We start from the raw sequence: 83861 nt of genomic DNA, 5'->3' as shown, positions 1-83861 counted from the left end.
AAGGTGCCCCGAAGGGGCGGATGAGGGTACGGGCGAAGCCTCGCATCGTCAGATCCAGGCGAGCGCTACGCGCTGCGTCCCCTCACCCCAACCCCTCTCCCGGCGGGAGAGGGGCTCGGTTCCCTGCCCCTCGGAAGATGTGCCGCGCTATGAGATGCGCAAGAGCGCGCATCGAGACGTGCCGCAGCGCAGCCCGTCCGTCGTGCCGTGGATGAGCGCAGGCATTCCGCCCGCACGCCATCGATGGAGTGCGGCTACGTTCAGCCGAACATGTGCGCCAATCCACACTTGTCAGTTTCTACTGCGGATTCAGAGCAAGCGCATCGCACCGTTCCATGTGGCGATGCGTGCGTTTCATGCCACGCCGCTTAGACTTTTTCCCGATTTCGGCGACCGCGTGGGCATCTCTGCCTGCCTCGCGCACCGCCCTTCGGCCCCTTTCACCCACCACGAGGCCTTCCCCATGAGCCAAGCCAATGGATACGCCGCCAAGGCGTCCGATCAGCCGCTGACCCCGTTCACCTTCGAGCGCCGTGCGCTCGGTGCGCACGACGTCAGTATCGAGATCCTCTACTGTGGCGTCTGCCACTCGGATCTGCACACCGCCCGCAACGAGTGGCACAACACCCAGTACCCGTCGGTGCCGGGCCATGAAATCGTCGGTCGCATCACCGCGGTGGGCGACCAGGTCAGTGCCTTCAAGGTCGGCGATCTTGCCGGTGTCGGCTGCATGGTCGACAGCTGTCGGCATTGCGCTTCCTGTGCCGATGGCGAGGAGCAGTACTGCGAGAACGGCTTCGTCGGCACCTACAACGGTCCGATGTTCGGCGGCGAGAACACGTATGGCGGCTACTCCGATCACATCGTGGTCGATGAGAAGTACACGCTGCATATTCGCCACGATGCCGAGCAACTGGCGGCGGTGGCGCCGCTGCTGTGCGCCGGCATCACCACGTATTCCCCGCTGAATCACTGGAAGGTCGGCCCGGGCAAGAAGGTCGGCATCGTTGGGCTGGGTGGCCTCGGGCACATGGGCGTGAAGATTGCTCATGCGATGGGCGCGCACGTGGTGCTGTTCACCACCTCGGCCGGCAAGCGCGAGGACGCGCTGCGCCTGGGGGCGAGCGAGGTGGTGGTGTCGAAGAACGCCGAGGAGATGGCAGCGCACAGCAACAGCTTCGATTTCATCCTCAACACCGTCGCGGCCCCGCACGATCTGGATGCGTTCCTGACCCTGCTCAAGCGCGATGGCACCATGACCCTGGTCGGCGCGCCGGCCGAGCCGCATCCGTCGCCGACGGTGTTCAACCTGATCATGAAGCGGCGCCAGTTGGCCGGTTCGCTGATCGGCGGCATCCGTGAGACCCAGGAGATGCTGGATTTCTGCGCCAAGCACGGCATCGTGTCCGACATCGAAACGATCGAGATGGCGCAGATCAACGAGGCCTATGAGCGCATGCTCAAGGGCGACGTGAAGTACCGCTTCGTCATCGACATGGCCAGCCTGGGGCAGGCCAAGCAGGCCGCCTGAGCCGACGGCGACCGTGGCGGTCAGCCGCCGCGGTCACGTCATGCGTCATCGTCATCCCGTGAAAGCCCGGGCAGCGCATGCCCGGGCGTTTCTGTGGCGGTAGCTCTCGTCGCGGCCGAAGTGCTCTACGCGTGGGCTTCCGATCGGCATTCGAGGCGCTCGGAAGACGTCCGGCAACCGCGCACCGCTGCATGCGGTAAGCGATCTGCACGAGGTGGTGGCAGCGACGATGCCCGGTGCGCCACGCGACCGATGGGGGCAGAGACGACAACGGCGCCGAAGCGCCGCTGCCATGACACGAAGGAAGCCGCCGCCTACTTGCCGGCGGCAGGCTCGGCCGCCGGCAACGACGTCGGCCTGCCCATCATCTTGTCGCGTGCGGCCTTGAACGGATTGTCCGCGTACCAGTTCGGCCAGCTGTCGCCGGCGGCCAGTTCCTTGCCGACGCCGTACACGGCCTGCAGGTCGTCCATCACGCCGTCGAGCTTCCAGGTCGCCGGATCGTACTCGTCGGCCGGCGTGTGATAGCGCTTGGCGTACTCTGCCGCGGCACGGCGCCCGGCCTCGATGCCGCCGTCGACCAGGTCTTCGCCGCCGTCGATGTACAGCGCCGGCACACCGGCCTTGGCGAAGTTGAAGTGATCGGATCGGAAGTAGAACCCGCTCTGCGGTGCGTCCTCGGAGTGCAGCACGCGGCCTTGCGCGGCGGCGATCGGCTTGAGCATATCTTCCAGTTGCGAGCTGCCGAACCCGTTGACCACCAGGTCCTTGGCGCGCCCGGCTACCGGCATCGCATCGAGGTTGATGACGCCTGCGATCTTGTTCAGCGGGAAGGTCGGATGCGCCACGTAGTACTTGGAACCAAGCAGCCCCGACTCCTCCAGCGTCACCGCCAGGAACACCACCGAACGCTCGGGCTTGGGCTGCTGGTGCGCGAACGCCTCGGCGATTTCGAGGATGCCGGCCACGCCGGTGGCGTTGTCGACCGCACCGTTGTAGATGTTGTCGCCGGGTTCGCCCTCGTGCTTGCCCAGGTGATCCCAGTGCGCCATGTACAGCACCGCTTCGTCGGCACGGCTGCTGCCGGGCAGCACGCCGACCACGTTGCGCGAGGTCTTCTCGGCGATGGTGCTCTTCAGGTCCACCGAAAGCTTGGCCTTCAGCGGGACCGGCTTGAAGCCGCGCTTGCTGGCGTCCTTGTAGGCCTGCGCCAGGTCCAGGCCGGCGTCGGCGAACAGCTGCTTGGCCGCCTCGGCGGTGAGCCAGCCCTGCACCGGAATGCGCGGCTCCGGATCGTCCTTCGCCGGCAGGTCGTACTGCGCGCCGGACCAGGAGTTCTTGACCACGTCCCAGCCGTAGCTGGCGCCGGGCGTGTCGTGCACGATCAACGCGGCGGCGGCGCCCTTGCGCGCGGCTTCCTCGAACTTGTAGGTCCAGCGCCCGTAGTAGGTCATGCGCTTGCCTTCGAACAGGCTGCCGTCGCCGGTGTGGAAGCCGGGGTCGTTGACGAACATCACCACGGTCTTGCCCTTCCAGTCCTGGCCGGCATAGTCGTTCCACTTCTGCTCCGGCGCGTCCACGCCGTAGCCGACGAAGACCATGTCGCTGCCATCGAGCTTGACCTCGGGCTGGCCGGTGCGCGTGCCCACCACCATGTCGGTGCCGAAGGCCAGCTGCCGTGCTGCGCCGTCGTGGGCGATGGTGAGCGTGGTGCCCGGCGCCGCGGTGGTCTCGGTCATCGCCACGTCCTGGAACCAGCTGTCGCCGTTGCCCGGTTGCAGGCCGATGCGCTGCATCTGGTCGCGGATGTAGCTGACCGTCTTGTCTTCGCCAGGCGTACCCGGACCGCGGCCTTCGAAGGCATCGGAGGACAGCGTCTTGACCAGTTCCGCGAAGTCCGCCGGTGCGATTCCGGTGGAGAACGCGTGCGTGGGCGCCGCAGCGGGTGCGGGCGCCGCGGCCGGTGGCGCGGTGTCGGCGGCCGGGGCAGGCGCTTCGCGTTTGCACGCGGTCAGCGCGGCGGCTGCGGCCAGGCACAGCACGAGCTTGCGGGACATGGGGGCTCCTGATGGCGAGGGAACCCTGGATTCTATAGGCAAGCCGCGCGCGCCCGGGCGGGCGCGTCGTCGCGGCATGGCTCAGTTGTTCGGCGCGGTGTCGCCGTCGAAGGGCAGCGCGGTGGCGCCGGTGATCGGCCCGGTCTTGGCGCTGCGATGCACGTACAGGGTCACTTCGCGCTCGAAGCGCAGCGGGCCGTCCACCACCGCACGCGGGCCGACGATGACCCGTGGCTTGCGCGTCGGCTTGAACGACATGCTGAAACTGGGCTTGTTGATCGAAATGCCGCCACCGACATGCGAATCGTGGCCGACGGTGATGTCGCCGTTGACCGTCTCGATGCCCTTGTCCAACTGCGTGGCGACCAGGCCGATGCTGCCGTTGACGCTCTCGATGCCGCCGCCGACGCGGCCGCCGCGGTCGACGAAGATGCCGCCGTTGACGGTTTCGATGGAACCGGCGACCTGTGCGCGCTCGCCGAGGGTGATGCCGCCGTTGACCGTGGACAAGCCCTTGGTCTGCGCGCCGTCGGCGACCTTGACGCTGCCGTTGACCGTTTCCACGCTGCCCACCTGGGCGCCGGACTGGACGGTGATGCTGCCGTTGACCGTTTCCAGATCGCCGTACTGCTTGCCGGCGTCGGCAGTGATGCTGCCGTTGACCTTGCTGATGCCTTCGCCCGCGAACGCCGGACCAGCCGTCAGGGCCAGCGCCAGCACAACCACCAGATGCATGCGTTTCATCCTTCACCTCCCGGGCGCCGGCGATGCGGCCGCAATCAATCGTGGGGCGATCACAACACGCTTCGCTACAATCCACACCTGCCTGAAGTCACTGGACCCTCGCTTGCCCGCAGCCGCGCCTGTTCCATCGCATTCCGCCGCGCCCCGCGCGGCCGGGCGGCGTGCGCCCGGACACTGGCGCGGCCTTGTGCGCCGCCTGCTGGCGCTGACGTGGCTGCTGACCGCCGGCGTAGCCGCGGCGCAGAATCCGCGCGAGGCCGAGAAGCGCCTGGAAAAGGTGCGCAGCGAGCTGAAGAGCGTGGCCGAGGAGCGCCGGCAACTGGAAGGCAAGCGCGGCGACGCCGCACGCCAGTTGCGCGAGGCCGACGAAAAGGTCGCCGTCACCGGCCGCAGTCTGGCGCAGACGCAACAGGCGCTGCAGCGGCACCAGCAGACCCTGGCCGAGCTCGAACGCAAGCGCGATGGCCTGCGCAGTGGCTTGACGCGCCAGCGCGCCGAACTGGCGCAGCTGCTGCGGGCGGCCTATGCCATCGGCGGCAATGCGCCGCTGAAGCTGCTGCTGGCGCAGGACCGCGTGGCCGATGCCAACCGCCTGCTGGCGTATCACCGTTATCTGCAGCGCGAGCGCGCGCAGCGCATCGCGACCTTGACCCACGAACTGCAGGCGCTGGAACAGGTGCAGCGCGAGGTCGTCGAACAGAAGCAGCAACTGAGCGAGGCCCAGCGCCGCCAGCAGGAACAGGCCCAGGCGCTGCAGCGCGACCGCAAGCAGCGCGCCAGCGTGGTCTCGGAGCTGGATCAGCGCTACCAGGACCGCAGCGAACGCGAGAAGGCGCTGGGCCAGGATGCCAAGGCGCTGGAAACCCTGCTCGCCAACCTGCGTGCCGCCGCCGCCCGCGCCGAGGCCGAGCGCCGCGCCGCGGCCAGGCGCGAGGCGGCCGAACAGGCGGCGCAGGCCAAGGCCGCGGCGAAGGCCGGGCGTGGCGGCGGCAAGATACCGCCCAAGGTGGTCGCCTCGGCACCGCCGCTGAAGGTCGGTGGCCTGGGCTGGCCGCTGTCGGGCGACCTGATCGCGCGCTACGGCGGCAGGCTGCCCGATGGGCGCACCAGCAGCGGCGTGCTGATCGCCGCGCCCGCCGGCAGCACCGTCACCGCGGTCGCCGACGGCACGGTGGTGTTCTCCGACTGGATGACCGGCTACGGCATGATCCTGATCGTGGACCACGGCAATGGCTACATGAGCCTGTACGCGCACAACGACACCCTGCTGCGCGACGCGGGCGCCAAGGTCAAGCGCGGCGATGCGGTGGCCAAGGTCGGCAATTCCGGCGGGCAGGGCCGCCCGGCGCTGTACTTCGAACTGCGTCGCAATGGCCAGCCGGTGGATCCGGCGTCGTGGCTGCAGCGCCGCTGAGCCACGCCGGCGCGGCGCGTTCAACGCGAATTTAGCTCGGCTTCGCGCATAATCCGGACAACCGCGCCGTGCACGGTGCGGGTCTTCCCCAATCGGAGTGCTTCATGCGCGTAGTCCTGTCCGCAGCCCTGTTGCTCGCTCTGGCGCCGCTGCCGTCGATGGCGCAACGCGCCGAGGCGCAGACGCCCACGGCCCCGGCGGCCAGCGCCGACGATCCGGATTCCACCGAATCGGCCAGTGCCAAGGTGCCGCTGGACGAGATCCGCCGCTACGTGGCGGTCTACAACGCGGTGAAGGAAGCCTACGTCGATCCGGTCGACGACAAGAAGCTGATGCAGTCCGCCATCCGCGGCCTGCTGCTGGACCTGGATCCGCACAGCACGTATTTCAGCAAGGAAGACGCCGAAGCCTTCGACGAGCAGACCAGCGGCGCCTACGACGGCATCGGCGTGGAGCTGCTGCAGCTGCCGGACAACACGCTCAAGGTGGTGTCGCCGATCGACGACACGCCTGCCGCGCGCGCCGGCCTGCGCTCGGGCGACATCATCATCGCCATCGACGGCAAGCCGATCAGCGCGGTCAAGGCGATGGAGCCGCTGCGCGGCGAGCCGGGCAGCAAGGTCGTACTGACCATCGCCCGCGACAAGGTCGCCAAGCCGTTCGACGTGACCCTGACCCGGCAGACCATCCGCGTGGCCAGCGTGCGCAGCCGCATGCTCGAACCCGGCTACGGCTACATCCGCATCAGCACCTTCCAGGCCGACACCGGCGCCGATTTCCACAAGCAGTTGCAGCAGTTGCAGGCGCAGGCCGGCGGCAAGCTGCGCGGCCTGATGCTGGACCTGCGCAGCAATCCGGGCGGCCTGCTGACCGCGGCGGTGCAGGTGGCCGACGACGTGCTCGACAAGGGCACCATCGTCAGCACCCGCGGGCGCATCTCGGTCAGCGATTCCAAGTTCGACGCCACCCCCGGCGACCTGCTCAACGGCGCGCCGATGGTGGTGCTGGTGGATGCCGGTTCGGCCAGCGCCTCGGAAGTGCTGGCCGGTGCGCTGCGCGACAACAAGCGCGCGCGCATCGTCGGCAGCCGCACCTTCGGCAAGGGTTCGGTGCAGACCGTGCTGCCGCTGGACAATGGCGACTCGGTCAAGCTGACCACGGCGCGGTACTACACCCCCAGCGGCAAGTCGATCCAGGCCAGCGGCATCGTGCCCGACGTGGTGCTGCATCCGGAGGCCAGCGCGGACGATGCCGACAAGCCGGCGGCGATCGCCGACTACAGCGAAGCGACCCTGCCGGGCCACCTGCATGGCGACGACGAGGGCGCCGAGGGCTACACCGCCGGCGACGTGCTGCCGGGCGACGGCCCGATCGCGCAGGCGCTGGCCGAACTGAAGCAGCCCGGCGCGGTGGCGCGGGCGGCCGCGGCGGCACCGGCCGGCAAGGGCAAGGCCAAGCCGGCGCACAAGCCGGCGGGCGCGGCGCCGAAGGCCGCCCCGGCGAAGCAGCCGGCGGCGGAACCGGCCAAGCCCGAGCCTGCCAAGACCGAGTCCGACAAGACCGGCTCCGACAAGACCGAGCCTGCGCCGGCCTCCGGTACCTGAGCCGACGGCGGCCCGCCTCGCCATCGCGCGCGGCGTAGCCGCTGCGCGGCGGCGGTGGCCAGTCGCTCAGTCGGCGACGGTGAGGACTTCGGGATTGGCCAGGCCCTGCGGCGTGCCGGCGGCGAAGGCCAGCACGTTGTCGAAGGCGGCGCCGAAATACAGGTCGTAGCTGCTCTGTTCGACGTAGCCCAGGTGCGGCGTCGCCAGCACCCGCGGATGCCGCAGCAGCGGATGCTGAGGATCCAGAACCGGTTCCTGCTCGAACACGTCCAGTGCCGCCTGTCCGGGACGGCCGGCGTCCAACGCGGCCAGCAGCGCGCCGGGCGCGATGAGTTCGGCGCGGCTGGTGTTGACCAGCAGGGCGTCCGATTTCATCCGCAGCAGGTCGTCCAGTCCGATCTGGTGGCGGGTGGCCGCGACCAGGCGGCGATGCAGCGTCAGCACATCGCTCTCGGCGAACAACGCCTCGCGGCTGGCGGCGACCGCAAAGCCGTCGGCGCGCGCTTGCGCACAACTGTCCTCGCTCCCCCATACCTGCACGCGCATGCCGAAGGCGCGGCCGTAGGCGGCGACGCGGCGGCCGATCTTGCCGTAACTCCAGATGCCGAGGGTCAGCCCGTCCAGGCTGCGGCCCAGCTGCGCTTCGCCGGTGGCCTGCCAGTGCCCGGCACGCAGCGCATCGCGGTAAGCGGGCAGGCGCCGGCTGGCGGCCATCAGCAGCGCCCAGGTCAGTTCCGCCGGTGCCACCGGCGCGCCGACGCCTTCGGCCACGGCCACGCCGCGCGCGGTGCAGGCGGCCAGGTCGAGGTGTTCGCCGATCCGCCCGGTCTGGCTGATCAGGCGCAGCTTCGGCAGTCGCGCCAGCAAGGCGGCGTCGATGCGGGTGCGCTCGCGGATCAGCACCAGCGCCTCGGCCTCGGCGGCGTGCCGAACGAAGGTCTCGCGATCGGGCGCCAGCGCGGTCAGCACCTGCACGCTGTGCGCCTGCAGCCGCGCGAAGCAGGGCAGGTGGCGCACCGCATCCTGATAGTCGTCGGCGATCAGGATGCGCATCGGCTCAGCGTGGCTTGCCGGGCATCGGGAACGGCGTGACCACCTTCTCGCCGGTGGCCGCGTCGCGGATCGTCGATTGGCCCTTCTTCTCCACTTCCTCGATGCGCACGATGCTCTGCATCGGCAGATGCAGCGTCTTGGTGTCGCCGAACTCCTCGCGCAGGCGTTCCTCGGTGGGATCGATCACCAGCCCGTCGTGCACGTCGAACACCAGCGTGCCGATCTCGGTGAAGCCCCACAGATGGCTGCTGCCGACGTGCTGGCAATACAGCTCGTAGACCTTGCCGTGGTTGAGGAAAGTCACTTTGTACAGGTGCTTGAACATGCGCGCAGTATACGGGCGCCGTTGCCGCAGGCGGCTCAGAAGCCCTTGCGCTTGCGCAGCCGCCGCGCGATCGCCGCGCGCACGTACAGCCCGTAGACCATGCCGAAGGCGAAGCCGGCCAGGTGCGCCGACCACGCCACCATGCCGAAGGCCGGGCCGATGTAGGCGAACACCACCTGCAGCGCCGCCCAGGTGCCGATCAGCAGCGAGGCCGGGGCGCGCACGAATTCCAGGAACAGCCCCAGCGGCAGCACCACGCCGAGCTTGGCTCGCGGGAACAGCGCCAGGTAGGTGCCGATCAGCGCCGAGACCGCGCCGCTGGCGCCGATGATCACCCGGTCCGGGGTGCCGACCGCGAACACCGCGGCCAGGTTGGAAATCGCCCCGCCGCCCAGGAACAGCAGCAGAAACCGCCACGGCCCCAGCACGCGTTCGGCGGGCAGGCCGAAGATCAGCAGGAACACCAGGTTGCCGAGCAGGTGCGACCAATCGGCGTGCAGGAACAGCGCGGTGAACAGGCGCAGCACGCTGCCGTCCTGCACCGTGGCCAGCCAGTCGCGCGGGCTGCCCACCCCGGCCGAGAGCGCGCCCCAGTCCAGCCACAGGGTCGCGCGCGCCTCGTCGGGGCGGCTGATCGACCACAGGAAGGCCAGCCACATCGCCGCGAACAACAACGGCGTGGCCCAGCGCAGCGTGGTGCGTTCGCGGGAGGGGATGGAAACGAACATGCGAGGGAACGGGGGAGCCGGAGACCGCCAGGGACGCCACGATAACGACTTCATCCGGCTGAACGCACCCCGACTCCACACGAAGCTGAACGCATCATGTCGTTATTGTTTAGTTAACGGTGCGGGGTATACTCGCATACGGCGTCGTATGTCGGGAGGGGACTCCGGCGCGCATTCCTGGACCATTCCGGTCCGGGAAGGCGCAGGCGCGAACACAGACACTCGTCTTCCGGAGAAAGCTAGCCATGCAAAACGCAACCCAGTTCGTCCGTTTCACCGCTCTGGCCGTCGGCATCGTCGGCGCGCTGGCCATGGGCCAGGCGCACGGCGCCGCGTTCCAGCTCAAGGAGAACAGCGCCAAGGGTCTGGGCCGCGCCTTCGCCGGCTCCGGTAGCGCCCCCGGCGATGCCTCGATCATCGCCGTGAACCCGGCCGGCATGCGCCAGCTCGACGGCAAGGTGTTCCAGGCCGACGTCAGCGCCATCCAGTTCTCGGCCAAGTACCAGGGCAACGGCGGCACCTACGCCAACGGCCAGCCGATCTCCGGTGGCCGTGGCGGCGACGCCGGCATGATCGCGCCGGTTCCGGCCGCGTACTTCCACATGCCGTTCGGCGAAAACAACAACATGCACTTCGGCACCTCGCTGACCGTGCCGTTCGGCTTCAAGACCGAATACGACCGCGACTGGGTCGGCCGCTACAACGGCGTGAAGACCGAACTGCAGGCGATCGACCTGAACTTCGCCTTCTCCTACGACGTCAACCCGTACGTGTCCTTCGGCGCGTCCGTGTTCGCCGAGCGCCTGAACATCGAACTGACCAACGCCATCGACTTCGGCACCGTCCTGGCCTCGCGCCGCGTGCCGGGCTTCGCGCCGGGCAGCGCCGACGGTTTCTCGCGCATCAAGGGCGACAACACCGCGGTCGGCTTCACCCTGGGCGGCCTGTTCAGCGTCGACGAGCACACCCACATCGGCTTCAGCTACCGCTCGCAGGTCGAGCACAAGATCACCGACGGCGACGCCGACTTCACCGTGCCGGGCAATGCCGCCACCGTGTTGGCCTTCGCCGCGCCGGGCACCTTCGTCGACACCAAGGGCCGCGCCACCGTCAAGCTGCCGGCCAGCGCCACCGCCAGCTTCACCCACGACATCAACGAGCAGTGGACGGTGATGGCCGACGTCACCCGCACCGCCTGGAGCAAGTTCGACAAGGTCACCGTCGACTTCGCCTCCAACCAGCCCGACAGCGTGCTGGACTTCTCGTACCGCGACACCACCTTCGTGTCGCTGGGCGCCGACTACCGCATGAGCGACACGCTGACCCTGCGTGGCGGCTTGGCCTACGACCAGACCCCGACCACCGACCAGCACCGCGACGTGCGCGTGCCGGACGCGAGCCGCAAGTGGGTCTCGCTGGGTCTGACCTGGAAGCCGTCCGAGCAGACCGAGTACAGCTTCGGCTACACCCACCTGTTCACCAACGATCCGAGCATCGCCACCACCAGCGCCACCGGCAACCGTCTTGTCGGCGACTACGAAGTGAGCGGCAACGTGCTGGCGGCCTCGGTCAACTACAAGTTCTGATCGCAGGCGCTTCGCAGTTCCACGAAAAAGCCCCGCTTCGGCGGGGCTTTTTTTATGCCTGTCCGCAGCGTGCGCTGCGCGCTGCGGCAGGCTGCGCTCAGCGCAGGTTCCGGACGGAACGCTGCGCCGAAGCGGGCCGGTCAGTCGCCCAGGGTCAGCAGCGAGGCGTTGCCGCCGGCGGCGGTGGTGTTGACCGTCACCACCTTCTCGGTGGCGAAGCGCAGCAGGTAGTGCGGGCCGCCGGCCTTGGGGCCGGTGCCGGACAGGCCCTGGCCGCCGAACGGCTGCACGCCGACCACCGCGCCGATCTGGTTGCGGTTGACGTAGACGTTGCCCACCGCCACGCGCGAGGCGATGCGCTCGATGGTCTCGTCGATGCGCGAATGCACGCCCAGGGTCAGGCCGTAGCCGGTGGCGTTGATCTGGTCGATCACCGCGTCGAGCTGATCGGCCTTCCAGCGGATCACGTGCAGCACCGGGCCGAAGATCTCGCGCTGCAGCTGCGTCAGCGACTGCAGCTCGTAGGCGCGCGGGGCGAAGAAGCTGCCGTGCGCGGTAGCGGCGTCGGTGGCGGCCACGGCGATCGCGCGCGCTTCGCGGTCCATGCGTGCGGCGTGATCGGTGAGAATCTGCAGCGCATCGGCATCGATCACCGGGCCGACGTCGGTGGACAGCAGGCCGGGGTCGCCGACCTTCAGCTCGGCCATGGCGCCGGCCAGCATGGTCATCACCTTGTCGGCGATGTCGTCCTGCACGAACAGCACGCGCGCGGCCGAGCAGCGCTGGCCGGCGGAGATGAAGGCGCTGGAGATCGCGTCCTTGACCACCGCTTCCGGCAGCGACGAGGAGTCGGCGATGAAGGCGTTCTGGCCGCCGGTCTCGGCGATCAGCACGCCGATGGCGGCATCGCGCGCGGCCAGCGCGCGGTTGATCGCGCGGGCGGTGTCGGTGGAGCCGGTGAAGGCGACGCCGGCCACGCGCGGATCGCGGGTCAGCGCGGCGCCGACGGTGGCGCCGTCGCCGGGCAGGAACTGCACCACCGCCTCCGGCACGCCGGCTTCGTGCAGCAGCTTCACCGCGGCATGGCCGACCAGGTTGGTCTGCTCGGCCGGCTTGGCGATGACGCTGTTGCCGGCGGCCAGCGCCGCGGCGACCTGGCCGAGGAAGATGGCCAGCGGGAAATTCCACGGACTGATGCACACGAACACGCCGCGGCCGTGCAGCTGCAGTTCGTTGGATTCGCCGGTCGGCCCGGGCAGGCGCTCGGGCGCACCGAACTGCGCGCGCGCCTGGCCGGCGTAGTAGCGCAGGAAATCCACCGCTTCGCGCACTTCGGCGACGCCGTCGGGCAGGGTCTTGCCGGCTTCCTTGACGCACAGCGCCATGAACTCGGGCATGCGCGCTTCCAGCAGGTCGGCGGCGTGTTCGAGGATGGTGGCGCGGCTGGCGGCCGGGGTGCGGTTCCAGGCCGGATAGGCGGCCGCGGCGTTGCTCAGCGCCTTCTCCACGGTGTCGGCATCGGCCGGCTTCCAGTGGCCGACGATCTGGCGATGGTCGGCCGGGTTGGCGACCGCCAGGGCGTCGCCGGCGATCACCGCGCCGGGTACCAGCGGCGCGGCCTGCCAGGGCTTGAGCGCGGTGTTGAGCTGGTCGGCCAGCGCGCGCAGATCGTTGTCGTTGGCGAGGTTGGCGCCCATGGAGTTCTTCCTGTTGTGGTTCTGGCTGCGCAGCAGATCGACCGGCAGCGGAATCTTCGGATGCGGGATGGAGGCGAACGCGGACACGGCCTCGACCGGGTCGCGGATCAGGTCTTCGATGGCCACGTCTTCGTCGGTGATGCGGTTGACGAAGCTGGAGTTGGCGCCGTTCTCCAGCAGGCGCCGCACCAGGTAGGGCAGCAGGTCCTCGTGCGAACCCACCGGCGCGTACACGCGGCAGGGCACGCCGAGGCGGTCGGCGGGGATCACCTCGGCGTAGAGGTCGTCGCCCATGCCGTGCAGCTTCTGGTGTTCGTAGTCGCGACCGCCGGCGATGGCGCGCACCGCGGCGATGGTCTGCGCGTTGTGGGTGGCAAACATCGGATACAGCGCGTCGCTGTGCGCGAACAGGCGCTTGGCGCAGGCCAGGTAGGACACATCGGTGTTCTGCTTGCGGGTGAACACCGGATAGCCCGGGTGGCCCTCGACCTGCGCGCGCTTGATCTCCGCGTCCCAGTAGGCGCCCTTGACCAGGCGCACCGGGATGCGGCGGCCGACGCGGCGCGCCAGGTCGGCGAGGAAATCGATCGTGTACGGGGTGCGCTTCTGGTACGCCTGCACCGCCAGCCCATAGCCTTCCCAGCCGTCCAGCGAGGGATCGGAGAAGGTGGCCTCGATGATGTCCAGCGACAGTTCCAGGCGGTCGGCTTCTTCGGCATCGACCGTGTAGCCGATGCCGTAGGACTTGGCCAGTTGCGCCAGTTCCAGCACGCCGGGTACCAGTTCGGCCATCACCCGCGCGCGCTTGGCGTGCTCGTAGCGCGGATACAGCGCCGAGAGCTTGATCGAGATGCTGGGCGCGGCGAACACCGCGTCCTTGCCGCCGCCCTGCTGGCGCTGCGCGGCGAAGTGCTTGCCGATGGCATGGATCGCCTGGCGGTAGGCATCGAGATAGCGCTGCGCGTCCTTCATGGTCAGCGCGCCTTCGCCGAGCATGTCGAACGAGTAGCGGTAGTGGGCGTTGTCGCCCTTCTTCGAGCGGGTCAGCGCCTCGCCGATGGTCCGGCCCATCACGAACTGATGGCCCATGATCTTCATCGCCTGGCGCACCGCCAGGCGGATCACCGGCTCGCCGACGCGGCCGATCAGGCGCTTGAATGCGCCGGACACGTCGGCGCGGGTGAGGTCGTTGATCTGCACCAGCTTGCCGGTGAGCATCAGGCCCCAGGTCGAGGCATTGACCAGGATCGAGTCGCTCTCGCCCATGTGCTTCTTCCAGTCCGCATCGCCGAGCTTGTCGCGGATCAGCTTGTCGGCGGTGTCCTGGTCGGGGATGCGCAGCAGCGCTTCGGCCACGCACATCAGCAGCACGCCTTCCTCGCTGCCGAGGTCGTACTGGCGCATGAAGGCCTCGATCGCGCCCTGGTCCTGGGCGCGGGCGCGCACCCGGGTGACCAGGTCGGCGGCCAGCGCCTGCACCCTGGCCTGGTCGGCCGCGGGCAGGCGCGCCTGCTCGAGCAGTTCGCGTACGTGTTCGGCTTCGTCCTTGAGCCAGGCGGCGGTGATCGCCGCGCGCAGGGCCTGCGGCGCGGGCGGGAGTTCGGGGGACAGCAAGGGCGAAGGAGACGCGGACGGCATCGCCGGGACAGAGCCGGCGCCAGGCAGAGCGTTCATGCGGGAAAGGCCAGGGACAGAGCCCGCTATTTTATGTCAGCGCCTGCACGCGCAGGGGGTTGCCGGCATCGCCACGGCGATGGCGGACGCGTCCAGGCTGAACGCACATCTTGTTGCGCTACAGCATTTTTTGTGGTGAACGCGCGCTTGCCGCCGCGCAGGCCGGGGGCTACCATCCAGGCGTGCTCGCGGCTCGGGCACGAGCGGTTCGGAAGCGGCGGTTCGACATGATCGAAATGTTTCCGTTTTCTCCGGAGGGGTCGGGTACGCAGCTGCGGCTGCGACCGCCGCGGGCGTTGAATGCCCGGCAATTCGTTCTGTTGTTCGTCGCACTGGCCGGGGCGATGTGGGCCGTGGCTGGGCTGGGGTGGCTCGCCGGCAATGTGTTCGCGCCTGCGTTCGCCCTGTTGCACAGCATCGTGGTGGCGCTCGCGCTGCATTGGTCGTGGCGTGGCGGCGAGCGCGAAGAGGATATCCGGGTGGGTCCGGCCTGCGTGGAAGTGACCCGTCCGAATGCAGGAACGCCGGCGTTCCGCGCCCACCCGCATTGGGTGCGGTTGCGGATCGAAGGCGACGACAGGGTGGTGCTGGCATCCAGCGGCAAGCAGGTCAGGGTCGGCGAATTCCTCGGCCCCGACGAACGCCGGCAACTGGCGCAGACCCTGGAAGGCTTGCTCGCGGCCGTGACCGGCCGCAACCGATGACGCTCCAAGGGGTCTAGGCAATGAAGCAACGCGGCGGGTGGGTGCAACAGGCGGTCAGGGGCGGGATGGCGTTGGCGGCGGCGATGGCCGCACCGCTGGCGTGGGCGCAATCGGCCGATCCCAAGCCGTGGCAGCTCAACATGGGCAGGGGCGTCACCCAGAGCGCGCGCAACGCCTACGACGCGCACATGGTCGCGTTGTGGGTGTGCGTGGTCATCGGCGTGCTGGTGTTCGGCGCGATGGCCTATGCGATCTTCAAGTTCCGCAAGTCCAAGGGCGCGGTGCCGGCGCAGTTCAGCCACAACACCAAGGCCGAGATCGTGTGGACGGTGATCCCGGTGCTGATCCTGATCGTGATGGCGTGGCCGGCCACGGCCAAGCTGATCGCGATGTACGACACACGCGATGCCGAGATGACGGTGAAGGTCACCGGCTACCAGTGGATGTGGCGCTACGAATACCTGGGCGAGAACGTCTCGTTCACCAGCCGCCTGGCGCGCAGTTCCGACCGGCTGCGGCAGAGCGGCGCGGTGCCGACGGCCGAGCACGACCCGCACTACCTGCTCGACGTGGACAACCGGCTGGTGCTGCCGGTGAACACCAAGGTGCGCTTCGTCATCACCGCCGACGACGTCATCCACGCCTGGTGGGTGCCGGCGCTGGGCTGGAAGCAGGACGCCATCCCCGGGATCATCAACGAAGCCTGGACCAGCATCGACACCCCCGGGGTGTACCGCGGCCAGTGCGCCGAACTGTGCGGCAAGGACCACGGCTTCATGCCGATCGTGGTCGAGGCGGTGAGCAAGCAGGACTTCCAGAAGTGGCTGGCATCGCGCAAGCCGGCGCCCGCCGCTGCGCCCGCCCCGGCCACGCCGGCGGCGGCCCCGGATGCTGCGCCGGCCTCCACCGAACCCGCTGCCGCGCCCGCCGACGCCCAGGCGCCGGCACCGCCGCCGCAGGCGCGGCTGTCGCGTCCTCGTTCCGACTCGCACCTGATCGTGCAAGCCGCCTGATCTCCAGCATTCCTTTTCTGAGGTAGCCGCCATGGCCCATTCGGCAGTCGATCACCACGACGAGCACGGGCATCAGCAGAGCTTCGTCGAGCGTTGGTTCTTCTCCACCAACCACAAGGACATCGGCACGCTGTACCTGCTCTTCAGTTTCACCATGTTCGTCATCGGTGCGGCGATGAGCGTGGTGATCCGCGCCGAACTGGCGCAGCCGGGCCTGCAGTTCGTCAAGCCCGAGTTCTTCAACCAGATGACCACCGTGCACGCGCTGGTGATGATCTTCGGCGGGGTGATGCCGGCCTTCGTCGGCCTGGCCAACTGGATGATCCCGCTGCAGATCGGCGCGCCGGACATGGCGCTGCCGCGCATGAACAACTGGTCGTTCTGGCTGCTGCCGGTGGCCTTCACTCTGCTGCTGCTGACCCTGTTCCTGCCCGGCGGTGCGCCGGCCGGCGGCTGGACCATGTATCCGCCGCTGATGCTGCAGGGCGGCTACAACGTCGCCTTCTCGGTGTTCGCCATCCACGTCGCCGGCATCAGCTCGATCATGGGCGCGATCAACATCATCGCCACCGTGCTCAACATGCGCGCGCCGGGCATCGACCTGCTGAAGATGCCGATCTTCTGCTGGGCCTGGCTGATCACCGCGTTCCTGCTGATCGCGGTGATGCCGGTGCTGGCCGGCGCGGTGACCATGCTGCTCACCGACAAGTTCTTCGGCACCTCGTTCTTCAACGCCGCCGGCGGCGGCGACCCGGTGATGTACCAGCACATCTTCTGGTTCTTCGGGCATCCCGAGGTCTACATCATGATCCTGCCGGCGTTCGGCGTGATCAGCGAAATCATCCCGACCTTCAGCCGCAAGCCGCTGTTCGGCTACCAGGCGATGGTCTACGCGATCGCGGCGATCGCGTTCCTGAGCTTCATCGTCTGGGCGCACCACATGTTCACCGTGGGCATGCCGTTGGGCGGCGAGATCTACTTCATGTTCGCCACCATGCTGATCTCCATCCCCACCGGGGTGAAGGTGTTCAACTGGGTCAGCACCATGTGGCAGGGCTCGATGACCTTCGAGTCGCCGATGCTGTGGGCCATCGCCTTCGTCATCCTGTTCACCATCGGCGGTTTCTCCGGGCTGATGCTGGCGATCGTGCCGGCCGACTTCCAGTACCACGACACCTATTTCGTGGTCGCGCACTTCCACTACGTGCTGGTCACCGGCGCGGTGTTCGCGCTGATCGCGGCGGTGTACTACTGGTGGCCGAAGTGGACCGGGCGCATGTACAACGAGACCTGGGCCAAGTTCCACTTCTGGTGGACGATGCTGTTCGTCAACCTGCTGTTCTTCCCGCAGCACTTCCTCGGCCTGGCCGGCATGCCGCGGCGCATCCCCGACTACAACGTGGTGTTCGCCGACTGGAACCTGGTCAGCTCGATCGGTGCGTTCGGCATGTTCGTCACTCCGTTCCTGATGGCCGGCATCCTGCTGGCGTCGCTGCGCAACGGCGCGCGCGCCGAAGCGCGCTCGTGGGAAGGCGCGCGCGGCCTGGAGTGGACGGTGCCGTCGCCGGCACCGGCGCACACCTTCACCCTGCCGCCGGTGCTCAAGCCCGGCGATCTGGCCCACGACGACATCAGCCACTGATGACCGCGCAACCGCCGCTCGACGACCTGGTCCTGCGCCGCAAACGTGCGGTGCGCACCGCGCTGGTGGTCGGCGCGGTGGCGCTGGCGATCTACGTCGCCTTCGTCCTCTCGGGGGTGTTGGGCCGATGAACGCGCCAGCGCCGCGGGTGCACAGCAGCGCCGGGCTGTTCAAGCTGGTCGGCGTTGCGCTGGCGGTGTTCGTGCTGACCTTCTCGCTGGTGCCGCTGTACCGCATCGCCTGCGAGAAGGTGTTCGGCGTGCGCCTGGAGCGCGGCCCCGGCGAAGGACCGCAGGCCGGCAAACCGCTCGCGGGCAAGCGCACGGTCACCGTGCAGTTCGATGGCGGGGTGAACTCCAAGCTGCCCTGGTCGTTCCATCCGGAGCAGCTGACCATGCAGGTGGTGCCGGGCGAACTCAACGAGGCGCTGTACTACGCGCACAACGATGGCGCGCACGCCATCGTCGGCAGTGCGGTGCCGTCGGTGGCGCCGGCACGCGCGTCCGGCTACTTCACCAAGACCGAGTGCTTCTGCTTCACCGCGCAGACCCTGCAGGCCGGCGAGAAACGCGACATGCCGGTGCGCTTCATCGTCGATCCCAACCTGCCCAGCGACATCAGCACCATCACTTTGTCCTACACCTTCTACAAGAACGATGCGCTGAGCGCGGAACTGGGATCGCCGAAACTGGCCGGTTCCGCGCGCGCGGCTCCCTGACCCGACCGGAATGCCTGCCATGGCCCAGCCCAGCACCGACGCCACCGCCAACGCCTACTACGTGCCCAGCCAGAGCCGCTGGCCGTTCATCGGCTCGATCGCGATGTTCGTGACCATGATCGGCGTGGCCAGTTGGCTCAACGACGCGTCCTGGGGCAAGTGGACCTTCTTCACCGGCATCGCGATGCTGGTGGCGACGCTGTTCATGTGGTTCGGCGATGTGATCCGCGAATCGATCGCCGGGCACTACAACCGCCAGGTCGACGTGTCGTTCCGCATGGGCATGGTGTGGTTCATCTTCTCCGAGGTGATGTTCTTCGGCGCCTTCTTCGGCGCGCTGTTCTACACCCGTACCTTCATCCTGCCGTGGCTGGGCGGCGAGGGCGACGGGGTGATGACCAATGCGCTGCTGTGGGACGGCTACTCCGCCGCCTGGCCGACCAACGGCCCGGGCGGCATCGGCGGCCAGTTCCAGACCATCCCGGCCTGGGGCCTGCCGCTGATCAACACGCTGATCCTGCTCAGCTCCGGCGTCACCCTGACCATCGCCCACCACGCGCTCAAGGCTGGCCAGCGCACCCGGCTGATGGTGTTCCAGGCGCTGACCGTGGCGCTGGGCTGCACCTTCCTGTACTTCCAGGCCGAGGAGTACATGCATGCCTACAAGGAACTCAACCTGACCCTGGGCTCGGGCATCTACGGCTCGACCTTCTTCATGCTCACTGGCTTCCACGGCGCGCACGTGCTGCTGGGCACGATCATGCTGCTGGTGATGCTGCTGCGGATCAGCCGCGGCCACTTCAGCCGCGACAACCACTTCGCCTTCGAAGCGGCGGCGTGGTACTGGCACTTCGTCGACGTGGTGTGGCTGGCGCTGTTCCTGTTCGTCTATGTGCTTTGAGGGCTGGGAATAGGGAATCGGGAATTGGGAATCGCAAGCACGGCTATCGCTTGCGCTCCCCCTTTGCCGATTCTCTTTTCCCGATTCCCCATTCCCGGTTTCTCAGCGGCCAAGTCCGTGAGGCTTGATCACTCCCGTGTAGATGCCCAGGATCACCAGCAGGATCAGGCACACCGATAGGCCGATGCGCCAGGTCAACGCGTTCACCGTGCGCTTGCTCTGGCCGCGGTCCACCAACAGGTAGTACAGGCCGGCGCCCAGGTTCCACAGGATGAGCAGCAGGAACGCGACGATCAGCAAAGTCTTCAGCGAGTCGTTCATGGGCGTCTCGGCGCATGGTGTGTCCGCATTATGACCCTCGCCGCTGCCTCGCGCGTGGGTGCGCGCCGGCGCATGCCGCTGTGGCTGGGTTGGAGCGTCGCGGTGGCGGTGGCGGTGTGCTTTTGCATGCTCGGCCGCTGGCAGTTGCAGCGCATGCACGAGAAGCAGGTGCTGTTGGCGCAGGCGGCGCATGTGCGCGATCGTCCGCAGACGCTGGCCGATGCGCTGCGTGCGACGCCGCCAGGCCAGTTGCGCTGGGTGCATGGCGCTGGCCGCTTCCTGCCCGGGCAGATCCTGCTCGACAATCAGCTGCGGCAGGGCCGCAGCGGGGTGAAGGTGTACCAGCCGTTCCTGGCCGACGGCGCGGCGGCGCCGCTGCTGGTGGAACTGGGCTGGCTGCCGCTGCCGGCCGATCGCGCGCTGCCCGAGCCGGCGCCGCTGCAGGGCCGCTACACCGTGGCCGGCCTGCTCGGACCGGCACCGTCGCATGGACTGGCCCTGGGTCCGGCGTTGGTGGCGGCGCCGTCGCCGCAGCGCTGGCTGGCGATGCGCATCGAGCCGGGAGCGATCGGCGAGGCGCTCGGCCGCCGCGACATTTTGTCGCAGGTGCTGCGCCTGGATCCGGCCCTGCCGCTGGGCTACCCGCGCGACCTGGACCTGCTGCCGAACACGCTGCCGCCCGAGCGCCACTTGGGTTACGCGGTGCAATGGTTCGGCCTGGCGCTGGCGGTGCTGGTCACCGCGGCGCTGCTCAGCTGGCGCGCGCGCAGGGGACGGGGCGGGCGCTGAGCGCGCGCGCATGAGAAAATCCCCGGCATGAATGCTCCCACCCCGGCCCCGCGCCCGGCGGCCGCACGCGGCCGCTGGCCGCTGATCGTGTTGTTCGTCCTGTTCTTCGGCTCGATGCTGGTCGCCGGCGCGTTGCGCTTTTCCGGCTGGCAGCCGGCCGCCAGCCGCAACCACGGCGAACTGCTGCAGCCGCCGGCCGACCTGCGCGCGCTGCAGCCGCGGCTGGCCGATGGCCGCGTCTACGCCTGGGAGCCGCAGCGGCGGCTGTGGCGCATCGCGCTGGCGCCGCCAGCGGACTGCGGCAGCGCCTGCGAGGCGCTGGCGCGCGATCTGGACAAGGTCTGGCAACTGTTCGGCCACGACGCCGACCACGTGCAGATCCTGTGGATCGGCACGCCGCCGGCCGCCGCCCAGGCCCTGCCGCAGGTGCAAGCGTTGCGCGCGGATCCGGCGCTGCTGGCGGCGCTCCCGCGGGTGCGCGATGCGGCCGGGGTGCCGGTCTACGTCATCGATCCGAACGGTTTCGTGGTGCTGCGCTATGCCCCCGGGTTCGACCCGGCCGGGTTGCGCGCGGACCTGGCGAAACTGCTGAAACTCCTGTGAGCCGCTTCCTATGACCTTGTTCGCGCGCCCGGCGCTGTTCCGGCATTTCCACCGCATGGCCTGGCTGGCGGCGCTGTTCACCGCCAGCACCATCATGTTCGGCTCGTTCGTGCGCCTGTCCGATGCGGGCATGAGCTGCCCGGACTGGCCGACCTGCTACGGGCGCATCACCTGGCCACAGACCAGTGCCGAAGCCGATACCCACGCCGCCAGCAAGATCCGGCCGCTGGAAACGCACAAGGCGTGGCGCGAGCAGATCCACCGCTTCCTGGCCGGTGCGCTGGGCGTGGAGGTGCTGGTGCTGTCGCTGCTGGCGGCGCGGCGGCGCCGGCTCGGCATCGCCCAGATCGTGACGGCGGCGTCGCTGGTGGCGCTGTCGATCCCGCTGTACATGTCCGGCTGGCCGGGGCTGGCGATGCTGGTGGCAGTCGGCGGCGAGGCGATCCTGCTGCTGGCGGCGCTGCGCTGGTCCAACGACGACCTGGCCCGTGCCGCGGTGCTGACCCTGTCGGTGGTGATCTTCCAGGCCCTGCTGGGCATGTGGACGGTGACCCTGCTGCTCAAGCCGATCGTGGTGATGGGGCATCTGCTGGGCGGCCTGCTGATGTTCTCGCTGCTGGTGTGGATGGCCTGGCGCGCCACCCACCTGCCGATCACCCTGGCCGATGCGCCACGCCTGAAGTGGCTGCTGCGCCTGGGCGTGGCGGTGCTGGTGCTGCAGATCGCGCTGGGCGGCTGGGTCAGCGCCAACTATGCGGCGCTGGCCTGCGGCGGCGGCAGCTGGTCGGCCGACAACTTCCCGCGCTGCGTCAGCCAGTGGTGGCCGCCGCACGATTTCCGCGAGGGCTTCACCCTGTGGCGTGGCATCGGCGTGGACTACGAAGGCGGCGTGCTCGACGGCGCGGCGCGCATCGCGATCCAGATGGCGCACCGGATGATGGCGATGGTGGTGGCGGCCTACCTGCTGTGGCTGAGCTGGCGCCTGAGCCGCACGCCGGGCATGCGCGGCTGGGCCGCGGCGCTGGCGCTGCTGCTGGTCGCGCAGGTGTGCCTGGGCATCCTCAACGTCAAGCTGGCGCTGCCCTTGCCGGTGGCGGTGCTGCACAACGCCGGCGCGGTGGCGCTGCTGTTCGTGCTGGTGTCGTTGCTGGCGCGCTTGCGGGCGCCGCAATGAGCGCGCATCGCGTCCACTGGCGCGACTATTGGGACCTGACCAAGCCCAAGGTCGTGGCGCTGATCGTGTTCACCGCCCTGGTCGGCATGTGCCTGGCGATCCCGGGGCTGCCGACCTGGGCGCAGGTGCGCACCGGCCTGCTCGGCTTCTTCGGCATCTGGCTGGCGGCCTCGGCGGCGGCGGCGATCAACCAGCTGCTGGACGCGCGCATCGATGCGCAGATGGCGCGCACCTCCTGGCGTCCGCTGGTGGTGGGCAAGGTGCTGCCGTGGCAGGTGCTGCTGTTCGCCACCGTGCTGACGGCGCTGTCGATGACCGTGCTGGTGGTGTGGGTCAACGGGATCACCGCGGTGCTGACCTTCGCCTCGCTGATCGGCTATGCGGTGATCTACACGGTGTTCCTCAAGCGCACCACGCCGCAGAACATCGTCATCGGCGGCCTGGCCGGCGCGGCGCCACCGCTGCTGGGCTGGGCCGCGATCACCGGCATGCAGGGCCAGTGGGACTGGGCCTATGCCTCGCTGCTGGTGCTGATCATCTTCGTGTGGACGCCGCCGCACTTCTGGGCATTGGCGATCTTCCGCCGCGCCGACTACGCCAAGGCCTCGATCCCGATGCTGCCGGTCACCCATGGCGTGGCGCATACCCGCCGGCAGATCCTGGTGTACACGGTGCTGCTGGTGGTGGTGACGCTGCTGCCGGTGGCGGTGGGCATGAGCGGGGTGTTCTACCTCGGCGGCACCCTGGTGCTGGACGCGGTGTTCCTCTGGTACGCCTGGCGCATGCTCGACCCGCCGGACGAGATGTTCTCGATGCGCATGTTCGGCTACTCCATCGTGTACCTGATGGCGCTGTTCGCGTTCCTGCTGGTCGATCACTGGATCGCCTGAACGGGTCGTTCAGTTTTCCGCTCAAGTGTTGCCGGTCGCGGTCGTTACCGGGCGAACGACCAAGATCGGCACAGCCGCGGAGACACGTATGTGGGGCAAGAGCAAGCAAGACGCGGCGAAGCTGCAGGCACTGACCGAGCGCCTGCGCGAGGCCGAGGCCGAGCGTGACCGCGCCCGTGCGCAGGCCGACAGCGCCCTCACCAATGTGGACGACATGCGCGTCCGTTTCGACCTGGTCACCAAGGCGACCACCGACGGCCTGTGGGAAATGCGGGTGATCGCCGGCGATCCGATCAACCCCGCCAACGAATTCTGGTGGTCCTCGCAGTTCCGCGCGATGCTGGGCTTCTCCTCCGAGCTCGACTTCCCCAACGTGCTCGACAGCTGGGCCTCGCGCTTGCATCCGGACGACAAGCAGGCCACGCTGGACGCGTTCGCCAAGCACCTGGGCGACCGCAGCGGCCAGACCCCGTACGACGTGGACTACCGCCTGCAGCTGAAGAACGGCCAGTACCGCTGGTTCCGCGCGATCGGTACCACCCAGCGCGACGCCCAGGGCTTACCGCTGCGGGTGGCCGGCGCGCTCACCGACATCACCGAGCGGCGCGAGCGCGAGGCGTTCCTGGACATCGTGCTGACGCGCTTCGAGCTGGGCCAGCAGATGCTCAACGACGGCCTGTGGGACATGAGCGTGACCGCCGGCGATCCGATCAATCCGGCCAACGAGTTCTGGTGGTCGCCGCAGTTCCGCGCGTTGCTGGGCTTCGCCTCCGAGGCCGAGTTCCCCAACGTGCTCGACAGTTGGTCCTCGCGCCTGCATCCGGAGGACGCGGAATTCGCGCTCAATGCCTTCGCGTCGCATATCAACGACCGCACCGGCCGGACCGGCTTCGACATTCAGTATCGGATCAAGCTGAAGAGCGGTGAGTACCGCTGGGTCCACGCGCGCGGCCTGACCAAGCGCGCCGCCGACGGCACCCCGCTGCGTGCGGTCGGCGCGTTGCTGGACATCCATGCCACGCGTCAGCTCGGCGAGGCGGCGCACACGCTGCAGACCGCGGCCGCGGAGATGGTCGAGGACAACAACGATCTGGCCCGGCGTACCGAGCAGCAGGCCGCGGCGCTGGAAGAGGCGGCCAGCTCGATGGAGGAGATCACCGGCACCGTGCAGCGCAACGTCGAGCACGTCGGTCACGCCAACCGCCTGGTGGATGGTGCCAGCGACGTCGCCCAGCGCGGTGGCGAGGTGGTGCGCGACGTGGTGCAGACCATGGCCGGCATCGAGAGCGCCTCACGCAAGATCGCCGACATCATCAGCGTGATCGACGGCATCGCCTTCCAGACCAACATCCTGGCGCTGAACGCGGCGGTGGAAGCGGCGCGTGCGGGCGAGCAGGGCCGTGGTTTCGCCGTGGTCGCCACCGAAGTGCGCAGCCTGGCGCAGCGCTGCGCCGATGCGGCCAAGGAAGTGCGCGGCCTGATCGCCAGCTCCAGCGAGCAGGTCGATCGCGGTTCGGCGCTGGTCGCACGCGCCGGCGCCACCATGGAAGAACTGCTCGGCTCGGTGCGCGAGGTGCAGCGCATCATGACCGACATCGCCGGCGCCAGCCGTGAGCAGAGTGCCGGCATCGGCCAGGTCAACCAGATCGTGGTGCAGATGGACACCGCCACGCAGCAGAACGCGGCGCTGGTCGAAAAGATGGCCGAAGCGGCGCGCGCGCTGGAAAACCAGGCCAGCGGCCTAAACGCGCATACCGCCAAGGAGCAGCAGCGCGCGGCCAACCAGGCGCCGGTGCGCGTGGCGGCCTGATCGGGAGCGGCCCAGCCCACGGCGCGTCTGCCGCGTCGTGGGCGTGAGGGGGGCTGTCGCGTCCTGCGACGCGGCAGATCCGCCGGGTCGGGAGCAGGCAGCTGTGCAGGCACCGGCGGTCGCCGCCGGCGCAGTGCCCTGCCGTGGTGCGCGAGGCGCCTCTCGCGCTCACCCCAACCAATGCTGGCAGCCGTCGCCTGCCTGGCTGCCGCAGCTTTGCTGCATCTTGTGCTGCAGCCGCGCGAGCACCGCGCTGCCGTCGTGGCCCTTGCTCCAGGCCTGCAGGGTCTTGGCCAGGGTGTCGAAACGCTGCCGGGTACGCTGGTGATAGCCGTCGGGCTGGCCGGCCAACTCTCCGATCACCTGGCCGGCGGCCGCCTCGATCGCGACCGAATTGTCCGGCTGCAGCCGGACCAGCCCATCGACATAGAGCACGCCCCACTGCACGCGGGTGGCCGGGCCCTGCGCGTTCTCGTAGGCCTTCTTCAGCCAGAACAGCGCCGTCTGCTTGTCGCCGCGCGCCTCGGCCAGGCCGGCCAGTTCCGGCATGTAGTAGTACGGGGTCTTGCTGCGCTGAAGCTCGGCCAGCAGCAGTTGTTCGGCACCGGCGCTGTCGCCGGCGGCGTCCAGCAGGCCGGCGGCGCTGCTGATCGTGGACTGGCGTTCGTAGTCGGTCCTGGCGGCCTGCTCGGCCCAGTGCACGCGCTGCTGCACCTTGGCGACCACCGCCGGCGGCAGTGGCGGATGCGGACCGTCGCCGGCCTCGGCCGGCTGGCCTTGCGCCAACCGCGCCAGGGCGATGTCCGCGGCAGCGGTGTCCAGGCGATCGCTGATCGGCAGGCTGCTGTCGGCGTAGACCTGGTCCAGCGCATGGGTCAGCGCGGCCGACAGCGTGCTGCGCTCGGCGGCATCGCTGGCCGCGGCCTGCACCAGCTCGCGCGCCGCATAGGTCAGCGTGCTGCGGTTTGCGCGCACCTCGGCCGGGTCGGCCAGCACCGCCTGCAGCAATTCGCGGTCGGCGGCGCGGTGCTTGGCATCCACCTTGGCAGCCTTGGCCGGATCCTGCGCGGCCAGCGCCAGCAACGCGAAACGGCGCTGCAAGGCCAGCTGCGGCGCGGCCGCGGCCAGCCGCGTGAGCACGTCGGCGGCCTGACCCGGCTTGACCAATTGCGCCGCATCCACCGCCCAGCCGTATTCGCCGAGCAGGGTCCAGTCGTCGGCGCTGAGCGTGGCCGGCGCCTTCAGCGCTTGCTGCAGCAACTGTGCCGAGGTGGTGGTGCGGGTCGCGGCCACGCGCAGGGCCTCGGCCAGGCGCACGGTATCGCTGTCCCCGGCCAGGCGGGTGATCTCGCTGCGGTCCGGCCGCAGCACGATGATGGTCGGATAGCCCTTGACGCCGAAGCGCTCGCCCCAGGCCTGCGCGCCTTCCGAATCGCCGTCCAGGTGCACCGCGACGAAGGCGCGGGTGCGGGCGATGAACGCCGGGTCCTTGAACAGCGTGGCCTTGAGCCGATTGCAGGGCGGGCACCAGGCCGCGCCCCAGTACAGCAGCACCGGCTTGTCGTGTTCGCGCGCTTCGGCGAAGGCGTCGTCGACGTCGCCCTCGCGCCAGGCGATGCCGGCGCTGTCGGCGGCAGGCGCCGCTGGGGCGGCCTTGGGCGCGGCCGGCGCGGGCGCTTGCTGGCAGGCACTCAGCGCCAGCAGCGCGGCCAGGCTGGCGGAGATCGTCGCGGAACGGCGGAACATGCGGCTCATGGGGGCACCGGGAGGGGAGGGAGACACGGCGCCGGCCGTGCCGGCCGTCTACTGTACGCAGCCGTTGCCGTCATCGCTCATGCCGGCTGCGCATCTGCATATGCCGCCCGTGCAGGTGCTGCGCGGCGCATGACACGCACTTGCGGCCCGCGTCGGCGCGGCGTGCCGGCCGGCGCCCGCGGCCGCCCCTTGCCGTTCGCCGCTAGCCGGTCGCTTCTGCCTTCGCCGCGCGCGCGTAGCGTTGCGCGATCACCGCGCAGACGATCAGCTGGATCTGGTGGTAGATCATCACCGGCAACACGATCGCGCCGAGGCTGCCGCTGGCGAACAGTACCTTGGCCATCGGCACGCCGGTGGCCAGGCTCTTCTTCGAGCCGCAGAACACGATCGGAATCTCGTCCTCGCGGGAAAAACCCAGGCGCCGTGCGCCGAAGGTGATCAACGCCATCGCCAGCGCCAGCAGCACCGCGCCGACCACGGCGACGCCGAGCAGCGCCGGCAGCGGCGTCTTGCGCCACAGGCCTTCGACCACCGCGGCGCTGAACGCGGTGTACACCACCAGCAGGATGGTGCTCTGGTCGGTGTAGCGCAGCACCGCGCGGCGGCGCTCGACCCAGCCGCCGATCCAGCGCTGCAGCAGATGGCCGGCGACGAACGGCACCAGCAGCTGCAGCATGATCTTGCCCATCGCCTCCAGCGGATTGGACATGGCGTTCTGCGCGTCGGTCAGCACGCCCATCAGCAGCGGCGTCAGGAACACCCCGAGCAGGCTCGACAGCGAGGCGCTGCACACCGCCGCCGGCACGTTGCCGCCGGCCATCGAGGTGAAGGCGATCGACGACTGCACCGTGGACGGCAGCGTGCACAGGAACAGCACACCGATGTACAGGTCCGGGGTCAGCAGCCAGTGCGACAGCGGCTTGAACAGCAGGCCCAGCAGCGGGAACAGGATGAAGGTGGCGGCGAAGATGGTCAGGTGCAGCCGCCAGTGCAGCGCGCCGGCGACGATGGCCGCGCGCGACAGCCGCGCGCCATGCAGGAAGAACAGCGCGGCGATCGCCAGATCGGTGACCACGTCCATCACCGACGCCGCGCGCCCCTGCACCGGCAGCAGCGAGGCCAGCAGCACCGTGCACAGCAGCGCCAGGGTGAAGGGTTCGATGCGCAGGCGCGCAAGCCAGGACTTGATCATCGGGGAAGGTCGAGCGGGGGGAGTCGTGCATTTTAGAAAGCATGGCGCCCGCACGCGAATCCGGACGCACGGCGTAGACAACTCGCAGACATGTTGCGGTGACGGCCGTTTCGGTCAAATGCGCGTACCGGCAGCTTGCTAGATTGCGGCCACCCGGTCGATGGGGAGCGCGCCGGGCACGCAGGCGCGTCGTGCACGCGTTTGTGCTTCCCGCTCCTCCAGGCATTGCCACGGACTCGGAGCTTGCATATGTCGTACGACCAGTATCAGACCGCTTTTGCGCTTTCGACATTGGCTAATTGGGTCAGTACCCAAAAGGGAACAGCGGTACAGCTGCAGGCCGCCTACCAAGCAGTGCTACAAAATACGCTGGCGTCGCAGCCGGCGAAGAATGCCATCGGCAGCTGGGAGTTGGTCTGGGGACCGCAGGTGTGGCAGATGGATGGTTCCGACCTTTCGGAAAATGCGATGTTCGTAGCCAAGGCGAGCGACGTGGGCGCTATCGCCGGAGACGTGTACGTCGTGGCGATCGCAGCTACCAACCCGAATTCTCTTTACGACTGGCTGATCGAGGATTTCAATGTGGTGCCGGTTGTGGACTTTTCCCACTTCAATCCACTAGACAAGAGTCCGCCGACCAGGGCCGTGTGGCCATGGGCGCCGAATGTCCCCTTTATCTCGATGGGAACTGCTCTGGGAGTATGGCATCTGCTGCAGATGGTCAGCCCGGCCAAGGCGATGGCGCCGGGTAAGAGCCTATGCGATTTCCTGCAGAGTGTGGCGCATAGCGATGCTACGGTGATCTTCGCCGGACATAGTCTTGGCGGTGCCTTGTCGCCGACTATGGCGTTCTGGCTCAAGAATGCTAACAAACTCAGTGGATACAAGGCGGTGTATTGCTATCCCACCGCTGGTGCCACGCCGGGGAATGGAGTGTTCGCGCAGGCGTATGCAAAGGCGCTTCCGGCGGAACCATCCGGTGCCACGGGATATCAGTCGTGGAATTGCGATCTGTGGAATACGCTTGATGCGGTGCCGCATGCCTGGAGAATAAACATGCTGGGCGATATCAAGACGAAGTTGTACGGAAATGTGTCGATCCCCGACGTCAATCACTTTGTCGATTTTGCGATCGCCAGTTCGTTGGCATCGCGCATTGGTTATGCGCAGATCCCCAATCAGTCGCTTCCGGGAAAGGTAAGTGGTGATAAGCCGAGCGATTTTAGATCTTTCATGAATCAGGTGAGGATTCAGCACACCGATGCGTATGAGACGTTGATTGCGGCCAAGCTTCAGCCCGTGCTGCCGCCCTCGCATGCGCTTCAGACCACAATGCGTGATAGCGAGGCGCAATTGGATGCCCTGGCCGCGCGGATGGAAGCGGAGCGCGAGGAACTGGCCGAACGTTTCTCAAAAGCGCGCGAGGCGTTGGGCGTGACCGATCCTGCAAAGTCGACGGCATAAGCGGAATCTGCGCCGATGCAACAGCGATGATCGGCACGACGGTCGCCGCCCTGCACCGTATGCGGGCTGCAGCGCAGGTGAGTCCTCAATGCAGCCCCGCACGCGCCTTCAACAGTTCCCGCAGCTCGTACTTGTCGGTCTCGTCCAACCCTTGCGCGCGCTGCTTGGCCTGCAGTTCGTCCAGGCGCTGCTGCAGCGTCTGCTTTTCCAGCTGCACGACCACGTCGTGCAGTTCCTGGCGCCAGCTGGCGGTCTCGCCGGCGATCTCCTGCACCGCCAGCTTCTGCAGTGCGGCCAGTTCCTCGCGTTCGTGGAAGTGTTCGAGCAGGGCGCCGGTGGTGATCTCCGGGCGCGCATGCACGATCTGCAGCAGTTCGATCATCAGCTCGATGCCGGGCAGGCGCAGGCCGGCGAACGGGTAGGGCGGCGGCAGGTCCAGCGCCAGCGAGGGCGCCTGCAGCAGGCGCACGATCGCCTCGCGGACCAGGCTGCGCTTGTGCGCCGGGCGCGGCGCGCGCGGCGGCGGCCGGCTCGCCGCGGCCGTGGCGACTGCCGGTGCGGCGGCGCCGATGCCGGTGAGCTCAGCCAGGCGCTGGCGCATCAGGTCGCCGAAGGCGCCGTCGGGAATCTGCGCCAGCATCGGCCGCGCGCGTTCGGCCAGGCGCGCCTTGCCGTCGAGCGTGCCGAGGTTGATCTCGCGCGAGAGTTCGTCGAAGAAGAACTGCGACAGCGGCGTGGCCTGGACCAGGCGCGCGTCGAAGGCCGCGGCGCCTTCCTTGCGCACGATGGTGTCCGGATCCTCGCCATCGGGCAGGAACAGGAAGAACGCCTGACGCCCGTCCTTCATCCGCGGCAGCACCGATTCCAGCGCCTTCCAGCCGGCGCGGCGGCCGGCGGCGTCGCCGTCGAAGCAGAAGAACACGTCCGGCGCGTTGCGGAACAGCAGTTCGGCATGGTCCGGCGTGGTCGCGGTGCCCAGCGTCGCCACCGCCTGGGTGACGCCGAACTGGAACAGCGAAACCACGTCCATGTAGCCCTCGACCACGATCAGCCGCTCGATCTTCTGGTTGGCCTGGCGCACCTGCCACAGGCCGTACAGTTCGCGGCCCTTGTGGAACAGCGCGGTCTCCGGCGAGTTCAGGTACTTGGGGCCGTCGTCCTTGTCGAGCACGCGGCCGCCGAAGGCGATGACCCGGCCGCGGCGGTCGAAGATCGGGAACATCACCCGGTCGCGGAACTTGTCGTAGACGTGGCCGCGGTCGTTCTTGGAGAACAGCCCGGCGCGGTCGAGCAGCTTGAGCCGGCGCTCGTCGGTGCCCAGCGCGTCCTTCAGCGCGCTGTAGCCGTCCGGGGCGTAGCCGATCTGGAAGCGCGCGCGGTTCTCCGCGTCCACGCCGCGGCCGTCCAGGTAGGCGCGCGCCTTCTCGCTGCCGTCGAACTGGCGTTGGAAGAACTTGGCCGCCGCTTCCAGCGCGGAGTACAGGTCGCGATGGTCGTCGCCGGCGGCCTGGGCGGCACCGCGCTGCTGGGCGTCGCGCGGGATCTCCATGCCGGCGCGCTTGGCCAGCTCGTCGACCGCGTCGAGGAATTCGAGGCGGTCGTAATTCATCAGGAAGCTGATCGCGGTGCCGTGCGCGCCGCAGCCGAAGCAGTGGTAGAACTGCTTGGTTGGCGACACCGTGAACGAGGCCGACCGTTCGTCGTGGAACGGGCAGCGCGCCGCGTACTCCTTGCCCTGGCGCTTCAGCGGCACGCGCGTGCCGATCACCTCGACGATGTCGGTGCGTGCGAGCAGGTCGTCGATGAATGCGTCGGGGATGCGGGCCATCCGCATAGGATGCCACGCGCGTGCGCCGTCACGCTGGCCGCGCGGCCTGCGTGTGGTTCAGCGCCGTGCGGTCAGGGCGCCGGCGGTGCCTGCGCAGCGCTGCGCGGGTCGATCCCGGCGGCGACGAGCTTGCTGTGCGAGCGCAGCCGCTCGTCGATCACCGCGGTGATCAGCGCGCCGACGAAGAACACCACGGTGGCGTAGTAGATCCACACCAGCAGGATCACCAGCGCGCCCATCGAGCCGTAGGCGCTGCCCGGTGCGGCGGTGGCGATGTACAGGCCGATCGCGTAGCGCCCGGCCACGAACAGGCAGGCGGTGATCGCGCCGCCGATGATCGCCTGGCGCCATTCCACGCGGCGGTCGGGCAGGTAGTGGTAGAGCACGGCGAAGGCCAGCACGTAGATCGCCAGGGTCGAGACGTAGCCGACCGCCGGCAGCACCGACGGCATCCGCGCGAACACCACCTGCAGCACGGTGGTCAGGATCATCGAGATCAGCAGCAGGAAGCCCAGCGCGAATACCACGCCGAAGGAGAACACGCGCTTCTTCAGCCAGGCCATGAGGCCGTCCAGGCGCTGCTTGTCGGTGCGGAAGATCAGGTTCAGCGCGTTCTGCAACTGCGCAAACACCGCGGTGGCGCCGACGAACAGCAACAGGGTGCTCCACAGCCCCGCCAGCGAGCCCACGCTGGGCTGGTTCTTGGCGTTGTCGATCACCGTCTGCGCGACCTCGCGCGCGCCGTGCCCGGCCAGTTGCCCGATCTGCGCGATCAACGCCTCCTGCGCCTGCGGATACAGCGAGGCGGTGAGCCACAGCAGCAGCACCAGCAGCGGCGCCAGCGACAGCAGCGCGTAGAACGACAGCGACGCCGCCTGGGTCATCACGTCGATCTCGACGAAGCGCCGCACCAGCGCGGCCGGCAGGCTCTGCTGCAGGCGGTCGAGATGTTTGTGCAGGCGATCGGACGACAGGGGCATGGACATGGGCGCGGGACCTTCGGCGCGCGGCGTCGCAACGCCGGTCCCGCACTGCGCGCAGAAGGGGGCGCGGGCTTGCCGGCGTTGTAGCAGCCCGTCGCCGAAAGGCGGGTGAAGCCCGCCGCGCGCGCTAACGCATCGGTGCGGTCAGCCGGCCAGCTGCTGCTTGACCAGCACCGAGACCTGGCCCATGTCGGCCTTGCCCGCGAGCATCGGCTTGAGCACGGCCATCAGCTTGCCCATGTCGGCCGGGCTGGCGGCGCCGGTCTGCGCCTTCGCCGCCTGGATCGCGGCGACGATCTCGGCCTCGCCCATCTTGCTCGGCAGGTAGCGCTCGATCACCACGATCTCCTCGCGCTCCACCTGGGCCAGGTCGTCGCGGCCGGCGGCCTCGTACTGGCTCACCGAGTCCTTGCGCTGCTTGACCATCTTGTCCATCACCGCGATCACCGCGGCGTCGTCCATCTCCACGCGTTCGTCCACTTCCTTCTGCTTGATCGCGGCGTTGATCAGCCGGATCACGCCCAGGCTGTGCTTGTCGCCGGACTTCATCGCGGCCTTCATGTCGTCGGTGAGCTGCTGCTTGAGGGTCATGAGGGGCTCCACAGGGAAGAGAAAAGGGGGAAGGGCATTCTAGGCAAGCGTGCTGGCGCTGGCCGTGGCCGAGGCGGCACGCGGGTGCCGAGGGACAGGGATGGGGCCGATGCCCGCGCGGAGGCGGAGCGCCAGGCCAAGGCGGAAGACGCACAAAAAGCCGGCGACGCTTGCGCGTGCCGGCTTCGTGGGCTTACCGTAGCGGATGCCGAAACCGGCACATCCCGCTACCGCAGGCCGCGATCCTCAGTACAGACGCTGGCGCTTGGTGACGTCGCGCGAGGTGCGACGCAGCTGGCGCTTCACCGCGGCAGCGGCCTTGCGCTTGCGTTCCTGGGTCGGCTTTTCGTAGAACTCGCGCTTGCGGGTTTCGGCCAGCACGCCGGCCTTTTCGCAGGTGCGCTTGAAGCGACGGAGCGCAAACTCGAAGGGCTCGTTCTCGCGGACTTTAACGCTGGGCATGGAATCTCCGGGACACAATGGTGACCGGGTCAGGCCCGGCGAGCCGCACATTATAGCGACAGATTTCGCGGCTGCAAGCACCCCGTTTGGCCTGCCGCCGATTCGGCCGCACAATGCACCCCATGAACGTGCTCGGCATCGAATCCAGTTGCGACGAAACCGGCGTCGCCGTCTACGACACCACCCGCTCCGGGGCGGCCGCGTTGCGTGCGCATGCGCTGTACAGCCAGATCGCCCTGCACGCCGAGTACGGCGGTGTGGTGCCGGAGTTGGCCAGCCGCGACCACGTGCGCAAGCTGCTGCCGCTGATCCGCCAGACCCTGGCCGAGGCCGGCCTGCAGGTGCGCGACCTGGACGGGGTGGCCTATACCGCCGGCCCGGGCCTGGTCGGCGCGCTGCTGGTCGGTGCCGGCGTGGCCCGGGCCCTGGCCTGGGCGCTGGAGGTGCCGGCGATCGGCGTGCACCACATGGAAGGCCACCTGCTGGCGCCGTTGATGGAGGATCCGGACCCGGTGCACGGCGCGCCGGCGCCGCCGTTCGTGGCGCTGTTGGTCTCCGGCGGTCACACCCAGTTGATCGCGGTGGAGGCCATCGGCCGCTACCGCCTGCTCGGCGAGACCCTGGACGACGCCGCCGGCGAGGCGTTCGACAAGACCGCCAAGCTGATGGGGCTGCCGTATCCGGGCGGCCCGCAACTGGCGGCGCTGGCCACGCAGGGCACCTCGGGCCGGTTTCGCTTCGCGCGGCCGATGACCGACCGGCCCGGCCTGGACTTCAGTTTTTCCGGGCTCAAGACCCAGGTGCTGCTGGCCTGGCGCGACAGCGACCAGTCCGACGCGGTGCGCGCCGACATCGCCCGCGGCTTCGAGGACGCGGTGGTGGACACGCTGGCGATCAAGTGCGAGCGCGCGCTGGAGGCGGCCGGCAGCGACACCATCGTGGTCGCCGGCGGCGTCGGCGCCAATCTGCGCCTGCGCGCCAAGCTGCAGGCGATGGCGCAGGCCCGTGGCGGCCGTGCCTGCTTCCCGCGCCCGGCGCTGTGCACCGACAACGGCGCGATGATCGCCTTCGCTGGCGCCCTGCGCCTGCAGGCCGGCCTGCACGACACCGCGTCCGCGGTGCAGGTGACGCCGCGCTGGGACATGGCGGACTTGCCGCCATTGGCGGCAAGTCGGGAATCGGGAATGGAGAATCGGGAATCGTGAGCGGCTCACGCGCCGCTTTTGCCTCTGCTCTTACCATTCCCCACTCCCTATTCCCCATTCCCCGCTCCCCATGGATAAAGTCTTCATCGAAGGTCTGGAAATCGACGCGCTGATCGGCATCTACGATTGGGAGCGGCGGATCCGGCAGACGCTGCGCTTCGATCTGGAAATGGGCTTCGACAACCGCAAGCCCGCGGCCAGCGACGACATCGCCGACACGCTCAACTACAAGGCGGTGAGCAAGCGCCTGGTGGAACTGGTCGAGCAGTCCGGCTACGGGCTGGTGGAAACACTGGCCGAGCGCTGCGCGGAAGCGGTGCTGCAAGAATTCGACGTGCAGTGGCTGCGGCTGAAGCTGAGCAAGCCGGGCGCGGTGCGCGGAGCGCAGGCGGTGGGGGTCATCATCGAGCGCAGCCGCGCATGAGCACGCAGGCATCGCTGCCATTCGCCAGCGCCGCGCCGGCGGCGCTGCCCGGCGCACGTTTCTTCGCCGACCTGCAGCACACCCTGGCGCCGTATCCCTGGGCCTACGACGCGATGGTGATCGTGGCGCTGTTGCTGGCGGCGTGGCTGGCCAACTGGGTGACCAAGCGCATTCTGCTGCGCGGGCTGCGGCGGGTGCTGCGCGCCACCGTGCTCAGCGACAAGGAAGTGAAGCTGAGCGTGATTCCGCGCCTGGCCAACGTGATCCCGGCGCTGGTGCTGTCGCTGGGCATCGGCGCGGTGCCGCACCTGCCGGCGGCGATGGTCAGCGTGGTGCGCAACGTCTGCGCCGCTTTCATCGTGCTGACCGTGGCGCTGGCCCTGTCGCGCGTGCTGGATCTGCTCAACCACGTGTACGAGCGGCGCCCGGATGCGCACAACAAGCCGATCAAGGGCTACATGCAGTTGCTCAAGATCGTGCTCGGCGTGGTCGCGGCGGTGCTGATGGTGTCGGTGCTGGTCGACAAGTCGCCGGTGATCCTGCTGTCGGGCGTGGGCGCGATGATGGCGGTGCTGATCCTGGTGTTCCAGGACACCCTGCTGTCGCTGGTGGCCAGCGTCACCATCAGTTCCAACGACATGGTCCGCGTCGGCGACTGGATCGAGATGCCGCAGCAGAACGCCGACGGCGACGTGATCGACATCGCGCTGCATACGGTCAAGGTCCAGAACTGGGACAAGACCATCACCACCATCCCGACCAAGAAGCTGATCAGCGACTCGTTCAAGAACTGGCGCGGGATGAGCGAGGCCGGCGGGCGCCGGATCAAGCGCGCGCTGTACCTGGACCAGCACAGCGTGCGCTTCCTCGACGCTGCCGAGATCGAGCAGATGCGGCAGTTGACCGTGCTGCGCGAGTACATCGACCGCAAGCGCGACGAACTCGGCGCCTGGAACGGGGCGCTCGCCGAACGCGGGGTGGCTCCGATCAACGGCCGCCGGATCACCAACCTCGGCACCTTCCGCGCCTACGTCGAACATTACCTGCGCGCCAGCCCGCACGTGCGCCAGGACATGACCCTGCTGGTGCGGCAGCTGGAACCCGGCGCCAACGGCCTGCCGCTGGAGCTGTACTGCTTCGCCAACGACACCCGCTGGGCGATGTACGAGCAGATCCAGGCGGACCTGTTCGATCACCTGCTGGCGATCCTGCCCAATTTCGACCTGCGCGTGTTCCAGGCCTCCAGCGACGCGATGTTCATGGACAGCGCGCGGATCCGCCGCGCCCCGGACGCCGTGCCGCCGCCGGCGGCTTGACGGCTGTCACGTCTGCGGGCATGTTGCGGGACAACATGCCGGCGCCTCTCGCCGCCGGCCCGCAGCAACAAGGGGCGCGATGGACTGGAGCAAGTACCGCACGGCCACCTTCGACGAGCTGATCCAGTCCGATGGGCAGCCACGTCCGGCCGCGCGCCGGGTCATCGAGTACCTGTCCAGCCTCAGTGGACGCGAATTGTCCGAACGCCAGCTCGCCGCCGACGTCGCCGCGCGGGTCATGGGCATCACCTTCACCGTCTACTCCGACGGCCGCAACGTCGACCGCACGCTGCCGTTCGACCTGATCCCGCGGGTGATCCCGCTGCACGAATGGCAACGCACCGAGGCCGGGCTGAAGCAGCGCATGCGTGCGCTCAACCTGTTCATCGGCGACATCTACGGCGCCCAGCGCATCGTCAAGGACAAGGTGTTCCCGGCGATGCTGCTGGAGCACTCGGTGAACTTCCGCCCGCAGTGCGTGGGCATCACCCCGGCACTGGGCGTGTGGGCGCACGTGTGCGGCTCGGACTTGGTGCGCGACGCCGACGGCACGCTGTACGCGCTGGAGGACAACCTGCGCATCCCCAGCGGCGTGTCGTACATGCTCGAGAACCGCATGGTCGCCAAGCGGGTGTTCCCGGAACTGTTCGAGACCAGCGCGATCCTGCCGGTGGACGATTACCCGGCGCAGCTCTACGACACCCTGGCGGCGCTGTCGCCGCGCCCGGGCGACCAGCCGGTGATCGCGCTGCTGACCCCGGGCATCTTCAACAGCGCCTACTTCGAGCATGCCTACCTGGCGCAGGCGATGGGCATCGAACTGGTCGAGGGCGACGACCTGTTCGTGGCCGACGACGACTGCACCTACATGCGCACGGTGTACGGGCCGCGCCGGGTCGACGTGATCTACCGCCGGGTCGACGACCTGTTCCTGGATCCGGAGGCGTTCCGCGCCGATTCGGTGCTGGGCGTGGCCGGACTGATCCGCAGCTGGCGCGCCGGCAAGGTGGCGCTGGCCAATGCGCCGGGCGCTGGCGTGGCCGACGACAAGGTGGTGTTCGCCTACGTGCCGAAGATGATCCGCTACTACCTGGACGAGGAGCCGATCCTGCCCAACGTGCCCAGCTACCTGTGCCACGACGATAAGGACCGCCAGTACGTGCTCGAGCACCTGGACGAACTGGTGGTGAAGCCGGCCAACGAGTCCGGCGGCTACGGCATGCTGATCGGCCCGCGCTCGACCACGCGCCAGCGCGAGCAGTTCCGCAAGCTGATCCTGGCCGACCCGCGCAACTACATGGCGCAGCCGACCCTGGGCCTGTCCACCGCGCCGATCGTGACCGAGGCCGGGCCGGCACCGCGGCACCTGGACCTGCGCCCGTTCATCCTCTCCCGCGAGGACGTCTACGTGACCACCGGCGGGTTGACCCGGGTGGCGATGGAGGAGGGCTCGCTGGTGGTCAATTCCTCGCAGGGCGGCGGCGCCAAGGACACCTGGGTGGTGGACCTGGACGAGGAGCTGGACTGATGCTCTCGCGCGTCGCCGATAACCTCTACTGGTTCAGCCGCTACGTGCGCCGCGCCGAGACCACCGCGCGGCTGGTCGGGGTGGGCAGCTTGCTGCAACTGGACCTGCCGCGCTCGGTGCGTTTCGCCTGGCGGCCGATGATCGACACGGTCGGCGCCGGCGAGATCTTCGCGCTGTGGTTCCCCAACGCCGGCGACGACGTCGGCGACGCCGACGTGGTGCGCTTCCTGCTGCTGGACGAGCGCAATCCGTCCTCGCTGCGCAGTTCGGTGCAGTACGCGCGCGAACTGCTGCGCAGCATCCGCGACACCCTGCCGCAGGAGATCTGGGAAGCGGTCAACGACCTGCACCTGTACATCGACGCCAACGGCGAGCGCAGCGTCGGCCGCCGTTACCGCATGGAGTTCCTGGGCCACGTGACCGACGCCTGCCTGAAGGTGTCCGGGTTGCTGACCGCCAACGTCAGCCGCGACATCGGCTTCCAGTTCCTGCGCCTGGGCACGGCGATCGAACAGGCCGACATGACCACGCGGATCATCGACGCCGGCGCTTCGGGCCTGATCACCCCGCGCAAGGCCGACGACCGCGAGGCCTACCAGGCCATGCAGTGGATGAGCGTGCTGCGCGCGCAGGCCGCCTACCAGATGTACCGCCGCCACGTGCGCCAGCGCGTCACCGGCGAGCAGGCGCTGCGCTTCCTGCTGCAGAACAACGACTTCCCGCGCAGCGTGCAGTTCTGCCTGGTCCGCGCCCAGCACATCCTGCCGACCATGCCGCCACGGCCGCCAGTGGAGCGCGCGCTGATGCGCATCAGCGGGCTGGTGCGCAATGCCGATCCGGCCTACCTGGCCGCGCACAACCCGGCCGGGTTCATGGACGAGATCCAGACCCACCTCGGCCACCTGCACAACGCGATCGCCGAGGCCTACTTCAGCTCCTGAGCTGAGGCGGGCGGCCTGTGCGCTGCGCCAGCGGCCGGCCGCGGCGATCCGGGATCAGCGCCGGGCTGAGCCGGGCCCGGCTCTCCCTCCAGTCCCCCTAGGCGGCGCCCCTTCGCCGGCGTATGGTGCGCAGCGGCCGGGCCGGCCCCGGTCGGTAGACAGTTTTATGAATAGGCGATTCCGGCGCCGGAACTTGCCCCATCGACTGGCCGCAGAGCTAGAATTGGCGGCTATGTAAACGTTTTCTCAAAGGACCCCATGGCTTCGGATCGTATCGAATCGCTCATCGCCCGCATGACCGTCGAGGAGAAGGTCGGCCAGCTCGGCGTCTTCGCCGACATGGTGCGCCCGTTCGCCCCCGACGTGAATCCGGAAGCCAACGTCCGCAATGCCGACGAGGTGCTGCAGCAGGTGCGCGCCGGCCGGGTCGGCTCGCTGTTCAACGGCGTCGGCGCGGAACTGGGGCGGCGCATCCAGCAGGTGGCGCTGGAGGAGAGCCGGCTGGGGATCCCGGTGATCCTGGCTGCGGACGTGATCCACGGCATGCGCACGGTGTTCCCGATCCCGCTGGGCGAGGCCGCCAGCTTCGAGCCGGAACTGGCCGAGCGCACCGCGCGCGCCACCGCGGTCGAGGCCACCGCCGCCGGCATCCACTGGACCTATGCGCCGGCGGTGGACATCGCCCGCGACCAGCGCTGGGGCCGCGGTGCCGAAGGCGCCGGCGAGGATGTGGTGCTGGGCTGCGCGTTCGCTGCCGCGCGCGTGCGCGGCTTCCACGGGCCGGACCTGCGCGCCGACGACGCCTTGCTGGCCACGCCCAAGCACTTCGCCGCCTATGGCGCGGTCGCCGCCGGCATGGAGTACGCCAGCGTCGACATCGCCCCGCAGACCCTGCGCGACGTGCATCTGCCGCCGTTCCAGGCCGCCTTCGAGGCCGGCGCGCTGAGCGTGATGACCTCCTTCAACGACATCAACGGCGTGCCGGCCAGCGCCAACCACGAACTGCTGACCGAGATCCTGCGCGGCGAATGGAAATTCCCCGGCGTGGTGATCTCCGACTACACCGCCGACATGGAGCTGATCGCGCACGGCTATGCCGCCGACGAGCGCGACGCGACCAAGAAGGCGTTCCTGGCCGGCATGGACATGAGCATGCAGAGCGGCTTCTACGCCGCGCACCTGCCGTCGCTGGTGGAGGACGGCGAGGTGCCGATGGCGCTGCTGGATGCCTCGGTGCGCCGCGTGCTGGAACTGAAGGAGGCGATCGGCCTGCTCGACGATCCGTACCGTTCGCTGGACCCGGCGCGCGAGGCCGACCTGTCGCACATCGCCGCGCACGATGCGCTGGCGCGCGACGCGGCGCGGCGCTCGATCGTGCTGCTGAAGAACGACGGCCCGGTGCTGCCGCTGCGCAAGCAGGGCCAGAAGATCGCGCTGATCGGCCCGTTCGCGCAGGACCGCGACAACATCGAGGGCTGCTGGACCCTGTTCGGCGACAAGAGCCGCTATGTGTCCCTGGAAGCCGGCGTGCGCGCCGCGCTGGACGACGCGCAGGCGCTGACCGTGGTGCCCGGCTGCGGCCTGGAAGCGCCGCTGGACGGCGGCATCGAGGCGGCGGTGGCCGCCGCGCGCGCCGCCGACGTGGTGGTGCTGGCGCTGGGCGAGCCGCAGCGCTACAGCGGCGAGGCGCAGTCGCGCACCCAGATCGTGCTGCCGCCGGCGCAGCAGGCGCTGGCCGAGGCGGTCGCCGCCACCGGCACGCCGCTGGTGGTGCTGCTGCGCAACGGCCGCGCGCTGGCGCTGCAGGGCGCGGTGCGCGACGCCGCGGCGATCGCGGTGACCTGGTACCTGGGCACGCAGACCGGCCCGGCGGTGGCCGACGTGCTGTTCGGCGACTACAACCCGTCCGCGCGCCTGCCGGTGAGCTTCCCGCTCGATGCCGGGCAGCAGCCGTACTTCTACAATCACCCGCGCACCGGCCGGCCGGAACTGCCGACGATGAGCGAGTTCAAGTCGCGCTGGCGCGAGGTGCCGAACGCGCCGCTGTATCCGTTCGGCCACGGCCTCGGCTATACCCAGTTCGCCTATGGCGCGCCGCAGCTCGACCGCACCCAGGTCGGCTGGGACGACACCCTGACCGTGACCACGCGCATCGACAACGTCGGCGAGCGTGAAGGCGAGGAAGTGGTGCAGTTGTACATCCACGACCGCGTCGCCAGCCGGGTGCGCCCGGTGCGCGAGTTGAAGGCGTTCCGCAAGGTGCGGCTGGCCGCGGGCGAGGGCATGGAGGTCCGCTTCACCCTCGACCGCCACGCGCTGGCCTTCACCGGCCGCGACGGACAGTGCGCGGCCGAGCCGGGCCTGTTCGACCTGTGGGTGTGCGCGTCCTCGGGCAGCGGCGAGCCGGTGGCCTTCGAGCTGCTGCCCGGCTGAGCCGGGCGCAGCGACAGCCGTCGCCGACGTGGGCGTGACGCCGATGGTGATTCGGCCGCGCGGAGCGGCCTGATCCGGAGGCAGCGCCATGCCGCCCGGAGGACGCGCGCTGGCTGCTCTTGCAGCCACTTTCATGGTCTGGCGTGCCTCTGTGGGGCCGCAACGGACGCCTGTCGTGGGTGCGCGCGCGTGTACTCGTCGCGTCGGCTTCCTGCCTGCGGCCCGCGTTCCCGGCCTTCCATGCAGGATGCGGCGTGACGCTGCCTGCATCTGCGGAAGCGTTCCGATGCGGCCTGCTGCAGGCGTCTACGGCGGGGCGGCGCAGCATCCACTGTGATCGGGTGCGTAACTCGCCGCTTTCCTCTACCTTATGCATTCAGGTTGCGTTGTCGGGATGCGCGCTGCGCCTCGCCCATGCGCCGATCCTGGTCTTCCCTCATCACAAGGAATTTCTCATGCAAGCTGCGCCCAAGACCTCCGCCGCCTTTATCGCTGCCTCCTGGGGGGCGTTGCTGCTGGGCACGGGCGGGTTCCTGATCGGCTTGTGGAATGCCGAAATGATGTTGAACGAGAAGGGGTATTACTTCACGGTCCTGCTGTTCGGCCTGTTCTCCGCGGTCTCGCTGCAAAAGAGCGTGCGCGACCGCGTCGAGGACATTCCGGTGAGCGCGTTGTATTACTCGATCTGCTGGTTCTCGGTGATCGCGGCGCTGGTGCTGTTGGCAGTCGGTCTGTTCAATGCAACCTTGTTGCTGAGCGAGAAAGGCTTCTATGCCATGGCCTTCGCGCTTAGCCTGTTCGGTGCAGTGGCGGTGCAGAAGAACACCCGCGATGCGGTGGGGCCCGGTCAAGGCGGCAAGCGTCACGTCGGGCAGACGCTGCCGCCTCCGCTGGAGTGATCCGGTCTGGCGCGCTGCCCCGGGCGGGCAGACCGCTGCCGTCGTGACCGCGACCACGGCTTGGCCGCGGCATGCTTGCCGTGCACGCGGGCTCTGCTAGGTTCGGGATTCGACCCCAACCGATAGGTGCACGTCATGCGAACTCCCCTGGGTTTGGCTTGCGCGCTGGCCATGGGCCTGGCGATCTCTGCGGCGCACGCCGCCCCCGCCGACACGGCCGCCGAGCGGCGCGGCGACTGGCCGTTCTCGGCGACGCCGGTCGCCACCTTCAACGAACCGTGGGCGATGAGCTTCCTGCCCGACGGCACTGCGCTGGTCAGCGAGAAGGGGGGCACGCTCAAGCGCATCGATCCGGTCAGCGGCCATACCGGCACGGTCAGCCGCGTCCCCACCGTGGCGTACGGCGGCCAGGGCGGCCTGGGCGATGTGCTGCCGCATCCGGGCTTCGCCAAGAACGGCTGGGTCTACCTGAGCTACGCCGAACCCGGCAGCGGCGATACCCGCGGCGCAGCGGTGATGCGCGCCAAGCTGACCCTGGACAGCAGCGGCGGCGGCACCCTGTCGCAGCAGCAGGTGATCTGGCGGCAGCAGCCCAAGGTGTCCGGCAACGGCCACTTCGGCCATCGGCTGGCGTTCGGCCCGGACGGCAAGCTGTGGATCAGTTCCAGCGAGCGGCAGAAGTTCGATCCGGCGCAGGACATGAGTGGCAACCTGGGCAAGATCGTGCGTCTCAACGACGACGGTAGCGTGCCGGCCGACAATCCGTTCGCCAACCGCGGCGGCGTCGCCGCGCAGGTGTGGTCGCTGGGCCACCGCAACGTGCTCGGTCTGGCCTTCGACGCCAACGGCCGGTTGTGGGAACACGAAATGGGCCCGGCCGGCGGCGACGAGCTGAACCTGATCCAGCGCGGCGCCAATTACGGCTACCCGATCGTGTCCAACGGCGACCATTACGATGGCCGCCCGATTCCCGATCACAGCACGCGCCCGGAATTCGCCGCGCCCAAGGTGAGCTGGACGCCGGTGATCTCGCCGGCCGGCTTCGTCATCTACAACGGCAGCCGCTTCCCGCAGTGGCGCGGCAATGGCTTCATCGGCGGCCTGTCCTCGCAGTCGCTGGTGCGGATCGAGTTCAACGGCGAGACCGCACGCGAGGCCGCCCGCTACGACATGGGCAAGCGCATCCGCGAGGTGGAGCAGGGGCCGGATGGCGCGCTGTGGCTGCTGGAGGATGGCGCCGGTGGGCGGTTGCTGAAGTTGCAGCCGCTGGAGAGTTGAGGAGTACACCCGGCAGCGGCGGTTGCGCCGCTGCCGGGTGAGCGGCGTGGGGCGCGTGCGCCTGCCGATGCGTCGGTGCTGGCGGCGTGGGTGCGATCAGGAACATCGCCGTGCTGCCTTCGTAGGCGCGGCTTCAGCCGCGACGGGCTTTACTGAGAAAGCCTGTCGTGGCTGAAGCCGCTTCTACAGGTGGGAACGTGGCGCGTCGCCTTATTCGCCGTTGCCGGCACGCTCCCAGGCGCGGCGCACCGCGTGGCGGGCCTTGCTCCAGCTCAGCGTCTGTGAGCCCTTGTTGTTGTCCCAGTCGCGGTGCAACTCCGCTTCCACCTGCTCGTAGGCGCGGTTGAAGTCGCGGATGCGCGCCTCGTGGCCGGCGTGATAGGCGGGTTCGTAGTCTTCGAACCGCTCGCCCTCGCTGTAATAGGGCTCGTCGGCGAAACGATCGCGCCAGTACTGCGAGACGCTGTTGCGGTCCTCGTCGTTGGGCGCACGGCCGGGAATCTGATACGGAACGCTCATGATGGTTCTCCGTGGACGATGAATGCGCTCCACGCTAGCCACGCCGGCGTTAAACCCGCCCCTGCGCGGCGTGATCGCGATATGAAACATTCATGCCTTATGGCAGGCTGCGCCGGCGCTCAGGGTGGCTTACGATCCGCCGCTACGCCCCTCTCTTCCGGCAAATCCCATGGCCGCCAACGGCATCGCCTTGTTGACCCCGTACCTGGCCACGGCCGGCGTCGGCTGGCTGTATTACCGACGCATCCGCCGCTATTTCGGCCGCCAGCCCTGGCAGCCGCGTCGCACGGGCGTGCGGTTGGTATTCCTGTTGCTGGTCGCGGCCTTGCTGGCGTGGCTGGCCGTGCACCTGCCCGCCGTGCGCCTGGGCATGGCGTTGGGGGCGGTGGGCGGGGCCGCGCTGGGCGGCTTCGCCCTGCACCACACCCGTATCGAACTGCAGGACGGCGCGCGCTGGTACACGCCCAATCCGTGGATCGGCGCCGCGCTGAGCGTGCTGTTGCTCGGGCGCCTGGCCTGGCGCTGGGCCAGCGGCGCCTTCGCCGGCGGCAGCGCGGAAACCCTGCAGAACGCCAGTCCGCTGACCATGAGCATCGCCGCGGCGCTGATCTCCTACGGGCTGGTGTACGCCGCGGGTCTGTTGGTACGCATGCGGTCGCTGACGCCAGCCGCCTGACGAAACGCGCCTGCCGATGACGACGCCATGGCGGCGGGTCTTCGGGCCGTGCCGCCGCGTCAGTACGGAACTGCGCAACGGAGAACGTCTCGCGCCAGGCCTGGCCTAGCTGGCGTGATGTCAGTGCGCGACAGCCGCCGCTTCGTAAGGCAAGGCCGTGGTGCCGACCGCGCGCATCGGCGCATCGGCGGCGTCCAGTAGCTCCGGCTCGCCTTCGATCACCACCAGGATGCGCCCGGCCTCGATTTCCTCTTCGAAGTTGCGCCGCACCGGATCCGGCACGGTGGAACCGACCAGCGCCGAGGACCAACTGCCGACCAGGGCGCCGGCGATGGCCATGACCCCGGCGCCGGCGAGGGTGATGCCCAGCGGCGGCACCGCGATCGCCGCCAGCCCGGCCAGCAGTCCGGCCGCACCGCCGCCCAGGGCGCCGCGCGCCGCGGCCGGCACGGTGTCGGTCTTGCCTTCCTTGCGGTCGTCCGGGATGGCGTCCAGCTCGATGTCGCCGCGTGCGACCAGCGACAGGTCGTCGTTGTCGAGACCGGCACTGCGCGCGGCCTGCAGCGCGCGGGTGGCGGTGGGCAGATCCGGAGCGCTGTAGACGCGGCGTCGTTTCATGGCGGGCGGCTCTCGCTGGTGGGCGTCCAGCGTCCGGGCGCCGCGGTTATCCGCGCGTGACCTGCGCGCAAGGCGGCGTGAAGGCGTTCATGCCGCGTCCTTGCGCGGGAACCGATAGAACAGCGCGCCCACCAGCAGCGCCACGCCCGCGGCGGCCAGGTTCTGCCAGCTGGCGCTGAGCAGCAGCGCCAGCGCCAGCAACAGCGCCGCCAGCGGGATCAACGGCCCGCCCGGCAGCCGCAGCGCGCCGGGCCGGTCGCGATAGCGCCGTGCCAGCACCAGCACCGCCGCGGCGGTGCCGATGTAGGCGAACAGGCGGGTGACCATCGACAGCAGCGCCAGTTGCACGAACGAGCCGGACAGGGCCAGCGCCAGCGACAGCACGCCTTGCAGCAGGATCGCCGCGGCCGGCGTGCGGAAGCGCGGATGCACCCGCGCCAGGAACGCCGGGCCGTAGCCGTCCTTGGCCAGCGCGAACAGGAAGCGCGGCCCCAGCATCACCGTGTTGCTGGTGGTGCCGAGGATGGAGATGGTGGCGCCGACGGTGAGGATCAGCGCCAGCGCTTCGCCACCGAAGCCGCTGGCGGCATCGGCCAGCGGCGTCGCCGATTGCGCCACGTTGGGCAGCGTGCCCTGCGCCACCACCTGCACCGCGGCGTAGATCAGGGTGACGGTGACGATCATGGTGATCAGCGCGAACGGCACGTCGCGGCGCGGATTGCGGTACTCGCCCGCGGCGGCCGGGATGTTCTCGAAGCCGGCGTAGGCGAACAGCAGCAGCAACGCGGCCTCGCCGAGGTTGCCGACATCGCGCGGGTCCGGGGTCTTGCCCGAGAACGCCCACGACCAGTCCACGTAGAACACGCCGATCGCCACGAACAGCAGCAGCGGTACCAGCTTGCCGATCACCAGCGCCACGCCGGTGCGCGCGGCCGACTTCACCCCGATCACGTTGATCGCGGTGAGCAGGCCGAGCGAGCCGATCACGATGGCCAGGCGCGCGCCGCCCCCGGCCGCGGCCGGCCAGAAGCGCACCACCGCATCGGCCAGCCCGTTGCTCAGCGCCGCTGCCGAACTGATCCGGGTCAGCCAGATCATCCAGCCGATCTCGAAGCCGGCGAAACGGCCGAACGCCTCGCGCGCATACAGATAGCTGCCGCCGGGTTCGTCGAAGTAACTGGCCGCCTGCGCGTAGCACAGCACCAGCAGCGCCACCGCCACACCGGCCAGCAACACCGCCCACAGGCTCAACGGCCCGAGCAGGGCGGCGGTGGCCGCGGGCAGCAGGTAGATGCCGCTGCCGATCACGTCGTTGATCGACAACCCGACGATCTGCCAGCGGCTGACCGCGCGGACCAGCCCGGGTGCGGGCGCCTGGCTCACGACGCCGGCTCCACGGCCGGCAGCGCCCACTCGGCCTGCAGGCGCCGGTAGGCATCACGCGGCAGCAGCACGAACAGCGGCGCGGCGGACGGCCGCAACCACGCCAGCAGCCGCTGCATGTCGGCCGGCTGCATCGCGGTGCAGCCGGCGGTGGGCGCGCCGGGCGCGCGCCACAGGTGGGCGAAGATGCAGCTGCCGGCGCCCGGCGTGGCCTGCGCGTTGTGCTGGATCACGAAGCCTTCGCGGTAGCGCTGGTCGCCGGCGTGTTGCAGGTCCAGGCGCATCGGTTCGGTGGACCCGGCCACCGCGGCGCTGCCGACCTTGTCGGCATCAACGATCTGGTTGTACAGCGGCGATCCGGGCACATCGATGCAGTAGTTGCTCTGCTGCATCGCCTGGTAGGGCATGGCGCTGTCGATGCGCGACGCATAGCCGAAGGCTTCGCCGATGGTGAACACGCCGGCCGGGCTGCGGCCATCGCCTTCGCGTTTCTGCGGGCCGTCGTCTTGTGCCGGATGCAGGCCCAGGCCCCAGGCGCTGCCGTGGCGGCCGAGGCTCACGTCGAAGGCCTTGCCCTGCGCGCGCCAGCCTTTCGCGTCGCGCTCGAACGCCTGCAACGTGCCCTGCGGGCTGTCCCAGTCCGGTGCCAGCACCAAGATCAGTTGCTGCGCGCGCTGCAGGGCCGGCACGGCGGTGTCGGCGGCCATGCCGGGCGCGGCGATCAGGGCGCACAGCAGGGCGAGGCCGATGCGCCAGGCGCGGTGGCGGCTGGTGTGTTGTGGCGCGGTAGGGGACCGATGGAGCAGGGGCATGTGATCTCCGGGGGCGGCTTGGGCGCGAGGGCACGCCTTGGGTGCAAGGTAGCGCAGTTGCGAGGCGGATGGCGTGCGCTGGTGCGGCGATCTTGTCGACGACTTGGCCGATGCGGTGGGTGGCGGGGAACTAGGCGTTGGCAACGCGTCGCCGTCGGTCTGATTTTTTCGATTGCTTGTTTCCGCACCGAGCAAGATGCTCGTTGCCGTTGCCGTTGCCGTTGCCGTTGCCGTTGCCGTTGCCGTTGCCGTTGCTCCGGCTTTTGACTTGCCGGGTTCCCTTCCGAAGCGGCGGCCAGCGCGGGGAAAAACACCGAAGGGGCGGCGTACATGGATGTACGCCGTCCGCGGCAGGGGCAGGATGCCCCTTCCGCGGATCCCCGGGCTGGACGCGGACCCGGAGCGCGTTAGCGCGCAGGGCGCGAGGCAGGGTGTGCTTTCTTTTGGTTACTTTTCTTTGCACAAGCAAAGAAAAGTAACTCGCCGCAAGGCGAAAGCTTTGCTCCTGAAGATGCTGCCGCCATGGCTGAACTGTAGGAGCGGCTTTAGCCGCGACAGCGAGAGGCCATCGTGCCTGTCGCGGCTGAAGCTGCTCCTACAGATCTTCTCGTCCGATAGAAAAATCTCAATCAACAGCGGTAGCAACAGCAAAAGCTTTAAAGGCTTTCGCCCTTGCGGGCGAGTTACTTTTCTTTGCTCGCGCAAAGAAAAGGTAACCAAAAGAAAGCGCGCCCTGCCTACGCGCCCTCCGCGCTGCGCGCTCCGGGTCCGCGAACCAGACGGGATCCGCGGAAGGGGCATCCTGCCCCTGCCGCGGACGGCGTACATCCATGTACGCCGCCCTTCGGGTTTTTCCCGCCTGGTTCGCCGCTTCGGAAGGGAACCCGGTAAGTCAAAAGCCAGAGCAACAGCAACAGCAAAAGACCTAGCACGTCTATAGTCAGACACTCACCCACCCCCGCAGTAAGTTCGTAGGATGACGTGGTCAAGCAGTCACGACCCCTGAAGGCCATGCTTTGCGGTTCTGTGGTTTGTATGATGCGTGTATTGTGTTGGCGTTCGGTGCAAAGCCTGGCGCTATATGATTAACCCAGGTGCGACAGGGGCGAAAGATGGAGTGGATCAAGGGCATTGCGGACGTGCTGAAGCTCGGCCCGCGCTATCTCTTCGCGGGGATGGTGCTAGCCGGCGGGGCGCTATTCTTGCCCACCACTGTCCACAAAAAACTTGGTCTATCAGACTGGATCGTTGCCTACAGAAGCTGGGTCGGCCTGGTGTTTGCTGTGTGTGCAGTGCTCACCGCGTTATCGGCACTGCTTTGGCTATGGCGGCGTCTTAGGCTGGCATGGGAAACCAAGCAAGAACGCACTGCGATAGTTGAGCGCCTCCAGAAGCTGACAGAGCCGGAGAAGCAGATCCTCCGATACTACTTCGCGAAGAACACGCGCTCCAACTTCCTTCGGCATCAAGATGGCGTTGTAGCTGGACTGGCAGCGATTGGCGTGATCTACCTCGCTTCTCGCACCGGCACGCTGACAGAGGGCTTTGCTTACAACATTAGCGATTACGCGTGGAAAATAATTCGGGAAAAACCACACGTCCTTCTGGGTGAGACCAATTTCTACCGCTGCGATAAGCCGGATAGTCCGTGGGGGTTCTGAAAGCACCCGATTTCTTTATTTCTAGGAAAATCCGCTGCCTTAGCAATCGCTCTGGTCTAGTCATAGAAGAATTGCTAACGGCTGTCTTCCTTGTTGAGGATGCGCTCGCCAAATGCTTGACGCCACAGTGGTGGTTGCTTTCCTACCGTTTGCTCACAGTGCCCCGCGTGTCGCTGTTGTAGAAGGAAGTGTTGGAGGCTGGATCGGCGAGGTGCTCGAAACGAAGTATTAGCCCTGAGTTTCTAAATTCTCAATCATGTATGCTCTTGCATCAAACGCCGTGCTTTGGAGAGCGAAGATGCTTGGTGGCGGTCAGATTGACGTGCGTGCTGTAGTGGAAATTTTGAAGGCGAGCCTCGGGCCTGGTGTCGCTGCGCTTGGCGTTGCCGTTGCGATTGCCCAGTGGCACACGAATGATGTCAAACTTCGCCTCGACTCTTACGACCGTCGCTTGCGCGTGTATAAAGCGACTGTGGCGATGCTTGATTGCATGATTTCGGAGATATATCACCGAACCGGAATAATTGCTCATGCTAATGAGAATCGGCCGGAAAGACCCTATACAGATATTCCTGCAGGTGTAAAGGACGCTTTTGAGGATTGCTTAATAGAGGCGCCATTTCTTTTCGACGACGATGTCGCTCGCTTCATGAGTAGAATTGAGGGAGAAGCATGGATGATCAAGTCGCGTGCCTCTTCGTTAGCCGGGATTTCACCTGCTGCAGCCCGCGGTACACTCCATGAGACCGAATACAGGTTGCTCCGGGACGCCGAAAAGCGTGTTAAGAAGGCAAGGGAGCGAGTGCGAGATGTATTCGGGCGATATCTGGCACTTCAGCGCTCCCAGAGGTAATGCTCTGAACTTCATGCATCGCTGCTTATACGTATATCACTTCCGTACGATCGTAATCAAAGCTACGAACCATTTTATCCGGGACGCCGTCGAGTAGGTCGACCTCTTCAACTAAAAGCTCGGCCAGTTTCGCCCAGCTATTGAAGGCGCCGATGTAGCTCTGGCGGAAGACTTCTACCCTCAGTTCATCCTCGACTTCCGTGAAAGCGTCGAAGGCTTTGTTCGTCGTCACTAAGGTCTCCCTGTTCCTTTAGTCGTTCGACTAGCTTGGGCAAGTCCGGCCCCTCGATGTCCCGGAAGTCGGCGGGCAGACCCTCGCTGTCCTGCACGACACACCCTTCGGCGCTGGGCACCTTGCTGGCCCCTCTACAAGTGTGTGTAACGCGTGAGAAGAAGCAATTCCTCGGCGTCGTCCTTCCAGTCCCCACTCTGCGCGATGACGCTAGCGATCCAACAGTTGTCGCGAGACCGAATCACGCGCGACCAATCGATGCGGTACCACATGATCGACATAGGCGCGCTCGGAACCAGCCGCCTGCCGGATCTCCCGCAACAACAGATCGATGGCCGCATCGGTCATGTCCGCCACCGGCTGATGGATGGTGGTCAGCTCCGGCCACACCATCGTCGACGCCGACGTGTCGTCGAATCCCACCACCGACAGATCCTCCGGCACCTTCAGGCGGCGACGATGTGCCACCGACACCACCGCCGAGGCCATGTCGTCGTTGCTCGCGAAAATCGCACTGGGGCGTGCCCGCAACGCCAACAGTCGCTCGGCGGCCTCTAGCCCGGCGCGATAAGTGAAGTCGCCCGGCTGCACGAGCGCGGCGTCGTAGTCGATGCCCGCATCCGCCAGGGCATCGCGGTAACCCTGCCAGCGGTGCGCACTGGCGGTCTGGTTCGGGTCGCCGGTGATGTAGCCGATGCGCGTATGCCCGTGCGCGATCAGGTGCGAGACCATGTCATGGCTGGCACGGCGGTCGTCGATGTGCACACAGGACAGCCTGTCGCTGAACCGGCTCGACGCAATGGAGACGACGGGAATCCCGGCGTCGACGAACACGGCGACGATGGCTTTCGATTCGCACAAGGGCGCGGGGAGAATCACGCCGGCCACGCTGCTGCAGAGCGTGCGTGCGGCCTCGCGGCGTGCCCGCGGACCCAGTCCGTCCCACGTGGCGATCACCAGTTGCGCCGCCACGCGGGTCGAACCGCGCAGCGCGCCGACCAGCAGTTCGCGCAGATAGCTGGAGCTGGGGTTGGTGTAGATCAACGCGATGCAGGTGTGCTGCGCGGCGGCGAGCGCGCTGGCGGCCGGGTTGGGCCGGTAGTCCAGTGCGCGCACGCTGCGCATCACCCGCTCGCGCGTGCTCTCGCGCACGCCGGCGTGACCGTGGGTGACGCGCGAGACGGTCATCGGCGAGACGCCCGCATGCGCCGCGACGTCGTCGATGGTGATGGCGTTCCCTCTTCGACGCGTCGTTTTGGGGGTGTTCTTCAAGGAATGCCGTCCTTTGTTGCGACGCATGATGACAAGCGATGTCCCGGGTGCGTAGTCTGCGCCGTGACGCGATGATAGCGCTATCAATCAGCGGCAGTCGGGCTCGGGGGGAGCCTTTATCGCGCGTCGTCTGGCAATCCTGAAACGGAGTTTTGAGTCGCAGCGACCGCAGAGCGCGCTGCGATGTTCGGCGTGGAAGACGGGCATCGCCCGTGCGTGCCTCTTAGGGGAGGGGCGGTACATCCATCGATCGCATGTCAGAGGGGAGAGTCATGAGCGCTTCTATGTTTCGTCGTAGCCCAGACCTGGGGGCTCGTCCATGAGCCGCACGCTGGCGAAGTTCAAATCCAGGGCCATGTTCACCTTCGTCGGTGGCGTCCTGGTCATCAATCCCGCATTCGCACAGGACGCGTCGACCCCCGCGCCGGCGGCAGAGCAACAGGCGCAGAGCAGCCCGACGCAGCTGGACACGGTCCAGGTCACCGGCCTGCGCAACAGCCTCAGCCAGGCGATGGACATCAAGCGCGACGCCGCGGGCGTGGTGGATGCCATCAGTGCCGAAGACATCGGCAAGTTCCCCGATACCAACCTGGCCGAGTCGCTGCAGCGCATCACCGGCATCTCCATCGAACGGCGCGATGGCGAAGGCGCGCAGGTCACCGCGCGCGGCTTCGGCCCGCAGTTCAACATGGTGACGCTCAACGGGCGGCAGATGCCGGGCGCCGATGCGTTCGGCGCTGCCGGCCAGGTCGCCATCGGCGGCGTCGACGGCGGCACCCGTGCCTTCAACTTCGCCCAGCTGGCTGCCGAAGCGATCAATGGCATCGAGGTCTACAAGACCAGCCAGGCCAACATGCCCAGCGGCGGCATCGGCGCCACCATCAACATCCTGACCGCGCGCCCGTTCGACCACCAGGGCATCGTCGCCAGTGCCGGCGCCAAGGCCGTCTCCGACCGCAGCCAGCCGTTCGACAACGACATCACCCCGGAACTGTCGGGCATCTTCAGCTACAGCAATCCGGACAAGACCTTCGGCGTCGGCGTGAGCGCGAGCTACCAGAAGCGCAAGGGCGGCTCGGTGCAGGCCACCGAGAACTATTGGAACGTGCAGCCGTGGACGGGCTCGATGCCCGGCAATCCGACCGTGGTCAATGCGCCGCAGATCGGCGCGCTGTATGCCCGCCCGAACGACCTGCGCTACGCGTTCTCCGAGTTCGAACGCGAGCGCGTCAACGGCCAGGCGGTGCTGCAGTTCGCACCCACCGACAGCCTGACCCTGACCCTGGACTACACCTACTCGACCAACGAGATCACCGAGAATCGTGGCGAGCAGGGCATGTGGCTGCAGAACAGCAACTACACCGATGTGACGTTCGATACCAGCGGCGCGGTGGCCGTGCCGACCTACATCCGCGAGATCGCCGGCACCAAGGATTTCGGCCTCGAGCAGCAGCGCAGCATGCAGAAGTACAAGCTGGGCTCGCTCGGTCTGAATGCGGTGTGGAACGTGACCGACCGGCTCAAGCTGAGCTTCGACGCGCACGACTCGAAGAACGAAAGCCGCCCCAATGATCCGTTGACCGGCGGCGGCTCGCTGTTCATGAGCATCGCCGGCACCAACAACTGCACGACCGGGCCGCACTGCGGCGGCTCCTGGGTGCAGGAGCTGAACTTCAACAATGGCCTGCCGATCGGCACCCAGGTCTGGTATCCGAGCGACGCCGCTGCCGCGGCCAAGGCCAATGGCGTGGTCAATCCGGGCTTCGTGCCCGGCGAGATCGGTTCGCAGGTGCTGCGGGTCAATTCGCAGAGCCAGATCAGCCAGATCAAGCAGGCGCGCGTCGACGGGGAATGGAGCTTCGACCAGGGCCGCTTCCAGTTCGGCGTGGATACCAACAAGTCGACCACGCACCGCATCCAGGCGGCCGAGGCGTATTCCACCCTGGGCGACTGGGGCGTGGCCAACGTCGATCGGGATACCGCTGGCGGCCTGATGAACCTGATGCAGCCGGTCAACATCATCGGCCTGTTCCATGACTACGGCGGGACGAGTTGGCCGGCATGGCGCGGCGATGCCGGCCGGCTGGCGGAATGGGCGGCCAGCCAGTACGGCGTCGGCCTGGGCGTGAGCCCGCAGCGCGCCGCCGACAACTTCGTGGAGGAAAAGACCCGCTCGGCGTACTTCCAAGTGGAACTGGATGGCGAGCTGGCCGGTCGGCGCACCAATACCCGGCTTGGCGTGCGCTACGAAACCACCGACGTGGTGTCGACCTCGATCATCGCCACGCCCGAGGCGATCCAGTGGCAGTCCAACAACGACTTCCGCGTGGTGCTGTCCAACGAGCAGCAGCCGTTCAGCGAGAAGACCACGTACAGCTACATCCTGCCCAACCTGGATTTCAGCATCGACCTCACCGATACGCTGAAAGGCCGCGTCTCCTTCGGCAAGAGCATCGCGCGCGCGCCGATCGGCAACCTGTATGCCGGTGCCGGGGCACAGCAGCCGTTCGGCTCGGTGCTGATCGATCCGTCCTCGCGGGCCAGCGGCAACGCGCAGAATCCTGCACTGAAGCCGCTGGAGTCCGACAACCTCGACCTGGCGCTGGAGTGGTACTTCGCCGATGCGAGCTATCTGTCGGTGACGTACTGGAACAAGTCGGTCAACAACTTCATCGGCAACACCGTCGTGCAGGAGAATCTGTACGGCCTGCGCGATCCCACCTCGGGTCCGGACGCGAAGTCGGCGCTGGCGTTCCTCACCAGCGGTGCCTGCCTCGCCCAGGTCGGCCCGGCCAATGCGGCGGCCTGCTCGGCCAACGACACCTCGCTGTTCACCGCGCTGGCCCTGCTGCGCAACAACCCGGCCGGCCTGGCCGCCTACAACGGCACCGGCGCGCAGGTGCTGGCGACCGAAGCGGCCTACGATCTCTACGGCGAGGCCGACGATCCGCTGTACGAGTTCAACGTCAACCGTCCGATCAACCAGAACCAGGCCAAGCTGCACGGCTGGGAGCTCGGCGGGCAGTACTTCCTCGGCGACACCGGGTTCGGCATCCTCGCCAACTACACCATCGTCAAGGGCGACGTCGGTTACGACAACGGTGGCGACCCGGGCATCGACCAGTTCGCGCTCACCGGCCTGAGCGACACCGCCAACGCGGTGCTGATGTACGAGAAGTATGGGTGGTCGGTGCGCCTGGCCTGGAACTGGCGCGACCAGTACCTGATCCTGGCCAACCAGGGCACCAGCCGCAATCCGTACTATGTGGAGCCTTACGAGCAGTGGGATCTCAGCGTGAACTACACGTTGAACGATCACTGGTCGTTCGGCCTGGAAGCGATCAACCTGACCGGCGAGGACGTGCGCTGGCGCTCGCGTACCTCGAAGATGATCGTGAAGCTGGCCGACCAGAGCCCGCGTTATATGCTGGGCGTTCGCTATAAGTTCTGAACAAGGCGGAGAGGTTCTCTTCGCATGTCGCCACGGGCGCCGCTGCGATTGCGGCGGCGCCCCGTGCCGGACTCCAGAGGGGAGTGCGCACCACCATGCCGCGTTACGAAATGCTCAACAACATCGCCCATCGCGACCTGCGCGTGGCCACCGACTTCGGTCCGGAGTTCGGTGACGCGGTGGGCATGCTGCCGGCCTACCCCAGCGAGTACGCCGAGCTGCAGCGGGAGTATCCGATCTTCCTGCGCAAGGATCCGACGGACGGCGCCTGGCAGTCGGTGGCGCTGCTGGGCTTCGAGCAGCACGAAAACCTGTTCCTGCAGGACCGGCGCTGGATGGCCTCCTATCTCCCCGGGGCGGCGGCCAAGGGGCCGTTCCTGATCGGCTTCCAGGAGCAGCGCATCGATGGCGTGCTGACCCAGGACGCGGTGCTGCACGTGGACATGGAGCATCCGCGGGTGACGGCGATGCAGGGCGAGCCGGTGTTTCTGCCGCAGGGCGGCAACACGCCCTATCTCGACTACATCGCCGGCGTGCTGCGCGGCATCCACGAAGGCCATGCATTCGGCGCGGAGATGTTTGCCGCGCTCGATGCACACGGCTTGATCCAGCCGGTGGCGCTCGACGTGCAGCTCGATGCGCAGCACCGCGTCGGCGTGAACGGCCTGCACGCGATCGACCGTGAGCGCCTGGCCCAACTGGACGGCGCCGCGCTGGCCGCGCTCAACCGCGCCGGCTATCTGGAAGGCGCGTACCTGATGCTGGCCTCGCTGCACAACATGCGCCGCCTGATCGCCGAGAAGCAGCGGCGCCTGCGCCTGCAGGATGCCGCCGGCGCGGCAGGCAGGAACTGAGCGTGCCGGACGGCGCAGCCATGCGGACACTGGAAGGCGTGCAGCCCACTGCGCTGCCACTGCAGGACCTGGTGGCGGCGGGGGAGCCGGTGGTGTTGCGCGGCATCGTGCGCGATTGGGGGCTGGTGCAGGCCGGGCTGCGCTCCACGCAGGACGCAATGGCCTACCTGCGCAGCTTCGAGACGGGCGTGCCCGTTCCGTATTCCTTCGGCGAGCCCGGGATCGAAGGACGCCCGTTCTACAACGCCGATTTCACCCAGTTGAATTTCGAGGTCCGCCGCGGAACGCTCACGCAGGTGCTGGAGGCGATCGCCGCGACCTTCGAGGATCCGCGGCCGCCCACCTACTATGTCGCGTCGCTGCCGATCGCGCGGGCGCTGCCCGGCTTCGCCCAGGCCAACGACGCCGGCCTGGCCGGTCAGGGCATCGATGCGCTGGCGAGCATCTGGATCGGCAACCGCGTGACCGCCTCCTGCCATTTCGATACGCCGGACAACCTGGCCTGCTGTGCGGTGGGCCGGCGCCGCGTCACCCTGTTTCCGCCCGAGCAGATCGACAACCTGTATCCGGGGCCGCTGGAGCCGACGCCTGGCGGCCAGGTGGTCAGCGTGGTGGATGTCGACCGCCCCGACTTCGCGCGTTATCCGCGTTTCCGTGATGCGCTGGCCAGCGCACGGCACGTCGAGCTGGAGCCGGGCGATGCGCTGTTCATCCCCAGCATGTGGTGGCACCACGTGCGCAGCCTGGCGCCGTTCAATGTGCTGGTGAATTACTGGTGGCGCAGTGCGCCGGCGTTCCTGCCCTCGCCGCTGACGGCGCTGCAGCATGCGATGTGGGCGCTGCGCGATCTGCCGGTACGCGAGAAGCAGGCCTGGACCAAGCTCTTCGATTACTACGTGTTCGGCCCCGGCGAACGCGCAGGGCAGCACCTGCCCGAAGCCGCCCGGGGCGAACTGGCGCCGTTCGACGAGGCACGGGCGCGCCGCACGCGCGCGCAGTTGCTGGCGCGGCTGAATCGCTGATGGGGATCTTGTCGTGAACCTAGCCAACACCACGGACGGACGCATCCGCAAGGTCGTCATCGCCGGCGGCGGCACCGCGGGCTGGCTGGCCGGCTGCGCGCTGGCCCACCAGTTCCGCGATCGCCTGGACATCACCCTGGTGGAGTCCGAGCAGATCGGCACCGTGGGCGTCGGCGAGTCGACCGTGCCGCCGATCCGCACCTTCCACCGCTTTCTGCAGATCGACGAACAGGAGTTCCTGCGCGCCGTCGCCGGCACGTTCAAGCTGTCGATCTCGTTCGAACACTGGCGCCGCCCCGGCGATCGCTTCATCCATCCGTTCGGCACGATCGGGCAGGGCACCTGGGCCACGCCGTTCCATCATTTCTGGCTGGACAGCCTGCGCCGCGGCATGCCGTCGGACCTGGGCGATTTCTGCCTGGAGAGCGTGGCCTCGCGTGCGGACCGGTTCTCGCTGGAGACCCAGCCGCAGGTCAACTACGCCTATCACTTCGACGCCGCGCTCTACGCGAAGTTCCTGCGCAAGAAGGCCGAAGGGTACGGCCTGCGCCGGGTCGAGGGACAGATCCGCGAGGTGCGACAGCATGCGCACGACGGCTCGGTCGCGTCGCTGCTGCTGGAAGACGGGCAGCTCATCGAGGGCGACCTGTTCATCGACTGCACCGGCTTCCGCGGCCTGCTGACCGAACAGACCCTGCACACCGGTTACGAGGACTGGCGCGAGTGGTTGCCCAGCGATCGCGCCGTGGCGGTGCAGACCGAGGCGGTCGCGCCGCCGGTGCCGTATACCCGTGCCATCGCGCACGAGGCCGGGTGGCGCTGGCATATCGCGCTCCAGCACCGGGTCGGCTGCGGCTTGGTGTTCTCCAGTCGGCACATGTCCGACGACGAGGCGCACGCCAAGCTGCTGCGCGACGTCGACGGCCCGCCGCTGCGCGATCCGTGGCTGGTGCCGTTCCGCAGCGGGCGCAGGCTGCAAGCCTGGAACAGGAACGTGGTGGCGCTGGGCCTGGCCAGCGGCTTCATCGAGCCGCTGGAATCGACCAGCATCCACCTGACCATCAGTGCGGTGGTGCGCCTGATCCAGCTGTTTCCACACGACGGCATCAGCCCGGCGCTGGTGGAGCTGTACAACACGGTCAGCCGCCAGGAGATGGAGCACGTGCGCGATTTCATCATCCTGCACTACCACGCCACCCAGCGCGACGAGCCGATGTGGAAGGCGTGCCGCGAGATGGCGCTGCCGGAGTCGCTGGCGATCCGGCTGCGCGCCTGGCGCGAGCGGGCGCACGCCTGGCAGGACCCGGGCGAACTGTTCCGCGTGGACTCCTGGACCAGCGTGTTGCTGGGGCAGGGCATCCAGCCGGGACCGCCGCATCCGCTGGCCGCCGCCATCGGCGATGCCGACCTGCGCACGCTGCTGACGCGGATCCGGCAGCCGCTGCAGCAGGCCAGCGCGGCGATGCCGTCGCAGGCGGAGTTCATCGAACGCTACTGCAAGGCGTCGCCCGAGGTCTGGCAACGGAGCGTTTCCCTGGCGTAACGGCACATACGCTGTCGTCCAAAAATGATAGCGCTAACGAAAAGGCGGTACGACGTGGAAGAACGGGAACTGGTAGCCGGAATCGATGCGGGAACGCAGAGCCTGAAGGTCGTGGTCTACGACCCGGTCGGGCGCAGCGTCGTGGCCAGCAGCAGCGCGCCGCTGGAGTTGCATTCCGCCGCCGATGGCAGCCGTGAACAAAACCCGGCCGACTGGGTCGCGGCCCTGCAGGCCTGCTTCCGGGCCATCGATCCTGCGCTGCGCTCGCGCCTCGCCGCGCTGGCGGTCTCGGGCCAGCAGCATGGCTTCGTGCCGGTCGATGCGGCAGGCGAGGTGCTGGCGCCGGCCAAGCTGTGGTGCGACACCAGCACCTCGGCCGAGTGCGTGCAGATCATGGACGCGGTCGGCGGCGCGGCGCACACCATCGCGCTGGCGGGCAATCCGATCCTGGCCGGTTACACCGCGTCCAAGCTGCCGTGGACCAAGACGCACCGGCCCGAGGCCTATGCGCGGCTCGCCACGATCCTGCTGCCGCACGACTACCTCAACTTCGTGCTGACCGGCCAGCGCTTCTGCGAGTACGGCGACGCCTCGGGCACGGGCTGGCTGGACGTGCGCACGCGCACCTGGTCGACCGATCTGCTGCGCGCCACCGATCCGCAGCGCGATCTGGCGGATTGCCTGCCGCGTTTCGCCGCGCCGGATGCCTTGTTCGACATCGCCCCCGCCGCGGCCAGCCTGTTCGGCCTGCCGAGGACGCTCAAGGTCGCCGTCGGCGGCGGCGACAACATGATGGCGGCCATCGGCACCGGCTGCGTCGTGCCCGGCCGCCTGGCGATGAGCCTGGGCACCTCGGGCACCCTGTTCGCCTACTCCGACACGCCGGTGGTCGACCCGGACGGTGCGTGGGCCGCGTTCTGCTCGTCGACCGGCGGCTGGCTGCCGCTGATCTGCACGATGAACTGCACCGTGGCGACCGAACAGGTCGCCGCCGCGTTCGGCTTCAGCACACGCGACGGCGATGCGCACCTGCACGCCACCGCGCCCGGCGCCGACGGCCTGGTGATGCTGCCGTTCCTCAACGGCGAGCGCACGCCGGACCTGCCGTTGGGCAAGGGCCTGCTGGCGGGCCTGGACACGCACAACATGACCCCGGCCCACCTCTATCGCGCGGCGATGGAAGGGGCGACCTACAGCCTGAAGTACGGCTTCGACGCGTTCGTGCGTGCCGGCATGCAGTTCGAGCGCATCGTGCTGACCGGCGGCGGCAGCAACAGCGGCGCGTGGCGGCAGCTGGTGGCCGATGTGTTCGGCCTGCCGGTGGACGTGCCCGCGCAGCTGGAAGGCGCGGCGTTCGGTGCGGCCTTGCAGGCGCTGTGGGCCGTGGGCCTGGCACGCGGCGATGCCGCTTCCATCGCCGACATCGCGCAACAGCATGTGGCGGTCGATCCGCAGCTGTCCGCCCGTCCGGATCCGGCGCGCACCCAGGCCTATGCCGCGGCCTATGCGCGCTTCCTGCGCCATCTCGACACCTGCCTGCTGCTGTTCCGCGGCTGATTGCCCGTTTCGCACGCCCTCCCACCACGACAGGAACCCGCACCATGCACACCCAGCCTTTCATCGGCGCCAAGGAATACTTCCCCGGCATCGGCCGCATCCCCTTCGAAGGCCGCGGCTCGGACAACCCGCTGGCCTTCAAGGTCTATGACGCCAACAAGGTCGTCGGCGGCAAGACCATGCAGGACCATCTGCGCTTTGCCGTCTGCTACTGGCACACCTTCTGCAACGCCGGGCAGGATCCGTTCGGCCCGGGCACGCGCCACTTCCCCTGGGAGGTCGGTGCGCCGCTGGCCAGCGCCGAGGCGAAGGTGGATGCGGCGTTCGAGTTCTTCACCAAGCTCGGCGTGCCGTACTGGTGCTTCCACGACATCGACCTGGCGCCGGACGCCGACGATGCCGCGCAGTACGAGAAGAACCTCAAGCACATGGTCGGCCTGGCCAAGGCGCGCCAGGACGCGACCGGCATGAAGCTGCTGTGGGGCACGGCCAATTTGTTCTCGCATCCGCGCTACATGAACGGTGCCGCGACCAATCCCGATTTCGCCGTGGTGGCGCGCGCCGCCGTGCAGGTGAAGGCGGCGCTGGAGGCGACGGTGGAACTGGGTGGCGAGCACTACGTGTTCTGGGGCGGCCGCGAAGGCTACGCCTCGCTGGTCAACACGCAGATGAAACGCGAGCTCGACCACTTCGCGCGCTTCCTCACCATGGCGCGCGACTACGGCCGCAGCATCGGCCTGAAGGGCAACTTCCTGATCGAGCCCAAGCCGATGGAGCCGATGAAGCACCAGTACGACTTCGACAGCGCGACGGTCGCGGGTTTCCTGAAGCAGCATGGGCTGGACAAGGACTTCAAGCTCAACATCGAGGCCAACCACGCCACGCTGTCCGGCCACACCTTCGAACACGACCTGCAGGTCGCTTCCGACCACGGCCTGCTGGGCAGCATCGACGCCAACCGCGGCAACGCGCAGAACGGCTGGGATACCGACCAGTTTCCGACCGATCTGTACGACACGGTCGGCGCCATGCTGGTGGTGCTGCGCCAGGGCGGCCTGGAGGGCGGCCTGAACTTCGACGCCAAGGTGCGCCGCGAGTCCACCGAGCTCGAGGATCTGTTCATTGCCCACATCGGCGGCATGGATGCCTTCGCCCGCGGGCTGGAAGTGGCCCACGCGCTGCTCACCGACTCGCCCTGGGAACAGTGGCGCCAGGAGCGCTATGCCAGCTTCGACAGCGGCGCCGGCCAGGACTTCGCCCGCGGCGCGCTCGGCCTCGCTGAACTCGCCGCATTGGGCGCGAAGGGCGGCGAGCCGCGGCAGATCAGTGGCCGCCAGGAGCGCTACGAGAACCTGATCAACCAGCACCTGCTGCGCTGAGCGCGGCGGCAAGGAGAGCGCCGTGACCGACACCCATTCCACACGCAACACCGGCGCGCTGCTGGCCGGGCTGCTGCTCGCGCTTGCCGTGTGCAAGGGCGACGTCCAGGCCGCGGCGCCTGCCGCGGCGGAGGCCAGCCCCTGGCCCAACGTGACCTGGCCGCTGCCCGAGGATCCCGCGCTGGAACAGCGCCTCACCGCGCTGATCGCCACCATGACGGTGGAGGAGAAGGTCGGCCAACTGGTGCAGGGCGACATCGGCAGCCTCACCCCGGAGGATGTGCGCACCTATCGGTTGGGGTCGATCCTGGCCGGCGGCAATTCCGATCCCGGCGGCCGCTACGATGCCGCACCGGCCGAATGGCTGGCGCTGGCCGATGCGTTCTATGCGGCGTCGATGGACACCTCGCACGGCGGCAAGGCGATTCCGGTGCTGTTCGGCATCGATGCCGTGCACGGGCAGAGCAACATCGTCGGCGCCACGCTGTTCCCGCACAACATCGGCCTGGGCGCGACCCGCAACCCGGCGCTGCTGCGCCGGATCGGCGAAATCACCGCGCTGGAAACCCGCGCCACCGGCATGGAGTGGACCTTCGCGCCGACCGTGGCGGTGCCGCAGGACGATCGCTGGGGGCGCACCTACGAGGGCTATTCCGAATCGCCCGAGGTGGTGGCCAGCTACGCCGGCGCGATGGTCGAAGGGCTGCAGGGCAAGGTGGGAACGCCGGACTTCCTCGATGGCCGCCATGTGATCGCCTCGGTCAAGCATTTCCTGGGCGATGGCGGCACCACCGACGGCCGGGACCAGGGCGACACCAAAATCGGCGAAGCCGAGCTGGTGCGCATCCATGCCGCCGGCTATCCGCCGGCCATCGCCGCCGGTGCGCAGACCGCGATGGCCTCGTTCAACAGCGTCAACGGCGAAAAGATGCACGGCCACAAGACGTACCTGACAGATGCGCTGAAGGGGCGCATGCACTTCGGCGGCTTCGTGGTCGGCGACTGGAACGGTCACGGGCAGGTCAAGGGCTGCACGCCCACCGATTGCCCGGCCACCATCAACGCCGGCCTGGACATGGCCATGGCCTCGGACAGTTGGAAGGGCTTCTACACCACCACGCTGGCGGCGGCGAAGAACGGCACCATCTCGCAACAGCGCCTTGACGATGCGGTACGCCGGATCCTGCGGGTCAAGATGCGGCTGGGTCTGTTCGAGGCGGGCAAGCCGTCGGCGCGCGCGGTCGGTGGGCAGTTCGCGCTGATCGGCGCGCCGGCGCATCGCGCGGTGGCACGGCAGGCGGTGCGCGAGTCGCTGGTGCTGTTGAAGAACCAGGGCGGTCTGCTGCCGCTGTCGCCGAAGCAGCGCATCCTGGTGGCCGGCGACGGCGCCAATGACGTCGGCAAGCAGGCCGGCGGCTGGACGCTGAACTGGCAGGGCACCGGCACCACCCGCAAGGACTTCCCGAATGCGGACACCATCTACGAAGGTTTCGCGCAGCAGGCCAAGGCCGCAGGCGGCGAGGCCGTGCTGGCGGTCGACGGCACGTACACGACCAGGCCGGACGTCGCGGTGGTGGTGTTCGGCGAGAATCCCTATGCGGAGTTCCAGGGCGATCGGCCGACCCTGGCCTACAAGCCGGGCGACGACACCGACCTGGCGCTGATCAAGCGGCTCAAGGCCGACGGCATTCCGGTGGTCGCAGTGTTTCTCAGCGGGCGACCGCTGTGGGTCAACCGCGAACTCAACGCGGCCGATGCCTTCGTGGCGGCGTGGCTGCCGGGCTCGGAAGGTGCGGGTATCGCCGACGTGTTGCTGCGCACTGCGCAGGGCGGCGTGCAGCACGACTTCAAGGGCACGCTGAGCTTCAGTTGGCCGCGCACGGCGACGCAATACGCCAACAACGTGGGGCAGAAGGGCTACGACCCGCTGTTCGCCTTCGGCTACGGCCTGCGCTATGCCGACAACGGCAACCTGGCCAGGTTGCCGGAAGTCTCCGGCCTCACCGGTAACGAAGCTGCGGCCGGCGTGTTCTTCGCCCGCGGCGCGGCCGGCCCGGGCATGGCCTTGCGCCTGGAAGGGGCCAATGGACAGGGCGTGACCATCACCCGCGTGCCGGAATCGCTCGATGGCGCGCTGCTCAAGGTCACCGGCGTGGACCACCTTGCGCAGGAGGATGGCCGCCGCCTCGCCTGGTCGGGCGGGCGTGAGGCGGTGGTCGCACTGCAGTCGCATACGCCGCTGGACCTGCAGCGCGAGAGCAACGGCGACCTGATGCTGGTGACCACGCTGCGCGTGGATGCCGCCCCGCAGGCCGAGGCGTGGCTGGCGGTCGGCTGCGGCAGCGGCTGCGCGGCGCGGGTGGCGATCGGGCCGACGCTGACCGCCCTGCCTGTCGGCCAGTGGAAGCGCGTGGGCGTGCCGCTCAAGTGCCTGGCGGCGGCCGGCGCGGATCTGAGCAAGCTGGATCGTCCGTGGGCATTGACCACGGCGGGCGCGATGACGCTGTCGGTGTCGCGGGTCGCGCTCGGCGCATTGAACGAAGCGGAGAGCACTGTCGCATGCCCGAGCGCGTGAGCCTGCGTCCTGCGTCAGCGCCCCTTGGGTGGGCCGGCGACCGAACCGCGCAGCACCAGCCGGTGCGGGACCACGTGGTCGCTGGACATGCGTGTGTCGTCGCGCTTGCGGCGGATGCTGCGCAGCAGGATGTCGATGGCGGCATCGGCCATCGAGGCGATCGGTTGGTGGATGGTGGTGAGCTCCGGCCACACGGTGGTGGCGGCCGAGGTGTCGTCGAAGCCGACCACCGACAGGTCGCGCGGCACTTCCAGGCCGCGCCGGTGCGCCACGGAGATCGCCGCCGCGCCCATGTCGTCGTTGCTGGCGAAGATCGCGGTCGGCGGCCGCCGCTGCGACAGCAGCTTTTCGGCGGCGGCCAACCCCGAGCGGTAGGTGTAGTCGCCCTGCTGGACCAGGCCGGGTTCGACCTTCAGCCCGGCCTCCTGCAGCGCGGTGACGAAGCCCTCGTAGCGCCGCGCACTGGCGCTGAGGTCCTGGCGCCCACGGATGAAGCCGATGCGCCGGTGGCCGTGCTGGATCAGGTGTTCGGCCATCTCCTTGCCGGCATGGAAGTCGTCGATGCGCACGCAGGAGATCGCGTCGCTGAGGCGCCCGGCGGCGATCGCGATCACCGGGATGCCGGCCTTCACCAGTTCGCTCACCGCCGCCTGCGATTCGCACAACGGCGGCGGCAGGATCACGCCATCCACGCGCCCGCCCAGGGCACGCGCGGCCTTGCGCTCGGCATCGGGGTCCAGGTCTTCCCAGTAGTGGATGACCAACTGGATGGCGGCGTTGGAGGCGACGCGCAGCAGGCCGACCAGCAGCTCGCGCAGGTAGGCGCCGCTGGGATTGGTGTAGATCAGGGCGATGCGGGTGTGCTGCGCGGCGGCCAGCGAACTGGCGGCCAGGTTGGGCGTGTAGCCCAGCTCGCGCACCGCGCGCATCACGCGCTCGCGGGTGGCATCGCGCACCTTGCCCTGGTTGATCGCGCGCGACACCGTCATCGGCGAAACCCCGGCCAAGGCCGCCACCTCGTCGATCGTCACCCCGCTGGTCTTGCGGCGGACCGCTTTCTTCGGCTTGTCCAAAACGCGTTCCCTTTGTTGTTCCTGACGCTGCCGCGCCGCGGGTACGCCGTCAGCTTACAAGGTTTGCTGGCGGCGCTTGGGCGCCGTCCGCATGTCATGCGGTGTCAGTGGATGGCATGCGCTGCCATGGTGCTGATGGTCTGCGCGGGCAGCCTGCGCGCGGAGGACGGCGCAGCGCTGTGGCTGCGTTACCTGCTCTCGCAAGGCGCCGCACGTGCGGATGGCGACACGCGCCTGGACGAGGTGGTGGCGCCGGCGCGGACGCCGACGCAGCGGGTGGCGCGCGACGAGCTGGTGCGTGGCCTCACCGGCCTGCTGGGGCGTGCCCCGGCGACGCGTGCGGCCGCAAGCGGCGATCACGCGGTGGTGCTGGGCACGCCGCAGTCGTCGCCAGCGCTCGCGCCGTTCCGCGAGGAGATCGCGTCGTTGGGCGAGGAGGGTTACCTGCTCAAGCGCACCCGCATCGACGGGCACGCGGTGGTGCTGGTGGCTGCACGCCGCGACATCGGCGTGCTGTATGGCGTGTTCCATCTGCTGCGCTTGCTACAGACCGGCGCATCGCTCGAAGCGCTCGCGGTGCGCGAGTCGCCACGGATCCAGTTGCGCGTGCTCGACCATTGGGACGACCTGGACGGCCATGTCGAGCGCGGCTATGCCGGCCGCTCGTTGTGGGATTGGCAGAGCCTGCCGGAATGGCGCGACCCGCGTTACACCGACTACGCGCGCGCCAACGCCTCGGTCGGCATCAACGGCACCGTGCTCAACAACGTCAATGCCAACGCGCAGAGCCTGGCGCCGGCCTATCTCGACAAGGCGGCGGCGCTGGCGGACGTGTTCCGGCCCTACGGCATCCGCGTCTACCTGAGCGCACGCTTCAGCGCGCCCATCGAACTGGGGGGATTGAACACCGCCGATCCGCGCGACCCGGCCGTGCAGCGCTGGTGGCGCGACAAGGCCGACGAGATCTACGCGCGCATTCCGGATTTCGGCGGCTTCCTGGTCAAGGCCAATTCGGAAGGTCAGCCCGGCCCGCAGGACTATGGCCGTTCGCACGCCGACGGCGCCAACCTGCTGGCCGATGCGCTGGCGCCGCACGGCGGCGTGGTGATGTGGCGGGCCTTCGTCTACGCCCACGACGTGCCGGTGGACCGCGCCATGCAGGCCTACACCGAGTTCGTCGGCCTCGACGGCGCCTTCCGCCCGAACGTGATCGTGCAGGTCAAGAACGGGCCCATCGACTTCCAGCCGCGCGAGCCCTTCCATCCGCTGTTCGGCGCCATGCCGCGCACGCCGCTGATGCTGGAATTCCAGATCACCAAGGAGTATCTCGGCTTCGCCACGCACCTGGTGTACCTGGGGCCGCTGTACGAGGACGTGCTACAGGCCGACACCCATGCCCGCGGCGCGGGATCCACGGTGGCGGACGTGGTGGATGGCACATTGGAAGGCCACGCCCTGACCGGCATCGCCGGCGTCGCCAACATCGGCAACGACCGCACCTGGAGCGGCTCGCACTTCGACCAGGCCAACTGGTACGCCTTCGGTCGTCTCGCCTGGAATCCGCACCAATCCGCCCGCGCCATCGCCTCGGACTGGGTGGCGATGACGTTCTCGCCGGCACCGGAGGTGGTGCAGCCCATCGTCGGGATGATGATGGGCTCGCGCGAGGCCGCGGTGAACTACATGACCCCGCTGGGCCTGCACCACCTGATGGCGCGCGGCCACCACTACGGTCCCGGCCCCTGGGTGGACGGCGGCCCGCGCGCGGACTGGACCGCGGTGTACTACCACCGCGCCGATCGCGATGGCATCGGTTTCGATCGCACTGCGCATGGCAGCAATGCGGTGAGCCAGTACGCGCCGGACGTGGCGGCCGTGTATGGCGACCCGGCGCGGGTGCCCGAGTCGCTGCTGCTGTGGTTCCACCACGTGCCGTGGGACCACCGCATGGCCTCCGGACGACCGTTGTGGGACGAACTGGTCGGCCGCTATGCGCTGGGCGTGCGCCAGGTGCAGACCATGCAGGCCACCTGGGATGGGCTGCGCGGCAAGGTGGACGCCGAGCGGCACGCGCAGGTGGCGGCGTTCCTGCGCATCCAGTTGCGCGAGGCGCAGTGGTGGCGCGATGCCAGCGTGGCGTACTTCCAGTCGGTCAGCGGACGGCCGTTGCCCGCGGGCGAAGCCGCGCCACCGCACCCGTTGGCCTGGTACCAGGCCCTGCAGTTTCCCTCCGCACCGGGAGATGGACGATGAAGCCGACCACGTGGACGGGCTGGTTGCTGGCGGCGGCCTTGGGGTGCAGCGCCACGCCCTGCGTGGCGCAAGACGCGGTGCCGCCGCTGTTGCATGCGCTGTTTCAGGATCACGCCGTGCTGCAGCGCGACCGGCCGATGCCGGTGTGGGGGAACGCCGCGCCGGGTGCCACGGTGTCGGTGACCTTCGCCCGCCAGTCGGTCAGCGCACGTGCCGATGCCGGCGGCCGCTGGCATGCCACGTTCAAGCCGGTCGCCGCGGGCGGTCCTTACGACATGACGGTGCGCGCGGGACAGGCGCGCCAGGTCGTGCGCGATGTGCTGGTGGGCGATGTGTGGCTGTGTTCCGGGCAGTCGAACATGGAGCTGCCGGTGTGGCGCGCGCTGGATGCGAGCCGCGAACTGGCCGCGGCCGCCGAGCCCAGCATCCGTCTGTTCACCGTGCCCAAGGCCGCGGCGGTCGCGTCGCAGGATGCGTTCCCTGCTGCGGTCGCATGGCAACCCGCGGCACCGGACACGGTGCGGGAATTTTCGGCCGCGTGCTTCTACTTCGCGCGGGAGCTGCAGAAGACGGTCAAGGTGCCGATGGGGCTGATCCAGGCGGCCTGGGGCGGTGCGCGGATCGAGGCCTGGACCAGCGCCGAGGCGCTGCGTGCGCAGGGCGGCATGGACGAGGCGCTGGACGTGCTGGCGCTGTACGCCACCGACCCCGTCGCCGCGAGCGCACGCTGGGGCCGGCACTGGCAGCATTGGTGGACCACGCGCGCTGGTGCCACGCCGGGCGATACGCCATGGCAGCCCGGTGCGGGCCGCACCGGGTGGCAGGACGCGCCGGCGGCACTCGGCGCATGGGAGCGCTGGGGCGTGCCCGCGCTCGCCGACTACAACGGCATGGTCTGGTACCGCACGCAGGTCACCCTGACCGCCGCGCAGGCGGCGCAGGGCGCACGGCTGGTGCTGGGGCCGGTCGACGAAACCGATGTGACCTGGGTGAACGGCGTGGCCGTGGGCAGCCAGAACGCGCCGAGCGATCCACGCCGGTATGCGCTTGCGCCCGGCCTGTTGAAGGCGGGCAGCAACACGGTGGTCGTCAACGTGCTGGACACCTACGGCGAGGGCGGACTGGCAGGCCCCGCCAGTGCGCATGCCGTCGAATTGGCCGATGGCACGCGCATCGTCCTGGATCGGCATTGGCAGTACCGGGTCGCGCCCGATCCGCAGTCACCGCCGCTGGCGCCGTGGCATGCGGCCTCCGGCATGTCGACGCTGTACAACGGCATGATCGCGCCGCTGGGGCGTTACGGGCTGCGCGGCATGCTGTGGTACCAAGGCGAATCCAACACCGGCGACGGCGCGGCCTATGCGATGCGGTTGCGTGGCTTGCGCGACGACTGGCGCCGGCAATTCGGTGCAAAGATGCCGCTGCTGGTGGTGCAGCTCGCCGGCTATGGCCTGCCGCCGCAGGCCCCGGTGGAGAGCGGCTGGGCGCAGGTGCGCGAGGCGCAGCGCCGCGTGGCGGCCGAAGACCCGCACAGCGGCATCGCGGTGGCCATCGACATCGGCGATGCCTACGACATCCATCCGCCGAACAAGCAGGAACTGGGACGGCGCCTGGCGCGGGCGGCGCGCCACGTGGTCTACGGCGAACGCGCGCTGGCGCCGTCCGGCCCGATCCCCCGCACGGCAACGCGCACGCAGGGCGGAGTGCGCATCGTGTTCGACGACGTCGACGGCAGCCTGGTCACGACCGGGGCGAGCGGCCCCATCGGCTTCGAGCTCTGCGATGCCCAGGCGCAGCGCTGTACCTATGCCGATGCCGCGCTGGACGGGCGCGCCGTCGTCCTGCGCAGTCCCCAGGCCGTCGCCGCTGCGCGCGTGCGCTACTGCTGGGCCGATGGCCCGATCTGCACGCTGCGCGACCGTTCCGGTGCGCCGGCAGGACCATTCGAACTCGCACTGTCCGAAGGAGTTCACTGATGCGCCCGTTGCTCGCCACGGCCGTCCTGCTGTTGTCCGCTGCGCTGCAGCCGCTGTGGGCCGCGCCCGCACCGCCGGTCTACTTCGACTGGTTCGACTACGCCGGGCACGACGCAGCCTTCGAGGCGCCGTTGCCGGCCGGGCATTACCGCAACCCGATCCTGGCCGGCTTCCACGCCGACCCGAGCATCGTCCGCGCGAACGGGCGGTTCTATCTGGTCAATTCCAGCTTCACCTACTTCCCGGGCATCCCGGTGTTCGAGAGCGTGGATCTGGTGCACTGGAAACAGATCGGCAACGTGATCGACCGGCCGACGCAATTGGATTTCGATGGCCTGAGCGTGTCGCGCGGCATCTTCGCGCCGGCCATTTCCTACCACGACGGGGTGTTCTACGTGGTCACCACCGCCGTGGACAGCGGCGGCAACTTCATCGCCACCGCGCGCGATCCCGCCGGCCCCTGGTCGGACCCGCACTGGCTGCCGGGCATCGGCGGCATCGATCCGTCGCTGTTCTTCGATGCCGACGGCCGCGTCTACCTGCTCAACAACGACGCGCCGCCCGGCCCGGCGCGCTACGACGGCCACCGCGCGATCTGGATGCAGCAGCTCGACCTGGCGACCTTCACCCCGGTCGGGCCGCGCAAGGTGCTGATCGACGGCGGCGTCGAGCCGGCAAAGAATCCGATCTGGATCGAAGGGCCGCACCTGTATCGACGCGACGGCTGGTACTACCTGTCCGACGCCGAGGGCGGCACCGGGCCGCAGCACTCGCAGGTGGTGCTGCGCAGCCGCGAGGTCTGGGGCCCTTACCAGCCGTATGCGGGCAATCCCATCCTCACCCAGCGCGACCTGCCCGACGCTCGGCCGCTGCCGATCGCCAATGCCGGGCATGCGGACCTGGTGGAAGGGCCGGACGGTTCCTGGTGGGCGGTGTTCCTGGCCAGCCGCACCTACGACGTGCGCCACTACAACACCGGCCGCGAGACCTACCTGCTGCCGGTGCAGTGGCGCGACGGCTGGCCGGTGATCCTGCCGGCCGGGCAGGCCATTCCCTATGCGGTCAAGGCGCCGTCGTGGATGCAGGGCGAGGCGTCGCAGGCGCCGTCCACCGGCAACTTCGTCGAGCGCGATGAGTTCGATGCGCCGACGCTCGGCCGCGGCTGGTTGCGCGTGCGCGTGCCCAGGCAGGACTGGGCGGACCTGCGCACGCGTCCGGGAAGTCTGGCGGTGCATCCGTTGCCGGAGAACCTGGACACCTTGCGCAATCCTGCGTTCCTGGGGCGCCGCCAGCAGCACCTGCGGTTCGAAGCCAGCACCGCACTGACGCGGCCGGCGGCGGGCGTGGCGGCAGGGCTTGCGGCGTTCCAGAACGAGGACTGGTGGTACTTCCTTGGCGTGCGCCGCGTGGGCCGCGATCGCGTGGCGGTCTTCCTTGAAGCGCGCGCGGGCAAGGGCGCCACCAAAACACTGGCCAGCCGCGAACTGGACGCATCCACGTCGCTGCGTCTGAAGATCGCCGGCGACGCCGGCACGTATGCGTTCGCGTTCGACACCGGCACGGGGCAGGGCTGGCAGACCCTCGCCGACGACGTCGACGGAACCGTGTTGAGTACGGATCGGGCAGGCGGCTTCGTGGGCGCCCTGCTCGGTCCTTTCGCGCGCGACGAGCGTGCCTCCAGGAGCAAACGATGATGACGCGCAGGTCTTCCTTTCGCAGCGGTGTTCGTGGCCGCCTGTTCCGCACGCTGGCCCTGTGCGCCGCCATCGCGCTGGCCGGCGTGGGCCATGCCGCCGACGCCGTCGACGCCAAGCCGTGGCAGGATACCTCGGCCAGCTTCGAGGCCCGGGCGGCGGCGCTGGTCGCGCAGATGACGCTGGAGGAAAAAGCGGCGCAGATGCAGAACGCCGCGCCGGCGATCGAGCGCCTGGGCGTGCCGGCCTACGACTGGTGGAACGAAGCGCTGCACGGCGTGGCGCGGGCCGGGCAGGCCACCGTGTTTCCGCAGGCCATCGGGCTGGCCGCCACCTTCGACGTGCCGTTGATGGGGCAGGTGGCCACCACCATCAGCGATGAGGCGCGCGCCAAGCACCACCAGTTCCTGCGCGAAGGCGCGCATGGCCGTTACCAGGGGCTGACCTTCTGGTCGCCGAACATCAACATCTTTCGCGACCCGCGCTGGGGCCGTGGCCAGGAAACCTACGGCGAGGATCCCTACCTCACCGCGCGCATGGGCGTGGCCTTCGTGCAGGGGCTGCAGGGCGACGACCCGGTGTACCGCAAGCTCGATGCCACCGCCAAGCATTTCGCCGTGCACAGCGGCCCGGAGGCCGACCGTCACCACTTCGACGCCCGCCCCAGCAAGCGCGACCTCTACGACACCTACCTGCCGGCGTTCGAGGCGTTGGTAAAGGAGGGCAAGGTGGACGCGGTGATGGGCGCCTACAACCGCGTATACGGCGAGTCCGCCAGCGCCAGCCAGTTCCTGCTGCGCGACGTACTGCGCCGCGACTGGGGCTTCGAGGGCTACGTGGTGTCGGACTGCTGGGCCATCGTCGATATCTGGAAGCATCACCATCTGGCGCCCAGTCGCGAGGCCGCCGCGGCGCTGGCAGTCAGGAACGGCACCGAACTGGAGTGCGGCCAGGAGTACGCCACGCTGCCGGCCGCGGTACGCCAGGGCCTGATCGGCGAAGCGGAGATCGACGATGCGGTGACGCGCCTGTTCGCCGCGCGCATGCGGCTGGGCATGTTCGACACGCCCGAGCGCGTGCGCTGGGCGCGGATTCCGGCGTCGGTGAACCAGGCACCCGCGCACGATGCGCTGGCCCTGCAGGCCGCGCAGGAATCGCTGGTGCTGTTGAAGAACGATGGCGTGCTGCCGCTGTCGCGCACGCTCAAGCGCATCGCCGTGGTCGGCCCGACCGCCGACGACACCATGGCCTTGCTCGGCAACTACTTCGGTACGCCGGCGGCGCCGGTGACGATCCTGCAGGGCATCCGCGACGCGGCCAAGGGCATCGAGGTGCGCTATGCGCGCGGTGTGGATCTGGTCGAAGGGCGCGACGATCCGAGCGCCACGCCGCTGATCGAGGCGGCGTATCTTCGGCCCTCGGCGGACTCGCCGGAACGCGGCCTGCGCGGCGAATATTTCCGCACGCCCGATCTATCGGGGACGCCGGCGCTGGTTCGCACCGACGCGCAGATCGGCTTCCGCTGGGACCGCGGCTCGCCGACCGACAACCTGCTGGCCCGCGGCGAAGCGGGGCCGGGGCAGGGCATTCCCAACGATCATTTCAGCATCCGCTGGAGTGGCCAGCTGCTGCCGCCGGTCTCGGGCCGCTACCGGATCGAGGCGGCCGCCGACGACGGCTTCCGCCTCTATGTCGACGGCAAGCTGGTGCTGGATCACTGGACCGACAGCGACCGCATGCGCGCCGACGGCGTGGACCTGGACCTGCAGGCGGGCCGCGCCTATGCGGTGAAGCTGGAGTACTACGACGCCGAGCGCGACGCGAGCGTGCGCCTGGGCTGGCGCATGCCCGGGGCGAAGCCGCCGTTCGACGAGGCGCTGGATGCGGCGCGCAACGCGGATGTGGTGGTGTTCGTCGGCGGGCTGACCGGCGATGTCGAGGGCGAAGAGATGAAGGTGGACTACCCGGGCTTCGCCGGCGGCGACCGCACCGACCTGCGCCTGCCGGCGCCGCAGCGCGCCCTGCTGGAAGCGCTGCACGCCACCGGCAAGCCGGTGGTGATGGTGCTGACCGGCGGCTCGGCGCTGGCGGTGGACTGGGCGCAGGCGCATCTGCCGGCGATCCTGATGAGCTGGTATCCGGGGCAGCGCGGCGGCACCGCGGTGGGCCAGGCGCTGTTCGGCGAGGTCAACCCTGCCGGCCGCTTGCCGGTGACGTTCTACCGGGCGGATCAGGCGCTGCCCGCGTTCGACGACTACGCGATGGAAGGCCGCACCTACCGCTACTTCCGCGGCACCCCGCTGTATCCGTTCGGCCACGGGCTGTCGTATACGCGCTTCGACTACGGCAAGCTGCGCGTGGATGCGCCGCGCATCGCCGACGACGGACGCCTCAAGGTGCAGGTGGAGGTGGCCAATACCGGCAAGTGCGCCGGCGACGAAGTCGCGCAGCTGTACGTGCGGCGGCTGGCGGCCGCGCCCGGCGATGCGCAGCAGGCACTGCGCGGCTTCCAGCGCGTGCGCCTGGCCCCGGGCGAACGGCGGACCCTGACGTTCGAACTGGACGCGCAGCAGGCGCTGCGCCAGTACGACGATGCGCGCGGCACCTACGTCGTGCCGGCAGGAAGCTACGAAGTACGGATCGGCGGTTCAAGCGCCGATGCCCGCGTGCGTGCGCGTTTCACCGTGGAGGCGCGCCGTGACTGAGCCCCGCAGTGCGGAGACCGCCGTGCACGTGCTGTCGGTGCGGGAGAAGCTGGGCTACAGCCTGGGCGACCTGGCGGCGAACCTGATCTTCCAGACGCTGATCACCTACCTGGCGTTCTTCTACACGGACGTGTATCGATTGCCGGCCGCCACGGCGGCGACGATCATCTTCGTGATCGGCCTGCTCGGCGCGTTCGTGTTCACCCCGCTGATCGGCATCGCCGCCGATCGCACGGCCACCCGCTGGGGCAAGTTCCGGCCCTGGATCCTGTGGACGGCGATCCCGTTCGGCGTGCTGTCGCTGCTGGCCTTCAGCACGCCGGAGCTCGGCGCGCGCGGCAAGGTCGTCTACGCGTTGACCACCTATGGCCTGCTGATGCTGGTGTACGCGGCCAACAACCTGCCGTATTCGGCGCTCAGCGGCGTGCTCACCGGCAACATGGCCCAGCGCAACAGCCTGTCGGCCTACCGCTTCGTGGCGGTGATGATCGCGCAGTTCATCATCCAGGTGTTGCTGTTGCCGCTGGTGCTGATCCTGGGCGACGGCGACAACGTGCGCGGCTTCGAGCGCCTGATGACGGTGTTCGCGGTGGTGGGCACGCTGTTCTTCCTGATCACTTTCGCCACCACCCGCGAGCGCATCGTCCCGGCCAAGGAACAGAGCGCTGGCGTGCTGCAGGACCTGTCCGACCTGCTGCACAACCGGCCGTGGAAGGTGATGCTGGCGCTGACCGTGCTGGTCTTCGTCAACCTGGCGCTGAAGGGCGGCACCTACATCTACTACTTCCAGTACTACCTCAGCGAGGCCGCGCTGGCGGGCTTTCTCGACGCCTCCGGCTTCAACGGCTTCATCGGCGGTGTGAATGCGCTGCTCGGCGGCTGGGGACTGTCCGGCTTCACCTGGCCGCAGGATGCGGCGACCTCGGCGTTCAGCCTGTTCAACGCCTGCGGCATCCTGTGCATGATCCTGGGCATCTGCTTCTCCCGGCGCCTGGCCGACCGCTTCGGCAAGCGCGATGCCTTCGGTGGCGCGTTGCTGGTTTCCACCGTGTTCCTGCTGGCGTTCTACATGTTTCCGCCCACCGCGATCGGCGTGGCCTTCGGCGCCTTCATGCTGCACGGCTTCTGCTACGGCATCACCATCCCCTTGCTGTGGGCGATGATCGCCGACGTCGCCGACTACTCCGAGTGGAAAAACCATCGCCGCGCCACCGCGATCATCTTCTCGGCGATGCTGTGTGGGCTGAAGATCGGACTCAGCATCGGCGGCGCGCTGGTCGCCGGCATCCTCGCGCACCACGGCTACCAGGCGGGCGCGCCGCAGCAGCCGCAGGCGGTGGTGGACGGCATCCGCCTGACCGTGAGCGTCTACAGCGCCCTCCCGTTCCTGGTGGCGGTGGCGCTGCTGTGCTTCTACCGGATCGACAAGCGCATGGAACATCGCATCGAACACGACCTGCAGGCGCGACGCCAGGGCAGCGAGGTGGGTGAACTCAGCGACCTCGGCCACCTCGCGGCGCATGCCATCGCGCAACCGCTGGTGACGCACATCTACACGGCCGATCCGTCGGCCCATGTATTCGAGGGGCGCCTGTACATCTATCCGTCGCACGACATCGACAGCGGTGCGCCGTTCGACGACGACGGCGGCCACTTCGGCATGGAGGACTACCACGTGCTGCGTATGGACACGCCCGACGGAGCGGCCACCGACTGCGGCGTCGCCCTGCATGTGCGCGACGTGCCCTGGGCCAGCCGGCAGATGTGGGCGCCGGACGCGGCCAGCCGCGACGGTCGCTATTACCTGTACTTCCCCGCCAAGGACGCGCACGGCCTGTTCCGCATCGGCGTGGCGGTAGCCGATCGTCCGGAAGGCCCGTTCGCCGCCGAACCCGAGCCGATCGCGGGCACCTATTCGATCGACCCGGCCGTGTTCGAGGACGACGACGGCGCGCACTACCTGTGCTTCGGCGGCATCTGGGGCGGGCAGTTGCAGAAGTACCGCGACGACCGCTTCGATGCGACGCACGTCGAGCCTGAGGGCGATGCGCCGGCACTGGGCCCGCGCATCGCCCGGCTGGACGCGGGCATGACCCAGCTGGCGGAGCGCACACGCGAAATCGTCATCCTCGATGAACACGGTCAGCCGCTGCGCGCCGACGACCACGCGCGCCGCTTCTTCGAGGGACCGTGGCTGCACAAGGATCAGGGCCGGTATTACCTGTCGTATTCCACCGGCGATACGCATCTGCTGTGCTATGCCATCGGCGACAGTCCGTATGGCCCGTTCACCTATCGCGGCGTGCTGTTGAAGCCGGTAGTGGGCTGGACCACGCACCACTCCGTCTGCGCGTTTCAGGGGCGCTGGTACCTGTTCTACCACGACGCCCTGTTGTCCGGCGGCGTGACCCACCTGCGCTCGGTCAAGTGCACGCCGCTGCACGTCGAGCCGGACGGGAGCATTCGCACGGTCGATCCCTATGGTGGCTGAAAGGCCGTGGTCTAGTGACACTGCGCCGCCTGCGGAGTTGGCGGGCGGCGCATTGGCCTCCTCTAGGCGTCGGCTGCCATGCAGCCGAGGCGAGCGAAGTGCTATGCGTTCCGATGGCGCGATGCGTCGGGACTGAAGTCCCTCCCACAGTGCACTCGATGGGTTCCCCGCAAGCCCCTGTGGGAGCGACTTCGGTCGCGACGAGTGAAGCCATCCAATAACCGATTGCGACAGCAGTCGGGACTGAAGTCCCTACCACCGTGCACCCGGCAGGCTTCCCGCAAGCTCCTGTGGGAGCGACTTCAGGGCACCTCTAAAAACCCCGCCTTTGGCATCATTGGTCTGGAGAACACGCCGAGGACGCCACGATGATCAGCCTGTTTGCCGGCCACGAACGCGAAGCCAAGCGGCAGCAGATCGGCGATCCTCTGGCTCTGCTGTCACGGCATATCGACTTTGCCGGGATTGCTCACTCCGTAGACGCCAAGCTGTCCTTGGGTACTGGCAAGCGCGGTGGCCGTCCGGCTTGGCCGACGCAGGTGATGATCAAGCTGCTGCTGTTGCAGCAGTTGTACAACCTCTCCGACGATGCGCTGGAGTACCAGGTGCTGGATCGGCGCAGCTTCCAGCAATTCCTCGGACTGGAACACAGCGGCAAGGTGCCCGACGCCAAGACGATCTGGGTGTGGCGCGAACGGCTCAAGACCAAGGACCTGATGGGCGACATCAGCGCGGCGATCGGTGAGCAATTGCAACGTGCCGGGTTCATTGCCCGCGGCGGTCAGATCATCGACGCCAGCATCGTCAGCGCTCCGATCCAGCGCAACACGCGCGAAGAGAACGCGCAGATCAAGCAGGGCGATGACGTCGGCCAGGACTGGAGCGATGCCAAGCGTGCGCAGAAGGATATGCAGGCACGTTGGACCAGGAAGCATGGGGTGGCGTTCTACGGCTACAAGCTGCACGCCAGCACGGACCGTCGCTGGGGCTTCATCCGCCGCTACGACGTGAGCGCGGCCAACGTGCACGACAGCCGTCACTTCGAGCAGGTGCTGGACCCGGACAACACCGGCCGCACGGTATGGGCCGATAGCGGGTATGCCGATGCAGCGCGGGAAGCCGACCTGAAAAGGCGTGGTTATCGCCCCGCGATCCAACATCAAGGGCATGCGCGCAAGCCCTTGAGCGAGGCAGCAAAGCGCCGGAACCGTCGAATTGCCAAGGATCGGGTGTTCGGCGAGCACCCGTTTGCGCGCTTGGCCCAACAAGGCGGCAAGTTCGTACGCTGCATCGGCTTGGCGCGGGCAAAGGTGGTGATCGGGCTGAAGGTCGCCAGCCATAACGTGATGCGGCTGGCACGGCTACAGGAGCGGGCCATGGTGCCAGCGTGATCGGCTGAGGTAGCCCAGCGGCCACCTCAGCCTCCCAACTACCACGATCAGGCGCCGCTCTGGTGCCTTTGCGACAGATGCTACCCCTGGCTCCAGGTCGTGGCAGGTTGTTCGAGGTGCCCTTCAGTCGCGACGAGTGAAGCCATCCCATGACCGATTGCGACAGCAGTCGGGACTGAAGTCCCTCCCACAATTGCGACAGCCAGCGATGCGCGGCGCCATTACACCGACCGCGGCAACAGTTCCAACCCCTGGATCTCGCGAATCCCCAATCCCGGCGCCTCGCCGATGCGGATTTGCGCCTCGTCGAACTGCACCCCGCCCACCACCGGATCGAATGCCCCCAGCGACGGGCCGTCCAGGTCGACCTTGGTGATGACGTCCGCGCGCGCCACCGCCAGGTGCGCCGCCGCGGCCACACCGATGCTCGATTCGAGCATGCAGCCGATCATGCACGGCACCCCGTACACCGCGGCGATGTCGGCGATGCGCAGCGCGTTGGACAGGCCGCCGGCCTTGATCAGCTTGATGTTGACGATGTCCGCCGCGCGCCGCTGCAGCAGCGCGATCGCCTGCGCCGGCGAGAACACGCTTTCGTCCGCCATCACCGGAGTCTGCACGCGCTCGGTTACGTACTGCAGGCCGTCCACGTCGCCAGCCTTGACCGGCTGCTCCAGCAGTTCCAGCGTGACCCCGGCATGTTCCAGTGCGTGCATCGCCTGCACCGCCTGCTTCGGCGTCCAGCCCTGGTTGGCGTCCAGCCGCAGTTGCGCGCGATCGCCGACCGCGGCATGGATCGCCTTGACCCGTGCGATGTCCTCGGCCAGATCGGTGCCGATCTTGATCTTCAGCGCCACGAAGCCGCGCGCCAGCGCCGACAGCGCGTCGGCCACCATCGTGTCCACGGCATTCACGCTGATGGTCAGGTCGGTGGTCAGGTGCGGCGTGCCGCCGCCGAGCAGGCGGTACAGCGGTGCGCCGTGCTGCTGCGCCCACAGGTCGTGCACGGCGATCTCCAGCGCCGCCTTGGCGCTGCTGTTGTGTTCCAGCGCGCCCTGGATCAGGCCGCGCAGGCGCTGCAGGTCGGCGATGTCCTCGCCGATCAGGCGCGGTGCCAGGCAGCTCTCGATCGCCGCGATGATCGCTCCATGGGTGTCGCCGGTGATCGGCGGCGTGGCCGGGGCGCTGCCATGCCCGATCCGGCCATCGTCGGTGTGGACCATGACCACCACGTCCTCGATCGCCTGCACGGTGCGCAGCGCGGTCTTGAACGGGGTCTTCAGCGGCACGCGCAGCATGCCCAGGCGGATCTCGGTGATCTTCATTCGGCGGTCGGCGCGTGCAGGCGCTGGATGCGGGTGATGCGGTCGATGAACGGCGTGCCGTCGCCGAGCAGCAGCGGTTCCAGCGGCGTCACCGACACGCCGTTGAGGCGCACGCGCTGCAGCTGGCCGGCGGCGTTGCGGTAGCTGGCGCCGGCCACGTCGTGGATTACCCAGGTCTGGCCGTCTTCGTGGCCGATCACCAGCATCACGTGGCCGGGGATATAGACCAGGTCGCCGACGCGCAGTTGCGCCAATGCCTGCCGCCGCTGCGGCAGCGGGTCGCTGGCGGTGTAGGGCACGGACGCAAGCCCCGGGCTGCGCGCCTGGTCGCCGGTGTTGCGCGGCAGCTCGATGCCGAGGCTGCGGTGCAGGTCGACCACGAAGCCGCTGCAATCGCGCGCGTCGTAACTGTTGCCCCAGCCGTAGCGCTCGCCGAGAAACTTGAACGCCTGCTGCAGCAGCATCTGCGGCGTGGGCGGCAGCGGCGCCTCGGCGACGTCGGCGCTGCGCGGCACCAGGGCGGGCGCCAGTTGCAGGCGTCCGTCACGGTCGCGCAGCGGCAGCTGCACCACGTAGGCGGCCAGCGGCGACTGGCCGTTGACCACGTTCTGCGGCGGCCAGTCGCGCAGCAACGGCAGCGCGCTGCCCATGTCCAGGGCCACCTGCGAGGCGGCCGGCAGGTCCGGGGTGAACACGGTGGCCACGCGCGCACCGGTGACCAGTAGCCGCGGCGTGCGCTGCGCGTACGCCAGCACGCTGGCGCGGTCGCTCTCGGCCACGCGGTCGCGGGCGATCCAGGCAGCGTAGTTGTTCGCCAGCACGAACAGCCACTGGCCATCGGCACTGGCGTGCAGGATCGCCACTGCAGTGCCCGGATACAGCGCCGATTCCTGGAAGCGGTCGATGTCGCGATCGGCGCGGTCGCTGAACACGCGCTCGGCGGTCGGGAAGCGCCGCAGGTCGGCGCGTTGCACCACCAGCGCGTAACGCGGCTGCACCTGCGCCGGCAGCGCGTCCAGCGCCAGCGCGCGCTGCAGCGCCTGCAATCGCGCGGCGTCCAGTACGCCGCCCTGGCTGTCGTAGAGCGTGCGCGTCGGTGGCGCCGACAGCGCCAGGATCTGCGCGCGCACCTGCGCGGCGGGCAGTTGCGTCGGCAGCGCCGTCAGGTCGTGCATCGACGTGTCGTCGCGCAGCAGCCGGGCGTTGAACGCGGCGCGCTGCGTCGCCTCCAGCAGCGGCGGCGACGCCGCCGGCAGCCGCGCGATCCAGTGTTCGGCCTGCAACTGCGCCGGTTGTGCCTGCAGCGGCATGGCCTCGGTGGCGCGTGCCGTGGCGATGGCGCCGCTCGCCGCCGCGGCGAGCAACAGGCACAGGCCGCGCATCGTGATCATGGGAACCCACTGTCTGGAAAGAAGGTCGGCGTGTGCTACACGCCGACGCCAGGATCTTCGATTCCCGGTTTTTTCCTGTCAAGGCGCTGCGTTGACAGGTTTTGCGAGCGCGTGTTACACCCGGCTGCACAGGGGGCGCGTGGCGATGGCGCTGGGGAACGTGCAGGCACCGCACGGCAGCGCCGCGTCCGCTCGGCAAGATGCAGGAACCCGCAACACGATGGCCGCGTGCCGCGCACGGGTCATCGCCGTGTGCGTGGACGCCAGGGACAGGCGCTCGGCCGTGGCCGCGCCCGCGGCGTTCGCGCCATCCACCCGCGCCAGCAGGAGAGCCGCGTGCCCATGCGAATCGTTCGTCGTCCTTTTCCCTTGCGGTCCGTGCGCGTGGCGCTGGCGTCGCTGGCGACGCTGGTCGGGGCCTTGCCGGCCGCGGCGCAGGAACAGGCGGCGACGCCGCGCGATCTCGATGCGGTACTGGTCACCGGCTCGCGCATCGCCCGCGCGCAGGTGGAAGGCCCGGCGCCGGTCACCGTCATCACCGCCGAGGACATCCGCAAGCAGGGCTTCGCCACGGTGTGGGAATCGCTGGGCACGCTGACCCAGTTCAGCGGCAGCACCTTCAACGAGAGCGACCAGACCGGCAGTTCGCCCAACGGCCAGTATCTCAACCTGCGCGGGCTGGGGCCGGGTTACCAGTTGATCCTGCTCAACGGCAAGCGCATGGCCGATTATCCGCAGCCCTACGGCGCCAACGGCACCGCGGTCAGCCTGGGCAGCATCCCCGCGGCGGCGGTGGAGCGCATCGAGGTGATGAGCGGCGGCGCCTCGGCCATCTACGGTTCCGATGCGGTCGCCGGCGTGGTCAACATCATCACCAAGCGCGATTTCCAGGGCGACAGCCTGCGCGTGCGTGCCGGCACCACCACCCGCGGCGGCGGCGATAGCGGGCAACTGCAGTGGACTGGCGGGCGCCGCGGCGACGGCTGGAGCGTCACCTACGCCTTCGAGCGGCTGGACCGCGAACCCATCGTCGCCCGCCAGCGCGACTTCATGGATTCCTACGACGACCATCCGGCCAACAAGGCCGATCCCAGCTCGCCCAACGTGTCGATCTCCGGCGTGTATCTGCGCCGCGGCACCACCTATCTGTGGCCGCAGGCGGGCACGCTGTCGACCTCGCCGCAGGCGCTGGCCGCGGCCTGCGCCGCGACCAATCCGGCGTTTCGTCCGTACCGCACCAGCGACAGCCTGGCCGCGCCCAACCGCTGCGGCGCGTTCGACTACTACGCCGGGCGCTCGGTGCAGAACGGCTACGGCAAGACCTCGGCCTACCTGGCCGGCGATGCCGAGCTCGGCCACGACGTGGTCGCCTACGCGCAACTGCTGGCCAACCGCGCGCAGGACAAGAGTTCCAGCCAGACTCACTACTACATCGGCGAAGGCGCGTTCACCGCCTACGATCCGGACCTGGGGCTGGTCACCGCGCAGCGCATCTTCCTGCCGGACGAGGTCGGCGGCATCAAGACCATCGACTACGACGAGCGCAGCTGGAACCTCAACGCCGGCGTGCGCGGCAAGGCCTTCGATGGGCGCTTCGACTGGGATGCCAGCGTGTCGCTGTCGCGCTACGACATCACCACGCGGCGCCCGCGCTTCCTGACCAACGCGGTGCGCGATTACTACTTCGGGCCGGTGCTGGGCTATCGACCGGACGGCACCGAAATCCGCCGCGTGCGCCCGGACCGGTTGTTCGCGCCCGGCAGCCCGGCGTTGTACCAGCAGCTCACCACCGAGGTGGTCAGCCGCGGCGAATCGGCCACCGACCAGGCCCAGTTCGTGGTCAGCGGCGACCTGTTCGAGTTGCCGGCGGGCATGGTGCAGATCGCCACCGTGCTGGAAGCGGCGCGGCAGACCTACGACCTGCAGCCCGATCCGCGCACCACCGTCGACTACACCGGCAGCGAGCGCATCTACAACCTTACCCAGACGCCCGGCGGCGGTCCGCGCAAGCGCTACGCCGCCGGCCTGGAACTGCGCGTGCCGATCGCCAGCCGGCTCAGCGCCACCCTGGCCGCGCGCTACGACGCCTACGACGACATCACCGCGGTCGATGGCGCGGCGACCTGGCAGGCCGGCCTGGAGTGGCGCCCGTTCGACACCCTGCTGCTGCGCGGCAGCCACGCCACCAGCTTCCGCGCGCCAGACCTGCTGTGGATCTACGCCGGCACCAGCGCCAACAATCCCACCGTGGTCGACGAATACCTGTGCCGCCGCGACGGTCTGGATCCGTTGTCGGCGGCCTGCGCGAGCGCGCACGAGTATCAGACCTTCTCCACCCAGGCCTCCAACCCGCTGCTGCGCGAGGAGACCGGCAAGTCGACCACGCTCGGCGCGGTGTGGGATGCGCTGCCGGCGCTGTCGCTGAGCCTGGATTACTACCGCATCGAACTCAAGGGCAGGGTCGAAGCCATCTCCAGCGAAACCCTGTTGGAGAACAACGCCAACTGCCTGCTCGGCCGCGACCGCGCCGGCGCCGCGGTGGACACCGCCTCGGCGGCCTGCCGCTTCTACCTGGACGCGGTGACGCGCAGCCCCGGCACCGACCTGACCAGCGAAGGCCAGATCACCGCGTTCAAGACCTTCCCCATCAACCAGTCGCTGATGCGCACCGACGGCATCGACGCCAGCCTGCGCTACGACCTCGACCTCGGCGCCTGGGGCACGCTCGGCCTGCAGGGCGGCCTGACCCGGGTGCTGCGGATGGAGGTGGCGCAGTTCGCCGGCGCGCGCCCGGTGGACGTGATGAACGACGTCGACTACCTGGCGTTCCGCACGCGCGGCAACTGGCGTGCGAACTGGAACCGCGGCGACTGGTCGGCCAGCGTGTACGGCTACCGCTACGGCTCGCGGCCCGACTACGCCGAGCGCGGCCGGGTAGCACCCTACCTGGTGTGGAACCTCGACCTCGCCAAGCAGATCACCGACAAGGCGACCATCGGCCTGAGCGTGCTCAACGTGTTCGACGCGCTGCACCCGCGCGACGACACCTACACCACCTGGCCGTACTTCCCGCGGGTGTACAGCGCGATCGGCCGGCAGTGGTACGTCAACTTCAACTACCGCTTCTGAGTGCGCGGCGGTGAGCGCCGACGTGCGCCTGCACGCCACCGCCGCACCGATTGCGTACGCTTGTGCGTCCCCGACCAGGATGTGCCCATGACCCGCGTTCCCGTGCCGTCCCTGTCCGCCGTGCGCCGGCTGCTGCTGCTGGGCACGCTGGCGCTGCTCGGGGCCTGCGCGCACGCGCCGCAGCGCAATCCGCTGGCCACCTGGGTGCCGTCGCCGAACTACGACGCGCGCCGGCCGATCCTGATCGTCATCCATTACACCGACCAGCACTCGGTGCAGCAGAGCCTGGACACGCTGCGCTCGCACAACAGCAAGGGCAAGGTCAGCGCCCACTACCTGATCGGCCGCGACGGCACGCGCTACCAACTGGTCGCCGACCAGGACCGCGCCTGGCACGGCGGCGCCGGGCGCTGGGGCACCATCACCGACATCAACTCCGCCTCGATCGGCATCGAACTGGACAACGACGGCAAGACCCCATTCGCACCGCAACAGATCGACAGCCTGCTGGTGCTGCTCGAGGACCTGTGCACGCGCCTGCGCATCCCGCGTACCCAGGTGGTCGGCCACGAGGACTTCGCGCCCTCGCGCAAGGTCGACCCGGGCCCGCTGTTCCCGTGGAAGCGACTGGCCGAGGCCGGCTTCGGCCGCTGGCCGGCCGCCGACACGCCGCCGGCGCCCCCCGGCTTCGATCCGTGGCAGGCGCTGGCGCTGATCGGCTATCCGGTCGACGACCGGGCGGCGACCCT

General features: G+C 68.7%; 64 protein-coding genes and 1 pseudogene (1 of these 65 only partly in view). 42 read left to right on the top strand and 23 right to left on the bottom strand.

The features are described from left to right. Positions 1–463 precede the first annotated feature (463 nt). Positions 464–1531 (top strand): NAD(P)-dependent alcohol dehydrogenase, encoded by a 1068-nt coding sequence (locus tag CEK69_RS17395; RefSeq protein ID WP_152246970.1) that lies wholly within the window; start codon positions 464–466, stop codon positions 1529–1531. A gap of 314 nt (positions 1532–1845) precedes the next feature. On the opposite strand, the gene CEK69_RS17390 is transcribed toward CEK69_RS17395, so the two are convergent. Together CEK69_RS17390 and CEK69_RS17385 are read right to left on the bottom strand one after the other, a co-directional pair. Next, positions 1846–3588, bottom strand: a complete 1743-nt coding sequence (locus CEK69_RS17390) for a M28 family metallopeptidase (protein ID WP_152246968.1) — start codon at positions 3586–3588, stop codon at positions 1846–1848. A gap of 81 nt (positions 3589–3669) precedes the next feature. Next, positions 3670–4332: a hypothetical protein gene (locus CEK69_RS17385; RefSeq protein ID WP_152246966.1), complete on the bottom strand. Its 663-nt coding sequence runs from the start codon at positions 4330–4332 to the stop codon at positions 3670–3672. Between the two features lie 187 nt (positions 4333–4519). Between CEK69_RS17385 and CEK69_RS17380 the strand changes: the two genes are divergently transcribed. Together CEK69_RS17380 and CEK69_RS17375 are read left to right on the top strand one after the other, a co-directional pair. Next, positions 4520–5746: a peptidoglycan DD-metalloendopeptidase family protein gene (locus tag CEK69_RS17380; RefSeq protein WP_152246964.1), complete on the top strand. Its 1227-nt coding sequence runs from the start codon at positions 4520–4522 to the stop codon at positions 5744–5746. A 104-nt stretch (positions 5747–5850) separates the two neighbouring features. Beyond that, positions 5851–7350 (top strand): S41 family peptidase, encoded by a 1500-nt coding sequence (locus tag CEK69_RS17375; RefSeq protein WP_152246962.1) that lies wholly within the window; start codon positions 5851–5853, stop codon positions 7348–7350. A 66-nt stretch (positions 7351–7416) separates the two neighbouring features. Here the strand turns inward: CEK69_RS17375 and CEK69_RS17370 are convergent, their stop codons facing one another. From CEK69_RS17370 to CEK69_RS17360, 3 genes are read right to left on the bottom strand one after another with little or no spacing between them, the layout of a single operon-like run. Next, complete coding sequence (locus tag CEK69_RS17370) at positions 7417–8403, bottom strand: D-2-hydroxyacid dehydrogenase family protein (RefSeq protein ID WP_152246960.1); 987 nt, start codon at positions 8401–8403, stop codon at positions 7417–7419. Positions 8404–8407: 4 nt separating this feature from the next. Further along, the gene (locus CEK69_RS17365; protein ID WP_017908048.1) at positions 8408–8728 is read right to left on the bottom strand and encodes a DUF1820 family protein; all 321 of its coding nucleotides are present in this window, start codon (positions 8726–8728) and stop codon (positions 8408–8410) included. Positions 8729–8763: 35 nt separating this feature from the next. Then, the gene (locus CEK69_RS17360) at positions 8764–9456 is read right to left on the bottom strand and encodes a rhomboid family intramembrane serine protease (protein WP_017908049.1); all 693 of its coding nucleotides are present in this window, start codon (positions 9454–9456) and stop codon (positions 8764–8766) included. A gap of 245 nt (positions 9457–9701) precedes the next feature. Between CEK69_RS17360 and CEK69_RS17355 the strand changes: the two genes are divergently transcribed. Beyond that, positions 9702–11042, top strand: a complete 1341-nt coding sequence (locus CEK69_RS17355; RefSeq protein WP_152246958.1) for an outer membrane protein transport protein — start codon at positions 9702–9704, stop codon at positions 11040–11042. A gap of 140 nt (positions 11043–11182) precedes the next feature. Here the strand turns inward: CEK69_RS17355 and putA are convergent, their stop codons facing one another. Beyond that, complete coding sequence (putA, locus tag CEK69_RS17350; RefSeq protein ID WP_152246986.1) at positions 11183–14377, bottom strand: bifunctional proline dehydrogenase/L-glutamate gamma-semialdehyde dehydrogenase PutA; 3195 nt, start codon at positions 14375–14377, stop codon at positions 11183–11185. A gap of 263 nt (positions 14378–14640) precedes the next feature. Here putA and CEK69_RS17345 point away from each other — a divergent pair, with 263 nt between their 5' ends. From CEK69_RS17345 to CEK69_RS17325, 6 genes are read left to right on the top strand one after another with little or no spacing between them, the layout of a single operon-like run. Beyond that, positions 14641–15117 carry a DUF2244 domain-containing protein gene (locus tag CEK69_RS17345; RefSeq protein WP_019796200.1) on the top strand — a complete coding sequence of 159 codons (477 nt, stop codon included), beginning with the start codon at positions 14641–14643 and terminating at the stop codon, positions 15115–15117. Positions 15118–15137: 20 nt separating this feature from the next. Continuing rightward, positions 15138–16130, top strand: a complete 993-nt coding sequence (coxB, locus tag CEK69_RS17340; protein ID WP_152246956.1) for a cytochrome c oxidase subunit II — start codon at positions 15138–15140, stop codon at positions 16128–16130. Positions 16131–16161: 31 nt separating this feature from the next. Then, complete coding sequence (gene ctaD, locus CEK69_RS17335) at positions 16162–17772, top strand: cytochrome c oxidase subunit I (protein WP_017914173.1); 1611 nt, start codon at positions 16162–16164, stop codon at positions 17770–17772. Next, positions 17772–17903, top strand: a complete 132-nt coding sequence (locus tag CEK69_RS21435) for a hypothetical protein (RefSeq protein ID WP_017914172.1) — start codon at positions 17772–17774, stop codon at positions 17901–17903. The genes ctaD and CEK69_RS21435 overlap by 1 nt, the downstream gene beginning before the upstream one ends. Beyond that, positions 17900–18490: a cytochrome c oxidase assembly protein gene (locus CEK69_RS17330; RefSeq protein ID WP_017914171.1), complete on the top strand. Its 591-nt coding sequence runs from the start codon at positions 17900–17902 to the stop codon at positions 18488–18490. Before CEK69_RS21435 ends, CEK69_RS17330 begins: the two co-directional genes overlap by 4 nt. A 19-nt stretch (positions 18491–18509) precedes the next feature. Then, positions 18510–19391, top strand: a complete 882-nt coding sequence (locus CEK69_RS17325; RefSeq protein WP_010341611.1) for a cytochrome c oxidase subunit 3 — start codon at positions 18510–18512, stop codon at positions 19389–19391. A gap of 102 nt (positions 19392–19493) precedes the next feature. Here the strand turns inward: CEK69_RS17325 and CEK69_RS17320 are convergent, their stop codons facing one another. Further along, positions 19494–19712, bottom strand: coding sequence for a twin transmembrane helix small protein (locus CEK69_RS17320; protein ID WP_010341612.1), 219 nt, complete (start codon positions 19710–19712; stop codon positions 19494–19496). A 30-nt stretch (positions 19713–19742) separates the two neighbouring features. Here CEK69_RS17320 and CEK69_RS17315 point away from each other — a divergent pair, with 30 nt between their 5' ends. From CEK69_RS17315 to CEK69_RS17295, 5 genes are all read left to right on the top strand, one after another. Continuing rightward, complete coding sequence (locus CEK69_RS17315; RefSeq protein ID WP_152246954.1) at positions 19743–20501, top strand: SURF1 family protein; 759 nt, start codon at positions 19743–19745, stop codon at positions 20499–20501. A gap of 27 nt (positions 20502–20528) precedes the next feature. After that, positions 20529–21104 (top strand): hypothetical protein, encoded by a 576-nt coding sequence (locus tag CEK69_RS17310; protein WP_148829646.1) that lies wholly within the window; start codon positions 20529–20531, stop codon positions 21102–21104. A gap of 10 nt (positions 21105–21114) precedes the next feature. Then, positions 21115–22278 carry a COX15/CtaA family protein gene (locus tag CEK69_RS17305; RefSeq protein WP_152246952.1) on the top strand — a complete coding sequence of 388 codons (1164 nt, stop codon included), beginning with the start codon at positions 21115–21117 and terminating at the stop codon, positions 22276–22278. Beyond that, positions 22275–23168, top strand: a complete 894-nt coding sequence (gene cyoE / locus CEK69_RS17300; protein WP_152246950.1) for a heme o synthase — start codon at positions 22275–22277, stop codon at positions 23166–23168. Before CEK69_RS17305 ends, cyoE begins: the two co-directional genes overlap by 4 nt. An 88-nt stretch (positions 23169–23256) precedes the next feature. Further along, positions 23257–24978: a PAS domain-containing methyl-accepting chemotaxis protein gene (locus CEK69_RS17295; protein ID WP_152246948.1), complete on the top strand. Its 1722-nt coding sequence runs from the start codon at positions 23257–23259 to the stop codon at positions 24976–24978. A 168-nt stretch (positions 24979–25146) separates the two neighbouring features. Here the strand turns inward: CEK69_RS17295 and CEK69_RS17290 are convergent, their stop codons facing one another. Next, positions 25147–26733, bottom strand: a complete 1587-nt coding sequence (locus CEK69_RS17290) for a thioredoxin family protein (RefSeq protein WP_152246946.1) — start codon at positions 26731–26733, stop codon at positions 25147–25149. A gap of 202 nt (positions 26734–26935) precedes the next feature. Beyond that, positions 26936–27925: a bile acid:sodium symporter family protein gene (locus CEK69_RS17285; RefSeq protein WP_017914365.1), complete on the bottom strand. Its 990-nt coding sequence runs from the start codon at positions 27923–27925 to the stop codon at positions 26936–26938. A gap of 249 nt (positions 27926–28174) precedes the next feature. Here CEK69_RS17285 and CEK69_RS17280 point away from each other — a divergent pair, with 249 nt between their 5' ends. Beyond that, the gene (locus tag CEK69_RS17280; RefSeq protein ID WP_152246944.1) at positions 28175–29389 is read left to right on the top strand and encodes a hypothetical protein; all 1215 of its coding nucleotides are present in this window, start codon (positions 28175–28177) and stop codon (positions 29387–29389) included. A gap of 85 nt (positions 29390–29474) precedes the next feature. Here CEK69_RS17280 and dnaG read toward each other — a convergent pair whose 3' ends face one another. The 4 genes from dnaG to rpsU all read right to left on the bottom strand — a co-directional run bounded on the left by dnaG (position 29475) and on the right by rpsU (position 33253). Next, positions 29475–31217, bottom strand: coding sequence for a DNA primase (gene dnaG / locus CEK69_RS17275; protein ID WP_152180577.1), 1743 nt, complete (start codon positions 31215–31217; stop codon positions 29475–29477). Between the two features lie 71 nt (positions 31218–31288). Next, positions 31289–32203 (bottom strand): YihY/virulence factor BrkB family protein, encoded by a 915-nt coding sequence (locus CEK69_RS17270; RefSeq protein ID WP_026143465.1) that lies wholly within the window; start codon positions 32201–32203, stop codon positions 31289–31291. A 141-nt stretch (positions 32204–32344) separates the two neighbouring features. Then, entirely contained in the window at positions 32345–32791 is a 447-nt protein-coding gene (locus CEK69_RS17265; protein ID WP_017912044.1) for a GatB/YqeY domain-containing protein, read from the bottom strand. Positions 32792–33037: 246 nt separating this feature from the next. Next, on the bottom strand, positions 33038–33253 hold the full coding sequence (gene rpsU / locus CEK69_RS17260; protein WP_003465342.1) for a 30S ribosomal protein S21: 216 nt from the start codon (positions 33251–33253) through the stop codon (positions 33038–33040). 122 nt (positions 33254–33375) lie between these two features. On the opposite strand from rpsU, the gene tsaD reads away from it, so the two are divergent. From tsaD to CEK69_RS17220, 8 genes are all read left to right on the top strand, one after another. Next, positions 33376–34458, top strand: coding sequence for a tRNA (adenosine(37)-N6)-threonylcarbamoyltransferase complex transferase subunit TsaD (gene tsaD, locus CEK69_RS17255; RefSeq protein ID WP_148829651.1), 1083 nt, complete (start codon positions 33376–33378; stop codon positions 34456–34458). A 70-nt stretch (positions 34459–34528) separates the two neighbouring features. After that, the gene (folB, locus tag CEK69_RS17250; RefSeq protein WP_017912042.1) at positions 34529–34882 is read left to right on the top strand and encodes a dihydroneopterin aldolase; all 354 of its coding nucleotides are present in this window, start codon (positions 34529–34531) and stop codon (positions 34880–34882) included. After that, on the top strand, positions 34879–36198 hold the full coding sequence (locus tag CEK69_RS17245) for a mechanosensitive ion channel domain-containing protein (RefSeq protein WP_017915483.1): 1320 nt from the start codon (positions 34879–34881) through the stop codon (positions 36196–36198). The genes folB and CEK69_RS17245 overlap by 4 nt, the downstream gene beginning before the upstream one ends. A 79-nt stretch (positions 36199–36277) precedes the next feature. Then, the gene (locus CEK69_RS17240; RefSeq protein ID WP_010341631.1) at positions 36278–37726 is read left to right on the top strand and encodes a circularly permuted type 2 ATP-grasp protein; all 1449 of its coding nucleotides are present in this window, start codon (positions 36278–36280) and stop codon (positions 37724–37726) included. Beyond that, complete coding sequence (locus CEK69_RS17235; RefSeq protein ID WP_017912040.1) at positions 37726–38667, top strand: alpha-E domain-containing protein; 942 nt, start codon at positions 37726–37728, stop codon at positions 38665–38667. Before CEK69_RS17240 ends, CEK69_RS17235 begins: the two co-directional genes overlap by 1 nt. A gap of 258 nt (positions 38668–38925) precedes the next feature. Continuing rightward, positions 38926–41100: a glycoside hydrolase family 3 N-terminal domain-containing protein gene (locus CEK69_RS17230; RefSeq protein ID WP_152246942.1), complete on the top strand. Its 2175-nt coding sequence runs from the start codon at positions 38926–38928 to the stop codon at positions 41098–41100. A gap of 455 nt (positions 41101–41555) precedes the next feature. Then, entirely contained in the window at positions 41556–41999 is a 444-nt protein-coding gene (gene yiaA, locus CEK69_RS17225) for an inner membrane protein YiaA (protein WP_152246984.1), read from the top strand. 135 nt (positions 42000–42134) lie between these two features. Further along, positions 42135–43277, top strand: a complete 1143-nt coding sequence (locus tag CEK69_RS17220) for a PQQ-dependent sugar dehydrogenase (RefSeq protein ID WP_193314028.1) — start codon at positions 42135–42137, stop codon at positions 43275–43277. 210 nt (positions 43278–43487) lie between these two features. On the opposite strand, the gene CEK69_RS17215 is transcribed toward CEK69_RS17220, so the two are convergent. After that, the gene (locus CEK69_RS17215; RefSeq protein ID WP_017916324.1) at positions 43488–43796 is read right to left on the bottom strand and encodes a hypothetical protein; all 309 of its coding nucleotides are present in this window, start codon (positions 43794–43796) and stop codon (positions 43488–43490) included. Between the two features lie 169 nt (positions 43797–43965). Here CEK69_RS17215 and CEK69_RS17210 point away from each other — a divergent pair, with 169 nt between their 5' ends. After that, positions 43966–44472, top strand: a complete 507-nt coding sequence (locus CEK69_RS17210; protein WP_152246940.1) for a hypothetical protein — start codon at positions 43966–43968, stop codon at positions 44470–44472. 120 nt (positions 44473–44592) lie between these two features. Here the strand turns inward: CEK69_RS17210 and CEK69_RS17205 are convergent, their stop codons facing one another. The 3 genes from CEK69_RS17205 to CEK69_RS17195 all read right to left on the bottom strand — a co-directional run bounded on the left by CEK69_RS17205 (position 44593) and on the right by CEK69_RS17195 (position 47285). Continuing rightward, positions 44593–45090: a hypothetical protein gene (locus CEK69_RS17205; protein ID WP_152246939.1), complete on the bottom strand. Its 498-nt coding sequence runs from the start codon at positions 45088–45090 to the stop codon at positions 44593–44595. Between the two features lie 87 nt (positions 45091–45177). Next, positions 45178–46473, bottom strand: a complete 1296-nt coding sequence (locus tag CEK69_RS17200; protein ID WP_152246938.1) for an APC family permease — start codon at positions 46471–46473, stop codon at positions 45178–45180. Further along, complete coding sequence (locus tag CEK69_RS17195) at positions 46470–47285, bottom strand: L,D-transpeptidase family protein (RefSeq protein ID WP_152246937.1); 816 nt, start codon at positions 47283–47285, stop codon at positions 46470–46472. The genes CEK69_RS17200 and CEK69_RS17195 overlap by 4 nt, the downstream gene beginning before the upstream one ends. Before the next feature lie 1112 nt (positions 47286–48397). Between CEK69_RS17195 and CEK69_RS17180 the strand changes: the two genes are divergently transcribed. Further along, positions 48398–48946: a super-infection exclusion protein B gene (locus CEK69_RS17180; RefSeq protein ID WP_017915053.1), complete on the top strand. Its 549-nt coding sequence runs from the start codon at positions 48398–48400 to the stop codon at positions 48944–48946. A gap of 271 nt (positions 48947–49217) precedes the next feature. Here CEK69_RS17180 and CEK69_RS17175 read toward each other — a convergent pair whose 3' ends face one another. The 3 genes from CEK69_RS17175 to CEK69_RS17165 form a co-directional block, all read right to left on the bottom strand. Then, the gene (locus tag CEK69_RS17175) at positions 49218–49478 is read right to left on the bottom strand and encodes a hypothetical protein (RefSeq protein ID WP_138985693.1); all 261 of its coding nucleotides are present in this window, start codon (positions 49476–49478) and stop codon (positions 49218–49220) included. Positions 49479–49824: 346 nt separating this feature from the next. After that, positions 49825–50031 carry a hypothetical protein gene (locus CEK69_RS17170; RefSeq protein ID WP_017915052.1) on the bottom strand — a complete coding sequence of 69 codons (207 nt, stop codon included), beginning with the start codon at positions 50029–50031 and terminating at the stop codon, positions 49825–49827. Between the two features lie 210 nt (positions 50032–50241). Continuing rightward, positions 50242–51219: a LacI family DNA-binding transcriptional regulator gene (locus tag CEK69_RS17165; protein WP_017915051.1), complete on the bottom strand. Its 978-nt coding sequence runs from the start codon at positions 51217–51219 to the stop codon at positions 50242–50244. A 403-nt stretch (positions 51220–51622) separates the two neighbouring features. Between CEK69_RS17165 and CEK69_RS17160 the strand changes: the two genes are divergently transcribed. The 7 genes from CEK69_RS17160 to CEK69_RS17130 all read left to right on the top strand — a co-directional run bounded on the left by CEK69_RS17160 (position 51623) and on the right by CEK69_RS17130 (position 63684). After that, a complete protein-coding gene (locus CEK69_RS17160) occupies positions 51623–54754 on the top strand; it encodes a TonB-dependent receptor (protein WP_152246934.1) in 3132 nt (1043 codons plus the stop codon). 95 nt (positions 54755–54849) lie between these two features. Beyond that, entirely contained in the window at positions 54850–55608 is a 759-nt protein-coding gene (locus CEK69_RS17155; RefSeq protein WP_193314027.1) for a SapC family protein, read from the top strand. A 20-nt stretch (positions 55609–55628) separates the two neighbouring features. Beyond that, complete coding sequence (locus CEK69_RS17150) at positions 55629–56630, top strand: cupin-like domain-containing protein (protein ID WP_152246932.1); 1002 nt, start codon at positions 55629–55631, stop codon at positions 56628–56630. 13 nt (positions 56631–56643) lie between these two features. Then, the gene (locus tag CEK69_RS17145; RefSeq protein ID WP_152246931.1) at positions 56644–58173 is read left to right on the top strand and encodes a tryptophan halogenase family protein; all 1530 of its coding nucleotides are present in this window, start codon (positions 56644–56646) and stop codon (positions 58171–58173) included. A 54-nt stretch (positions 58174–58227) separates the two neighbouring features. Continuing rightward, complete coding sequence (gene xylB / locus CEK69_RS17140; RefSeq protein ID WP_152246930.1) at positions 58228–59730, top strand: xylulokinase; 1503 nt, start codon at positions 58228–58230, stop codon at positions 59728–59730. 44 nt (positions 59731–59774) lie between these two features. Next, positions 59775–61109, top strand: coding sequence for a xylose isomerase (gene xylA / locus CEK69_RS17135; protein WP_152246928.1), 1335 nt, complete (start codon positions 59775–59777; stop codon positions 61107–61109). A gap of 88 nt (positions 61110–61197) precedes the next feature. Beyond that, positions 61198–63684: an exo 1,3/1,4-beta-D-glucan glucohydrolase gene (locus CEK69_RS17130; protein WP_226975208.1), complete on the top strand. Its 2487-nt coding sequence runs from the start codon at positions 61198–61200 to the stop codon at positions 63682–63684. Positions 63685–63698: 14 nt separating this feature from the next. Here the strand turns inward: CEK69_RS17130 and CEK69_RS17125 are convergent, their stop codons facing one another. Next, positions 63699–64757, bottom strand: a complete 1059-nt coding sequence (locus CEK69_RS17125) for a LacI family DNA-binding transcriptional regulator (protein ID WP_017913380.1) — start codon at positions 64755–64757, stop codon at positions 63699–63701. Between the two features lie 111 nt (positions 64758–64868). Here CEK69_RS17125 and CEK69_RS17120 point away from each other — a divergent pair, with 111 nt between their 5' ends. The 7 genes and pseudogenes from CEK69_RS17120 (at position 64869) to CEK69_RS17095 (ending at position 77267) form a co-directional block, all read left to right on the top strand. Then, positions 64869–67010: an alpha-glucuronidase family glycosyl hydrolase gene (locus CEK69_RS17120; RefSeq protein WP_152246924.1), complete on the top strand. Its 2142-nt coding sequence runs from the start codon at positions 64869–64871 to the stop codon at positions 67008–67010. Continuing rightward, the gene (locus tag CEK69_RS17115) at positions 67007–68986 is read left to right on the top strand and encodes a sialate O-acetylesterase (protein ID WP_152246922.1); all 1980 of its coding nucleotides are present in this window, start codon (positions 67007–67009) and stop codon (positions 68984–68986) included. Before CEK69_RS17120 ends, CEK69_RS17115 begins: the two co-directional genes overlap by 4 nt. Then, positions 68986–70680, top strand: a complete 1695-nt coding sequence (locus CEK69_RS17110; RefSeq protein ID WP_152246920.1) for a glycoside hydrolase family 43 protein — start codon at positions 68986–68988, stop codon at positions 70678–70680. Before CEK69_RS17115 ends, CEK69_RS17110 begins: the two co-directional genes overlap by 1 nt. Continuing rightward, the gene (locus CEK69_RS17105; RefSeq protein ID WP_226975205.1) at positions 70677–73385 is read left to right on the top strand and encodes a glycoside hydrolase family 3 protein; all 2709 of its coding nucleotides are present in this window, start codon (positions 70677–70679) and stop codon (positions 73383–73385) included. The genes CEK69_RS17110 and CEK69_RS17105 overlap by 4 nt, the downstream gene beginning before the upstream one ends. A gap of 22 nt (positions 73386–73407) precedes the next feature. Continuing rightward, positions 73408–74868: pseudogene (locus tag CEK69_RS21340) on the top strand (MFS transporter); the annotation flags it as partial. Next, positions 74869–75876 (top strand): glycoside hydrolase family 43 protein, encoded by a 1008-nt coding sequence (locus CEK69_RS21335; RefSeq protein ID WP_232764278.1) that lies wholly within the window; start codon positions 74869–74871, stop codon positions 75874–75876. 368 nt (positions 75877–76244) lie between these two features. Continuing rightward, positions 76245–77267, top strand: coding sequence for an IS5 family transposase (locus CEK69_RS17095; protein WP_152246916.1), 1023 nt, complete (start codon positions 76245–76247; stop codon positions 77265–77267). Between the two features lie 221 nt (positions 77268–77488). On the opposite strand, the gene CEK69_RS17090 is transcribed toward CEK69_RS17095, so the two are convergent. After that, on the bottom strand, positions 77489–78592 hold the full coding sequence (locus CEK69_RS17090; RefSeq protein WP_152246914.1) for a dipeptide epimerase: 1104 nt from the start codon (positions 78590–78592) through the stop codon (positions 77489–77491). Beyond that, positions 78589–79983 (bottom strand): SH3 domain-containing protein, encoded by a 1395-nt coding sequence (locus CEK69_RS17085; protein ID WP_152180554.1) that lies wholly within the window; start codon positions 79981–79983, stop codon positions 78589–78591. Before CEK69_RS17085 ends, CEK69_RS17090 begins: the two co-directional genes overlap by 4 nt. Positions 79984–80325: 342 nt before the next feature. On the opposite strand from CEK69_RS17085, the gene CEK69_RS17075 reads away from it, so the two are divergent. Then, a complete protein-coding gene (locus tag CEK69_RS17075; protein ID WP_226975204.1) occupies positions 80326–83112 on the top strand; it encodes a TonB-dependent receptor in 2787 nt (928 codons plus the stop codon). An 87-nt stretch (positions 83113–83199) separates the two neighbouring features. Next, positions 83200–83861 carry the 5' portion of an N-acetylmuramoyl-L-alanine amidase gene (locus CEK69_RS17070; RefSeq protein WP_152246912.1) on the top strand. 139 nt of this gene lie beyond the right edge of the window, so 662 of the gene's 801 nt are visible here — the first part of the coding sequence; its start codon is at positions 83200–83202; its stop codon lies beyond the right edge, outside the window.

The organism is Xanthomonas sp. LMG 12462 (assembly GCF_009192885.1).
Lineage (GTDB): Bacteria > Pseudomonadota > Gammaproteobacteria > Xanthomonadales > Xanthomonadaceae > Xanthomonas_A > Xanthomonas_A sontii.
The sequence above is the reverse complement of the archived record's forward strand: the minus strand, read 5'-3'. Positions and strand labels throughout refer to the sequence as shown.

Coding starts and splice junctions, on each gene's coding strand:
- rpsU (WP_003465342.1), bottom strand. CDS start 33,253: ATGCCCAGCGTTAAAGTCCGCGAGAACGAGCCCTTCGAGTTTGCGCTC.
- CEK69_RS17075 (WP_226975204.1), top strand. CDS start 80,326: ATGCGAATCGTTCGTCGTCCTTTTCCCTTGCGGTCCGTGCGCGTGGCG.
- CEK69_RS17090 (WP_152246914.1), bottom strand. CDS start 78,592: ATGAAGATCACCGAGATCCGCCTGGGCATGCTGCGCGTGCCGCTGAAG.
- CEK69_RS17280 (WP_152246944.1), top strand. CDS start 28,175: ATGTCGTACGACCAGTATCAGACCGCTTTTGCGCTTTCGACATTGGCT.
- CEK69_RS17295 (WP_152246948.1), top strand. CDS start 23,257: ATGTGGGGCAAGAGCAAGCAAGACGCGGCGAAGCTGCAGGCACTGACC.
- dnaG (WP_152180577.1), bottom strand. CDS start 31,217: ATGGCCCGCATCCCCGACGCATTCATCGACGACCTGCTCGCACGCACC.
- CEK69_RS17385 (WP_152246966.1), bottom strand. CDS start 4,332: ATGAAACGCATGCATCTGGTGGTTGTGCTGGCGCTGGCCCTGACGGCT.
- CEK69_RS17180 (WP_017915053.1), top strand. CDS start 48,398: ATGGAGTGGATCAAGGGCATTGCGGACGTGCTGAAGCTCGGCCCGCGC.
- CEK69_RS17240 (WP_010341631.1), top strand. CDS start 36,278: ATGGACTGGAGCAAGTACCGCACGGCCACCTTCGACGAGCTGATCCAG.
- CEK69_RS17110 (WP_152246920.1), top strand. CDS start 68,986: ATGCGCCCGTTGCTCGCCACGGCCGTCCTGCTGTTGTCCGCTGCGCTG.
- CEK69_RS17315 (WP_152246954.1), top strand. CDS start 19,743: ATGACCCTCGCCGCTGCCTCGCGCGTGGGTGCGCGCCGGCGCATGCCG.
- CEK69_RS17155 (WP_193314027.1), top strand. CDS start 54,850: ATGCCGCGTTACGAAATGCTCAACAACATCGCCCATCGCGACCTGCGC.
- CEK69_RS17160 (WP_152246934.1), top strand. CDS start 51,623: ATGAGCCGCACGCTGGCGAAGTTCAAATCCAGGGCCATGTTCACCTTC.
- CEK69_RS17365 (WP_017908048.1), bottom strand. CDS start 8,728: ATGTTCAAGCACCTGTACAAAGTGACTTTCCTCAACCACGGCAAGGTC.
- coxB (WP_152246956.1), top strand. CDS start 15,138: ATGAAGCAACGCGGCGGGTGGGTGCAACAGGCGGTCAGGGGCGGGATG.
- CEK69_RS17265 (WP_017912044.1), bottom strand. CDS start 32,791: ATGACCCTCAAGCAGCAGCTCACCGACGACATGAAGGCCGCGATGAAG.
- CEK69_RS17360 (WP_017908049.1), bottom strand. CDS start 9,456: ATGTTCGTTTCCATCCCCTCCCGCGAACGCACCACGCTGCGCTGGGCC.
- CEK69_RS17220 (WP_193314028.1), top strand. CDS start 42,135: ATGCGAACTCCCCTGGGTTTGGCTTGCGCGCTGGCCATGGGCCTGGCG.
- CEK69_RS17270 (WP_026143465.1), bottom strand. CDS start 32,203: ATGTCCATGCCCCTGTCGTCCGATCGCCTGCACAAACATCTCGACCGC.
- ctaD (WP_017914173.1), top strand. CDS start 16,162: ATGGCCCATTCGGCAGTCGATCACCACGACGAGCACGGGCATCAGCAG.
- CEK69_RS17105 (WP_226975205.1), top strand. CDS start 70,677: ATGATGACGCGCAGGTCTTCCTTTCGCAGCGGTGTTCGTGGCCGCCTG.
- folB (WP_017912042.1), top strand. CDS start 34,529: ATGGATAAAGTCTTCATCGAAGGTCTGGAAATCGACGCGCTGATCGGC.
- CEK69_RS17165 (WP_017915051.1), bottom strand. CDS start 51,219: ATGACCGTCTCGCGCGTCACCCACGGTCACGCCGGCGTGCGCGAGAGC.
- CEK69_RS17150 (WP_152246932.1), top strand. CDS start 55,629: ATGCGGACACTGGAAGGCGTGCAGCCCACTGCGCTGCCACTGCAGGAC.
- CEK69_RS17325 (WP_010341611.1), top strand. CDS start 18,510: ATGGCCCAGCCCAGCACCGACGCCACCGCCAACGCCTACTACGTGCCC.
- CEK69_RS17210 (WP_152246940.1), top strand. CDS start 43,966: ATGGCCGCCAACGGCATCGCCTTGTTGACCCCGTACCTGGCCACGGCC.
- CEK69_RS17395 (WP_152246970.1), top strand. CDS start 464: ATGAGCCAAGCCAATGGATACGCCGCCAAGGCGTCCGATCAGCCGCTG.
- CEK69_RS17230 (WP_152246942.1), top strand. CDS start 38,926: ATGGCTTCGGATCGTATCGAATCGCTCATCGCCCGCATGACCGTCGAG.
- CEK69_RS17390 (WP_152246968.1), bottom strand. CDS start 3,588: ATGTCCCGCAAGCTCGTGCTGTGCCTGGCCGCAGCCGCCGCGCTGACC.
- CEK69_RS17355 (WP_152246958.1), top strand. CDS start 9,702: ATGCAAAACGCAACCCAGTTCGTCCGTTTCACCGCTCTGGCCGTCGGC.
- CEK69_RS17175 (WP_138985693.1), bottom strand. CDS start 49,478: ATGAGCAATTATTCCGGTTCGGTGATATATCTCCGAAATCATGCAATC.
- CEK69_RS17120 (WP_152246924.1), top strand. CDS start 64,869: ATGGCATGCGCTGCCATGGTGCTGATGGTCTGCGCGGGCAGCCTGCGC.
- CEK69_RS17095 (WP_152246916.1), top strand. CDS start 76,245: ATGATCAGCCTGTTTGCCGGCCACGAACGCGAAGCCAAGCGGCAGCAG.
- CEK69_RS17115 (WP_152246922.1), top strand. CDS start 67,007: ATGAAGCCGACCACGTGGACGGGCTGGTTGCTGGCGGCGGCCTTGGGG.
- CEK69_RS17320 (WP_010341612.1), bottom strand. CDS start 19,712: ATGAACGACTCGCTGAAGACTTTGCTGATCGTCGCGTTCCTGCTGCTC.
- cyoE (WP_152246950.1), top strand. CDS start 22,275: ATGAGCGCGCATCGCGTCCACTGGCGCGACTATTGGGACCTGACCAAG.
- CEK69_RS21435 (WP_017914172.1), top strand. CDS start 17,772: ATGACCGCGCAACCGCCGCTCGACGACCTGGTCCTGCGCCGCAAACGT.
- CEK69_RS17310 (WP_148829646.1), top strand. CDS start 20,529: ATGAATGCTCCCACCCCGGCCCCGCGCCCGGCGGCCGCACGCGGCCGC.
- CEK69_RS17370 (WP_152246960.1), bottom strand. CDS start 8,403: ATGCGCATCCTGATCGCCGACGACTATCAGGATGCGGTGCGCCACCTG.
- tsaD (WP_148829651.1), top strand. CDS start 33,376: ATGAACGTGCTCGGCATCGAATCCAGTTGCGACGAAACCGGCGTCGCC.
- CEK69_RS17290 (WP_152246946.1), bottom strand. CDS start 26,733: ATGAGCCGCATGTTCCGCCGTTCCGCGACGATCTCCGCCAGCCTGGCC.
- CEK69_RS17305 (WP_152246952.1), top strand. CDS start 21,115: ATGACCTTGTTCGCGCGCCCGGCGCTGTTCCGGCATTTCCACCGCATG.
- CEK69_RS17085 (WP_152180554.1), bottom strand. CDS start 79,983: ATGATCACGATGCGCGGCCTGTGCCTGTTGCTCGCCGCGGCGGCGAGC.
- CEK69_RS17235 (WP_017912040.1), top strand. CDS start 37,726: ATGCTCTCGCGCGTCGCCGATAACCTCTACTGGTTCAGCCGCTACGTG.
- CEK69_RS17345 (WP_019796200.1), top strand. CDS start 14,641: ATGATCGAAATGTTTCCGTTTTCTCCGGAGGGGTCGGGTACGCAGCTG.
- CEK69_RS17330 (WP_017914171.1), top strand. CDS start 17,900: ATGAACGCGCCAGCGCCGCGGGTGCACAGCAGCGCCGGGCTGTTCAAG.
- putA (WP_152246986.1), bottom strand. CDS start 14,377: ATGCCGTCCGCGTCTCCTTCGCCCTTGCTGTCCCCCGAACTCCCGCCC.
- CEK69_RS17205 (WP_152246939.1), bottom strand. CDS start 45,090: ATGAAACGACGCCGCGTCTACAGCGCTCCGGATCTGCCCACCGCCACC.
- CEK69_RS17245 (WP_017915483.1), top strand. CDS start 34,879: ATGAGCACGCAGGCATCGCTGCCATTCGCCAGCGCCGCGCCGGCGGCG.
- CEK69_RS17375 (WP_152246962.1), top strand. CDS start 5,851: ATGCGCGTAGTCCTGTCCGCAGCCCTGTTGCTCGCTCTGGCGCCGCTG.
- CEK69_RS17195 (WP_152246937.1), bottom strand. CDS start 47,285: ATGCCCCTGCTCCATCGGTCCCCTACCGCGCCACAACACACCAGCCGC.
- yiaA (WP_152246984.1), top strand. CDS start 41,556: ATGCAAGCTGCGCCCAAGACCTCCGCCGCCTTTATCGCTGCCTCCTGG.
- xylA (WP_152246928.1), top strand. CDS start 59,775: ATGCACACCCAGCCTTTCATCGGCGCCAAGGAATACTTCCCCGGCATC.
- CEK69_RS17215 (WP_017916324.1), bottom strand. CDS start 43,796: ATGAGCGTTCCGTATCAGATTCCCGGCCGTGCGCCCAACGACGAGGAC.
- CEK69_RS17285 (WP_017914365.1), bottom strand. CDS start 27,925: ATGATCAAGTCCTGGCTTGCGCGCCTGCGCATCGAACCCTTCACCCTG.